Annotated in this window: 135 protein-coding genes, 2 tRNA genes and 1 pseudogene (2 of these 138 only partly in view); 65 read left to right on the forward strand and 73 right to left on the reverse strand. The window is 34.0% G+C overall.

The features are described 5' to 3' along the window. Positions 1 to 741 carry the 3' portion of an adenosylcobinamide-phosphate synthase CbiB gene (cbiB, locus tag DNJ73_RS07320; protein WP_158467053.1) on the forward strand. The gene continues 255 nt to the left of window position 1, outside the view, so 741 of the gene's 996 nt are visible here — the last part of the coding sequence; its start codon lies beyond the left edge, outside the window; it ends in the stop codon at positions 739 to 741. A 2-nt stretch (positions 742 to 743) separates the two neighbouring features. Here cbiB and DNJ73_RS07325 read toward each other — a convergent pair whose 3' ends face one another. The 3 genes from DNJ73_RS07325 to DNJ73_RS07335 all read right to left on the reverse strand — a co-directional run bounded on the left by DNJ73_RS07325 (position 744) and on the right by DNJ73_RS07335 (position 3368). Then, on the reverse strand, positions 744 to 1496 hold the full coding sequence (locus tag DNJ73_RS07325; RefSeq protein ID WP_158467054.1) for a sugar transferase: 753 nt from the start codon (positions 1494 to 1496) through the stop codon (positions 744 to 746). Positions 1497 to 1563: 67 nt separating this feature from the next. Further along, complete coding sequence (locus DNJ73_RS07330) at positions 1564 to 2781, reverse strand: glycosyltransferase (RefSeq protein WP_158467055.1); 1218 nt, start codon at positions 2779 to 2781, stop codon at positions 1564 to 1566. 134 nt (positions 2782 to 2915) lie between these two features. After that, positions 2916 to 3368, reverse strand: a complete 453-nt coding sequence (locus tag DNJ73_RS07335) for an NAD(P)H-quinone oxidoreductase NdhF (RefSeq protein WP_158467056.1) — start codon at positions 3366 to 3368, stop codon at positions 2916 to 2918. A gap of 487 nt (positions 3369 to 3855) precedes the next feature. Here DNJ73_RS07335 and DNJ73_RS07340 point away from each other — a divergent pair, with 487 nt between their 5' ends. Beyond that, positions 3856 to 4149 carry a high light inducible protein gene (locus DNJ73_RS07340; protein ID WP_158467057.1) on the forward strand — a complete coding sequence of 98 codons (294 nt, stop codon included), beginning with the start codon at positions 3856 to 3858 and terminating at the stop codon, positions 4147 to 4149. Between the two features lie 260 nt (positions 4150 to 4409). Here the strand turns inward: DNJ73_RS07340 and DNJ73_RS07350 are convergent, their stop codons facing one another. The 5 genes from DNJ73_RS07350 to DNJ73_RS07370 form a co-directional block, all read right to left on the reverse strand. Continuing rightward, complete coding sequence (locus tag DNJ73_RS07350; protein WP_158467059.1) at positions 4410 to 4649, reverse strand: hypothetical protein; 240 nt, start codon at positions 4647 to 4649, stop codon at positions 4410 to 4412. Positions 4650 to 4704: 55 nt separating this feature from the next. Beyond that, on the reverse strand, positions 4705 to 4887 hold the full coding sequence (locus DNJ73_RS07355; RefSeq protein WP_158467060.1) for a hypothetical protein: 183 nt from the start codon (positions 4885 to 4887) through the stop codon (positions 4705 to 4707). Positions 4888 to 5054: 167 nt separating this feature from the next. Further along, positions 5055 to 5330, reverse strand: coding sequence for a hypothetical protein (locus DNJ73_RS07360; RefSeq protein WP_158467061.1), 276 nt, complete (start codon positions 5328 to 5330; stop codon positions 5055 to 5057). A gap of 146 nt (positions 5331 to 5476) precedes the next feature. Beyond that, positions 5477 to 5689 (reverse strand): hypothetical protein, encoded by a 213-nt coding sequence (locus DNJ73_RS10235; protein ID WP_257473415.1) that lies wholly within the window; start codon positions 5687 to 5689, stop codon positions 5477 to 5479. 303 nt (positions 5690 to 5992) lie between these two features. Next, on the reverse strand, positions 5993 to 6268 hold the full coding sequence (locus tag DNJ73_RS07370; protein WP_011295240.1) for an HU family DNA-binding protein: 276 nt from the start codon (positions 6266 to 6268) through the stop codon (positions 5993 to 5995). Positions 6269 to 7042: 774 nt separating this feature from the next. Here DNJ73_RS07370 and DNJ73_RS07375 point away from each other — a divergent pair. Then, positions 7043 to 9100, forward strand: a complete 2058-nt coding sequence (locus tag DNJ73_RS07375) for a glycogen debranching protein (protein ID WP_158467063.1) — start codon at positions 7043 to 7045, stop codon at positions 9098 to 9100. A 12-nt stretch (positions 9101 to 9112) separates the two neighbouring features. Here DNJ73_RS07375 and DNJ73_RS07380 read toward each other — a convergent pair. Next, positions 9113 to 9183 (reverse strand) — tRNA-Gly (locus DNJ73_RS07380). Between the two features lie 133 nt (positions 9184 to 9316). Here DNJ73_RS07380 and DNJ73_RS07385 point away from each other — a divergent pair. From DNJ73_RS07385 to plsY, 5 genes are read left to right on the forward strand one after another with little or no spacing between them, the layout of a single operon-like run. Further along, positions 9317 to 10654 (forward strand): MFS transporter, encoded by a 1338-nt coding sequence (locus DNJ73_RS07385; protein ID WP_158467064.1) that lies wholly within the window; start codon positions 9317 to 9319, stop codon positions 10652 to 10654. 3 nt (positions 10655 to 10657) lie between these two features. Beyond that, a complete protein-coding gene (locus DNJ73_RS07390) occupies positions 10658 to 11404 on the forward strand; it encodes an MlaE family ABC transporter permease (RefSeq protein ID WP_158467065.1) in 747 nt (248 codons plus the stop codon). A 5-nt stretch (positions 11405 to 11409) separates the two neighbouring features. Next, on the forward strand, positions 11410 to 11838 hold the full coding sequence (locus tag DNJ73_RS07395) for a DUF3119 family protein (RefSeq protein ID WP_158467066.1): 429 nt from the start codon (positions 11410 to 11412) through the stop codon (positions 11836 to 11838). A 14-nt stretch (positions 11839 to 11852) separates the two neighbouring features. Further along, positions 11853 to 12881 carry a DUF3086 domain-containing protein gene (locus DNJ73_RS07400; RefSeq protein WP_158467067.1) on the forward strand — a complete coding sequence of 343 codons (1029 nt, stop codon included), beginning with the start codon at positions 11853 to 11855 and terminating at the stop codon, positions 12879 to 12881. 20 nt (positions 12882 to 12901) lie between these two features. Further along, the gene (plsY, locus tag DNJ73_RS07405) at positions 12902 to 13498 is read left to right on the forward strand and encodes a glycerol-3-phosphate 1-O-acyltransferase PlsY (RefSeq protein ID WP_158467270.1); all 597 of its coding nucleotides are present in this window, start codon (positions 12902 to 12904) and stop codon (positions 13496 to 13498) included. A 4-nt stretch (positions 13499 to 13502) separates the two neighbouring features. Here plsY and pyrF read toward each other — a convergent pair whose 3' ends face one another. The 3 genes from pyrF to DNJ73_RS07420 are packed head-to-tail and all read right to left on the reverse strand — an operon-like array spanning position 13503 to position 15829. Further along, a complete protein-coding gene (gene pyrF / locus DNJ73_RS07410; RefSeq protein ID WP_158467068.1) occupies positions 13503 to 14228 on the reverse strand; it encodes an orotidine-5'-phosphate decarboxylase in 726 nt (241 codons plus the stop codon). A gap of 9 nt (positions 14229 to 14237) precedes the next feature. After that, positions 14238 to 15485, reverse strand: coding sequence for a tyrosine--tRNA ligase (tyrS, locus tag DNJ73_RS07415; RefSeq protein ID WP_158467069.1), 1248 nt, complete (start codon positions 15483 to 15485; stop codon positions 14238 to 14240). Between the two features lie 26 nt (positions 15486 to 15511). Then, complete coding sequence (locus DNJ73_RS07420) at positions 15512 to 15829, reverse strand: DUF1825 family protein (RefSeq protein ID WP_158467070.1); 318 nt, start codon at positions 15827 to 15829, stop codon at positions 15512 to 15514. A gap of 318 nt (positions 15830 to 16147) precedes the next feature. Between DNJ73_RS07420 and DNJ73_RS07425 the strand changes: the two genes are divergently transcribed. Together DNJ73_RS07425 and DNJ73_RS07430 are read left to right on the forward strand one after the other, a co-directional pair. Beyond that, the gene (locus tag DNJ73_RS07425; protein ID WP_158467071.1) at positions 16148 to 16750 is read left to right on the forward strand and encodes a GIY-YIG nuclease family protein; all 603 of its coding nucleotides are present in this window, start codon (positions 16148 to 16150) and stop codon (positions 16748 to 16750) included. Positions 16751 to 16784: 34 nt separating this feature from the next. Beyond that, positions 16785 to 18272, forward strand: coding sequence for a leucyl aminopeptidase (locus DNJ73_RS07430; protein WP_158467072.1), 1488 nt, complete (start codon positions 16785 to 16787; stop codon positions 18270 to 18272). Positions 18273 to 18340: 68 nt separating this feature from the next. Here DNJ73_RS07430 and msrA read toward each other — a convergent pair whose 3' ends face one another. From msrA to purC, 7 genes are all read right to left on the reverse strand, one after another. Beyond that, complete coding sequence (msrA, locus tag DNJ73_RS07435; RefSeq protein ID WP_158467073.1) at positions 18341 to 18952, reverse strand: peptide-methionine (S)-S-oxide reductase MsrA; 612 nt, start codon at positions 18950 to 18952, stop codon at positions 18341 to 18343. Continuing rightward, positions 18949 to 20124, reverse strand: a complete 1176-nt coding sequence (gene lpxB, locus DNJ73_RS07440; protein ID WP_158467074.1) for a lipid-A-disaccharide synthase — start codon at positions 20122 to 20124, stop codon at positions 18949 to 18951. Before lpxB ends, msrA begins: the two co-directional genes overlap by 4 nt. Positions 20125 to 20126: 2 nt before the next feature. After that, positions 20127 to 20978 (reverse strand): acyl-ACP--UDP-N-acetylglucosamine O-acyltransferase, encoded by an 852-nt coding sequence (gene lpxA, locus DNJ73_RS07445; protein WP_158467075.1) that lies wholly within the window; start codon positions 20976 to 20978, stop codon positions 20127 to 20129. Between the two features lie 4 nt (positions 20979 to 20982). After that, positions 20983 to 21390, reverse strand: coding sequence for a 3-hydroxyacyl-ACP dehydratase FabZ (gene fabZ, locus DNJ73_RS07450; protein WP_158467271.1), 408 nt, complete (start codon positions 21388 to 21390; stop codon positions 20983 to 20985). 63 nt (positions 21391 to 21453) lie between these two features. Continuing rightward, positions 21454 to 22299, reverse strand: coding sequence for a UDP-3-O-acyl-N-acetylglucosamine deacetylase (gene lpxC / locus DNJ73_RS07455; protein ID WP_158467076.1), 846 nt, complete (start codon positions 22297 to 22299; stop codon positions 21454 to 21456). Then, entirely contained in the window at positions 22299 to 24602 is a 2304-nt protein-coding gene (locus DNJ73_RS07460) for a BamA/TamA family outer membrane protein (protein ID WP_158467077.1), read from the reverse strand. The genes lpxC and DNJ73_RS07460 overlap by 1 nt, the downstream gene beginning before the upstream one ends. Before the next feature lie 54 nt (positions 24603 to 24656). Then, positions 24657 to 25400, reverse strand: a complete 744-nt coding sequence (gene purC / locus DNJ73_RS07465; protein ID WP_158467078.1) for a phosphoribosylaminoimidazolesuccinocarboxamide synthase — start codon at positions 25398 to 25400, stop codon at positions 24657 to 24659. Between the two features lie 187 nt (positions 25401 to 25587). Between purC and purD the strand changes: the two genes are divergently transcribed. Together purD and DNJ73_RS07475 are read left to right on the forward strand one after the other, a co-directional pair. Then, the gene (gene purD / locus DNJ73_RS07470) at positions 25588 to 26901 is read left to right on the forward strand and encodes a phosphoribosylamine--glycine ligase (RefSeq protein WP_158467079.1); all 1314 of its coding nucleotides are present in this window, start codon (positions 25588 to 25590) and stop codon (positions 26899 to 26901) included. A gap of 10 nt (positions 26902 to 26911) precedes the next feature. Then, the gene (locus tag DNJ73_RS07475; protein ID WP_158467080.1) at positions 26912 to 28978 is read left to right on the forward strand and encodes an ATP-binding protein; all 2067 of its coding nucleotides are present in this window, start codon (positions 26912 to 26914) and stop codon (positions 28976 to 28978) included. 9 nt (positions 28979 to 28987) lie between these two features. On the opposite strand, the gene kaiC is transcribed toward DNJ73_RS07475, so the two are convergent. Then, entirely contained in the window at positions 28988 to 30487 is a 1500-nt protein-coding gene (gene kaiC, locus DNJ73_RS07480; protein WP_158467081.1) for a circadian clock protein KaiC, read from the reverse strand. Positions 30488 to 30618: 131 nt separating this feature from the next. Then, entirely contained in the window at positions 30619 to 30942 is a 324-nt protein-coding gene (gene kaiB / locus DNJ73_RS07485) for a circadian clock protein KaiB (protein ID WP_158467082.1), read from the reverse strand. A gap of 184 nt (positions 30943 to 31126) precedes the next feature. Here kaiB and rplU point away from each other — a divergent pair, with 184 nt between their 5' ends. Together rplU and rpmA are read left to right on the forward strand one after the other, a co-directional pair. Then, on the forward strand, positions 31127 to 31549 hold the full coding sequence (rplU, locus tag DNJ73_RS07490) for a 50S ribosomal protein L21 (protein WP_158467083.1): 423 nt from the start codon (positions 31127 to 31129) through the stop codon (positions 31547 to 31549). Positions 31550 to 31579: 30 nt separating this feature from the next. Next, positions 31580 to 31852, forward strand: coding sequence for a 50S ribosomal protein L27 (rpmA, locus tag DNJ73_RS07495; RefSeq protein WP_158467084.1), 273 nt, complete (start codon positions 31580 to 31582; stop codon positions 31850 to 31852). A 1-nt stretch (position 31853) separates the two neighbouring features. Here the strand turns inward: rpmA and DNJ73_RS07500 are convergent, their stop codons facing one another. Further along, positions 31854 to 32600 carry a class I SAM-dependent methyltransferase gene (locus DNJ73_RS07500; protein WP_158467085.1) on the reverse strand — a complete coding sequence of 249 codons (747 nt, stop codon included), beginning with the start codon at positions 32598 to 32600 and terminating at the stop codon, positions 31854 to 31856. A 95-nt stretch (positions 32601 to 32695) separates the two neighbouring features. Here DNJ73_RS07500 and truB point away from each other — a divergent pair, with 95 nt between their 5' ends. Then, complete coding sequence (gene truB, locus DNJ73_RS07505; protein WP_158467086.1) at positions 32696 to 33640, forward strand: tRNA pseudouridine(55) synthase TruB; 945 nt, start codon at positions 32696 to 32698, stop codon at positions 33638 to 33640. 53 nt (positions 33641 to 33693) lie between these two features. On the opposite strand, the gene DNJ73_RS07510 is transcribed toward truB, so the two are convergent. Beyond that, positions 33694 to 34947, reverse strand: coding sequence for a SpoIID/LytB domain-containing protein (locus tag DNJ73_RS07510; RefSeq protein ID WP_158467087.1), 1254 nt, complete (start codon positions 34945 to 34947; stop codon positions 33694 to 33696). A 98-nt stretch (positions 34948 to 35045) separates the two neighbouring features. Between DNJ73_RS07510 and rnz the strand changes: the two genes are divergently transcribed. Together rnz and DNJ73_RS07520 are read left to right on the forward strand one after the other, a co-directional pair. Next, positions 35046 to 36002 carry a ribonuclease Z gene (gene rnz, locus DNJ73_RS07515; protein ID WP_158467088.1) on the forward strand — a complete coding sequence of 319 codons (957 nt, stop codon included), beginning with the start codon at positions 35046 to 35048 and terminating at the stop codon, positions 36000 to 36002. A 75-nt stretch (positions 36003 to 36077) separates the two neighbouring features. Beyond that, positions 36078 to 36626, forward strand: coding sequence for a pentapeptide repeat-containing protein (locus tag DNJ73_RS07520; protein WP_158467089.1), 549 nt, complete (start codon positions 36078 to 36080; stop codon positions 36624 to 36626). A 77-nt stretch (positions 36627 to 36703) separates the two neighbouring features. Here the strand turns inward: DNJ73_RS07520 and DNJ73_RS07525 are convergent, their stop codons facing one another. The 5 genes from DNJ73_RS07525 to serA form a co-directional block, all read right to left on the reverse strand. Next, the gene (locus DNJ73_RS07525; protein WP_158467090.1) at positions 36704 to 36895 is read right to left on the reverse strand and encodes a hypothetical protein; all 192 of its coding nucleotides are present in this window, start codon (positions 36893 to 36895) and stop codon (positions 36704 to 36706) included. A 154-nt stretch (positions 36896 to 37049) separates the two neighbouring features. Then, positions 37050 to 37397, reverse strand: coding sequence for a hypothetical protein (locus tag DNJ73_RS07530; protein ID WP_187152637.1), 348 nt, complete (start codon positions 37395 to 37397; stop codon positions 37050 to 37052). Positions 37398 to 37548: 151 nt separating this feature from the next. After that, entirely contained in the window at positions 37549 to 37848 is a 300-nt protein-coding gene (locus DNJ73_RS07535) for a 2Fe-2S iron-sulfur cluster-binding protein (protein WP_158467092.1), read from the reverse strand. A 36-nt stretch (positions 37849 to 37884) separates the two neighbouring features. Beyond that, positions 37885 to 38820, reverse strand: a complete 936-nt coding sequence (prmA, locus tag DNJ73_RS07540) for a 50S ribosomal protein L11 methyltransferase (protein ID WP_158467093.1) — start codon at positions 38818 to 38820, stop codon at positions 37885 to 37887. Between the two features lies 1 nt (position 38821). Next, positions 38822 to 40408, reverse strand: a complete 1587-nt coding sequence (serA, locus tag DNJ73_RS07545; protein WP_158467094.1) for a phosphoglycerate dehydrogenase — start codon at positions 40406 to 40408, stop codon at positions 38822 to 38824. A gap of 106 nt (positions 40409 to 40514) precedes the next feature. Here serA and DNJ73_RS07550 point away from each other — a divergent pair, with 106 nt between their 5' ends. The 3 genes from DNJ73_RS07550 to DNJ73_RS07560 all read left to right on the forward strand — a co-directional run bounded on the left by DNJ73_RS07550 (position 40515) and on the right by DNJ73_RS07560 (position 42157). Further along, positions 40515 to 41081 carry a hypothetical protein gene (locus DNJ73_RS07550; protein WP_158467095.1) on the forward strand — a complete coding sequence of 189 codons (567 nt, stop codon included), beginning with the start codon at positions 40515 to 40517 and terminating at the stop codon, positions 41079 to 41081. Positions 41082 to 41229: 148 nt separating this feature from the next. Continuing rightward, a complete protein-coding gene (locus DNJ73_RS07555; protein ID WP_158467096.1) occupies positions 41230 to 42018 on the forward strand; it encodes a photosystem II S4 domain protein in 789 nt (262 codons plus the stop codon). Positions 42019 to 42085: 67 nt separating this feature from the next. Beyond that, positions 42086 to 42157 (forward strand) — tRNA-Val (locus tag DNJ73_RS07560). Positions 42158 to 42222: 65 nt separating this feature from the next. On the opposite strand, the gene DNJ73_RS10045 is transcribed toward DNJ73_RS07560, so the two are convergent. Further along, positions 42223 to 42369 carry a hypothetical protein gene (locus tag DNJ73_RS10045; RefSeq protein ID WP_187152621.1) on the reverse strand — a complete coding sequence of 49 codons (147 nt, stop codon included), beginning with the start codon at positions 42367 to 42369 and terminating at the stop codon, positions 42223 to 42225. 267 nt (positions 42370 to 42636) lie between these two features. Here DNJ73_RS10045 and murD point away from each other — a divergent pair, with 267 nt between their 5' ends. The 4 genes from murD (at position 42637) to DNJ73_RS07580 (ending at position 45275) form a co-directional block, all read left to right on the forward strand. Continuing rightward, positions 42637 to 44046, forward strand: coding sequence for a UDP-N-acetylmuramoyl-L-alanine--D-glutamate ligase (gene murD / locus DNJ73_RS07565; RefSeq protein ID WP_158467097.1), 1410 nt, complete (start codon positions 42637 to 42639; stop codon positions 44044 to 44046). Between the two features lie 91 nt (positions 44047 to 44137). Continuing rightward, a complete protein-coding gene (locus DNJ73_RS07570; protein ID WP_158467098.1) occupies positions 44138 to 44446 on the forward strand; it encodes an MATH domain-containing protein in 309 nt (102 codons plus the stop codon). Positions 44447 to 44562: 116 nt separating this feature from the next. After that, positions 44563 to 44985 (forward strand): hypothetical protein, encoded by a 423-nt coding sequence (locus DNJ73_RS07575; RefSeq protein WP_158467099.1) that lies wholly within the window; start codon positions 44563 to 44565, stop codon positions 44983 to 44985. 44 nt (positions 44986 to 45029) lie between these two features. After that, positions 45030 to 45275, forward strand: coding sequence for a hypothetical protein (locus DNJ73_RS07580; RefSeq protein WP_158467100.1), 246 nt, complete (start codon positions 45030 to 45032; stop codon positions 45273 to 45275). Here DNJ73_RS07580 and DNJ73_RS07585 read toward each other — a convergent pair. The 3 genes from DNJ73_RS07585 to DNJ73_RS07595 form a co-directional block, all read right to left on the reverse strand. After that, entirely contained in the window at positions 45272 to 46138 is an 867-nt protein-coding gene (locus DNJ73_RS07585) for an EamA family transporter (protein WP_158467101.1), read from the reverse strand. The genes DNJ73_RS07580 and DNJ73_RS07585 overlap by 4 nt on opposite strands. Positions 46139 to 46233: 95 nt before the next feature. Continuing rightward, positions 46234 to 46995: a GAF domain-containing protein gene (locus DNJ73_RS07590; protein WP_158467102.1), complete on the reverse strand. Its 762-nt coding sequence runs from the start codon at positions 46993 to 46995 to the stop codon at positions 46234 to 46236. A 232-nt stretch (positions 46996 to 47227) separates the two neighbouring features. Further along, positions 47228 to 47476, reverse strand: coding sequence for a hypothetical protein (locus DNJ73_RS07595; protein ID WP_158467103.1), 249 nt, complete (start codon positions 47474 to 47476; stop codon positions 47228 to 47230). A 453-nt stretch (positions 47477 to 47929) separates the two neighbouring features. Here DNJ73_RS07595 and DNJ73_RS07600 point away from each other — a divergent pair, with 453 nt between their 5' ends. Next, entirely contained in the window at positions 47930 to 48328 is a 399-nt protein-coding gene (locus tag DNJ73_RS07600) for a DoxX family protein (RefSeq protein ID WP_158467104.1), read from the forward strand. Between the two features lies 1 nt (position 48329). On the opposite strand, the gene DNJ73_RS07605 is transcribed toward DNJ73_RS07600, so the two are convergent. Further along, positions 48330 to 48596 (reverse strand): OsmC family protein, encoded by a 267-nt coding sequence (locus DNJ73_RS07605; RefSeq protein ID WP_257473424.1) that lies wholly within the window; start codon positions 48594 to 48596, stop codon positions 48330 to 48332. A 347-nt stretch (positions 48597 to 48943) separates the two neighbouring features. Between DNJ73_RS07605 and DNJ73_RS07610 the strand changes: the two genes are divergently transcribed. Continuing rightward, positions 48944 to 49312, forward strand: coding sequence for a hypothetical protein (locus tag DNJ73_RS07610; protein WP_158467105.1), 369 nt, complete (start codon positions 48944 to 48946; stop codon positions 49310 to 49312). A gap of 67 nt (positions 49313 to 49379) precedes the next feature. Next, positions 49380 to 49574 (forward strand): hypothetical protein, encoded by a 195-nt coding sequence (locus tag DNJ73_RS07615; RefSeq protein ID WP_158467106.1) that lies wholly within the window; start codon positions 49380 to 49382, stop codon positions 49572 to 49574. Positions 49575 to 49661: 87 nt separating this feature from the next. On the opposite strand, the gene DNJ73_RS07620 is transcribed toward DNJ73_RS07615, so the two are convergent. The 4 genes from DNJ73_RS07620 to DNJ73_RS07635 are packed head-to-tail and all read right to left on the reverse strand — an operon-like array spanning position 49662 to position 50169. Beyond that, on the reverse strand, positions 49662 to 49781 hold the full coding sequence (locus DNJ73_RS07620; protein WP_158467107.1) for a high light inducible protein: 120 nt from the start codon (positions 49779 to 49781) through the stop codon (positions 49662 to 49664). Continuing rightward, a complete protein-coding gene (locus DNJ73_RS07625) occupies positions 49781 to 49927 on the reverse strand; it encodes a high light inducible protein (protein WP_158467108.1) in 147 nt (48 codons plus the stop codon). Before DNJ73_RS07625 ends, DNJ73_RS07620 begins: the two co-directional genes overlap by 1 nt. Then, positions 49927 to 50046, reverse strand: a complete 120-nt coding sequence (locus DNJ73_RS07630) for a high light inducible protein (RefSeq protein WP_011294968.1) — start codon at positions 50044 to 50046, stop codon at positions 49927 to 49929. The genes DNJ73_RS07625 and DNJ73_RS07630 overlap by 1 nt, the downstream gene beginning before the upstream one ends. A gap of 15 nt (positions 50047 to 50061) precedes the next feature. Continuing rightward, on the reverse strand, positions 50062 to 50169 hold the full coding sequence (locus DNJ73_RS07635) for a high light inducible protein (RefSeq protein ID WP_011125327.1): 108 nt from the start codon (positions 50167 to 50169) through the stop codon (positions 50062 to 50064). Positions 50170 to 50365: 196 nt separating this feature from the next. On the opposite strand from DNJ73_RS07635, the gene DNJ73_RS07640 reads away from it, so the two are divergent. The 6 genes from DNJ73_RS07640 to DNJ73_RS10050 all read left to right on the forward strand — a co-directional run bounded on the left by DNJ73_RS07640 (position 50366) and on the right by DNJ73_RS10050 (position 53450). Continuing rightward, complete coding sequence (locus DNJ73_RS07640) at positions 50366 to 50626, forward strand: hypothetical protein (protein WP_158467109.1); 261 nt, start codon at positions 50366 to 50368, stop codon at positions 50624 to 50626. Between the two features lie 334 nt (positions 50627 to 50960). Further along, positions 50961 to 51629: a DUF3386 domain-containing protein gene (locus DNJ73_RS07645; RefSeq protein WP_158467110.1), complete on the forward strand. Its 669-nt coding sequence runs from the start codon at positions 50961 to 50963 to the stop codon at positions 51627 to 51629. Between the two features lie 122 nt (positions 51630 to 51751). After that, entirely contained in the window at positions 51752 to 51928 is a 177-nt protein-coding gene (locus DNJ73_RS07650; RefSeq protein WP_257473418.1) for a hypothetical protein, read from the forward strand. 598 nt (positions 51929 to 52526) lie between these two features. Then, complete coding sequence (locus tag DNJ73_RS07655; RefSeq protein ID WP_158467111.1) at positions 52527 to 52721, forward strand: hypothetical protein; 195 nt, start codon at positions 52527 to 52529, stop codon at positions 52719 to 52721. Positions 52722 to 52767: 46 nt separating this feature from the next. After that, positions 52768 to 53091: a hypothetical protein gene (locus DNJ73_RS07660; RefSeq protein WP_158467112.1), complete on the forward strand. Its 324-nt coding sequence runs from the start codon at positions 52768 to 52770 to the stop codon at positions 53089 to 53091. A 206-nt stretch (positions 53092 to 53297) separates the two neighbouring features. Beyond that, entirely contained in the window at positions 53298 to 53450 is a 153-nt protein-coding gene (locus tag DNJ73_RS10050; protein WP_187152622.1) for a hypothetical protein, read from the forward strand. 51 nt (positions 53451 to 53501) lie between these two features. Here the strand turns inward: DNJ73_RS10050 and DNJ73_RS07665 are convergent, their stop codons facing one another. Next, entirely contained in the window at positions 53502 to 53708 is a 207-nt protein-coding gene (locus DNJ73_RS07665; protein WP_158467113.1) for a hypothetical protein, read from the reverse strand. Positions 53709 to 53841: 133 nt separating this feature from the next. Here DNJ73_RS07665 and DNJ73_RS10055 point away from each other — a divergent pair, with 133 nt between their 5' ends. Continuing rightward, complete coding sequence (locus tag DNJ73_RS10055; RefSeq protein ID WP_187152623.1) at positions 53842 to 53991, forward strand: hypothetical protein; 150 nt, start codon at positions 53842 to 53844, stop codon at positions 53989 to 53991. 56 nt (positions 53992 to 54047) lie between these two features. Here the strand turns inward: DNJ73_RS10055 and DNJ73_RS10060 are convergent, their stop codons facing one another. From DNJ73_RS10060 to DNJ73_RS07675, 4 genes and pseudogenes are all read right to left on the reverse strand, one after another. Further along, positions 54048 to 54215: a hypothetical protein gene (locus tag DNJ73_RS10060; protein ID WP_187152624.1), complete on the reverse strand. Its 168-nt coding sequence runs from the start codon at positions 54213 to 54215 to the stop codon at positions 54048 to 54050. A 554-nt stretch (positions 54216 to 54769) separates the two neighbouring features. Then, complete coding sequence (locus DNJ73_RS07670; protein ID WP_410003426.1) at positions 54770 to 56059, reverse strand: ABC-F family ATP-binding cassette domain-containing protein; 1290 nt, start codon at positions 56057 to 56059, stop codon at positions 54770 to 54772. 123 nt (positions 56060 to 56182) lie between these two features. Continuing rightward, positions 56183 to 56728: pseudogene (locus DNJ73_RS10280) on the reverse strand (ATP-binding cassette domain-containing protein); the annotation flags it as partial. A gap of 345 nt (positions 56729 to 57073) precedes the next feature. Further along, complete coding sequence (locus DNJ73_RS07675) at positions 57074 to 57283, reverse strand: hypothetical protein (RefSeq protein ID WP_158467115.1); 210 nt, start codon at positions 57281 to 57283, stop codon at positions 57074 to 57076. A gap of 83 nt (positions 57284 to 57366) precedes the next feature. Here DNJ73_RS07675 and DNJ73_RS07680 point away from each other — a divergent pair, with 83 nt between their 5' ends. After that, complete coding sequence (locus DNJ73_RS07680) at positions 57367 to 57729, forward strand: DUF805 domain-containing protein (RefSeq protein WP_158467116.1); 363 nt, start codon at positions 57367 to 57369, stop codon at positions 57727 to 57729. Between the two features lie 240 nt (positions 57730 to 57969). On the opposite strand, the gene DNJ73_RS07685 is transcribed toward DNJ73_RS07680, so the two are convergent. Further along, positions 57970 to 58260 carry a hypothetical protein gene (locus DNJ73_RS07685; protein WP_158467117.1) on the reverse strand — a complete coding sequence of 97 codons (291 nt, stop codon included), beginning with the start codon at positions 58258 to 58260 and terminating at the stop codon, positions 57970 to 57972. A gap of 386 nt (positions 58261 to 58646) precedes the next feature. Between DNJ73_RS07685 and DNJ73_RS07690 the strand changes: the two genes are divergently transcribed. Continuing rightward, on the forward strand, positions 58647 to 58847 hold the full coding sequence (locus DNJ73_RS07690; RefSeq protein ID WP_158467118.1) for a hypothetical protein: 201 nt from the start codon (positions 58647 to 58649) through the stop codon (positions 58845 to 58847). Positions 58848 to 59034: 187 nt separating this feature from the next. Next, a complete protein-coding gene (locus tag DNJ73_RS07695; RefSeq protein WP_158467119.1) occupies positions 59035 to 60726 on the forward strand; it encodes a DUF6311 domain-containing protein in 1692 nt (563 codons plus the stop codon). Here the strand turns inward: DNJ73_RS07695 and DNJ73_RS07700 are convergent. The 3 genes from DNJ73_RS07700 to DNJ73_RS07710 all read right to left on the reverse strand — a co-directional run bounded on the left by DNJ73_RS07700 (position 60687) and on the right by DNJ73_RS07710 (position 62389). Further along, entirely contained in the window at positions 60687 to 61802 is a 1116-nt protein-coding gene (locus tag DNJ73_RS07700; RefSeq protein ID WP_158467120.1) for a glycosyltransferase, read from the reverse strand. The two genes, DNJ73_RS07695 and DNJ73_RS07700, sit on opposite strands and share 40 nt — an antisense overlap. 148 nt (positions 61803 to 61950) lie before the next feature. Further along, the gene (locus tag DNJ73_RS07705) at positions 61951 to 62181 is read right to left on the reverse strand and encodes a hypothetical protein (RefSeq protein ID WP_158467122.1); all 231 of its coding nucleotides are present in this window, start codon (positions 62179 to 62181) and stop codon (positions 61951 to 61953) included. Beyond that, a complete protein-coding gene (locus tag DNJ73_RS07710; protein WP_158467123.1) occupies positions 62165 to 62389 on the reverse strand; it encodes a hypothetical protein in 225 nt (74 codons plus the stop codon). Before DNJ73_RS07710 ends, DNJ73_RS07705 begins: the two co-directional genes overlap by 17 nt. A gap of 801 nt (positions 62390 to 63190) precedes the next feature. On the opposite strand from DNJ73_RS07710, the gene DNJ73_RS07715 reads away from it, so the two are divergent. Both DNJ73_RS07715 and DNJ73_RS07720 read left to right on the forward strand, forming a co-directional pair. Next, positions 63191 to 63499 carry a hypothetical protein gene (locus tag DNJ73_RS07715; RefSeq protein WP_158467124.1) on the forward strand — a complete coding sequence of 103 codons (309 nt, stop codon included), beginning with the start codon at positions 63191 to 63193 and terminating at the stop codon, positions 63497 to 63499. Continuing rightward, the gene (locus tag DNJ73_RS07720) at positions 63496 to 63690 is read left to right on the forward strand and encodes a hypothetical protein (RefSeq protein WP_158467125.1); all 195 of its coding nucleotides are present in this window, start codon (positions 63496 to 63498) and stop codon (positions 63688 to 63690) included. The genes DNJ73_RS07715 and DNJ73_RS07720 overlap by 4 nt, the downstream gene beginning before the upstream one ends. Before the next feature lie 7 nt (positions 63691 to 63697). On the opposite strand, the gene DNJ73_RS07725 is transcribed toward DNJ73_RS07720, so the two are convergent. The 5 genes from DNJ73_RS07725 to DNJ73_RS07745 all read right to left on the reverse strand — a co-directional run bounded on the left by DNJ73_RS07725 (position 63698) and on the right by DNJ73_RS07745 (position 68680). Beyond that, the gene (locus DNJ73_RS07725) at positions 63698 to 63964 is read right to left on the reverse strand and encodes a hypothetical protein (RefSeq protein ID WP_158467126.1); all 267 of its coding nucleotides are present in this window, start codon (positions 63962 to 63964) and stop codon (positions 63698 to 63700) included. Positions 63965 to 64545: 581 nt separating this feature from the next. Next, on the reverse strand, positions 64546 to 64629 hold the full coding sequence (locus DNJ73_RS10285) for a cupin domain-containing protein (protein WP_374027166.1): 84 nt from the start codon (positions 64627 to 64629) through the stop codon (positions 64546 to 64548). Between the two features lie 386 nt (positions 64630 to 65015). Continuing rightward, complete coding sequence (locus DNJ73_RS07735; protein ID WP_158467127.1) at positions 65016 to 67142, reverse strand: tetratricopeptide repeat protein; 2127 nt, start codon at positions 67140 to 67142, stop codon at positions 65016 to 65018. A gap of 1003 nt (positions 67143 to 68145) precedes the next feature. After that, positions 68146 to 68358, reverse strand: coding sequence for a hypothetical protein (locus DNJ73_RS07740; RefSeq protein WP_158467128.1), 213 nt, complete (start codon positions 68356 to 68358; stop codon positions 68146 to 68148). Positions 68359 to 68491: 133 nt separating this feature from the next. Then, positions 68492 to 68680, reverse strand: a complete 189-nt coding sequence (locus tag DNJ73_RS07745; protein WP_158467129.1) for a hypothetical protein — start codon at positions 68678 to 68680, stop codon at positions 68492 to 68494. A 221-nt stretch (positions 68681 to 68901) separates the two neighbouring features. Between DNJ73_RS07745 and DNJ73_RS10070 the strand changes: the two genes are divergently transcribed. The 3 genes from DNJ73_RS10070 (at position 68902) to DNJ73_RS07755 (ending at position 70570) form a co-directional block, all read left to right on the forward strand. Beyond that, positions 68902 to 69057, forward strand: a complete 156-nt coding sequence (locus tag DNJ73_RS10070) for a hypothetical protein (protein ID WP_187152626.1) — start codon at positions 68902 to 68904, stop codon at positions 69055 to 69057. A 227-nt stretch (positions 69058 to 69284) separates the two neighbouring features. Further along, positions 69285 to 69728 carry a cyanase gene (gene cynS, locus DNJ73_RS07750; RefSeq protein WP_158467130.1) on the forward strand — a complete coding sequence of 148 codons (444 nt, stop codon included), beginning with the start codon at positions 69285 to 69287 and terminating at the stop codon, positions 69726 to 69728. A 368-nt stretch (positions 69729 to 70096) separates the two neighbouring features. Further along, positions 70097 to 70570 (forward strand): EVE domain-containing protein, encoded by a 474-nt coding sequence (locus DNJ73_RS07755; RefSeq protein WP_158467131.1) that lies wholly within the window; start codon positions 70097 to 70099, stop codon positions 70568 to 70570. A 1-nt stretch (position 70571) separates the two neighbouring features. Here DNJ73_RS07755 and DNJ73_RS07760 read toward each other — a convergent pair whose 3' ends face one another. The 3 genes from DNJ73_RS07760 to DNJ73_RS07770 form a co-directional block, all read right to left on the reverse strand. Beyond that, positions 70572 to 70835, reverse strand: coding sequence for a DUF2811 domain-containing protein (locus DNJ73_RS07760; RefSeq protein WP_158467132.1), 264 nt, complete (start codon positions 70833 to 70835; stop codon positions 70572 to 70574). 298 nt (positions 70836 to 71133) lie between these two features. Then, entirely contained in the window at positions 71134 to 71514 is a 381-nt protein-coding gene (locus DNJ73_RS07765; protein ID WP_158467133.1) for a DUF1818 family protein, read from the reverse strand. Then, positions 71515 to 71748, reverse strand: coding sequence for a DNA-directed RNA polymerase subunit omega (locus DNJ73_RS07770; RefSeq protein ID WP_158467134.1), 234 nt, complete (start codon positions 71746 to 71748; stop codon positions 71515 to 71517). Between the two features lie 146 nt (positions 71749 to 71894). Between DNJ73_RS07770 and DNJ73_RS07775 the strand changes: the two genes are divergently transcribed. Beyond that, on the forward strand, positions 71895 to 73523 hold the full coding sequence (locus DNJ73_RS07775; protein ID WP_158467135.1) for an Hsp70 family protein: 1629 nt from the start codon (positions 71895 to 71897) through the stop codon (positions 73521 to 73523). A 26-nt stretch (positions 73524 to 73549) separates the two neighbouring features. Here DNJ73_RS07775 and pyrR read toward each other — a convergent pair whose 3' ends face one another. Continuing rightward, positions 73550 to 74098 (reverse strand): bifunctional pyr operon transcriptional regulator/uracil phosphoribosyltransferase PyrR, encoded by a 549-nt coding sequence (gene pyrR / locus DNJ73_RS07780; RefSeq protein WP_158467136.1) that lies wholly within the window; start codon positions 74096 to 74098, stop codon positions 73550 to 73552. A 161-nt stretch (positions 74099 to 74259) separates the two neighbouring features. Here pyrR and gpmI point away from each other — a divergent pair, with 161 nt between their 5' ends. Next, positions 74260 to 75885, forward strand: coding sequence for a 2,3-bisphosphoglycerate-independent phosphoglycerate mutase (gene gpmI, locus DNJ73_RS07785; protein ID WP_158467137.1), 1626 nt, complete (start codon positions 74260 to 74262; stop codon positions 75883 to 75885). Positions 75886 to 75894: 9 nt separating this feature from the next. Then, positions 75895 to 76125: a preprotein translocase subunit SecG gene (gene secG / locus DNJ73_RS07790; protein ID WP_158467138.1), complete on the forward strand. Its 231-nt coding sequence runs from the start codon at positions 75895 to 75897 to the stop codon at positions 76123 to 76125. Between the two features lie 157 nt (positions 76126 to 76282). On the opposite strand, the gene groL is transcribed toward secG, so the two are convergent. Further along, positions 76283 to 77920 (reverse strand): chaperonin GroEL, encoded by a 1638-nt coding sequence (gene groL / locus DNJ73_RS07795; RefSeq protein ID WP_158467139.1) that lies wholly within the window; start codon positions 77918 to 77920, stop codon positions 76283 to 76285. 65 nt (positions 77921 to 77985) lie between these two features. Then, the gene (groES, locus tag DNJ73_RS07800) at positions 77986 to 78297 is read right to left on the reverse strand and encodes a co-chaperone GroES (protein WP_011295315.1); all 312 of its coding nucleotides are present in this window, start codon (positions 78295 to 78297) and stop codon (positions 77986 to 77988) included. Positions 78298 to 78522: 225 nt separating this feature from the next. On the opposite strand from groES, the gene atpD reads away from it, so the two are divergent. After that, on the forward strand, positions 78523 to 79989 hold the full coding sequence (gene atpD, locus DNJ73_RS07805) for a F0F1 ATP synthase subunit beta (protein ID WP_158467140.1): 1467 nt from the start codon (positions 78523 to 78525) through the stop codon (positions 79987 to 79989). 56 nt (positions 79990 to 80045) lie between these two features. Then, entirely contained in the window at positions 80046 to 80453 is a 408-nt protein-coding gene (gene atpC / locus DNJ73_RS07810) for an ATP synthase F1 subunit epsilon (protein WP_158467141.1), read from the forward strand. A gap of 52 nt (positions 80454 to 80505) precedes the next feature. Here the strand turns inward: atpC and DNJ73_RS07815 are convergent, their stop codons facing one another. Further along, on the reverse strand, positions 80506 to 81006 hold the full coding sequence (locus DNJ73_RS07815; protein WP_158467142.1) for a 30S ribosomal protein PSRP-3: 501 nt from the start codon (positions 81004 to 81006) through the stop codon (positions 80506 to 80508). Between the two features lie 200 nt (positions 81007 to 81206). Next, on the reverse strand, positions 81207 to 82526 hold the full coding sequence (locus DNJ73_RS07820; RefSeq protein WP_158467143.1) for an aminopeptidase P N-terminal domain-containing protein: 1320 nt from the start codon (positions 82524 to 82526) through the stop codon (positions 81207 to 81209). Positions 82527 to 82621: 95 nt separating this feature from the next. Here DNJ73_RS07820 and DNJ73_RS07825 point away from each other — a divergent pair, with 95 nt between their 5' ends. The 4 genes from DNJ73_RS07825 to DNJ73_RS07840 are packed head-to-tail and all read left to right on the forward strand — an operon-like array spanning position 82622 to position 87217. Further along, positions 82622 to 83614 (forward strand): CNNM domain-containing protein, encoded by a 993-nt coding sequence (locus DNJ73_RS07825; protein ID WP_158467144.1) that lies wholly within the window; start codon positions 82622 to 82624, stop codon positions 83612 to 83614. Continuing rightward, positions 83611 to 84936 (forward strand): GTP-binding protein, encoded by a 1326-nt coding sequence (locus tag DNJ73_RS07830; RefSeq protein WP_158467145.1) that lies wholly within the window; start codon positions 83611 to 83613, stop codon positions 84934 to 84936. Before DNJ73_RS07825 ends, DNJ73_RS07830 begins: the two co-directional genes overlap by 4 nt. Beyond that, on the forward strand, positions 84933 to 85520 hold the full coding sequence (locus DNJ73_RS07835) for a nicotinate-nucleotide adenylyltransferase (RefSeq protein WP_158467146.1): 588 nt from the start codon (positions 84933 to 84935) through the stop codon (positions 85518 to 85520). The genes DNJ73_RS07830 and DNJ73_RS07835 overlap by 4 nt, the downstream gene beginning before the upstream one ends. After that, the gene (locus DNJ73_RS07840; protein WP_158467147.1) at positions 85517 to 87217 is read left to right on the forward strand and encodes an NAD+ synthase; all 1701 of its coding nucleotides are present in this window, start codon (positions 85517 to 85519) and stop codon (positions 87215 to 87217) included. The genes DNJ73_RS07835 and DNJ73_RS07840 overlap by 4 nt, the downstream gene beginning before the upstream one ends. 15 nt (positions 87218 to 87232) lie before the next feature. Here DNJ73_RS07840 and DNJ73_RS07845 read toward each other — a convergent pair whose 3' ends face one another. The 10 genes from DNJ73_RS07845 to DNJ73_RS07890 all read right to left on the reverse strand — a co-directional run bounded on the left by DNJ73_RS07845 (position 87233) and on the right by DNJ73_RS07890 (position 94470). Next, on the reverse strand, positions 87233 to 88345 hold the full coding sequence (locus tag DNJ73_RS07845; protein ID WP_158467148.1) for a DUF3326 domain-containing protein: 1113 nt from the start codon (positions 88343 to 88345) through the stop codon (positions 87233 to 87235). A 7-nt stretch (positions 88346 to 88352) separates the two neighbouring features. After that, positions 88353 to 88580, reverse strand: coding sequence for a hypothetical protein (locus DNJ73_RS07850; RefSeq protein ID WP_158467149.1), 228 nt, complete (start codon positions 88578 to 88580; stop codon positions 88353 to 88355). A gap of 50 nt (positions 88581 to 88630) precedes the next feature. Next, positions 88631 to 89581, reverse strand: a complete 951-nt coding sequence (locus DNJ73_RS07855) for a F0F1 ATP synthase subunit gamma (protein WP_158467150.1) — start codon at positions 89579 to 89581, stop codon at positions 88631 to 88633. A 27-nt stretch (positions 89582 to 89608) separates the two neighbouring features. After that, positions 89609 to 91123 carry a F0F1 ATP synthase subunit alpha gene (atpA, locus tag DNJ73_RS07860; RefSeq protein WP_158467151.1) on the reverse strand — a complete coding sequence of 505 codons (1515 nt, stop codon included), beginning with the start codon at positions 91121 to 91123 and terminating at the stop codon, positions 89609 to 89611. A 60-nt stretch (positions 91124 to 91183) separates the two neighbouring features. Beyond that, positions 91184 to 91732, reverse strand: a complete 549-nt coding sequence (gene atpH, locus DNJ73_RS07865; RefSeq protein ID WP_158467152.1) for an ATP synthase F1 subunit delta — start codon at positions 91730 to 91732, stop codon at positions 91184 to 91186. After that, a complete protein-coding gene (locus tag DNJ73_RS07870; RefSeq protein ID WP_158467153.1) occupies positions 91732 to 92244 on the reverse strand; it encodes a F0F1 ATP synthase subunit B in 513 nt (170 codons plus the stop codon). Before DNJ73_RS07870 ends, atpH begins: the two co-directional genes overlap by 1 nt. After that, a complete protein-coding gene (locus tag DNJ73_RS07875; RefSeq protein ID WP_158467154.1) occupies positions 92241 to 92702 on the reverse strand; it encodes a F0F1 ATP synthase subunit B' in 462 nt (153 codons plus the stop codon). The genes DNJ73_RS07870 and DNJ73_RS07875 overlap by 4 nt, the downstream gene beginning before the upstream one ends. 129 nt (positions 92703 to 92831) lie before the next feature. Beyond that, positions 92832 to 93080, reverse strand: a complete 249-nt coding sequence (atpE, locus tag DNJ73_RS07880; RefSeq protein ID WP_011125758.1) for an ATP synthase F0 subunit C — start codon at positions 93078 to 93080, stop codon at positions 92832 to 92834. A 168-nt stretch (positions 93081 to 93248) separates the two neighbouring features. Then, positions 93249 to 93974 carry a F0F1 ATP synthase subunit A gene (gene atpB / locus DNJ73_RS07885; protein ID WP_158467155.1) on the reverse strand — a complete coding sequence of 242 codons (726 nt, stop codon included), beginning with the start codon at positions 93972 to 93974 and terminating at the stop codon, positions 93249 to 93251. A 76-nt stretch (positions 93975 to 94050) separates the two neighbouring features. After that, positions 94051 to 94470 (reverse strand): ATP synthase subunit I, encoded by a 420-nt coding sequence (locus tag DNJ73_RS07890; protein ID WP_158467156.1) that lies wholly within the window; start codon positions 94468 to 94470, stop codon positions 94051 to 94053. A 416-nt stretch (positions 94471 to 94886) separates the two neighbouring features. Between DNJ73_RS07890 and DNJ73_RS07895 the strand changes: the two genes are divergently transcribed. From DNJ73_RS07895 to DNJ73_RS07905, 3 genes are read left to right on the forward strand one after another with little or no spacing between them, the layout of a single operon-like run. Then, the gene (locus DNJ73_RS07895) at positions 94887 to 96119 is read left to right on the forward strand and encodes an FtsW/RodA/SpoVE family cell cycle protein (protein WP_158467157.1); all 1233 of its coding nucleotides are present in this window, start codon (positions 94887 to 94889) and stop codon (positions 96117 to 96119) included. Positions 96120 to 96131: 12 nt separating this feature from the next. Continuing rightward, entirely contained in the window at positions 96132 to 96878 is a 747-nt protein-coding gene (locus tag DNJ73_RS07900; protein ID WP_158467158.1) for a cytochrome c biogenesis CcdA family protein, read from the forward strand. Positions 96879 to 96882: 4 nt separating this feature from the next. Next, positions 96883 to 98163 (forward strand): cytochrome c biogenesis protein ResB, encoded by a 1281-nt coding sequence (locus tag DNJ73_RS07905; RefSeq protein WP_158467159.1) that lies wholly within the window; start codon positions 96883 to 96885, stop codon positions 98161 to 98163. Here DNJ73_RS07905 and queF read toward each other — a convergent pair. Continuing rightward, positions 98149 to 98538, reverse strand: a complete 390-nt coding sequence (gene queF, locus DNJ73_RS07910) for a preQ(1) synthase (protein WP_158467272.1) — start codon at positions 98536 to 98538, stop codon at positions 98149 to 98151. The two genes, DNJ73_RS07905 and queF, sit on opposite strands and share 15 nt — an antisense overlap. 213 nt (positions 98539 to 98751) lie before the next feature. On the opposite strand from queF, the gene DNJ73_RS07915 reads away from it, so the two are divergent. Then, positions 98752 to 98979, forward strand: coding sequence for a hypothetical protein (locus DNJ73_RS07915; protein ID WP_158467160.1), 228 nt, complete (start codon positions 98752 to 98754; stop codon positions 98977 to 98979). A gap of 40 nt (positions 98980 to 99019) precedes the next feature. Further along, positions 99020 to 99358, forward strand: a complete 339-nt coding sequence (locus DNJ73_RS07920) for a P-II family nitrogen regulator (protein WP_158467161.1) — start codon at positions 99020 to 99022, stop codon at positions 99356 to 99358. Here the strand turns inward: DNJ73_RS07920 and DNJ73_RS07925 are convergent. Further along, on the reverse strand, positions 99355 to 100155 hold the full coding sequence (locus DNJ73_RS07925; RefSeq protein ID WP_158467162.1) for a TlyA family RNA methyltransferase: 801 nt from the start codon (positions 100153 to 100155) through the stop codon (positions 99355 to 99357). The genes DNJ73_RS07920 and DNJ73_RS07925 overlap by 4 nt on opposite strands. A 95-nt stretch (positions 100156 to 100250) precedes the next feature. Here DNJ73_RS07925 and DNJ73_RS07930 point away from each other — a divergent pair, with 95 nt between their 5' ends. The 3 genes from DNJ73_RS07930 to DNJ73_RS07940 all read left to right on the forward strand — a co-directional run bounded on the left by DNJ73_RS07930 (position 100251) and on the right by DNJ73_RS07940 (position 103372). Continuing rightward, positions 100251 to 100511, forward strand: coding sequence for a hypothetical protein (locus DNJ73_RS07930; protein WP_158467163.1), 261 nt, complete (start codon positions 100251 to 100253; stop codon positions 100509 to 100511). A 43-nt stretch (positions 100512 to 100554) separates the two neighbouring features. Continuing rightward, on the forward strand, positions 100555 to 101850 hold the full coding sequence (purB, locus tag DNJ73_RS07935; RefSeq protein WP_158467164.1) for an adenylosuccinate lyase: 1296 nt from the start codon (positions 100555 to 100557) through the stop codon (positions 101848 to 101850). A 127-nt stretch (positions 101851 to 101977) separates the two neighbouring features. After that, positions 101978 to 103372: a class II fumarate hydratase gene (locus DNJ73_RS07940; RefSeq protein WP_158467165.1), complete on the forward strand. Its 1395-nt coding sequence runs from the start codon at positions 101978 to 101980 to the stop codon at positions 103370 to 103372. Between the two features lie 19 nt (positions 103373 to 103391). Here DNJ73_RS07940 and DNJ73_RS07945 read toward each other — a convergent pair whose 3' ends face one another. After that, positions 103392 to 106169 (reverse strand): DEAD/DEAH box helicase, encoded by a 2778-nt coding sequence (locus DNJ73_RS07945; RefSeq protein ID WP_158467166.1) that lies wholly within the window; start codon positions 106167 to 106169, stop codon positions 103392 to 103394. A gap of 129 nt (positions 106170 to 106298) precedes the next feature. Here DNJ73_RS07945 and DNJ73_RS07950 point away from each other — a divergent pair, with 129 nt between their 5' ends. The 5 genes from DNJ73_RS07950 (at position 106299) to bioA (ending at position 110923) form a co-directional block, all read left to right on the forward strand. Beyond that, positions 106299 to 107441 carry an aminotransferase class I/II-fold pyridoxal phosphate-dependent enzyme gene (locus tag DNJ73_RS07950; RefSeq protein ID WP_158467167.1) on the forward strand — a complete coding sequence of 381 codons (1143 nt, stop codon included), beginning with the start codon at positions 106299 to 106301 and terminating at the stop codon, positions 107439 to 107441. Beyond that, positions 107438 to 108166, forward strand: a complete 729-nt coding sequence (locus DNJ73_RS07955; RefSeq protein ID WP_158467168.1) for an alpha/beta hydrolase — start codon at positions 107438 to 107440, stop codon at positions 108164 to 108166. The genes DNJ73_RS07950 and DNJ73_RS07955 overlap by 4 nt, the downstream gene beginning before the upstream one ends. Beyond that, on the forward strand, positions 108147 to 108902 hold the full coding sequence (locus DNJ73_RS07960) for a methyltransferase domain-containing protein (RefSeq protein WP_158467169.1): 756 nt from the start codon (positions 108147 to 108149) through the stop codon (positions 108900 to 108902). The genes DNJ73_RS07955 and DNJ73_RS07960 overlap by 20 nt, the downstream gene beginning before the upstream one ends. Beyond that, positions 108899 to 109543: a dethiobiotin synthase gene (bioD, locus tag DNJ73_RS07965; protein WP_158467170.1), complete on the forward strand. Its 645-nt coding sequence runs from the start codon at positions 108899 to 108901 to the stop codon at positions 109541 to 109543. Before DNJ73_RS07960 ends, bioD begins: the two co-directional genes overlap by 4 nt. An 84-nt stretch (positions 109544 to 109627) precedes the next feature. Beyond that, complete coding sequence (gene bioA / locus DNJ73_RS07970; protein ID WP_187152627.1) at positions 109628 to 110923, forward strand: adenosylmethionine--8-amino-7-oxononanoate transaminase; 1296 nt, start codon at positions 109628 to 109630, stop codon at positions 110921 to 110923. Positions 110924 to 111029: 106 nt separating this feature from the next. Here the strand turns inward: bioA and DNJ73_RS07975 are convergent, their stop codons facing one another. Then, positions 111030 to 111470, reverse strand: coding sequence for a J domain-containing protein (locus tag DNJ73_RS07975; RefSeq protein ID WP_158467172.1), 441 nt, complete (start codon positions 111468 to 111470; stop codon positions 111030 to 111032). Between the two features lie 77 nt (positions 111471 to 111547). On the opposite strand from DNJ73_RS07975, the gene rsmG reads away from it, so the two are divergent. Continuing rightward, positions 111548 to 111879: the beginning of a 16S rRNA (guanine(527)-N(7))-methyltransferase RsmG gene (gene rsmG / locus DNJ73_RS07980; RefSeq protein ID WP_158467173.1), read on the forward strand. The gene runs 415 nt beyond the window's last position; 332 of the gene's 747 nt are visible here — the first part of the coding sequence; it begins with the start codon at positions 111548 to 111550; its stop codon lies beyond the right edge, outside the window.

Below are 111879 nucleotides of genomic sequence, written 5' to 3' on the forward strand. Positions count from 1 at the left end.
TTATTCGCTTTTGTTTTAAGTAGTTCGCTTGCTTCAAGAAGTCTTAATACAAGCATTTATGAGATTATAAATTTGATTAACCATAAAGATCTCAGATATGATCTAAATAATATAAGACAAAAGTTAAGTTTTATAGTTGGTAGGGATGTTGAGAATTTAGATGAGAATGAAATTCTTAGAGCTTCTGCAGAAACTGCAAGCGAAAATTCTGTTGATGGTATTTTCGCTCCTCTATTTTGGATGTTTTTAGGAACAATATCCTGGAAATTGAATCATTTTATGCCTGGGCCATTAGCAATGGCTTGGATCTTTAAAGCATCTAGTACTATTGATTCTATGCTGGGATATAAAGAAGGCAAACTAAAATGGCTTGGATTCACTGGAGCGAAACTAGATGACTTAATGACTTGGATTCCTTCAAGAATTGTATTAATTACGCTTCCTTTTTGCTGTATAAAAAAACAATCAATTTTTAAAACAGTAAGGCTGGCTTGGAAAGATGGGATAGTTGATTCATCCCCAAACTCAGGAATTTCTGAAGCAATATTTGCTTATTGTGCAGAGGTGAGAATGGGAGGGACTAATTACTATAAAGGCAAGCAAAAGATAAAGCCCCTAATTGCGAAATCTTATCCAATAGCAAATATAAATTCAGTAAAAAAAATACTTAGTCTAAGTCTTAGACTTCAATTTGCTTGGATTTTAATTATTATACTAATTACAAAATTGTTAAATTTGTAAACTCAAAAGGCACCTCTATCCATTGGAAAGAGTAAAACACCTAATGTAAGAATAATGATTTCCAAATCAAGTATAAAATTTCTATTTCTTGCATAAACCAAATCTAATTGAACCCTTTTTTTATAACTAAGATTATTTCGCCCACTAACTTGCCATAAACCTGTCAAACCTGGTCTCACAGATATTACTTCCTCCATGAAAAGACTATATTTATTAATTTCAGCACTAACGATTGGTCTCGGTCCAACAACACTCATCTCTCCTTTGAGAACATTAAAGAATTGAGGTAATTCATCGAGACTTGACCTTCTAAGAAATCTACCTAATTTTGTTATTCTGGGATCACGACGTAATTTAAAATCTTTTTCAAATTCCTTCCTCATAAGAGGATATTTCTCTAATAAATTTGGGAGTAATTCATCTGCATCTTTATACATTGTTCGGAACTTAATACATCCAAATTCTCTATAGTTTCTTCCTACTCTTTTTTGAATATAAAAAATCGAACCAGGAGAACTTAACTTCACTAATATTGCAATTAAAATAAATATTGGTGAACCTAGAGTTAAAACTAGTAAAGAAAAGACAACATCCCCTATTCTTTTTAATGATCGTCCGTAACGACTCTGATTTCTTATTATTTCTACCGCAGGTAAAGAGGAAGGTTCTTTAGATATTACTTCAAATGGAATTGTTGTAGAACCTTTACGGAACTCAGACCATCTTAATAATGATTTTCTAGGATTATTATGCACAAATTATTGAGTTAGTAAAATCAATTCTCCAATCTTTAAGCACTCTACTTAATGAGGATTTTCTTGATCACGACCTAAGGTCACTAGTAGCAATGTCACAAGAATTCTTATGCTCACTCCAAACTCTATTTATGGTTTTCTCCAATTTGAATTTAAATGAATCTTGTGAAAAAGAATTAGCCCAATCTCTAATTAATCCAGAATTAAATTCTCTCCAAAGTTTTTTTTCATTAAAAAATTCAATTGCCTCAACTAAAGACTTTACAGTCTGTTCATAGAACAATAGTCCAGTTGCATCTTTATCCTGATTAAAGTTCAGGCATTTCACAGTGTCTAAAACCCCTCCCTTCCCTAAAGCAATTACAGGAGCGCCCGAAGCCATTGCCTCAACAGGAGCAATTCCAAAGTCCTCAATACCAGCATAAACGAATGCTCGACATTGGCTCATTAAACTTTCAATCTTTTCCTTACTTTGAAAACCCAAAATTTTAACTGTTGGACCTGCAAGATCTTTTAAATATGATTTTTCAACTCCTTCGCCAACAACAACTAAAGGTAATTTAAGCCTATTAAAAGCTCTAACAAGTAAATCAACTCTTTTATTAGGAACTAATCTACAGACACTTAAATAGAAATCTTCTCTAGGCTTGTTCCATTCAAAACGATCTACATTTACTGGTGGATGTATAACTTCTGAGCGCCTTCTCCAATACTTCCAAATTCTCTTAGCAGTAAAATTAGAATTAGCAAGTAGGTAATCTATTCTTGAGCTACTTAATTGATCCCATTGTCTCAAAGTATGCAATTGCAATCTAATTAATGGTCCTAAACCTATTTTTCTTAAGAAAGATCGCTTCAAGTATATATTCATCTGATCCCAGGCATATCTCACAGGCGTATGCACATAACTAATATGAAGTTGATCAGGCGAAGTCAAAACACCCTTAGCGACAAGGTGACTACTACTTATAACCAATTTGTATCCTTCTAAATTAATTTGTTCAATTGCAAAAGGCAAAAGAGGTAAATATTGTTGAACATGTGATATACCGAATGGTAGTTTTTGGATAAAGCTTGTTTTTACTTTCCTATCAAATAACCAATTGCTTTTTAATAAACTCTCTTCATTCACTAATGAAAATATCTGTGGCTGAGATGCTTTTTCAGTTAACAACTCATCAATGATTTTAACAACATTTTCAGCGCCACCTGTAGATCGAGAAGTAAACCATTCATGGACTAAAGCAATATTTATTGGCAGATCTAAAGGTGAATTTACGCTCAAAGTAAAAACCTTAAATCATAAAAATTATTTTTATTTTATTACAAGTTAGATAATATGACAACCGACAATTAAAGTTTAACTTCCAAAAACCAAATTGTTCCTCATTAGACTCTTTAAATCATCAAATAAATTCTCTAAAAAGATATAGCTGTTTGATCTAAATATGTAATCAAAGGATCATATAAATTGTGGAATAAACTACCAGTAAAAGAGAAAAGATATGCTAAACCACTTAATAAGCCAAGGAAAATAAAATATCTAACATAGCCATTTCTTCTTTTTAACTTAATAACTGAAAAAATCATAATAAACAAGAAAAGTAAACCTATTAATTCTGAAAAAAGCAACGATGACTTATCAACCACTAATTCAAAATTGCTTACAAAAAGCAACTCGTTTCCTGATATATTATTTTTAAATAATATCAAGTTAATTATTTCAGAAAAAATAAGACTAGCAATAAGAAAATACGAAACTGGCTTTGTAAGCCTATTCATTGTTTTTCCAAAGCTCAATAAAAGAACTGCTATAGAAAGAGAAGCAATTATTGGAATCCCAGGAATCAACCAAGTAAGATTTAATAGCATGATTTTCAAATAAACTTCCTTGCATGAGCAAACTTAAGTTCTTTGATCAATTCTAGAAGGCCAAGAATAATAAGAACAATAGAAACTAATGAAAAGATAATTAGAAAAGCATTATTCATTATTTGAAAACGTATAATATTTTTCTAGCAAAGAAGTGTTCCTTAAACAAGCTATTAATTAATAGTAAAACAAAACTTAATAAGAAAAAGATATATTTTAAATATATCAAAACTTTTTCTTTATTTTCAAATTAACCGCATAAATAGCTAATATAGATTTTAAGATTTGATTTAAGTATGAAAGTTTACATATTATTATTCTCATTGATTATTTTTTTTTCAATTTTAGGTTTTCTTATAAATAAAGCTGAAGTTTACTCACTTTCGAAAAAGTCTAGGAGAATGATAAAATCTAGAAAAAAGAGGCATTGGAACAAAGTTTTAAAAAAATAGCTTATAATTTTATTGTATATATGTTTTTAATCCAAATGTCTGACATTGATTCAGAAATCAATAATCAAAATATAAATTCAGAGACAGGTAATATGAAAGAAATCGAACCCGTAAATGATCCTAAACAAAATGATCAAAGTCCAAACCTGAGTTCATATCCTAAATGGATTAACAATAAAGGCGAAGAAGTAAAACAAGTTTTTGGTTTTAATGAAAATGCTGAACTGGTTAATGCCAGAGTTGCTATGATTGGTTTTATAATGCTTATACTTACTGAACTAGCTTTTGCTGGAGAACCAGCAACTCAGAAAATTTTTGGGATTAGCTAGTATAGATATCATTATCTAATATCCGAAAATTAACTTAATCACTTACATTCCATGAGTAAAAAAACATTAGTTGGTATTTCGTATGTATCCGCTTGGATAATTATTTGGGGAACAATTGGTTCCCTAATTGATTTTTATTTCCTTCAAAATACATATCTTCCAGGCTCCTTAGGGCAATTTCTAACTTTTATAATTACAGCTATCATCTCATTAATAGTGGCTATATATATATTTCCCATAATAAATAAGAAATTTGTAAGTTAATAACGGTAACGTTTAATAACTTCTGAAGGTTGCTCATTAATCCCTTTCCTATATAAGAGCCATTGGTTTGTTTCAAGATCATGGTCACAACCAAGATCCTCTAATTCGACAGATTTCAACCTCATTTCATAATGGCATTGCTGATCAGCCTCAAAGGCTGACTTATAGCCAGTAAATAAGTAGAAAAATCCAAAAACTAGTGCTATTAAAGATATAAGCGCAATAGTTAACTTCATCAACTAAAAATAAATTATTGATTGTATTAACTATGATAATAGAAAAAATAAAGATTTATAATTTTTTTTCTGTTTCTAAAGGTATTTCGCATTCAGTTAAATCTTGATCATTCAAACGATCTAATATACGTACCATATCTATAGAGGAAAGCTCACCATTAGCCCCCCATTTAAGAGTTGTCTTTCTTTGTTGTGGTATTTTTATTGTTTTTTTAGCATCATTTTTCTTTTGTACCATTTCTACTAACTGCCTGTTTAAAAACATTAGAGTATTGGACTCGAATAAAAAAATCCTATAAAATTTTCTTATTCATTCTTTACTTTTATTTTCTCTTTAGTAGTATTTTCCTATTTTAAAAAGTTAAAATTTCATCTATTTGATTTAAAATCTAGGATTTCTTACCATTAACCACGACCAAAATTGTAAATAAAGTCTTGAAACGAAGGGCTATAAAAGTAAATAAGTACACTGATAACTAATACAACATTCAAACCAATTACTATTGAACCTATAATAACTCTTTGACGTTTACCAGGAACTTTATATTTCAAGCCAGCTGGCAGATTGACTAATACATCTGGATCTTGAGAGCTTGATTTCTTAAATTTATTTCCTTTGACCTTGTCAGTCTTAATTGCCTTATCATTAGTTTTTTTGGAATTAGAAGCTTTAGAGCCCATGTTCTTAGTTAGAATAAATTCTTTAAATTTGTTGTTCTAAGCTTACTTATATAAATCAAATAAAACCTATTTTGTTCTAGTTTTTCACATTATTTTCTTTACTGAAACAAAAGTCAAAATGCATGTTCTCAATTTATCGGTAACCTCTAGCAATATTTCTTCACAGCCTGAATAATATCTTTAGTATCATTTATTTTAAAATTAGAATTAATGATCATTATTAAATTAGCTTCCAAACCAAGTAATCTAGTTTGACAAGAAAACTTTTTATTCATTGCTGCATATTTTTGATAGTTATTTATTTTAATTAATGCTTCATTACAAGATTCAATATCTCTATGACAACTCCTTACTAGCATATCAATTACCAGATAATCAATTGATTCAAAAGCACTTAGGGGCTTAAAAGGTAAAAATAAATATATTAGAAAAATGAATAAAAATTTTATTTTTTTCAAGGAATAAATATTCACAGAATAATCCCCATTAAAACAAATTAATAATTTTTTGTATTTTTAAGAAAAAGTTTTTAGTCCAAAACAGGAGAATTTGTTCTTTATTCATACAAGGTCTAAAGATTTACAAAAAAAGGGACTCATATTTTAAAAGAGTCCCTTTATATAAGAAAAATTAATTAGGAAATGTTCTTTTCAAAAAATCAATTATCCCTGTACACGATCCTTAAACAATTTCCCAGCTGTAAAGGCAGGTACTCGCTTAGCTGGTATAGCAATCTTTTCTCCTGTTTTTGGGTTTAATCCTTGACGAGCGGAACGATCGCGAGGTTCAAAAGAACCAAACCCCAGAATGGAGACTTTCTTACCCTCCACTACAGAATCAATAATTGTATCTATGGCGGCATCAACTACCAGAGAGACGTCTGTTTTAGTTAGCTCTGTACGAGCTGCAACCAGGTTGACTAAATCTGCTTTGTTCATTGGAAAGATTGTATGTAGCAGGGAGTAAGAGGAAGAAAACCAATTAAGGAATTAGTTTCCAAAAAACTCAATCTTGCTAATCGTATGGAGCAAATCACTTGCCTGCAACCCAAAGGGCCTGTGGCAGTGAGCTTTCTAAAAAATATGTAAGCATTTTTTCTTGATGCAAAAATCTTTTTAAGATCCCTCAAACAATCTCGCAAATAAAATACAAATTTTCCATATCCCCTAGAAAGCCAGTGAGGTCAAGCCTTTTTAAAGATGGTTTTTCTGATTTATTAGTAAAAAAAGAACTAGCTTTCGCAATTAATTATTTTTTTTGACCAAAAATTAGTCATTTTATGAAGTTTGTCTGAATTAACAAAGGTCCGAAGAACAGCACATTTATTGGTATTACAAAATAATAACCACAAGAAAAAGAAGGGCCAGAAATGCCAAATCACACGTTTTTTAGCTCAAGGACGTCCATGTTGAAGCTATTTAAATTACAAAGTACTAATGGGTTTCCTCTAACAACGTTTTAAAAAATTTAAGAGGATGACATTATTTTGACCTAAATCCAATATCTACTAGTTTGAGGCAAAAAACAAAATCAGAAATCTGATTAGATTCTCGCGAAAAAAGGATTTAGAATTAATTCAAAGCTATGGTCATTTTCCCTAATCAAAGTTTCTCTCGAAAATGCTATTTTATTTTTCATAACTTGTTAAAACAAACTAAACAACTAAGTTGGATGAAAAGTTGTCTGATTACTAATTTGAAGGATAAAAACAATTGAGAAAAGTAAATGTTGGTTCAGCATGGCCTTTAGGTAGCTCAGTGACTCCTGATGGAGTTAATTTCTCCATAGCAGCTCCTCATGCATCAAACGTTGAATTACTAATCTTTCAAGATGAAAATGACGATCATCCAATAGAAATCATTTCTTTAGATCAGAAAAACAGATCTGGAGATTATTGGCACGTTGAACTTGAAGGGCTATCCGAAGGGGCCTTATATGGATATAAAATATCAAATGACAAGAGTAACCCTTTAATGGATAATCTTGTTTTAGATCCATGTGCCAGAGCAATTACAGGCTGGAGAAAATATAAAAGAAATCAAAAAAATAATCTCTCTACAGGTTATTGTCATTTCTTAAAAGGAGTAGTAACTAATAGAGACCAATTTGATTTTAAATCTCATCCAAGGCCTAAACATAAATGGAATAAAACGATTATCTATGAATTACATGTTGGTGGGTTTACTAAAAATCCAGATTCAAATATTAGTGATAATAAAAAAGGTACTTTTGTCGGGTTAATTGAAAAGATTCCTTATTTAAAAAATCTTGGAATAACAAGTATTGAATTACTTCCAATATTTGCTTTTGATTCTTCTGATGCTCCAGAAGGTTTAGAAAATTATTGGGGTTATAGCCCCATTAATTGGTTCACACCTCATCAAGGTTTTGTAGATGGGTACAACCCATTAGAAGCCCGTAAACAATTCAAACAATTTGTAGAAGTTTGCCACGATAATGGACTTGAAGTGTTGATTGATGTTGTATACAATCACACAACAGAAGGTAATCAAGATGGTCCAATTATAAGTTGGAAAAATTTTGGTCCTAAAACTTTTTACCATCAAGATGAGGAAGAAAATTATCAAGATGTAACCGGATGCGGAAATACTATTGCTGCAAATCGTCCTTTAGTTAGAAAATTAATATTAGAATCATTACACTGTTGGGCCGTAGAACTTGGAGTTGACGGATTTCGTTTTGACTTAGGTATTGCTTTAAGCAGAGGCGAAAATCTAATCCCTTTAGATGAACCTCCCCTATTTGAAGAAATTGAGATAGATCCTAAACTTAGTGATGTAAAGTTAATTAGCGAGCCCTGGGACTGCGGAGGTCTCTATAAATTAAGTAATTTCCCAGCAAGGAAATTCAGAACATGGAATGGTCATTTTAGAGATGATATTAGAAGATTTTGGAAGAGTGAGAAAGGTACAATTTGGCAACTTAAAGATAGATTAATAGGTAATAAATCACTTTATAATAATAATCTAGCGAACATATTTAGTATTAATTTCATCACTTCTCATGATGGATTCACCTTAAAGGATCTAGTAAGTTTTAACAAAAAACATAATCTTGCGAATGGGGAAAATAATAGAGATGGAGAGAATCATAATAATAGTTTTAATTACGGAGTTGAAGGACCTACTACTAATAAACAAATAAATAATTTGAGACAGCGACAACAAAGAAATCTTCTATCATCACTCCTTTTATCTCCTGGAATCCCAATGATGTTAATGGGTGATGAAGTAGGTAGAAGCCAAGGAGGTAATAACAACACATGGTGTCAAGACAACCCACTTGGATGGATGACTTGGGATCATCAAAATTGTGATCATGACTTAAAAGATTTTGTTATTAAGCTCATATCTCTTCGAAAACAACTATCAGAGTTTTTCAGTCCTTCTTTTGTACATATTGCTCACGAAGATAATTCAAAAGAAAAAACACCTGATTTATGGATTCAATGGCATGGAATTAAAGTTAATAAACCTGACTGGGGAGAATGGTCTCATACTCTTGGTTATAGCATCAATAAAAAGGATGAAGGCTCGGCGATATGGCTTGGATTTAATGCTTACAAAGAAACAATGGTTTTTGAGTTACCAAAACCAACTTCTCCATGGAAAAAATATATTGATACCTCTTTGTTAAAAAATAAAAATGTCTCTAAAAAACCTTTAGCTAATCAATCAAATATAAGTATGGAAAGTTACAGTCTTGTACTTTTGGTCGCAAATGAGTATTCCAAAAAAATTAAGCTATGAGAACAAAATTGAAGCGGGCGGCGGGAATCGAACCCGCATCATCAGCTTGGAAGGCTGAGGTTTTACCACTAAACTACGCCCGCGCTAATAAAAGAATATGTCCAGAAAACTGGATTATTCCCATTTAGCCTACATACATTATTACCTTCCGCCCCCCTCTTCTCAAAAAGATTGACGAATTCCAATAGGCTGATTAAAAAAAACCGCATAAGGCTCATGTTGTCTTATGGGTTGGGGGATTCCGGAACAGGACTTGCGTCGGCTCAATTTGGCTTTTATCTTTTCCCTTTCTTTACATGTGCTGCTGGCTTACCTCCTTGGATAGCAAGCTCTATTTTGATGATAATAAAACTGTGGGATGCAATAAATGATCCTTTAATTGGTTGGATGAGTGACCATACCCAATCCAGATGGGGGCCAAGACTACCTTGGATGATTGGGGCCTCACTTCCTTTAGGTATTTTTTTAGCCGCAATGTGGTGGATTCCAAGTGATTACACAATTAAAGAAAAAACTGCTTACTACATTTGTACATCAATTCTTTTCATGACAGCTTATACATCTGTCAATCTTCCATATGGTGCATTGTCAACAGAACTTAGTGAAGATGAGAATGTTAGAACCAGACTGAATGCTGCAAGATTTACTGGATCAATACTAGCTTCCTTATCAGGACTAATTGTAGGGGCAATATATTTAACAAAAGGAGATGAAGGTTACTTAACAATGGGGCGAATATCTGGCACTATTGTTACGCTGATTACTTTACTTTCTACCTGGGGGTTAGCTCCATTTGCAAAGGTTGCGAGGAAGCCAATCAATAAAGTACAGCCAATCAAAAGTCAATTTAATCGTATTCTAAATAATAAAATATTTATAAAAGTTATTTATCTTTATTTACTTCTATGGTGTGGTCTTCAATTAATGCAAACAGTTTCATTAATATATCTTCAGCAAGTCATGAATGTTCCAAGAGGAATATCGTTTTGGATTATAATTCCTTTTCAAATAAGTGCCCTATTAGGGCTACAAGTTTGGAGCTTTTATTCTAATAAATATGGAAGAATTAAAGCCTTGAAAAGAGGTGGGATAATATGGATTAGTGGTTGCTTAATTGCAATGTTATTACCTCCATTATCAAATAATTTTGCAATTAATAGTTTAAATATAGACCTCATAAAAATGTTAGTTTTATTTATAACTATCTTATTTGTTGGTTTTGGTGCATCAACTGCATATCTAATACCTTGGTCTTTATTACCAGATGCTATTGATCATGATCCAGAAAAAGCGGCTGGAATCTATACAGCCTGGATGGTTTTATGCCAAAAATTAGGGATTGCTTTAAGCGTAGGATTATTCGGATATCTTTTAACTTTTGCTGGATTTAAAGAAGGCGCCTGTCAGGAAATTATTAATATTACTCAGCCAGATTCTGCATTAATAACTGTAAGAATTTGCATGGGTTTAATACCCTCAATCCTTGTATATTGGGGACTATTGATTATGAGAGACTGGAAAGATAGAGAAGAAACTCAACAAATAAAGGTTTGATTTATGAATTCACCTAGATGGGTAAAAAGATTTGGAGCGAGTCTTTTAATAGGGGGACAAGCTATCACTTCAACAGTTAGAGGGCGAATAAACAAATCAGACTTGTTCGATCAACTAATGGAGGCAGGTCCAGGAAGTTTTTTAATAGTTTTAATTACAGGCATTGCGGCTGGAACAGTGTTTAACATTCAAGTTGCAGCAGAATTAAGTAAACAAGGCTTAGGTTCTGAAGTTGGCGGTCTTTTAGCAATTGGAATGGCTAGAGAGATAGCGCCATTACTTACTGCAACTCTTCTTACTGGCAAAGTTGCCACTGCTTATGCCGCTCAAATAGGCACGATGAAAGTTACCGAGCAGATTGATGCCATCACAATGCTACAAACCGATCCGGTCGAATATTTAGTTGTTCCAAGAATTTGTGCAATGGTTTTAATGGCACCTATCCAATGCTTATTCTTTTTTACTGTTGCCTTATATAGCGGTCAAATCAGTAGCACTATTCTCTATCAAATTCCACCAAGCATCTTTTGGAATTCAGTACGAGAATGGCTGATAACATCTGATCTGCCATATATGCTTGTGAAAGCATTAGTATTTGGCCTCTTGATCGCAATTATTGCTTGTGGATGGGGTCTAACTACTAGAGGTGGACCCAAAGAAGTAGGATCCAGTACTACTGGGGCAGTAGTAATGACTTTAATAACAGTTTCTTTAGTAGATGTTTTACTCACCCAAGTTCTTTTTGGTTAAAAACAATGACTTCTCAAAATCCTAATGATGAAAATAGTGTGATTTTGTCGCCTTCGTATCGTTTACCCATCTTAATAATTTTAATAGGCTTATTATTTTTAATATCACCCTTCCATCCTTGGCCATCAATCTTAATTAGCAGTTTTGGTTTTTTTCTATTACTACAATCTTTTACATTAAAATTGAAATTTACTAATGACGATTTAATAGTCATGCAATTGGGTAAAGAATTACGAAGATTTCCTTTTAAGAATTGGATAGCATGGAGAATTCTATTGCCTCAATTACCAGGTTTTCTTTACTTTAGAGAAGAAGCAAGCCCTCATCTATTGCCTATACTTTTTGATGTCAACTCATTAGAAGAACAGTTAAGGTTAAGAGTTAAAGATTTAGAAATAGAAAAAGCAGTAGAATCATCAAAATCTAAAACTTAATTGAAGTTTGAAATATGGAATCTGAAGAAACTCTATCTCTAGAAAAACAAAATTCACAAAAGAATATTTCTTTGGAAAATTCTTCACCAGAAAAAATTCCACCTGTAATGCCTAATGAAAAACAAACTAAATCACCAACTATAAATATTCCAGAAAACAATCAAAAACCTTCTAATGAACAGACAAATTCCCTCATTAATCTTGCTCTTAAAGATCTTCAGCTTTCACGTGAGAAATTAGAAAAAGAATTGGAAGAACTTTCTAAAAAGAAAGAACAAATTGAAATAGAGCTTAAGAGCTCTTTTTCTGGACAATCTGATTCAATTGCTCGAAAGGTTAAGGGTTTCCAGGAATATTTAACTGGAGCCTTGCAAGACCTAGCTCAATCTGCGGAGCAACTAGAGCTTGTTGTACCACCAGTAATAGTTAAGCCATCTCCTCTTGACGAAACTAAAAGAACAGAGTCTTCCAAAGAGCAAGAGTATGTACCGGCAGTTTCTGATACTTTCAAACCTGATGAGAATTTAATAAGAAGGTGTTTTAATCAATTTCTTGAACAACCCGATTTCTATGCAGAGCCATGGAAACTCAGAAGAAGTCTTGAATCTAATGATATCGAAATGCTTGAAGATTGGTTCTTCAGTATGGGAGGTAGAGGTGCTCAACCAAGTAGAGGTAATAGATCAAAAAACGCTTTAATTGCAGCAAGTATAATTGCGATATTAGGCGAGATATATGGCGATCAATTTCAGACTTTAGTTTTAGCTAGTCAGCCAGAGCGTCTTGGGGAGTGGAGAAGATGTCTCCAGGATGCCTTAGGCCTTAACCGGGAGGATTTTGGACCTAACAGCGGGATAGTACTTTTCGAAAGATCTGATGGACTAGTTGAGAGAGCAGATCGTTTAGAAGAAAGAGGAGAGTTGCCTTTTATAATCATTGATGCCGCTGAAATAAATGTAGAAATTCCAATTCTTCAATTTCCCATATGGCTTGCTTTTGCAGGGAGTCCCAATGAGATTTTTGAAGAAGATGAATTACTATAAAAATTGCAATTGATTTTATGTTGAATTTATTATTTCTATTAATAGGATATTTATTTGGATCTTTTCCTAGCGGTTATTTAGCAGGAAAATTTATTAAAGGAATTGATATTCGAACATTAGGATCTGGATCTACAGGAGCAACAAATGTATTAAGGCATATTGGAAAACGTGCAGCAATAGCGGTATTTCTAATAGACGTTTTCAAAGGATTTCTTTCTATTTTTTTAGCAAAATTTTTCCTCCTAAATGATTCATGGCAAATAGCTATAGGGCTATCAACTTTAATTGGTCACATTTGGCCTATTTGGCTCAATTGGAAGGGTGGTAAAGCCGTAGCGACAGGTTTAGGAATTTTTCTTGGAATTTCATGGCAAGTTGGACTTGCAACTTTAGGTGTCTTTATATTAATGATTACTTTTTTTAGAATAGTTTCATTAGCAAGTGTTAGTGCATCTTTAGCTCTACCTCTAATTATGTTTATAAGCTTTAAAAATACAAGTATATCTCTTCCATTTTTAGTAATTTCATTATTAGCTATGACTTTAGTAATTTGGAGACATAGAGAAAATATAATTAGACTAATTAAAGGTCAAGAGCCAAAAATCGGACAAAGATAAAAATTCAAACAATAACTTTTTCGCAAAAACTTTTGAACATATAAGCTGGATCATGTGATTGAGTAATTGCTCTACCTATCACCAATCGTGATGCTCCCATCTTAATAGCTTCAGAGGCATCAGACACCCTTGATTGATCGTTAAAATCTGAGCCTAATGCTCGAATCCCAGGAGTTACCAACTCAAAAGTTTCAGGGCAAATTTTTCGTAGAGATTGAACTTCTCTTGGGCTGCAAACACATCCCCCTAATCCAGAATTCAATGCAATCTCTGACAGATGCCTCACACGTTGATTTATTGAGTGATCAATCAATAGATCACTAATAAAACTTTCTTGAGTCCAACTAGTTAAAATTGTTATTCCCAAAAGTGTGGGTGGCGTTAAATTAACTTTTGCAGCACCTTCATTTGCAGCTTCATTAGCCATCTTTAAAGCCTTAGTGCCTGCGCAAGTATGCAAAGAAATTAATTGAGCGCCAGTTTGTGCTGCTGCAAAACATGCCCTTTCAACTGTTGTAGGAATATCATGAAATTTAAGATCTAAAAATATTTTTTTCCCCTTATCCCTTAATATTGACAAGACATCTGGTCCTTCACTAACAAACAACTCGAGTCCAACTTTAACCCACATAATTTCAGGAATTTTTTCCAGTAGATTGAGAACATTATTCTTGTTCATTCCATCTAAAGCAACAATTATTTTTTCACTTGGGTTTTCAAGATTTTTCATAGGAATCTATCAATTTGAAACACGAAGAAATTTTTTCTTTCCTACTTGCAATATTTTTCCTATGAGATCATCTGGTGTATCAAACTGTAAATTAGGATCCAAAATTTTTTCCCCATCAATTCTTACTCCTCCTCCAAGAATTTGTCTTCTTGCTTCACTGCTACTTGAACACATTTCCATCTTACTAAATAAATAAAATGCTTTAGCTGGAAAATTTACATTAGAAATTGAAGCTTCTGGTATTTCCTCAAGAGAATCTTGAGTACCTAAAACTAAGTTTTCAGAATTAAATTGAGCTTTTTTTGCAGCTTCAATTCCTTTAAAATTAGATGTTATTTTTAAAGCCATGAATTTTTGAACCTCTCTTGGATTTGAACTTAACTCTTTTAAGTTTTCATTAGTTAGTAAATTTAAATAACTAAAAACTAAATTATCTGGAACCTTTTCTAATTTTGAATACATAGATAATGAGTCTTCATTTATTCCTACAATATTGTCTAAGCTTTTACTCATTTTTTGTGTCCCATCTAAGCCAACTAAAATAGGTAATAGCATTCCAAATTGAGGTTTCTGCCCAAAAGCTCTTTGAAGATCTCGTCCCATAGCAATATTAAATTTTTGATCTGTACCACCAATTTCCAAATCAGAATTTATTGCAACTGAATCATATCCTTGAAGAAGTGGATAAAGAAATTCATGCAGAGATATAGGAGTGCCAGATTTATATCGATTACTAAAATCTTCTTTAGCCAGCATTTGACCAACTGTTGAATTTGATAAAAGTTCTATAACTTTAGACAAATTAAGATTTTCAAGCCACTCACTATTTCTTCTAATTTCTAAGCGACCTGGAGTTGAGAAATCAAGTAAAGAATCTTTGGGTTCTTTACCTAATCCTAGTTGTTCAAGATAATTCATTGCATTTGATTCCACCTCATCTTTTGAAAGCTGAATTCTCGTTTTACTTTTTCCAGTTGGGTCTCCAATCCTTGCTGTAAAATCTCCAATTATGAGTACTGCCGTATGACCAACATCTTGGAAAGCTCTTAATTTTCGAAATAGAATGCTATGTCCTATATGAATATCAGTTCCAGTTGGATCAATTCCAAGTTTTACACGTAAAGGTTTTTTTTCTATAGATGAAAGTTCTAATCTTTTTAGAAAGCTTTGATTTGAATCTCCTGAATTATCATATGGGAAAAGATCATCTAAACCTCTAGAGATCCAATCAGGTAATTCATTGAATTTATTTAACATAATCTAAACTTTAACAAGGTTAATAATCATTTATCCAATTCTGATTTCATTCTCAATAAGGTTTTGTTCATCTGATCAAACATTTGATCAGGTGTAATCCCAAATTGACTCAACTGAGTCTTTAACTGTTCTACTGTCATTTTTGCCTGAAAATCTTCTGAAAGTTCAAATCGTTTCATAAAAACTTTATACCTTTCCATTAAATTCTCCATATTATCAATAAACATTACCTTCCCTTCTCTATCAAATTTTCCATAATCAGATCCTAATTGCATCAGATTCTGATAATCAGTGAAAAGTTTTTTTGCCTCTTCCTGAACAATTTCAGACTCGAAAAAGCTCATATCCTTAAACAAAGTTGATAGATCAATTGCTTGGTGTTGAATTCAAAGACTATCATTAATAATATCATTGAAAACATCATAAAGTTTAGACGATTTCCACCTAATGACATTTGTTGAGGGGGTGTGAATAGCCACACCCCCAAAAAAATATAATTCTTACTCAAGTTTCATAAAAAATTACTAATAAAGAAAAACACTTTTTATTTGATCTTGACAAGCTAAGCTCAAGCTGTTCTCAAGCAAAATAATATAAAATTTTAGTGATATAATGATAGGACTATTAATTGAATATTGTCTTTTATAATCAACTTTATTAAAATGAAAAAATTCGATAGGCAATATGATTTATTTAAAGATAATGGTATAAATTTTTCAGGAGAAAATTCTCATAAAGATATATTTATTGAGAAAAAAGTTATTAAGGAATGGCAAGAAAAAATCATTAATCACCAATCTCCCATTTTTAAAACGGGCTATAAAGATGTAAATCAATTTTCACTATTCGAATCTAGTTCAGAAGAATTAAATGAATCATTCAACCCAGCTGATCTTACACCTTTACCTTTGAGTTTTTGGAAGTGGCCAAATGCAATGCATGAGGGACCTGCAGTTTATTTTGTAATGGATAAAATTATTGATTCTGATAAAAATATAATTTTATATATTGGAGAAACAATTTCCGCAGAGAAGAGGTGGAAAGGGGAACATGACTGTAAAAGATATCTTTCAAGTTATTCTGATTGTCTACAAAAAGCAAATATATCAACCAAGTTAAACATTCGTTTTTGGCTTGATGTCCCAATTAAAACCAAGGAGAGAAGAAAATTAGAACAAAAGCTTATCCAAACTTGGCTTCCACCATTTAATAAAGAGACAAGGGAAATATGGGCAACGCCATTTACATCTCAAATCAATTCGTAAAAATTGTTATCATAAATTCAAGTTAAAAAATTAAATGCAAATTTCAGCAGTCTCCAAAGAAATTAACGAATGGTCAGGATCAGTCCTTATTGCTGGGATTTTGGAAGGGACAATCGAAAGTCAAATAAATTTATTTAACTCAATAATAAAAGATACTTTTTTGAGCCAAAGGTTTAATGATTCAAAGTTCGAAGGCAAAAAAAATCAAAGATTATCAATTGAACTTATAGAAGGAAAAATAAAAAAAGTAATCTTTATAGGCTTAGGTAAGGCCGAAACTCTTCGAATTGATGATCTACGTAAAGCAGCTTCAATTGGTAGTCGTCAAGTTTTAAGTTATGAAAAAAAGTTAGGAATATTTTTCCCTTGGGATGCATTTGATCCATCCTCAGCTGCATGCGCAGTTGGCGAAGCAGTTCAATTGTCATCTACTAAAGATCTTAGATTCAAATCTGAATCAAAAGAACCTACTCAAATAGATGAAGTTGAATTAATAGGCTTGAACAGCAAAACAACTAAATCAGCCATTGCTGAAATAAATCCCATTTGTGAAGGAGTTAAATTCGCAAGAGAACTTGTTTCAGCTCCCCCCAATGTTCTTACCCCATATCAAATGGCGAAAGAGGCTGAGAAATTAGCCACTGATTATGATCTAGATTTAAAAATTCTTGACAAAAAAGAGTGCGAAGAACGAGGAATGGGAGCTTACTTAGCAGTTGCTAAAGGATCAGATCTAGAGCCTAATTTTATACACTTAAAATATTCTCCAAAAACCGTAAGAAACAAAGTCGTATTAGTTGGTAAAGGCTTAACGTTTGACTCTGGAGGATACAACTTAAAAGTAGGTGCTTCTCAAATTGAAAAAATGAAATATGACATGGGAGGGAGTGCTTCTGTTCTTGGAACAGCAAGAGCTATAGCAGAACTAAAACCAAGCGATACCGAGGTTCATTTTATTATTGCTGCTTGCGAGAATATGATTAATGGCTCTGCATTACACCCTGGCGATATAATCAAAGCTTCAAATGGGAAAACCATTGAAGTAAACAATACTGATGCAGAAGGAAGATTAACTTTAGCTGATGCTTTGGTTTATGCATGCAAACTTGATCCAGACGCCATTGTAGATCTCGCTACTCTTACTGGGGCATGCGTCATCGCATTAGGAGACGAAATAGCAGGCTTATGGACTGACAATGATCTGCTCTCTGAACAATTAACTAAAGCTGCAGGTAAAGCTGGGGAAGGTATTTGGAGGATGCCTATGCAGAATTCATATAAATCTGGAATTAAATCATCTATTGCTGATTTGCAAAACACTGGACCTAGGCCTGGGGGTTCAATTACTGCTGCCTTGTTTCTAAAAGAATTTGTGAACTCAAGCATTCCATGGGCTCACATTGATATAGCAGGTACATGTTGGACTGAAAAAGATAGAGATCTAAATCCAAAGGGTGCAACTGGTTATGGAGTTAGAACATTAGTTAATTGGATTAAAGAATTGAATATGGACAATAATTAGTCTATTCTAATATAAAACATAGATCTAAAAAATATGTCTACTTTAAAATCTTTCCTTTAAACAATTTATTAATATCTATATTCGCCCCAGACTTTTTTTAATCTATTATCTCTACCACAACTCGTTCTGTAAAATTTATATTTAATAGGATTTTTTATTGCAAAATCTTGATGATAATTCTCAGCTAGCCAAAAAACTTTTGAATCAATAATATCAACCTTTAATTGATCCAAAGGTATATTTAATGCAACAGAAATATTTTTCTGACTCTCTTTAGCATCAAGCTCTTGTTCTTGATTAGATGTAAAAATAACAGGCTTATATGAATCGCCTCTATCACAAAATTGACCCTTATTGTCAAAAGGGTCAATATTAACCCAATATTGCTTTAGTAAATCTTTATAGCTAATAACTTGAGAATCAAAACTAACTTTCACAACCTCTTGATGACCACTATGATTTTCATATGTAGGATTATTCAGGTCTCCACCAGAGTATCCACTTTCCGCAGAGACGACTCCATCAAGTTTCTCCAAATCATGCTCTAGACACCAAAAACAACCTCCTGCAAAAATAGCCTCCTCTGATTCAGCGAGTGCTTGAAACGGGCAAAATATTGCTATTTGCAGTAGCATACAAGCTACTATTATTTTTCTTAAGATTTTATTCATAAGAATCATTTAACTAATAAGTCCAGGATATCGTTTGATGCTCTATCTGTAACTCCGGGTTTTCCTAATTTATCTTTCAATCTTTTATAACCAAGCATTATATCTTCTTTTTTAGATCTATCTTCAATAATTTTCAATGCTGCATTAAAGATTTTTTCAACTTTAAAATCCTCTTGTATAAACTCTGGTATTAACATTTTATTTAAAAGAAGATTAACTGGTGAAATATATTTAACATTAAATCTCAATAAATATCTCGCGAAAAAAGCTGTAACTCTGCTTACTTTATATCCAACGATTTGAGGAACTGAATTTATAGCTAATTCCATATTTATCGTTCCAGACTTAGCGAAAGCTAGATGAGCAGCTGAAAATAAAAATGGCTTTAAATTATCAACTTCATTCGATAAAATAATTCTCCCAGATACACCATATTTATTTAATGCATTATTTAAAATTCCATCAAATTCTTCTAAACCAGATGGTATTAGAACAGTAATTGAAGGGTCCTTTTGCTGAAGCAGCTTAGCCGCTTTAAGTAATGTGGGCAAAATATATTTTAGCTCTTGTTTTCGAGAAGCAGGAATGATAAGAAGAAGTTTCTTATCAGAGGTTAATCCTATTTCCCTAAATGATTCTTCTCTCGTAGGAATATTTCTATAAAAATCCAACATTGGATGACCCACAAATTTTACATTTCCTCCTTTATTTGAATAAAAATTAGCTTCCTCTTCAAAAATAGCTAATATTTTATCTGTAAAGCTAATCAAATCAGTTGTACCCGAATCGCCTAATCTCCATGCCCATTCCTGAGGCGCAATATAATAAATTATTGGAATATTAGGAAACTTTTTTTTTACTTTTAACCCTAGTCGAATATTAGGCCCCATATAGTCAATTAAAACAACTGCATCTGGAGGATAAGAACTTAAGTAATTGTCAACTTTTGATTGTGCCGTTAAAGTTGGCAGTACGTAAGGAAGAGCTTCTAAAAAACCAATTGCACCTATTGAAGAGGTATTAGATATTAATTTAGCACCAGATTCTCTCATCCTTTCTCCGCCTAATGCAATTATCTCTAATTCAATTTTTCTTTTTTCTGCATTATTCTTTAATGCCTTTATTAATAAACTTCCCTGCAAGTCTCCAGAGACTTCACCAGTGCTGATTAATAACCTCATTATTATTTAGCTTGCATCAAAGAAGGCATTGGACCTCTTCGACCTTTTTCAATAGAGAGTTCTACAAATCCACATAACCTTGCGGAAGACTCTAATAAATTCTCTTGTCTTGCAATTTTCAAACCATCAGAAATCACATATTCAGATTTAAATAATAAGTTCCAAATTCTTTTCAATTGTATATATTCTTCTTTATTTTCTTTATCTAAACTTTTCCTTTTAATTCCAACTTTATTTAGTCCCCTCATTCTTCCAGGATGACCTTCTGCCAAGCAATATGGAGGAACATCTCTATCAACTCTTGTCATGCCTCCAACCATAGCTAAATAACCAATATGAACAAATTGATGTATCCCCAAGCAACCTCCAATAACAGCTCGATCTTCAATACAAACATGACCTGCAATCTGCACGCTATTAGCTATGACTATATTGTTTCCAATTTCACAATTATGTCCTAAATGTGAATACGCCATTAATAAATTTTGATTTCCAACTATCGTCTGCTCTCCTTCAAAAGTAGCTCTATTAATAGTTATACATTCTCTAAAAGTATTATTATCTCCAATTAATACGCTTGTAGAATCACCTGTATACTTCAAATCTTGTGGTTCTAATCCAATACAAGCTCCTGGGAAAATCTTGTTATTTGAGCCTATATTCACTCTCCCCTCGATGGTTACATTTGGTCCTATCCAGGTATTAGGACCAACAATTACATCTGGACCAATTACAGAACCTGAACCTACACATACACCTTTCCCAAGTTCAGCCTTCGAAGAGACATCTGCAAAATCATGAATATTAACTTTGTCATCTTCAATTAAGCTTTCAGATGAATCAAGTTCACTCATCACTTCAATCCACAAGAGAGAACATCAAATCTCCAGAACAAACCAATTGATCATCGACTTTTGCTTCGCCCTTAACTTTTCCAAATCTTTTCCTTTTGATGCTTATCAATTCACAAGCTATCAATAATTGATCTCCAGGGACTACAGGACGCCTAAACCGAACTGAATCAATGCCAGCGAAGACAAAGAGTCCTTTTGGAAGATCAGGCATTTGAGACACAATCAAACCACCTACCTGAGCCATTGCTTCTACTATTAAGACTCCTGGCATTAAGGGTCTTTGAGGGAAATGACCTTGAAATTGAGGCTCATTAAGTGTGACATTTTTTATTGCCACGGCTTTCTTTCCTGGGTTATGTTCTATCACTCTGTCAACTAGCGCAAAGGGGTATCTATGTGGCAAAAGCCCCATTATTTGCTCGCTATTTAAAACAAGAGGTTGGGAAGAAGAAATGTCAGTCAAAATAAGATTTAATTAAATTAATACCTTTTGAATAGAAGCTGCAAATTCTGCATGAAGAGCGTGAGACCCTTTGTAAACAAAAATTTGTGCTTTCGGTAATCCAACAAAAGCTAAATCTCCAATCAAGTCAAGCAATTTATGACGGACTGGTTCATTTGCAAACCTCAAAGGTGGATTAATCCAAGAATCACCATTACAAACCAATGCATTTTCAAGTGCTCCCCCTTTAATTAGACCAGCTTTCTTTAATTCTTCTAATTGATCAAGAAAACCAAATGTTCGTGCCGGTGCAATTTCTTTAACAAAATTATTTGGTGACAGCTCAATAGAAAAAATCTGCTGACCAATTGCCTTGTATGAAAAATCAATCGAACCAATTAATTTCAATTTTTTTGATGGTATTGCAAAAATCACACTTTCTCCTCTGTTAACAACAACTGGGGATGTTATTTCTGGCCTTGGTCTTGGAGATGTCGTGGAATTAATCATTCCTACTTTTTCAATTTCCTCGATCCAACCAATCGCAGAGCCATCAAGTAAGGGGATCTCATTACCATTTATTTCTATGTGAACATGAGTTAATCCAGCACCAATTAAGGCAGCCAATAGGTGTTCTACAGTAGATATCTTTTTCCCCTTTAGATCAAGGGTTGTACATAAAGGAGTATTTCTTACTTGAGAAATATCTATGGGTATAACTTTCTGAGGGTCATCTGAAAAAGAAAAATGAAATCCAGCTAGTTGAGTTGGCTTAATTACAACTCTACATTTTAGTCCTGAATGCAATCCAATACCATCTTTTTTAATTTCATTTCTTAGAGTCCAACCCTGTTCATAATCTTTGGGAAAAGAGAACACTAGAATTTCCAACCAATTCCGATGTTATATCGCCAATTCCCACTGAAATCCTGACTAGCAGCCTCTATACGGATTGGGCCAACAGGTGTATTAATAACTGCTCCAGGCCCAACAGAAAATCCAGATCCTGGCTTTTCAAGAATTTTTCCAGGCTTACCTGGAACATTTGATTGAGAACCAAAATCAGATCCTGCGTCAAAAAATATCGCCCCAGATACTAATCGCCAAATAGGAAATCTGTATTCTGCTGTTGCCTCTCCATAATTTCTTGCAACGCCAAGATCGCAAGAGTTCCAACCCCTAACAGAGCTAGTTCCGCCCAAGCAAAATGCTTCATAAGGAGGGAGATCACCAATAATTGTTCCAACCTTTGCTTGGAAACCTACCGATTGCGAACAATCTGATTTTTCGCCAGGCTTGGGACGACAACCCTTATGAAACTTCAACCAATTAACAGGAAAAAAACGTGAATAACTAACCCTAGATCTATTAAAAGTTGGTGAATTCTCTCCTAAAGTAATAAATTGTTCAGATCCAATATTTAAATAATCTCCAGAAGTTGGGTTTCTTGAATTATCTAAATTATTATAAGTAACAGCACTTTTGAAACTAACTAATGTATTTTCTGTGGCGCAATTAAATGCGACACAAATAACTTCTTTCTCAGGAACTTTACCATCTTTAAAATTTGTGGATGCAACGCCATAAGGTCTTTTATCTCCTGCATAGTCTATTGGCTTGACTTTCTGAAAATTTGCACCAAAAAGTACACTCCATGGAACCTTTTTGAGAGGTTGACCTCCATTCAAGGGCCTAGCGAAAGAGAAGCCTCCTCCTGTTCGCTCTAAGACAATAGAATCACCCTCATAATCAAACCAACTAAATTGCGACGCTGATGACTTGGCAGTAGTAATATCTGTATATGGACCAACTTCAATTAAAGTATTATTATTATTTAAATCTAAATTTTGTAATTGATTAATATCATAACTTAATAATGAATTAGGTGATTCATATCTATCTGTAACCCCTCGAATACTTCCACCATTTTGACTTCTAAATTCTTGAGGAACTTCTCTACTTAAATATAATGAAGTCCTAAATGATGTTCTATTCTTATCATTTTTAATCCAAGGGTCGTATAAAGACAAATTTAAAAGTGCTCCGTATTCGCCATAAGTCATATTCATATTTGATGACCATGATCTCCCCACCAAATTGGACTCTTGCAATCCAATCTGTCCGAATACTCCTTGGGCTCCACTATAACCAAGACCACCAGTCAAAGAGCCAGTTCTTTGTTCTGTTATACCTAATAAAACTATTATCTTTCCAGGTTGAGACTTAACTGGTTTAAGAGTAACTTTTACATCATTAAAAAGCGAAGTTGAATATAGTCTTTTTATATCTGATTCCAAAATAGATCTATTAAAAACATCTCCAACCTTAGTCATCAATTCCCTTTCAATTACCCATTTTTTTGTTTTTCCTTTGATTAATTTACCCTCTGCATCTTCTACATTTCCATCTTCATCAATAAAATTAATCTCAATACCAGAAATATATCCCTCTTGAATATCAAGTTGAACAATCCCATCAATTGTCACACGACTTGGTCCTGATATTCTTGCTAATGAAAAGCCATTGGAATTGTACCAATCCTTAATATCTTTAATTCTTATTTGAAGAGTATTAAGATTTAAGGTTTTACCATAATCATTTTTAAAAATCTCATTTAATTTTGAATTTGATATCTTTTTCTCTATTGGTAAAATAGTTATTTTATTTAATATAGGATTGGGTTCAACTTGAATCAAAAGTTGAACTCCTAAAGGACTTTCTAAGGATTCAATTCTTGCCCCAGAAAACCAACCTGTTGAATAAATCCGATCTAAATCCTTCTTAACTTCTTCACTTGTAACTTTACTACCAGGCCTTGTTAGCATTGCATCATATGCAATAACTTCAAGCCGTTCTTTATCAGGGTGATCTTCAAGTCCTTCAATAATTATCTCTGAAATTAAAACTCTTTTTTCATTAGTTGTAGTATTTTTATCTTTTTGATTAGTTTTCTCAGCAATTAAAAACTCATGAAAATTTAAATTAGATTGATAATCATTCGATTTATGAAAAGGTTGAGAATTCTCAATTTTTTTATTTTCAAAAAAGAATTGATATTCACCAGAGGATATTTTAGATGCTTTAGTCTCTTCAAACAAACCAATAAAAGGTATTAACAAAGCAAAAGCATATGCATTCTTGCTTATTAGTTGAATATTAGAGCTGGAGTGTTTTTTGAACATAGATTTTAAATCAATTCAGTTAAACGGATGAATTTCTAGCCATGAATAATTTGATTAAGTTGCCTTAGAGGTGTCTTTTTCAATACGTTTCAAAATCTCCTCGTAAGCATCGATAACCCCCCCAAGATCTTGCCGGAAGCGATCTTTGTCAAGGATACGATCTTTAGGATCAGAATTTTTCTTATCCCAAAATCTACAATTATCTGGACTTATTTCATCAGCTATCACAAGTTTTCCTGAAGAGTTAAGACCAAACTCTAATTTAAAATCAACCAATAGTAAATCAAGTGCATCAAAATATTCTTTTAAAATCTTATTTACACTTCTAGTAACTTTCTCTATCTCTTTCAAATGAGAAGTACTAATCAAATTTAGCAATTTTAATCTTTCTTCTGTAAGTATAGGATCGCCTAATTCATCATCTTTATAATAAAAATCAAGAAGTGGAGGATTTAAAATTGTCCCTTGGTTGATAGGTGTTTCTCTGCACAAAGAACCTGTGGCAATATTGCGAATAACAACTTCTAAAGGGATTACATTCACCTTATCCGCAATCATTAATGTTTCTGATTGAAGTGCTAAAAAGTGCGTAGAAATCCCATTCAATTCAAGCAATTCAAAAAGAGCCGTAGAAATTTTGCAATTCAAGCGACCTTTCCCAGCTATCTCAGCTCGTTTTTTTGCATTAAAAGCAGTAGCATCATTTTTGAACTCTATTAAAACTCTTTCTGGATTATCACACTCAAAAACTCTTTTTGCCTTCCCTTCATAAATTAGCGATCCACGGATATGATTCATTAATGTCTCCAATATCGAATTAGTATAAATTGGCAATGCTAAAAAAATCACCTCAATCAAAACAAATTTGTTTAAAAACTAAAATTCCAACAACTCAATGTTTTTTAAGCACGATATATTAACTAATAATTAAAAGGTACTTAAAGGTCAAATAAAACTACTTTTTCAATAAAGCAAGACAAAAACTATGACAAAGAATCCAAACCATAAAGGATTAAATCAATTAAAAAGGATATTAATAATAGGAGGTGGAGGAAGAGAAAACTCTATTGCTTGGGCTTTATCAAAAAATCAATCTATCCATCAAATATACGTTTGTCCTGGGAATGGGGGGACAGCAAACTTTGAAAAATGTATTTGCCTACAACTTAAAGATGAAAAAACTATCATTTTGGAGTGCAATCGACTTCAAATTGATTTAGTTATTATTGGACCTGAGGATCCTTTGGCTAAGGGCTTAGCAAATAAATTGCGGGAGGCAGGATTAATAGTTTTTGGTCCCTGTAAAGAAGGTGCTCAATTAGAAGCAAGTAAAGACTGGGCTAAAACTCTAATGATAGAAAACAATATTCCTACAGCCAAGTACTGGTCTACAAATTCTAGAGTGGAAGCACTAGAGATTCTTCACAGATTTAACCAACCTCTTGTAATAAAAGCTGACGGTCTTGCAGCAGGTAAAGGTGTAACCGTTTGTGAAACCATTGAGCAATCTAAAAAAGCAATCAACGACGTATTTTCAGGAAAGTTTGGCTCTGCAGGAAATAAAATAATCCTTGAAGAAAAAATTGAAGGACCAGAAGTTTCTATTTTTGCTCTTTGTGATGGAGAGAAATTAATTGTTCTTCCCCCAGCACAAGATCACAAAAGATTACTTGAAGGAGACAATGGTCCAAATACTGGAGGAATGGGAGCCTATGCACCTGCTCTTCTAATCAATCAAAAAGATATTCAAGATCTAACTGAATTAATACTTATACCAACTTTAAAAGGTCTGAAAAAAAAGAAAATAAGATATATAGGCGTAATTTATGCAGGTTTAATGATTACATCATCTGGACCAAAAGTTATTGAATTTAATTGCCGTTTTGGTGACCCTGAATGTCAAGCTTTAATGCCATTGATGGGAGAGGAATTTGCATCTGTACTTTTCGCTTGCGCTAGAGGAGAACTAGAAAAGGCGCCAAAACTTACATTTCATGATGTGTGCAGTGCATGTGTTGTTGCAGCATCTAAGGGATATCCAGAAAACACCAAAAAAGGTGATCGAATAAATATAAATATTGAATCAAACCAATCAATCCAAGTTTTTCACGCGGGAACCACAATCGATGAATTTGACAATATAATCACCAATGGAGGCAGGGTTCTTTCAGTGGTAGCTCAAGGAGAAAGCTTCGATAAGGCGTTCCAATTAGCCTACTCAAATCTTGATAAAATCAACTTTGATGGTATGCATTTTCGTAAAGATATAGGGTACCAAGTTAGGAATATTAAAATATAAATTATCATTAATGAATAATTCAAATTCAAATAAAAATAATAAGTTATCATCGGAAATTGATGATATATTTACAGGTGAATTTAGTATATTTCAGACGATAAGTTTATGGTGGTCAAGGTTTAATTTAAGGTCTAAATTACTAGCCTTCGGAACGTTAGTAGTTAGCTTTATAATGACTCTTATTACCTTTTTTGCTCTTAGTAGTATTCAAAAAGATGCTGGGATGAATGATACAAGATATGCGAGAGATTTAGGATTATTATTATCGGGAAATGTTACCGAATTAGTAGCCAATAACCAAACGAGAGAACTCTTTAATGTAGCGGAGAAATTCTGGCGTTCAAGCAGAAATCTAAGGTACATTTTTTTTACTGACCCAGATGGCTTTGTAAAGCTTGGTATTCCAGTAAGTGCAACGACTTCAGGCCCTGAGGAAGAGAGTGCTCTACAACTAACAAGAAAATTACAACTACCTAGTGAATTAAAAAAACAACCTCAATTTCCATTAGTAAGACAACATTCAACACCACAAGGTCAAGTAACTGATGTTTTTGTGCCAATGCTTTGGAAGGGCGAATATCTCGGCACCTTGGCTCTTGGAGTAACACCCAATAAGAAAGCCCTTGCAACAGCTGCATTGACTAGAGAAATTACTGTTGCAGTATTTATATCAATATGGGTTTTAGTAATAATTGGCGCAGTATTTAATGCTCTAACAATTACTCGCCCGATCAAAGAATTAGTTATTGGAGTCAGAGAAATTGCAAAAGGTAATTTCAAATCAAGAGTTGATCTCCCAATGAGTGGAGAGCTTGGAGAGCTTTTAAATGGTTTTAATGCAATGGCATCTAAATTAGAAGATTACGATGCAGCCAACATAGAAGAATTAAAGGCCGCGCAAGTCAAACAGCAGTCTTTAATAGCCACTATGGCAGATGGAGCTCTTCTTCTAGACGAACAAGGAAATATCGTTTTGGTAAATCCTACGGCCAGAAGACTCTTCCGATGGGAAGGTAGAAATCTTGAAGGTCAAAAATTGTTAAATCAACTTCCTGATTTACTTGTAAGACAACTTGAGACACCAATCACATCCCTTTTAAATAACTTTGGAGATAGTGATGACTTGCGATGCAATCTTGAAGAACCACCAAGAACACTTCGTATAGTTTTAAAGTCTGTCAGAGATACAACTGGAGAAAACATCAAAGGGATTGCGGTTACTGTTCAAGATCTCACTAGGGAAGTTCAATTAAATGCAGCACAAAAGAGATTTATTAGTAACGTTTCACACGAGTTAAGAACGCCATTATTTAATATTAAAAGTTATGTTGAAACTTTGTATGACTTAGGAGAACAGCTTACTAAAGATGAGCAAAAAGAATTTCTAGGTGTTGCAAATTCAGAAACTGATAGACTTACTCGTTTGGTTAATGATGTTCTTGACTTATCCAAATTAGAGTCTGGAAGAACGATCCAACTTGAACCACTAAGTATAAAAGAAGCAATGGAACAAACCCTAAGAAATTATAAACTTAATGCTGAGGATAAAAATGTCAAATTAAAACTGAATGTAGAAAATAATTTAGCTTTTGTTTTAGGTAATTGGGATATGATTCTCCAGGTTTTAGATAATCTTGTCGGCAATGCTCTTAAGTTTAGTCAAAATGGGGGAACAATAAATTTAAAGGCCTATACATGGCCAGACATATGCGTTGCTTCGCCAGTTGATCTAGAGAATAAAGCGCCCCATTGTGAGATTTTATCTCCAATGCCTAAAATTAGAGTAGAGGTGTCTGATACAGGTTGTGGTATTTCGGAAATAGATCAACAACGAATTTTTGAACGTTTTTATAGAGTTGAAGACTCCGTACATACTGAAGTAGGGACTGGATTAGGGCTATCAATTGTTAAAGGTATCGTTGATAAACATGGAAGTGAAATAAGAATGGCTAGTGAGCCAAATATTGGAACAACTTTTTGGTTTGAACTTCCTCTTGAAGACTCTGATGCTGATCAATTATTACTAAAGTCTGCAAGAAAAAATTGGGAAATTGAAAATGATAAGTCTTTAGTATAGTAAAAATTACTATTCATTCGATTGAATAGTTTTAAATACACCAGGAATCTGCTCTTCAGGGTTAATACGATGAGGAGCTCCGCTAAATATTTGCTCAAAATTAGAAAATGAATCTTTAATCTCTGGGCCTTCGTTAGTAATAATATACTCTCGAATCCTTTTGTCATGCCAGGATCCTCTCATCTTAAAAACATTTATTGCTCTGGCCATTTCACCTCTTATTTCTACATATTGCAATAGCAAAATAGTATCAGTTATTGTTGATATGTGGGAATCAGTAATTGAGTGGCTTCCCATGAATTCTTCTGCAGTATTAGTAAAAAATCCAGCTATTTCTTCTTGTTTTGCGTAACCAGTAACTCCAATAACAAACTGCCTAAATGCATTCAAACTCACACCTCTAGCTAATGCAGATAAAGAATCAATTGCCATTCTTGAGGGTTTATATTCCCCTATTTCGGATTTAATAATTTGAAGATGATCTTCTAACCCAGTTGATTCTGGATAGGCACATATGATCTTCAATAATCCCTCTGCTTCCATTTTCTCAAAATCAATGCCCCAACTGGTTGCATTTCGAAGAAGCTGTGCTCTTGATTCCTCATAAGCAAAAAGTATTGTTCTTTCTTTGTTTTTGTAAGCGTCTTCAACAAACTTAGACACCAACATAGTTTTTCCTGTTCCAGTGGCCCCAGTTGCAAGAATAATTGAATCCTGAAAATATCCACCTCCGCACATCTCATCCAAATCGGGTACACCAGAACTAATGCGAATATTTGATGATCTTTGTGTCAACCTCATTGCACCTAAAGGAAACGCAACTATTCCCTGAGCTCCCATTGTAAATGGAAATTCACCTTTCATATGTGTGGTTCCTCTTAATTTTAAAATTTCTACGGTTCTTCTCCTTTTTTCGGCCTCTAATACATTTCTCAAAATAACAACATTATCAGAAACAAATTCTTCAACTCCATATCTAGCGATAGGTCCATATTCGTCTATTCTTTCAGTTGTCATAACAGTGGTCACTCCTATTTCTTTAAGTCTTGCTATTAATCGAAAGATCTCTCTTCTTACAACATAAATAGCATCATACTGTTGAAAAACTGCTGTCATTGAATCTATTGCTACTCTCTTTGCTTTGAACTTTCTAATTGCATAACTAATTCTCTCAATTAGCCCTGATAAATCAAAACTTCCAGCAACATCTTGTCCATCAGGATCTGGTGAGGCATCTAAAATAAAAAGTTTATTTTGATCAATTAATTCTTGTAAGTCCCAACCAAAACTTGCAGCATTTCGAATGATATCTAAAGGCGACTCCTCAAAAGTAACGAAAACACCAGGTTCATCAAAATTACATATACCATGATGAAGATATTGCAGAGAAAAAACTGTTTTACCCGTTCCAGATGTTCCGCTAACAAGAGTACTCCGCGCATTTGGCAACCCACCATGACAAATATCATCAAAGCCCTCTATTCCAGTTGGGAGTTTTTGAACCTGCATTTTTACTCGAATCTTTTTAATAAAAGAACAATAAAAGTTCTTACATATAAAACATAATAAACAAAAAGCAAAAAACTCTTAGTTATCGGTTGGACTTAAGAATTCATTTACTTCTTGTTTTAATAATTTCATTATTTATCGGAAGAATAAAACATTTCTTGATCTGATAATTCATCATACAAAAGGTCCAAGCCAATTAAAACCTTTTCTCTATCTGATAAGTCACCGATTATTCTTCGAACAGGTGGAGGTAAAATCTTTGCTAAAGTTGGAGTAGCAAGTATTTTATCTTCTTCTGCTAATTGAGGACTTTTTAATACATCAATAACTTTGAGAGCATATACACCCTTGAATTCGCTTTCTAATATTTCTCTCAATGTGTTCAAAGCTCTCATTGAGTTTGGCGTATTCCCAGCCACATAAAGCTTGAGAATATATGTCTTCCTTGCATTCATTTAAAATCTCCAATAAATCCTAAGAACAAATGTCCTTCTTAGATCTTGACTAAGTAACCAACAAAAAGCGAAAATGTTAGTTTGTTTTTCGATTACGATTAAGGCTTAATCGTTTTTAATTAATAAAAGAGGTCAAGACTTCCTTTTTTAACTAATTTCGAGCCCTAACGTGTCACCAATAATCATGGCTGATAAAAAATCATCCCCTAAAAAGGAAGCTCCTCAAGACCAAACTTATGCGATAGTTGAAGCATCGGGCAAACAATTTTGGCTTCAACCAAATCGATATTACGATTTAGATCGATGCAATGCAGAAGTTAATGATGTTTTGACTATCGAGAAAGTTCTTCTAATAAATGATGGCAAAGATTTAAAACTTGGAAAACCTTATGTTAAAGACGCGACAGTTGAAATAAAAGTCTTAGAACATCGAAGAGGTCCCAAAATCATTGTCTATAAAATGCGCCCTAAGAAAAAAACAAGGCGTAAGAATGGACATCGTCAAGAGCTCACAAGAGTTTTAGTTCAATCCATATCAGTTGGAGCAAAAACAAAAAGAACAAAAGAAACTAAAGATCCCAAAAGCACTACTAATAAAGTAGAATAGGAAGTAATTAAATTTAAATATTTATAACCCATGGCTCATAAGAAAGGTACTGGATCAACAAGAAATGGAAGAGATTCAAACTCCAAAAGACTTGGTGTAAAAGCTTATGGTGGTGAGAAAGTAACAGCTGGTTCTATCCTTATTCGTCAGAGAGGAACATCAATTCTTCCTGGAATTAATGTGGGTAGGGGAAAAGATGACACCCTTTTCGCACTAACTGATGGTTCAGTTCATTTTGAAAGTATTCGTAGAGGTCTCAGAAATAGAAAAAGGATTAATATATCTACTGCAGCTACTGTTTAATTTATTTTTTTAACGGTCTATAAGCTCTGGTAGTGATTAAAAAAGGATGAAAAATCTCAATATATTTAAATTGTAAAGTGTAGAAAAATTTTTCGATCATATTAGGATCATCAAAATGAAAAGGATATTCTTCATTTTCACCTTTATAAAAATACCAATTCAATAAAGCTATTCCTTTGGGAGAAAGTTTTTCCAAAAATATCTCTAACTGTTTTGAGGGATCTGGAAGGTGCTCAAGCACATCAAGGCATATAACTGAATCAAAAATCACATTAGATATGCTCTCTAAATCTCTATGAACTGAGATCTGATCTTTGATACCTAATTGATTAGCTCTTTGCTCTACAAAACTTCTATTTTGAGGGTTAAGATCCACAAACCAAACATGTTCAACAGCGGGCAAGAATGAGGCCGCAAGAGCGTGAGTACCAATACCACCACCAAAATCTAAAACATTGCCATAGGCAAATTTTTGCTGAAGGCGGAGAGTATCTGCTATGTAATTAGAACTGTTTAAATGCCAAGATGCTAGATCTATTAAGTGTGCATCTCCAACTTTCTCTTCATAAAAATCACCTGCATCGCTTTTTGTAAACGCGCCTGGGTGTAGAGCAGCTAAATCATCGACACCGTTAAGTAATCTTTTATCTAATTGATCATTGTTAATCTGAAGGAAATTAATTAGGTGTTTTTTTAAATTAAAGCCATCTTTAAGGAAGCTAGAAACACTTAAATCTAAATTGTTCATAATATTTGGCTCACTGAACACATTAGGTTATAACTTTAGATGTTCAGGGTTACTTGAACAATCTTTTTATGTGAGCTTCAACCTACAATCAAGTTTTGGAAAAACCTTTTGGATTTGTTGTCATAGATAAGCCTGCTGGGCTTACCTCACATGATTGCGTAAATAGACTGCGAAAAATATTTGGCATAAAAAAAGTTGGTCATGGAGGGACTCTGGACCCCGCAGTTACGGGTGTCCTTCCAATAGCCATTGGTGATGCGACAAGATTAATCTCTTATTTAGAAGGCTCTAAAGCATATACAGGAATCATACAATTAGGAACATCAACTAACACCGATGATATGCAAGGCGAGATAATAGGATCCAAAAGTTGGCCCACAATTAGCAAGAATAAGTTAAATAATCTATTAGACACTTTTAGAGGTGAGATATTACAAAAGCCTCCCATATTTTCTAGTGTTCACTTAAAAGGAGAAAGAGCATATAAGAAAGCAAGAAGAGGGGAATCTTTTGAGTTAGATCCTAAAAAAATTACTATAAATGACTTAAAGTTAATAAACTGGTCTCAAAATAAAGGTGAGTTAAAAGTTGACATTGACTGCTCAGCAGGAACATACATTAGATCCTTAGCAAGAGATATTGGATCTAAACTTGGTTGTGGTGCTTATTTAAAAATTTTACGCCGAACAAAAGCTTATAGCTTTTATGAAAATCATTCAGTATTACTGCCTGAAAAATCAGAGTTTTACGCAGAAAATAATAAGCCAAAAATCCTCAATCCTAATCTTTTTTTTCAACATCTTCCTTCTTTCACATTAAGTTCTGAACAAGAAATTTTAAGCTGGCGCTCAGGAAGGAGTATAAAACTTTTGGATAATATTAAACGATTAAATTTAGTAGATAAGAATGAAAAGGAAAATATTAAGTCTGGCAATAAAAAGGTATTAGTATTTGGACCAAATAAAAACATCGTAGGTATTGCAGATTTAGAAAAAGATTTTGTAATTAAACCCAAAGTTGTATTTAATGCAATTGGATAGAGGCTCAAAATACCTAAAGAAAAGAATAAGAAACTAAAGTTATTTAATTATTTTTAATAGGCTTTTATTTGTACTCCATTATAATAATGTTTTAGAATCTTACGAAAACTTGAACCTCTTTCTGCCATTGCTTTGGCACCCCATTGACTCATTCCTACCCCATGACCTGCGCCATAACCCTTAACCAATAAAAAATAATCTTCTGGTACTTTTGGAAGAGGAAAGGGTGCTAAATTAGAAGTTATTCCATTATATAAACTAAAATTATTTTTATTATTAAGATAATTCATTCCATCCAAATTATCATCTTTACTTTTTTGATTAAATTTCAAATCGACCTCAAACTTATTACTAAGTAATTTTAATTTTTGTCTTAAGCTTTTACCAGATATATTTTTATTTCCATAGGGTCCATGAAGTCTAACCTTTAAAACTCTATCAGTATTACTTTTTTTTATAACTTGAATACTATTTAATCCACCCAAATCGGTAAACAGGCTATCCAGTTCTGAAGAAGTAATTTTTTTGGACCATTTATATTTTTCACTTTTTTGATCATAATCAACGACACTTCTTAAGTAAGGCAATTGATACTTCCAGACTTGACCACTATTTTCAGTCCTACCACCAGAACTACTATGAAAAACTGCTTCTATGAGTTTGTTCTCATAAAACAAAGCAAGTCTTCTTGTGCTTTTAACTGCCCTATTTATTTTGGGTGTTTCAGCTTCTAATCCTAAATAAACTTGACTAGCTTGAGTTGAATGAATATCAAACAATTTATTTTTACCTAAAAGTTTTAAAGCATAGGTTCTAGCAGCTATTGCTTGAGCTTGAAGTGCTGCAAGTGGAAATTCTTTAGGCATTTCACTACCAACAACACTTTTTAAATATTTCTCTAATTTTAGATAATTTATTACTTGCAACTTTTGATCATTTAATAAAACTGTTAATCCTCCAGCATATCTTCTATTTTTATACCAAATTCCACGTTTATCATTATTTTCAATAGTTAAATTAAAACTTTTAGGTAATTCAAACCATGAATCTAAATTATTATTAATAGAATAATAGATTTTTCCATTCCTATAAATTATATCTATAGATTTAATACTTCTTGGTCTAGGAGATATCCCTTTAACTAAAATAGATTTGAGACCATCTGCTCTAAATCTTGCCTTATTTTCTTGACTAATTAAGACCCGCATTACCGGCTCATTAGCCGCAGTTGCCTTTAATGGAAAGAAGAAAAATATAACTACAAAGATTATGGCCCATCCCGTCTTACTTTTAGGTGATGTGCTCACAATAAAAATTGAATTTAGGTACTAATTCTGACTATAAGAAAGAAGATCTACCAGTGGTCAAAGCTATGAATGGCACCATGTCTTAACAAGGAGAAAACTTGCAAGTAACTTTTCTAGGAACAAGCTCAGGTGTTCCAACTCTAACTAGAAACGTATCAGCGATGGTACTAAAGCCTCCACAAAGATCAGATTTGTGGTTGTTTGACTGTGGGGAAGGGACTCAACATCAGTTCATCAGAAGCAATCTTAAGTTATCTCAAATAAAAAAGATATTCATAACTCACATGCATGGTGATCATATTTATGGCCTACCAGGACTTCTAGCAAGTATTGGCTTGGCTGGAAGCAGCTCCGGAATTGAGCTTTATGGACCAGCCCCTCTTAAAAATTTTATTGATGCTTGCTTGTACAACAGTTCAAGTAGATTGGCTTATTCTTTAAAGTTCAATACAGTTGAAAACGCAGCAATAGAAAAGAAAATTTTATTTGAAGATTCAGATTTAGAAGTCAAAACAGCTTCACTAAAGCATCGAATCCCCTCTTTTGCGTACAGAGTAGATCAGAAATCCAGGCCAGGCAGATTCAATATAGACAAGGCGAAATCACACAAAATACCTCCTGGGCCCGTATATGCCGCATTACAAAGAGGAGAAGAAGTTCGATTAGAGGATGGACGTATTTTTTCTGGGAAAGATTTTTGCGGACCTCCTAGGCCTGGGACTAGCATTGTTTATTGCACAGATACTGTCTATACAGAAACCGCAATTGAAATTTCTAGAGAAGCCGATTTATTGATTCATGAAGCTACTTATGCTTATCAAGAAACCGATATGGCTTATCAACGCGGCCATTCAACTGCCACCATGGCGGCTCAAATTGCTGAAAAAGCAAACGTAAATCAATTAATTTTGACTCATTTGAGTCCGAGATATACCCCTATGAATGAAACAAGTCCTAATGATTTGCTTAATGAAGCAAAAGCAATTTTTCCAAATACCCAGTTGGCGAAAGACTTTTTACAAATTGAGGTAAAAAAACGCTGCAACAGTTCTTGATCCCTTTGCCTATGAAATGCCACTACATGAAACAATGGTCGAGTTTGGTGCTTCCGTCAATCGCTGGCGTTATTAATGGACTCTCTTATTTCTTCTCTTAAACGGTCCCTTACAAGACTCTTTGTTTTGATACCTGTGCTTGTAAGTCTCAGTATTACTCCTCTTTCTGTAAGTGCCCTGTATCCCAGCGACCCTTCTTCTGTAGAGGCCTTAGATACAAGCTTGGCTGGTCAGGACTTACAAAATACAGAGTATGTAAAGTACGACTTATCAGGAAAAGATCTTGGTGGGGCGAATTTCACTGGGGCTTATTTCAGTGTCTCAAGTTTGAAGGGCTCTGATCTAACAGGTGCAAACATGACCAATGTTATTGCCTATGCAACAAGGTTTGACAATGCAAACCTTACCAATGTCAATCTCACAGGTGCAGAATTACTAAAAAGTATTTTTGATGGTGCGACCATTGATGGTGCTGACTTTACTGATGCTGTATTAGATAGAAGTCAACAAAAAAATCTATGTAAAGTAGCTACTGGTAACACAGCCGATAGTCTTGGTTGTAGCACTACAGCTGCCGGATATGTTCCTGCAACCAAAGGACAAGGTTTCAATCCAGGTACATAAATTTAGCTAAAATTTATTAACCAAAAAAAAGGGCCATAGGCCCTTTTTTTTTGGTTAATTAAAGATCTAACTTGTGATCACTTTGTGATAAGAAAGAAAGCTGCTGCCGCTCCTCCGACTGCAAACATTGGCAGCCCAACAAGCAAATGTGAGGTGCCAAATCCAAAGCCTTTTTGGCGCAATATAAAATAGCCAACCCCAGCAGCTCCAGCCGCCAAAGGAATAGCAGCAGTAGCCGCAGAAGCAACAGCGTGATAGTCGAAGTTCATCCCTGTGTTGAAATTTATTTAATTATAATTATCCTTCGAAAACTTAAAATTGAATGAACTTATGCCTGAAATGCTTAATATCTTCATCACTTTAAATCCAAAAAAAATTATTCAGTTGAATGAAAAAGGCAGAAAGACCTTCTAATTCTTGAATTTATGCCAATTGAGGAGAAATATTTGAGCTATCTCTAGAACGTGGATGTTTGCTGTACCACCATTCCTGCATGCAGGAATCTAAACGTAGAGAAAATAAAGTCAGAATTGTTTTTGTTGGTTTCATCCCCGGTTGAAGAATCTCAACAGAATATGAAGGACATTTTTGTGCCGCGATATCAGCAACCAATCTTTTTCCTATTCTTCTCCAACTGGGCTCTTTGCTGTGCCAAGAGAGCCTGCAGCAAGGCCATGGCAACTCTTCACGATCATATAAACGACAACAAGGTCCTATCACCCTAAAACTAAATTGGCCACCAATACTTGAATGAATAGAGCCATGATCCATAAGACTTTGAACTCCCTCTTTTGGCAAAATTGCTGAAATCAATTAATTCTTAAATAATTTTTTTTGCGCCCGTAAGAACACAAACCAGAGGTTGGCGAAGAAGGAGATCTTTGGCAAGCAAAACGAGAACAATCTAGCGAAAAATTTAATATCAATACATTTCTTCCTCGGCATGAGTTCTAATTGTGCAATCAGAAGTCGCATATGCCACACAAATCAAAATATAACCTTTTTTTATTTGGTCATCGTCCAAAAAACTTTGATCTTGTTGCTCAACCTCTCCTTTTTCTAATTTAGCAACACAACTTGAACAAGCTCCAGCCCTGCAAGAGAAAGGAAGCTCAATCTTTTGTTCAATTGCAGAATCAAGAATATATTTATCATCTGGAATGTCAATAACTTCTTTAAGACCACTAAACTTATTAATAAAAGTGATCTTAAAAAATGACATGAAGCGTAAGATTTGAAAAATTTAAAGTTTATTAAATTAAGACAACTTTCGAGTTAAAGCCATCAAAGCCCATTGATCTTTTGTTTGAGTTTCAAGGACCTCCCATCCAAGAGGCAAAAAAAATTCTTGAATTTCTTTAATTTGTGCAATTAATAAACCTGACAAAATAACTTTACCTTGATGTCCAATAATTTTTTCAAAATCTGGACCCAATGATTTTATGACAGGTGCAAGAATATTACACAGCATCAAATCAATTTTTGTTTTAGGGATATTCACCTCAAGTTCCTCAATAGAGCCAAGAGAAACATTAAGCAGATGTTTAGGAAAATCATTTAGATCTGCATTAATTTTAGTAGCCGATATTGCTAAACAATCCGTATCAACAGCATAAGTACTATTTGCTCCTAATTTCAATGCAGTTAAAGATAATATTCCGCTGCCACAACCCAAATCAGCAATTGTTTTACCCACTGGTGGATCATTATCCAATGCTTCAATACATAGCCGCGTGGATGGATGACTACCAGTGCCAAAAGCATAACCAGGATCTAAACGAATAATCTTGCGTCCTGAAAATTTTCCCGGAAGATCTAACCATGCTGGCAAAATTAAAATTGATTTTCCTACAGGATCAGGTTTCCAGCTTTTTTTCCATGTAGAGCTCCAATCTTCATCTTTTACTTGAACCCATTTGCAAACAGGCAAAGTTAATTCAAATGGTTCTGCCAAAGAGTTAAAAGATTGAACCAGATCATCTCGATCTTTAATTTTCCACTCATTTAATGGGAGCCATATAAATAAAATTTGGGAAAAATTGTTACCTGGCTCATGCTCAAAAGAGAATCTATGAATTTTTAAATTATTCAAAAGCCAATAAAAAGAATCTTCCAGTTCAAGTGGAATTTCTTGCTCCAAGCGCAACCAAGAAACCTGAGATTTTTGCAGATCTATATCTTTTTCAATTAACAAATTATAAAGTCACCGAATGTGCTTCATTTATTCCTTGCATTGAAAGAATTGAGCCTAGCAACTCTGAAGGGATAGGATCATCGATGCTTAATACCATAACTGCTTCACCTCTAACAATCCTTCTACCAACTTGCATTGATGCAATATTCACATTGTGTTTTCCAAGAAGTGATCCTATCTGGCCAATAATTCCAGGCATATCCCTATGTCTGGTAAAAAGCATGTGCCTACTTGGTACAAAATTTATTGGATACTCATCAATACTTGTAATTCCAAGATCACCGTCCCCAAAAACAGTACCAGAAACACTGTGCCCTCCTTTGTCACTAAAACTATCTAACTGCAAAGAACCTCTAGCGAACTCTGGACTCAACTCATCCTTAATTTCTACAACATCAATGCCACGACCTTTTGCTTCTAATGATGCGTTGACATAATTAATTTTGTCTCCTAATGCACTCGTTAACAATCCTTTCAATGTAGCAATAACTAAAGGCTGAGAAGGATGTTGAGCGAATTCTCCTTGCAAACGTACTTCTAATTTTTGAATCTGTCCACCTGATATTTGACTCACTAATAATCCTAGTGTTTCCGCAAGTTTTAAATGCGGTTTAAGACTATCCATTATTTCAGCACTTAGACCTGGAATGTTTACCGCACTACGAGCGGGCAAACCTAAAAGAACATCTCTAATTTGTTCAGCAACATCAATAGCTACATTTTGTTGTGCCTCAACAGTCGAAGCACCTAGATGTGGAGTAAGCACTAAACCTTCTTTTACAGAGCGCAAGGGAGAGTTATCAGTCAAAGGTTCTTTTGCATATACATCTATCGCAGCACCTTTAATAACTTTTGCTTCCAATGCACTTGCTAAATCATTTTCATTGATAATTCCGCCCCTCGCACAATTCACCAATCTTGCAGTTGGCTTCATTTTTCTTAGTAGATTTATATCTACTAAATTTTCTGTTTCAGAAGTCCTTGGGAGATGAAGAGTGACATAATCAGACTCTTTGAACAAATCCTCAATATCACTTAATCGAACTTGCATTTGCTGTGCTCTTTCAATAGAGACAAAAGGATCAAATCCAATCACTTCCATCCCCATTGCATTTGCAACCTTTGCGACATGAGATCCAATCTTGCCAAGTCCAACTACTCCTAATATTTTTTTATAAAGCTCGTTTCCTACATATTTCTTTCTATCCCAAGAGCCAGAAAACATACTTGCGTGTGCTTGAGGGATATTTCTGGATAATGCAAGAATCATTGCTAAAGCATGTTCTGCTGCTGCAATAGTGTTTCCCCCGGGGGAATTAACCACTAATACACCCTTCCGAGTTGCAGCTGGCACATCGACATTGTCGACGCCAACTCCTGCTCTACCAATAATTCTTAATTTCTTGGCCTCAGCAATAACTTCTGAAGTAACTTGAGTCCCTGAACGGATCATTAATCCGTCATAATCACTGATAATATTCTTTAATTGATCTATTGAAAGACCTAATTTTTGGTCAACCTGAGCAACCTGAGTAAGAATATCTAAACCTGCTTGATCAATGGGATCAGAAACAAGAACTTTCGTCATTAAAGGCGAGAAACGTGCCGATCTATGAACTTTAGTGATCTATTTGCCGCTGACCAGATTTATGTTGAGCAGGATTGAAAATCCAAACATTTCAAGGAGCTAATTCGTGTCCACATGCGTAATCGTCTTAAAGGGAAAGCTACCAGCTCGAGAGCTAGTACTCAAATTAAAAGAGGCTCAAACACCTATCCTGAATTGCGATCTTATAGAGCCATTGAAAAACGAAAAGGAATCTAAGAATCTAAATCTGGAGCCCTCTGAGGAAATATTTATTAATGAAGCAAATTTTAATAGTATCAAGCTTTTGAATCCAACTCTTGCTCGAAAGGATCGCCAAAAAACATTAGCAATATGGTTAGTCCCCTTTGGTTTTATTGCAGGATTAAGCTTTTCTCAAATGACAGAGCTGAAAACATTTTCCGACATGGGGTTTCCAAATCAATTCGAAAAACTTTTAGGTGGCCTAGTAGGAATGATTTCAGGATGGTTAGGAAGTTTTTTTTCAGCAGGAGGCATAAACCAAGACATTGATGATGATTTAAGAGCCCTACGAAAAAAAAGTGAGCAAGGTTTTTGGCTATTAATTCTTGAATTACCTATAGAAATAGAACTGCCATGGAAAACCCTGAAAGAAGCAGATAGCCTAGAAATCATAACGATAGATAAAGAATAGTGCTAATTTAAAAAATATTTAAAAGGAAAAAGTCAAACAAAGTTCTTAATAGTACAAATTAAATATTGAATTTTGTTCCTCAAATAAAGAGGAAATTAAAAAAGTCGATACTACTCAAAGATTAAACAAGAAACTTCAATCTTTTTTCATGCACCTTCCAAAAGAAAAGATTTTATTTAATAGCCCTTTTCGCAAAGAATTAGAGATTTTGATTGAATATGCAGAAAAAGCACTAACCAAAAGGCAAGCTATATGGTCACCTTTTGTTTCAGCACAATTAATAGAGGAAGTTAAAAATAAATTTCATAATTTAAATGACATAACTTGTTCATTCAACGGAGGGTTTCCAAGCGCTGAGCGTCAAAAAATATGTTTTGTGAGATCTGAAGCACCTAATAATTCTTCACCTACAGATATTCCAATAAAAGGTATTTACATAAAAGGAAATTTTCTTTTTGATAGAGCCAAGCCAAATGATTTTAGAAATGTATTAAAAGAACTTGGTTTAGATGAAGATGAAATTGGAGATATTTGGTTAATTAGAGATAGAGGAGCTCAAGCTATTTGTTCGCAAAAAGGTGCAAATTTAATGCATGAAAAAACTGGGAAATTAAGAGAAGTCACCATAAAGATAGATTTTCTAGATATTCGCGAAATGGAGATACCCTTTACTAGAGCAGCAAAAACAATTAATACCGTTGAAGCCTCCACAAGAATTGATGCCATAGCATCTGCAGGGTTTGGGCTGTCAAGATCAAAAATAACAACTCAAATCAAGCAAGGCTGCTTAAGACTTAACTGGAGATTAAATTATCAGCCCAGTAAATTAGTAAATATTGGAGACCTAATTCATTTGGAAAAAAAAGGTTCGCTTAAAATTTTAGATATCGACAAAACAAAAAAAGAACGTTGGAGAATCAAATTACTAAGGCAATGATTAAAAGGCCGATTGCCTGCTAACTTCATTTAAGGGAATTCATAGTTCAGTTCCAAATTGATTTATTGGGCGATTAGCTCAGAGGTAGAGCACTACCTTGACACGGTAGGAGTCACTGGTTCGATTCCAGTATCGCCCATTATAAAGTTCAAGATCGCTTGGATTGAAATATTAACAAGCAATAGGGAAAGATTTAAAAAGCATTTACCTATCAAACATTTGATGAAGCTCAACCCATCTAATTTCACTCTCACTATTCTCGGTTAAATCAATGAAAGAATAATCAGCATGGCTTGATTCCTTAATTCCTTTTTGTTCTAACTTTTGACTAACCTCGACGTTTGCAGGCATTACAAAGAAGCAAATACGAATGTATCAAAACAACTATTAAAATACAAAGCTAGAAGTATTAATATTTTTTTAATCTCATTAAATTTAAGTTACAAAATTGCTTATTTCTTTTGCTTATAATTAAACCAGCCAAATCAACCCAGACAAAAATCATTCGAAAAATATTTTATATTAGACACAACTCAAATCTTATGCAATTAACTAATTATGATAAAAATAAAAATCTACAAATCCTATTGGCCAACTTCCATTCCAATCTAACTTAAATTGTCAAAACAAAAACAAACAAATAAAATTCATATTGTACTCGGACTAGGTACCTCAGGAATAAATGCAGCAAAACTCCTTATATCAGAAGGCAAAGACGTTTTAGTATTAGAAAACAATTCAAATAAAAAACTCTTAGATATATCTAATAAACTTAAATCAGAAGGAATTGAAGTAATTTTACTAGGGGAACCACTTCATATTAATCATTTCACCCCATGGATGGATAGAATTTCTTCAATTGTTGTCAGTCCAGGAATAAACTGGGAGAACATAGCGCTAAGAAAATTAAGAAGTAAAAATATCAAAATGCAGGGAGAAGTTGAATTAGCATGGGAAAGATTAAATCATATCCCTTCTATTGGTATTACAGGAACTAATGGAAAAACTACCGTCACAAATATGCTTCATCATATTCTTAAATTAAATGGTTTAAACACTGATATGGGAGGGAATATAGGGAAAGCTTTATCGCAAATTGCTTTAGAAATCAAACATACAAATCATCAAAGGTTAAACTGGCTAGTTTTAGAGTTAAGCAGTTATCAAATAGAAGGATCACCAAAATTATGTCCTAACATAGGGATATGGACAACATTTTCTCCTGATCATTTAGAAAGACATAATGATATAGATACTTATTTCAAAATCAAACGAAGTCTGTTAGAGAAATCATCCATTCGTATATACAACTCTGATGACCAATATTTATTAAGTAGAAGGAAAGAATTGCCAGAAGGAATATGGGTTGGAATAAATAAACAATCCTCATATTCTCATCATCCAAAATTCTGGATCGATCAAAAAGGCTATATTTTTGAAAATCAAAAAGAACTCTTTCACATTTCCATTCTAAAAATCCCTGGCAAACACAACTTGCAAAACCTACTTCTTGTGACCGCAGCAGCAAGAGAAATAGGTCTTGATCATTTATCTATAGCTAAAGCTATAAATTCATTTAAGGCAATTCCCCATCGATTAGAGTATTTGGGCAAGAAATATAACTTAAAATTTTTTAATGACAGCAAAGCCACTAATTTTGAATCCTCTATAACTGGTCTAAAGGCTGTTCCCTATCCCACAATATTATTAGCTGGCGGTAAACAAAAACAGGGTGACTCTCTTTCTTGGGTAAAACAAATAAATAAATCTACAAATGGTATAGTTTTATTTGGTGTTAGTGCAACAGAGTTGAAGAAAACTATATTAAAATCTTCTTACAAAAAAGAAATAATTGTAAGAGAAAATCTAGAGGATGCTACAAAAACTGCTATTGATATTGCTATTAAAACCAAATCAAAAAGTATCCTTTTATCTCCCGCATGTGCAAGTTTTGATCAATATCAAAACTACGAAGAAAGAGGTATTCATTTTAAAAAACTAGTTAAAAAGCATGGAGTTATAAATTAAATTATTTTTATAATCGGTTCAAGTTGGTCGGGGATCCGCCCTTATTTATGAATTACTTTTTGATTAGTTTAAAAAAAATTTAAATGTTAAAATGGATAACGATCTATCTTCACTAAATGCAATAAGCCACAAAGCGTTAAAATCCCTATTGAAAAAAGCAAAAAAAGAATTTCCATCTGTAAGTATTTCTAAAAATGAAAACATTAATGAAAATCAAGATTTCAACAATTTAATCACAGATTGGACAGAAGCAAGCCAAAAAATATTACTCGTGTTGAATAAAGGTGAGAAAGGTTTAAATAAAGATAGAAATCCTAAAACTTTAATGGCCTTGGGTGCTATGGGAGCGCACATAAATATGGCTTTACAAGCACTAAAAGCGACAGAATTTGATCAATGATAGTTAATAGTAATAAATTTATTACATAAGAATGAAAATCAACTAAATGTAGTTTTTAAAAAATATAATTAAATATTAAACCCTTAAAAAAAGAGGGTTATTCAAAAAATTTCATTTTGACCGAACAAAACCAAAATCCACTTGATCTCGTTCCAGAGTCAATAGCTAAGTTAATGAAATCAATGTCAGGTAAAAGTAAAGGATCGATTGATGATTTAATTTATTGTCACTTATATGGTGTAGTAGGAGATTGGTACCTTTCTGAGATATCAAAAGATAGGGAAATGGCATTTGGATTTCAAATAATAAATTCTGAACCTGCTTGGGAAATGGATAATTGGTTAACTAATTCCTGCGAATGGGGGGAAATCTCGATCAAAACACTTCAAGCTCTTGTCAAAGAAAAATTTTTAAAAGAAAAAGATATTCGTTTTTTAATTACAAGAGATTTATTTTGGGAACCTATGAAGTTTTCAGAAATCAATATTGATCAGAACACTCTTTTCTATCCAGGGACAACTGACAGAAATTTTTCTTAAATAGTTAAATTCAATCATTCCTTACTAATTAATTTGAAATTAAAATGAATGAAATCGATCCCAAAAATGATCCACTTTATTTATTAACAAAAGCTGTTGAGGAAGGACATCCTGAAGCTATCAAGAAAGTTAAAGAACGATTAGATAAATCAGATGATCCTTCCGAGATGAGATATCTAGAAGGATTACTTATACTATTAGGAGAACAACCTGGTGAACTAGAAGATCCTCCTGATTACGAAGATGATCCAGATGAGTATTGGCAAGAAAATGACTACTTTGAAGTCTAAATCAAAGCAATACTAACTCCAAGAAAGGACAAAATAGAATAAATAATTGTCAATGTATTTATTTTATCTCCCTCTCGCTGTGAAATAAAAATCGCAAAAACAGGAGAAAGACTTAATAAAGTCCAACCAACTCCAATTGGCAAGAATTTAAAGACTATTTGTTGACATAATATTCCGCAATTAGTTCCTAGGAAAGTTGATAAAACTAAACTTGAATGACTTTCTTTATTTATTGATCTATTACTAAGTAGATCCACAAAGTCATTTTTAAAAATTAAAAATAAAAATATTGATGCTGATAAAAGCCTGACCTCGGTAGTTTGTAAAGGAGTCAAAGCAGAACTAATTAAAATTATCCTTGATAATAAAGCTGCAAAAACTGCACAAAGAACAGATCCCAACGCACAGAGAATTCCAAGAATCTTATTTTCTCTAGAATTCTCTTGATGAAATGTATTTTGACGAACAATCATGAATAAACAAAAAGAAACAATAAAAGCACCAATCCAAACTTTTTGAGGATAAATCTCATTAATACTGATCGTACCTACTGTAGTTGCAATTATTGGGGTTAAAGCTTCAAATGAAAGGGTTTTTCTAGTCCCTATTATCTTTAAAGAATTTATGTATAAAGTGTCCCCTAAAGCTATTCCAATTATCCCACTTATTATCAAAACCAATATGGAACTGATATCAGAAATCCAACCTATAGTAAATACCACTGGTAAAAAGAAGATTGAGGCAAGAACATTTTTATAAATATTGATTTGTCTAGGTAATAAATTTGCAGACTCTTTCCTCCAAATGGAACATGCAAAAGTCCAAAAAAATACTGCTGAAATTGCCGCAAAAAAACCAATCATATTTTATGATTTTTCTTAAAGTAATTCTAAAATTAATTAGATCTATCTAGCCCAAAAAAGTGGGGCTATCTTAAATAAAGCTAGTTAAAAAAAAATTAACTACTTTTTTTGCATTCAGGTATATTATTTTTTTTGTTAAAATTAAGTTTCTCATCACTCCAGACTTCTAACACATCAGGGAAATGCTTCTCCATACATATATCGCAGATCCCATGACTAAAACGAATATCTGCAATTTTAGATAAATATTTTTCTAGATGCTGCCACTCACCATCCGCATCCCTTACCTCTTTACAATAAGAGCATGTTGTTAAAATACCTTCGGTATTATGCATATGAGTTAGCGCATCTAAAAGACGCATAGATCTTTTACGAAGTTCCAACAAGGTTACGACCTGCCTAGATAATGCCTCCATAATCTGATGCTGCTTATCGGACAAATGTCCTGGCTTTCTATCAATCACACAAAGAGTTCCAATCCGCTGATCATTTGGCGTTTGAAGTGGGAAACCAGCATATAAACGAATTTTTGGTTCCTCAACAACCAAAGGATTTGATTTAAATCGATCATCTAAGAGAGCATCCTCAATAATCAAAGGTTCTGGACTAGCAATTGCATGCGCACAAAAAGAAACATCTCTTGAAGTTTCTTTGGTCTCAAATCCACACATTGATTTAAACCATTGCCTATCTGTATCAACCAAGCTCATTAAAGAAATAGGAGTTCCACAAGTTAAAGAAGCTATTTTTGTTATGTCGTCATAACATTGCTCAGGTTGAGTACCTAAGATTCTATATTCTGCAAGAGCTCTTAGGCGCTCTTCTTCATTGCTTATTTTTGGGGCACCAAAACCCAAAATTAATACCTTTATTTATGATTTAAGGATAGGAAATATAGAGCGATAAAAACGAATCTCTTCTTAATAATAAATAATTAAGTTTTTATAAGAAAAGCATCAAACAAATGAAGTTTAGCTGAATCCCGAAAGATTATCTAAAAGACAAAAAAAGACTATACATCCTACCAAAACTAGTTATTTTTTTTAAGCACCAAAGTTAAGTAAGTAATAATTTAACTACTTTTTCAAATCAAAAAGTCTTAATACTCCTAATTTTAAAACTACTCTTTGTAATCAAATTGTCTTCATTAATCTCTAACCCTTTAACACTAGATATCTGCCCTTTTAGCCCCTCTAATTGAAGTTGTTCAATCATTTGCTGAATAACCTGGCTTTCTACTAATTTCTGATCAATCATTTCTGGGGTCATTTTCTCAAATAATTTCCCTGCTTTTGAGGCGACTACATCTGAAGCATTTGTAATTTTGAGAAGAATCATAATTAAATCTAAACTTAGATCAATTGAAATCAAATTCAATATATTTATAGTCTAATATTATATTTAATTGTAATTTGTACAATGTTAAAGAATTATATAAATGCAATTCATCTGGAAATCATTATAAAAATCTGAATAAAGGCCAAAATTATAAATAGCCAAAGCAAAGCCATCCCTATTTTATTATGGAAAGAGCCCTTCTTGTAAAAAGATGGACCCGAGCCCCAATTCCTAGACATTATTAAAAAGAAAATAATCTACAAAATAAGATAGCAATATATTTTTATTTTGATTACTCGAAAAATAAAAAGCAATATACTAAAAACCAGAATTTTAAACTTTCTAGAGATATGCTCAAAAGTAAAATACATATCACATAATAATTAAATTTGCTAAGGTTTATAAATCAAACAAATTTCCAAGAGAAATTAATTTTACCCTTTAATATTAAAAATGAACTCTGAAAAAGTAAAGAATCTAATTGGAAGAATTTTAATCTCAGCAATATTTATTTATGCAATCCCTACTAAAATTATAAATTTCGAGCAAACTATTGAAGTTCTGATAAATAAGAATATACATCCAATTTTTGCAACATTTTTATTATTTTCCGCCATCATTTGCTTGATTTTTGGGTCAATCCTTTTCATGTCAGGATTTAAACAAAGGTTAGGTGCCTATCTTCTTCTAATATTTATAGTTCCAACAACATTTATTTTTCATTTTTCCCCTTTTCAAACAAAGTCTGTTTTAATGAATGCAGGGTTAATTGGAGGTTTAGTGCTAGGATTAAATAAAGTAACAGCCGGCTCACTAAAAGACCTTTTTAACAATCAAAAGATTCATAGATAATTCAGTCTATATTATTTAATTTTAAATATTCTTTATACCAATTTAATTCAATATCAACACATTCTTCAAGATTAAGCTTTACAGGACATTCTTCAGCAATATGTTGAAGAATTTTATATTTTTCAAGATCTATTTCCAATGACATAAAAATTTCTAATACTAAAGACTTTATTTTTCTAGGCCCTTCTGATGTCATTATTTTATATACATTAATCTTAATTTCACCAATATCCCAACCTCTACGTTTTGTCTCGATACCCATAATCATTATTACACAAGTTCCCAAAGAAGATACTAATAAATCAGTTGGAGCGAAATCTTTTCCTTCCCTATCATGATCTTTGGTGCATCAGTTCAGTGAATATAACACTCCCTGAAAGAGAATACTTTGCCTCAGTTTTCAAATCTCCAAGATACTTACAACATATTTTTGTAGTCCTGAATTGAGTAAATTTTGAGTTTTTGATTTGTATAACCTGCTCTATATTTTATCTTACCGAATATTTACTCTTATCAACTACAAAACAAATTCCTTTTATTGAGATAAAATAAATATTATAATAAATATCAATCTCACTACTATAACTGTATTAATTTCTTTTATAATCAAAATAAATGACTTTTATTTCATTATTTCTTAGCCTATTAATCACTCTTAATCCTTCTTCAATTTTCAGTTGCGATGGAGATAAATTAACTGCAGTAATAAGAAATAACTTAAATGGAGATTTCGCATTAACTAATGATCTTGAAAATATTGATAAAGGAGCATTTGTCGTTCTTAACTGGCGAGATATAAACCTAATGCTCCCAGTATCTTTTAAAGTAGGAGACATATCCTTCACAGACAAGAAGTGGTTATGGAGTTATCAAGATGAAAAAAATGGATTAAGAATGGATAAACCCAGATTTGCTAAGCTTTTATCTGATGGAGAAATACAAGAATATACTTGTGATGCCGTTAAAGAGGAGAGGGTTTCATAAAGAAAATGTTAAGCAGGAAATAATAAACAGTTGATATGGCTAACTATTGAGTAATCGAAAAACTTACATGATTGTCTCAAGGTCAAAGAGATTTGTATTTGTAGATGAGAGGCTAAATGTAAGAAAAAAACAAGTTTTTGTATTCGGATCAATTATTGCAAGTATTTGCTTAAGTGGTGCATTTTTAATCGCAATTTATATTGAATATCTTCATAATCCTGTCTTTCATAATTTTATTCAATCAAAAGGGATATTCCTATAAATATTAATTTATAGGAACTAGATATTTTTATAAGAATATTAAAAAAGCTCTCATAAATGAGAGCTTTTTTAATTAAATTAATTAGCTTTATATAATACCTGGAACTATCCAGCCAGTGAATCCATAATTGATGACAGCTGCGAATAAACCCATCATCGCTAATCGGCCATTCATCTGTTCAGCTGTTTTCCAATAGTTATTTTCCATTAAACAAAACCTGGAATAATTTGACCTGTTGTTGCATAGGCACCAACTAGAGCAATACAACCAAGTAATGCTGCGTAGCCATTAAGTCTTTCCGCAGTTGCCTTTTCAGGATCAACGTTTCTTGTGTTGTTATTTTGAGTAGACATTACACAACTCCAGGGATAAGTTGACCAGTTGTTAAATAGATTCCGGTGAGAAGAACGAATGCCATCATGGCTGGTCTTCCAATACTTCTTTCAAGAATTGTTTTGTTAGATGGTTGCATGGTTAAAAAAAATTTTTAGAAGATACCAGGAATAATTTGACCTGTTGTTGCATAAGCACCAAATGCTGCAACGAAGCCAAGCATTGCTGCCCAACCGTTAAACTTTTCAGCTTCAGGAGTCATAATGAAAAATTGATTTATGTGAAGTAATGTAACGGAGGGTTGTATGAGGTTGGTGGTGGGCAACCGAACATAATAGTAAAAGTGATCAAACACATTAGAAAAATCTATATAAAACAATCCAAATTCAGGCTCCGTACCACTTCCTTATGAGTTCCTCTAAAACTCCTATAATTAAACAACTTAGATTAATAAGACTTTGTACGATCCATCAATTGGACAAGAATCATTAACAACAATTGATGTCGTAGGTGTACTAGTTGGTCATATCATTTTTGGTGTTGCGGCCACACTTTTAATAAATTGGAGTTGGATCCCCTTGAGTCCTCAACAAAAGCAGAGTGGTAGATCATTAAATGACATCAAAAAAAGCTGGGGCTGGGATGAAAAAGCTAAAGGCCACGATGAGTCTCTAAATCCAGAAAATAGAAAATTCTTAATCGATGATGATAATAAATAATCTTTTAATCATTAATAAAGTTAAATGAATTGAGTTAATGTGTATTAAAGATATAAAATTTTTTGATAAGTATATTAAACATATAAAGAAATAGAATTTTCAACTTATAGGATAATTTTTCAATATAACTTTTTCTTGCATGAACTTTGCCATAGCAATTATTGACCTTGAATAAAATGCAAATAAAAATGTCTTCTTGGAAAATAATTTATCTATGCTTATTAGTTATTTCCATAACCATCGGTTTTTTAAATAATAGCTTTAATGAATATTTTTTAATTTGTTAATTAATATCTTTTCTTTAATTGACTAATATATCTATAAAAAGGAATTTATGAAGTCCAACGAAGAAAAAGTAGCTCAATGTACTCAATTATTTAAGGCTGCTTATGAAAACCGCTACACATGGGACTCTGATTTTATAGGCTATCAAGGCAATTGCTCATGGACAGATGGTGAAAAAAAAATTAAAGGTATCTTTACTTTAGGACAAGATTTAAAAACTACTGTTAATGAAATAGATGATGAGAAAATAAAGAAAGCTGTTTCTTCACAACTTTGGGAAGTTGCTATTCATCGAGTGAGAAGGTCATTTGAACAAACTCATGGGAAGAACATCTTTACTTTTGGAGATACAAATGAAATTGGTTCAGAAATTTTAGTTGGAGGAAAAAATGAGGGTGATAAATATAGAGTCAAAAATAACGTCGTTACGATGGTCTATAGACACATCCATGGAAATTTAATAATTATCCATACTAAGGATGTAACTCATACTGGCAACGGCTACTTAAGTAAAAGCTACTCTAGTCAATATCTTGATCCTATTTCTAAAAAAGCTTTAAAAGGAAAAAGTTTTTATGAAGATGAATTCATACCTCTTTTCAAAGGAGGACCTTGGGTTTTAGCTTCTAGATCTATCCAACAAGAGTCTTTCGAGGATTCGATATTAAGCAAACAAATCTTTTCTTTTTCAGAATTAAAAAGTCTTGGATCCAACTAAGAGAAATCAATTAATCCAAACAAGAATTGGAAAAACATAAAAAGATTTGCCTAAGTGAAAACCGAGGTTTATCCATTAACTGATTTCGACTATGAATAGTTTGTGGGAAAGGAGGATTGACAATGCGTCTTAGTTTTGTTCCTATTCATGTTTTTCGTAAAACACCTCGAGTCTCATTTTTTGATGCAAACGTAAAAGGATCAAATGGTCCTGATGTTGTTATTCATCACAAAGATGCAGTATCTCCTCCCAATGACGACAATTTTGAGCAATATTACATTCATCATCATCAAAACTAGAAATCAAAATTCGAATACCCACCAATGCAAGAAATCCAGAAACTAAAACCACTATTAATTGATTTGACGTTATATCTCACAAAAAATTGACATTAAATATATTTTCAAGAACGTAAATGTAGTAATTTCTCATCAAAATAAAAACTATTTTAAGTAATTTTTTTAACTTTTTTAGAATTTCTATTCACTTTCGCAAGATCAGCCATACATGGCTTAGGGATACTGAATTGGGTTAGTAATTTCATAAAGACTTTACAGACTAAAAAATGTAGTCAACACATAAAAATATCTAATCATTTTCAACCTGAAACTCTTTTAATGAATCTCCGTAATAACTCATTGCCAATTGAAGTAAAACCCAGTTGATGGCTCTCGACATTTTACCCTCAAAATGAAGTCAAGTTAAAGATGACTAATATTTCAAAGCTTTGCCATGAGTAATTATTATTTTTAAAGAATTAAAAAATATCGTAATTGAATAAAAAACAATTAAATAATTAATTTTTCATCATAACAAGTAACGATAAGTAATCTTTTACTGCATCAAAGCATTTTAAATATAAGCTTTCTACATAAAAGCAATTAATTAAGGTATTGCATGGTTTTTCTATCTAATCCACAAGTTTGGCACTTGCCTGGTACTTGGTCTGAACAACCCATTGATGGTCCTTATTTAGGCATGACTTCTGGTCAATTAAGTTGGCTAGCTGCTTCGCTTGTGGTCACTTTATTAATAGCTTTTACCTTTTACATACTTGAGACAAGTAACTCAAAACGTAAAAGAAGTTCTTAGTATAGCTATACGCTAAGAATTTGATTTTACAGAGTAGGTAATATTTATGACATATTTTCTTCTCTATTTTTCTGGTATAGCTTTAATTTGGTGGGTTTATCGTGTTGGCTGGATTGAGGCTCTCAAAACAATTTTGAGCGTTTTAATTCCTTCGATATTAATTATTCTTTTTAATGTAAAAGCAGGGCGGCTCATTTTCAAAAACCCAGCAGTTGGAATAATCAGTGTTCTTCCCACAGCTTTTATTATTTATAGAGGGTCCAAGCCTATAGTATTTGGAATAAACAATTGGATTGACCGAAAAAGAAACGAATTTGTAACTTCACAAGATGTAGTTGATGCCGAAGTGATTTCCAAAGAGGAAGCATAGATTTCCATGCCAATAACACAGCCATAGGAATAGATCCCAAGAATCGAAAACTTCTACTCTAGTTTTTTTTTATCTACTTATTCTTTATAAGAAAGTATTTAGAGTTTGCATTTCGAAAAAATTAGGAGTTTCTTTATGCTTTTATTAGTTATATTTGTTGATCAGGTTCGATAAATGGCAATAATAAAGTTATTAGTAATTCAACCATGACAGATAACGAGCCAAAGTGGGATTACACCACTAAAGAAGGAAATTTTGCCGCAGGAGCAGCGGTTGTTGGAGGAAATTTATTAGTTCTGATTGTTTACATTCTTTACAGAACTGTGCCCTCTGTTCACCATTTCATCATAGGACGATGAGAAATCCAAAGGCCTCTTAAAAGAAGATTGAATTCTCGGTCAAAAGATTTCTTAGTATCTTCGAGTTATTGTTGATTGCGACCAAATAAAAGCTAGTAAAAAAGCCATTCCGATTAAAGGGAGAAGGGCTTTAATTAAAACAACTAAAACAAGCACTCCAAAGCCACCTGCGCTGTAAATTGCCCATTTTGGGAAATTTTTAGAGGCTCTATTCCCTTTCTTACTAGAAGACGAAATCACTTCAGGATCAATAGCCATTGCAAATCAAAATATACTCGAACCATAAACACAGTAAATCCATTTAAAAGTAAAGCAAGCAGTTAATAAATATTGAAAGTATCAAAATGTGGTAGACAATACCTGCTTGGGAGAAGATTACCGGAACTTCTAAGTGTTTCAGCTCTCTTCAAACAATCCCAAAAATGACCATGCTACTAGCGAAATAATACCAAGTATGAAAGATATGATGGCAAAAATAAATTTCCCTAAAAAAAGGATCGCAATAGCAATTGTTATAAGAACTAAAGAGACAAGCAAATAAATATAGGGGGGGATTTTATTTAGAAACTCCATAATTTCTTTTTGATGCCGTCTTCATTAAAAAGGAAACTCAGATTTCACCCTCATTAAAGAAAAAACTTTCATAAATATCCACATAACTAAAGCCCCCTCCAGAAATCCAAACCAATACAAGACATAGTTAGATATACCCATTTCTTTTTGAGCACGTTCAACAAATGATTTATGCCATTGAATCAGCTTCACAATTAATCTATATATTTAAAATCAGTATACATAATGTTATCGAATATTATTTTTGAGATAAGTAAATCCAAATCGTATTGGTTAAAAATTCATATAAAATTTCACAGTCTTTCAATTGATAAGCTGAGACTAGGTTAAAATTATTTAATCTATAAAAAATAATTACTACAAAAAGTAGTCAATTTTCATTAAATAAGAAGTTAAGCTTATATCATGAAAAAGTAGCTATTAAAAAGTTTTTTTTATCAGTCAAATTTATCGTTTATTAAATAATTTAGAGAGGTGCTTCTAAAGAAAGTGTTATTTTAAATAACTCAATCCCCTATAAATAAACTTGATTTGAGTCTTAGAAACAAAGCGACAATATACAAATGATGTTCCATTGAAATACATATTGACCATGATGCAGTGTGCCTAAGAGTGCTCAAGTCCCCGTCCTGTGGCTTGAATCGAACTGCGGTCTACAAAAGCAGATCGGACGATTGAGTCGCAAAACTACAATTATTTATAGTTTTTATACTCAACAATGTCAATGAAATTAATTAAGCATCTCTCTATTTTTCTGAACCAATAGAAGAATTAGATTGCTCCTCTGCTGTCTCGGATAACTCACTCAGTTCGATCCATCGATCTTCATACTCGTGAATAGATTCAATAAGTGCTGCTAACTGATGACTAATTTCACTGATATCCATATCAGTAGCAGTTATTTTTTTTTCTAAATATATTTTCTGCTCCTCTAGTAAAGGTAGCTTCACATCTAAGTCTTTAAGTTCTCTAGCTTCTTTGAAAATCAATCGCCTCTTTTGATTTTTAGGCTTTAATTTTATTTGTTTCCTATTCTCATTGCCTGAATCATTAGCGATCTTAGCTTGTTCTTTTTTTTCATTATTTCTCTCCTCTATAATTTTTTGTTCTAGAAATCTCGAGTAATTACCTTCATATCTTCTCAAATTAGCATTTTCAAAATTAAAAATCCTATCAACAGTTCGATCAAGAAAATATCTATCATGTGATACGACTACTACACAACCTTTAAAATCCTCAAGAAAATCTTCGAGTACGCTTAATGTTTGTATATCTAAATCATTAGTCGGCTCATCAAGCAACAATACATTGGGAGCTTTTATGAGCATTTTACATAGAGCAAGTCTTCTTTTCTCTCCTCCTGAAAGCTTAGATAGAGGACTATGTTGCTGACTTGGTGGAAAAAGGAATTTTTCTAAAAGCTGTGATGCTGTAATTTGTTTCCCTCCATGATCAATTCGTGATGCAGACTCCTCCACAAATTCAATAACCTTACGATTTAATCCTCTCCCTTGATTTAAATCATTTGTATGTTGATCAAGATAACCAATATGGACTGTTTCTCCAAGTTTAATTTTCCCACTTGTAGGCAATCTTTTACCCGCAATTAGATCTAAAAGAGTCGATTTACCACTTCCATTTGGACCAATAACACCTACTCGATCCTCCGGACTAAAGCTATAAGTAAAATCATTTAAGAGATCTAAATTTTTCTCTTTAACATTTATAGAAAGTCCTAGACCTTCAGCCTCAATTGCTATCTTTCCAATTCTTCTATTCAATGAATTCATTTCTAATTTTGCTTTGATTTGAATTTTTGGTTTCGCTTGCATTTCAGCAATCCTTTGAATACGTGCTTTTTGTTTTGTGCTCCTTGCTTTAGGACCTTGTCTTAACCAAGCTAATTCTTTTCTTAAAACACCCTGAAATTTTTTCTGTGAAGATGCCTCTGATTGCTCGTTTTCAACTTTCTGTTGAAGAAATTCACGGTAATTTCCTGAATAATTACGAGCTTCGCCATTATTAATTTCGATCATCCGAGTTGTAATACGATCAAGAACATACCTGTCGTGTGTAATCAATACAAGAGCACCCTCATAATGGTCTAACCAGTTTTGAAGCCATTCAACTGCAGATGCATCTAAGTGATTAGTAGGTTCGTCAAGAAGTAAAACATCTGGTTGAGAGACAAGTGCTGCGGCAAGCCCCACTCTTTTGCGATAACCACCAGAAAGATCTTTTACTGGTTTATCTAAATCTTTTATTCCTAGTCTTCTCAAAACATCTTGGCATTGTTGTTCTAAGTTCCAAGCCCCAGCGGCATCCATAAGTTCACTTGCTTGACCAAACCTTTTCAACAGAGTTTCATCTTTCGGATGTTCAGCTATTTTCCTACTTAGCTTGCTGAAATTGAGCAATAATTTTCTTTTTTCTCCGCACCCTTCAAGGACTTCCTCCAAAATACTTTTTTCACTACCGTAACTCGTTTCTTGACCTACTAAAGCTATCCGCAAAGATGATAAACAGTTCCTTTTACCCTCCATCAAAGGTTCTACACCAGCAAGAACCCTCAAAAGTGTTGACTTGCCAGATCCATTTGGACCAATCAAACCAAGTCTTTCTCCTTTATTAATATGAAGGTCTAGATTTTTAAAAAGATTTTTTATACCAAAGTCTGTTGAAGCATTTACAAGACTAATCAACACAGGTTAGGTCCTCAAATCCATGGCAAAGTCACCTAATTAATAATAGCCTTTTCTACTCGTCATATCTTAAAACTCTTTGCCATGAAGTTTATAAAAATCAGTGTCTTATATTTATTTAGCTTGTTCTAACTCTCCAGAGCCTTAATAAACATTAACTTTACTATTAATTATTTTAAAATAGTATTTCATATAAACAGGAAAGCCTTGATATCTAAAAAAGTAATTTTCAGATAAATTCTGCCATTAAATAAAGCTAAGCAATTAGCAATAATATTTAGTATTGATAATCAAAGATTACATACGAAGCCTGAAGTAAGGTGAAAGGCTGAAACTAAATCAAGAAGTTTAACGAAAGAAATTACAATATTGCTCTACTCTTGAGCTAACTCTACCAGAATCTTTTAAGTCTAGTAGTCTTGCTGCTACTCCAGCATTTATTTCGGCTGCATAATAACGACCACAAATATTCTTGGTATCATAAATCCGCTCATCAGCATGAACAGACATTGGAGATAGAAGAGAAGTAGATAACGCTATAAGAAGAATTCGGTTCATTATTATTTTTTATTAGGAGACAAAAGCTTAGGGCATTTCATGAGTATGATAATACATAATGATTACTAACAATCAGAATAAGTATGAATTTTCTAGAGAGAGTTTTTTCAAATTATTTTCTGGCTTGGAGTCAAATTTTTAATTACAAAGACAAAACAAGTAGGATCCCCTTTTGGCACTTTTTTGTCCTAGATAGCTTAATAGGAGCTTTAGTTTCATTATTGTCTAACAACAATCTAGCTAATGATCCAAACGACTTTTATGTAATTACCGAGGGTTATGACTGGAGTTACATATATAGTATTCCCTCTTTTTTAGTATTTTTAGCTCTATTAATAAGAAGGCTTAGAGATATAGGTAAAGAGAACTTAGTTTTATGGACATTTTGCTCGTTTATTCCTTTTTATAATCTTTATTTATTTGCTCAGCCTTCATCAGAAAAATAAATAAAGCTTATAAATTCTTAAGTGGTCATGAAAAATTATTCTAACTCCTTGAGCTTTTCATCTTAGTATCTAGAAATCCCTACTTGAATATATATGCCGGAATTTAGTAGACATAGTATCGACTGCAAAGTATAAAATATTCCATAATTACTTATTCTCTGTAATTTCTAGCCATAACATCTTGTTGTCCCTTACTAAGAGTTATTAGATAAGAAAATTTTTCTGAATTTTTTATTCATCTTATTTCCTACCTCTAAAAGTACGTGGATAAGGGACATCCAGAGCATTAAATCTTTCAATTTTTTTTCTACGTTCATAACGTTTATAAAATGAATCGAAAGCTGTGGATACCGAAAACCATGATAATGCACAAGCAATAAAAATTCTGGCTCCTTCGGTCGAAGCAAGCCAATAAATAATAGGGTCAACTATAAAATTAATACTAACTAAGAGACAAATTAATAAAGTAAGAGTAAGACAAGTAAAAACTACTAATACTCTGAAAATTTTGTTTGTGTTGAGATGTTTCATATAAACATGTTCTCAAATGTATTACGAATCTGTATTTGCTATTTTCAAGCAAGTTAACGAGATAAGCTGTTTTAATGTAATAAAAATTGATTCAACATTTTTATTCCCTTATAATTCATCTCATAAAAAGAATACGTTAATAATCTAGATAGAGAGTGTGACCAATCTAGTTATAACTATTGCTAAGGGAACTTAAATAGTGATTTAGAATCAGGATATGTACCCTTTTTTATGGTTTGCTGAATCAGCAGAGAGAAAAGCTATCTTTCGAAAGATGAAAATATTTACATAAACAATTAAAATGATTTTACTCCTAGCTGAAAAAGCTTAAGTTTACAAACGTCTCTAAGAAGGTAATTTAGATTAGCTACTTTTACTTTCAACTAATGGCATTCCACCAACCTGTTGAGGAAACGATGTCAGAGGTTATATGTCATATGTTAAAAAGAACGGACAAAGTAAACACGGGAGACCAGATAGCGATAGGTCAAGAATATAGGGAATGGATTAAATGCATAAAAAATAAGGAGCTTGCTCCTCAAAACATACTCTTCATTAATACATCTACTTTTGGGAAGAAATTTTAATAAGGTGACCCCCTATATTTATAAGACTTGTATCTCATGAATATTACGCGAAATCCACAGTTTAAAAATCCTTACCCTTTTCTACCATTGGAAACTATTTATTTTACATTATGCTAATACTCTAAAATTATAGAAATCTAGTCCCAGGAATGAATTGAATGCTTGCTAATAAAGAGTGAAAACCCTCATGAGATTTAATCAAAGAATTGAGATCTTCAACCTAGCTAGAGTTATTTTATTATTTTTATGGATATATGCATGGGGAAATTGCGTAAATCCTTTATCGATTGAATGCTTTTCTTATCCTGAAGAAAGCGATCATATTCAACATTTCTTAGGATGGATAAGTTATGCATATGATGATAACTCTAATTTAATACCACCAACATTTTCAAGTTGGACATGGCCATATGATTCTCAACTTTTATTTGCAGATACAATTCCTCTTTTATCTATAATATTCAAACCAATTATTCAACTATTTAATATTAAGTTCCATTACTTCAGTTTAATATCATTAATCAATATATTACTTATATTTAATTGCGTGGTAAAAATTGGTGATTACTTTAATTTAAGAAAAATAGATACTTCTATTTTAGGTTTTTTATTGGCATTTTCTCCGATAGCAATACTAAGAATATATGCTGGTCATGAATCATTATCCCTTCATATTCTAATAGTTTACCCTTTAATGTTAATAATAACTAGAAATAGCAATATATGGAAATGGCTAATTATTTATCTGGCTGCATTGGGTATTCATGCATACTTCATCCCAATAATAGCTCTCCTAAATATATATGAGTTATGGAGTTCCTTTATAGAGAAAGGATATGCAATAAATCCTAAATATAGAAAACTTATAGCTTTTATATTGTTGATAATCCTAGGAGGAGTGTTGTTTGGGTATGTACCTAACTCATTTTCAGCTTCAAAAAATGGCGTTTTATGGAGTGCAAATGTTTTAGCATTAATTGATCCTCAAATAACTTCGCTTATATTTCCTGGAATTCAAAATATACCAATAATACAATGGGAAGGATATAGTTATCTTGGATTAATCGGAATATTTTTAATCGCTATTACGATTTTTATGTGGTCTAGAAAAATAGAATTAATCAAAGTTTTTCCATCTCAATCATTTTTATTAATATTAACAGTGTTTATATTCATAATAGCCATAGGCAATCCTATATATTTTATGGATATAGAGCTTTCCAAGACTAACTATATTTTAAATCTACTAGGGTCATATAAGTATATCTTTAGAGCAACTGGAAGGTTAATGTGGCCCATATATTATATTTTAATGATTTGGTCTTTCATTAATGTATCTAGTTATCTCCGAAAAAGGTCTAATATTCATAGGATATTCATTATTTTTTCTATATTCTTATTACTAGAAAGTCATATGTATTTGACAATTAAAGTGAATGCTTTAATGAATAAAAGAAGTTTATTAGGTTTAGAATATATAAAACGTCAAAGTAACAATGATATCTCTTTTTTAATAAAAGAAAACAAATACCTAATAAATGCAACTGGCAATCCATATTTTAGAACAAAAGATTTACCAGCGTATATGATTCATTCTACAAACCCTAAGATGAAAACTAATTATCTACCCAGGTTCGCTCGCGAGAATATTAGATTTATAAAAAATTATAGTTTATCCCAATGTCAAATCTTAGACCTGATTTACAAAAAAATTCCTAATAATGAATTAAGCAAATCGATTTTTATTTTGCAGGATGATATCACTCCTAAATGTAATAATAAATATAAAAAAATTCTCAACTTGCAAGAACCTGGTTTTTCTATTTATAAAATAAAAGATTATGGAGCATTCCAAACAAATTTGGATGATGCTGCATAATTCCAAATAAAAACAACAATTATTCCTGCCATCTGCGCAAAAAAAGTATTTGGAGATACAAACTTATAAAAGCTGCTAGTAAGACCGATATTTGCCAAGATAGGTAATGAAGCAACTAAAAGAAATTTAAAAAGTCCTCTAATTAGAGCTATATTCTTAAGTCGGCTTGAACGAAAAGTAAGAAGATTATTAATTAGATAGTTTGATGTAGCAGCAAAAACAACAGATATTGGCAAGGCTTGTTCAAAACTTAAAATTGTAAGTTGAAGAATGACCTGAGTAGAAATTAATTGAACAAATATACCAATTGATCCAACGAGTCCAAAACTTATAGCTCTTCTGGGAAGTATCCTAAGAGTTATTGTATGGATTAAGGAAATTAGAAAATCCCACATTATAGAAAGATCAAGCTTTGATTCTCCATAGCCTCTCTCTTGAAAAGAGAGAGGTAATTCTTCAATTAATAATTTACCACGACTAATTGCTAACAATTCATATAAAAACTTAAAACCATTTACATCTATTTTTTTAACAAAAGGCAAACAACTTTGACGATATAAAACAAAAAATCCACTCATATAGTCTGTAAGGTTTTTATATTTATAAGATAAACTTAGGCGAGCAATAAAATTTGCTATTGATGATCCATTTTTTCTTCCTTTGCTTAAACCTTTAATATTTGATTCCCCAAGAAATCTACTCCCAAGAACTAGATCCTTCTGTTGAGCTTTTAATATTTCAATAGCCTTAAAAATAGTAATAGGTTCATGCTGACCATCACTATCCATCACAGCGACAATCTCACCAGTTGCATTAATAAATCCCTCTTTAATCGCACTTGAAAGACCAGATCGATTGTAACGATTAATCAATCGAATTCTTCTATCTTTGCCAGCTAGTTCCCTAATTAATAAAGCAGTCCCATCTGTCGAATTATCATCTATTACTAATATCTCTAATTGATATTGATTAGAGATATTTAAAAGTTCATTTATAACATTTTCAATATTATTCCTTTCGTTATAAGAAGGAAGTACAATAGTCACATCTATTGGTTTACTTGAGTCAAGAATCATTTTGTTAGATTCATATACAATCCATTCTGATTAGATGGCTTTCTATAAAAATTATAGAATAACATGACTACTTGATTTTCACTTTTATAAAATCAGCAAGTTTTAGCAGGGAATTATGCTAAAAAAATTAAATTAAAAAGATAGGGATTCACTTGAGATCAATAGTCCAACGTCGTTTACCCATGCGATCTGATTCGGAATAACAATTAGCAATCAAATCTCCATTTTTTTTTCTGACTGAACATTCAATACCATCTTCAGTTCTATAGAAACTGGATGTTGAAGCGGAAGCTTCAGTTAACAAGTTCGAGGGCAAATTATTTAAAATCAACGACCAAATGAGTTCCTCATTTGAATCCTCATTAGTTGTGAATTGCATTTTTATTTGAATCTTTTGTGATTAGGACCTTGCCTTTATCTAAAATATCAGTTCCTGGAATGCCTTTAGCTACTGATCCGATCAAAGTCGAATGAGCTTCTGGATCTTTCTTTAAAGTTGTGACACCAAGATCATTTTTTGAAATCAATATAAAAATAATTATCCCAACAAATGTCAGGATAATTGCCAGAGCCAATGAAGATTCCATAACAGATTTTTTTTTAGCCCTACCAAATTAAGATAAGAAATAAAATCTACATACAAAAAAGAACTAACTAATATCACTATTTATTCAAAGAACTTTGCAATTTTTTACTATTTTGTAGAAAAAAAATTACATAGCACGTTGAAGTATAAAAAAAACATCAATCTGGTAAAATAGATCGGCATGCAATATAAGAATTAATAGATAATTTAAGAACTTCCACACGGATACGCAGTTGAAGATATTTTTTAACACAAGTGACCCTAAGATAGGGAATAATCATTGATTTCCCTTCCTAAGGTTTAAGAAAGAATGCACAAAAGAAATAGATAAAGTGAGGCCAAGTAAACAATTAGATTAATCACAAACGTTTCATTCAATAGACAATAATTCCTACAAGCTAATAAGAGAAAGAGATTTTTTTTAAAATATAATTAAAATAGGCATGATTCGACTTTAAAGCAATGATTTTTGCATTAGCTTCTTCTCAACTAGGGGTTAGTTCGTTAACTATCAATATAATTCTAATTTCTTCAGTAGTGATTTTATTAATATTACCAACTTTATTCCTTCTTAGATCAGGTCAAGGCAAATCAGCATTTTAAATACTAGAAAACTGTTCAAAAACTCTTAGAGAATAGTGATTAGTAGAATAAATAAAAATGATTTGTTCGAAAATCAGCTAATCGCATAATTGATCCAGATAAACGTAACTTATAAGCACAAGTTTGTTTCATTTTTAATAGACAATTTAGCTTATGTAGAGCGAATATTAAAAGTGAGTTTATTAATCGTATAAAATATATGTTTTTATATCCAAAAAAGAATTCAGAATTCTTTGATGAAAATTCAAATTTTTTTAGTACCAGTAAGTTACATGCTTTAGATAAATATTGGAGTAATAATAGCTCTCATCCTACTCATCAAAAAATACATGAGATGATTGAGAGAATTTTAATTCAAAGAGGGGAAAAAACATTGAAGCAGGAGAGAATATCTCTAATTAAGCAGTTGGAAAAATCTTTTTTAATTTCTAATCCGATGGGAAGATTTAGCGCAAATATTATTGGATTAATAACTAAGCTTTTAATCTTAAAAAATCAATTAAAATGAACCAAGAAATCAAAAGGCTAGCTGATGCAAAACTGCAGTGGGAAAATGATATAAAAATGTATAATGATTTTCTAAAGAGTAAAAGCAAAACTTTTGAAGGTAAATACGGTGCTATAGAATATATTAATATGGCTGAAAATAGAATAAACGATATTAATAAGAAATTAAAAGAGATTAAAAAAGAATCATAGAAAATATTCAAGAAGGGTGAAACTTTTTATATAATTGATTTTCTGATAATTCAATTCCAAAACAGACAATATTATCAAAAGCACCATTCTTATGCATAGTTGTCATATAATCCTTAATTTCTTGGCTATCAAATATTAATCCAAAATCAATACAATATTTACATAATATATTCATCGCAGCCTCATGGTTAGTAAGGAATTCCTCACAAAGTTCTATTAGATTTTCTTCATTCAAATTATTTATCATTTTTTGAAAATCGTTAAAATCACTCATTTGATTTTCCAGAAGTCGAAGTTATTTATTCATAACTTTTTTTGCATGATCTCGTCATAACAAATATTGCTCTCGGAAGTAATAAAATACTCAGCAGGGTGTAACTTCATCCAAAAACATAGTCACCAAAACAACTCTTATTTCAGTTGAAATTACAAGTCAACATGTAATACCTTTTTATTTATACAAAAGATTAAAAGAAGTTGATTTTTGTTTTTCTAGAAAGTATAAATTAAAACCATGCCATGTAATTATTAATAGTATTTATTTATTAAAAAAGAAAGTAAAATGGCTAATAACAAAAATAAAACTATTTCTCAATATGAATAAAGATCTAAGTCAAATGACAATTGATAAAGATATAACCCAAACTAATTATCCAATACTGTTCAAAGGGATATGGACAGGTGTTTTAATATCATTGATAGTACATCAATTTATCAATCATTAAAGTTTGAGTTGAATTAAGATAGAAGTATAAGAATTAATAACCAAATCGATAATGCTTCAGGGCTGCTTTGTGAGCTTTCCATCTAAGTCCATTCCTGCATGAAATACAACTAGGTCATCTGCTCAACCTTCTAAAGTTCTTCTCCTTCAGGAATCACAGTCACTTCACCTTCAAGCAATAAGCAAGTCTCCTTCTTGTCATAAGTCCAATCCAAAGAGCTTGTATCACAAGTCCATAACGGCCAATTTTTAATTTCTCAACTGTACTTTCTGGAAAGAAGAAGTAACTAATATCGACACGGAATAATAGACATATAGACTTTTTTATAACTGATAATGAATACGATTATTTTTGTTTCTTCAAACGTTCGGAGAAATGCTTGAAGTCAAATTACGAATAGAACTAGAACTCAATCTCCCAATAGAAGATTATGTAAAGAGTTAGAAGCATATCAAATTTCATTCGAACTTCTCATTTCGCTGAGATAACATGGCCTCAAAGGAACTTAACTATTGGCTTATGAAAAGTTAAACTTGAGTGAATGACTGAATTTCAATTGACTTGTCCTCACCACAATCATCAAGACAGAGATCAGAAATATTAGATGAGATTATGTTCTACATCTTCGAAAGAGCTAAGTGCCATTGACACTCTCTCCATAACTTCTTGCCAGTTATGCCGCTCTTTTTGTCGGAATAATTTCATCGATGAATACCAAAACGTATTTTCTCCTTTAAGTCCCCATGTCCAATAAGGAATATCTTTTAGAAGTAACCAAACTTTTTTACCCATTCCTCCAGCTAAATGCGCAATTGAAGTATCACAAGTAATAATTAAATCACAGTTTTCAATGATGGCAGCATTTTCAAGGAAATCCCAAGTTGAATCAATTTGAGGTTGGCATTCAACAAATTTATTTTTAAAAGAGCAATGTTCTAGTTGTTCTGAGCCAAACCCTTTTTGGAGAGAAAGCATAGTGACTTCATTCCTGATAGCTAGTATTGAAAAATCTACTAAAGGAATTGAACGTCCTTGATAAGAAAGCTTTTCCATATTTGGATTGCCTTGCCAATTAATACCAATAATTGGTCTTTTTTCTTTAGAAAGAATATCTTTCCATTTTTGATTTAATTCAGTTGTTGAATAAATGTATGGTTCAGTAATGATTGGATTTTCTGGCCTTACTTTTAAATATCTAAGTAAAGATAAAAGTGGTATCCATTCCCCTTCTAAAATGTTGCTTGCCTGCTCTGGAGTTAATGGTTCAGGATCAATACCTGAAGCTTTGATTAATGAATGTAATTTTTCTTGAGCAGAAAATGAGATATCAAGCCCTTGTTTACGTAAATAAGGAATGTAGCGCATAAATTGAAGGGTATCGCCTAAACCTTGTTCACTAATGACTAAGAGCTTTTCTGGTTTGTCTAAGCTTTGATGATCGACTTTTTTGATTTTTGTTTTGCTGTGTGTGATGGCAGGTTGTTTTGTTTTAAATCGAAATTCATAGTTTTCTAGTCCAAATTTGTAATCTCCATTTAAGAGTTCTAAGTATGAAAGGTTGGAATAGGCATCTGCGTAATCAGGATTAAGTTCAATAGCTCTGCGAGTCAATAATTCTGCTTCTTGTAATTTGCCAAGTTCTATCAATGTGACTCCTAGATTAGAATAGGCATCTGCGCTATTAGGATTGAGATCAATAGCTCTGCGAGTCAATAATTCTGCTTCTTGCAATTTCCCAAGATCTCTCAAGATATTACCTAGATTGGAATGAGCCTCTGCGCTATTAGGATTGAGATCAATAGCTCTGCGAGTCAATAATTCTGCTTCTTGTAATTTGCCAAGGTCTCTCAAGATATTACCTAGATTGGAATGAGCCTCTGCGCTATTAGGATTGAGATCAATAGCTTTGCGTTGGCATAACTCTGCTTCTTGCAATTTCCCAAGATCTCTCAAGATATTACCTAGATTGGAATGAGCCTCTGCGCTATTAGGATTGAGATCAATAGCTTTGCGTTGGTTTAACTCTGCTTCTTGCAATTTCCCAAGATCTCTCAAGATATTACCTAGATTGGAATGAGCCTCTGCGCTATTAGGATTGAGATCAATAGCTTTGCGTTGGCATAACTCTGCTTCTTGCAATTTCCCAAGATCTCTCAAGATATTACCTAGATTGGAATGAGCATTTGTGAAATCAGGTTTCAGTTCAATAGCTTTACGCTGACATAATTCTGCTTCTTTTAAGTTGCCAAGATCTTTCAAGATATTACCCAGATTAGAATGTACTTCTGCGCTCTCAGGTTTGAGTTCAAGAGCTTTACGAGTTGATGATTCTGCTTCTTTTAACTTACCAAGAACTTTCAGTAGATTACCAAGATTAGAATGTGCATCTGCTTGATTAGGTTTCAGTTCAATAGCTGTACGAAGGAATGATTCTGCTTCTTCAAACTTGCCAAGTCTTTTTAAGATAGCTCCATAATTAGAAAAAACTCTGTGATCAGAGAAACCCCGATCAATGAAATATTGATAATATTTTGCTGCTTCTGAAATATTTCCTTGTGAATGAAATTTCAATGCTTGATAAATTATTTGTTCTTTAGAGGGTTTAGAAGAAGTATTTGTCTTAATAGTAATATTTTCTTTGGTTTCTCTTAAATCAAATGGAACATTGAATATTTTTATACCAGTGGATTTATTCTTTCTTTGTTCTTCTTTGTCTGATTTTTCCATATATTTTATTTCAGTTAAAGAGACAACAAAATACGCACATATATATTTCCTTTATAAGTGATCAAGATCTATTAAATATTTCTTCTTAATACTTTGCGACTGCAACTCTTCAAATGCTGCTTTTATCTATTGATCCATAACTCGCGATTATTATAGAGAAAAAAGTTATTGTTTCACTAGACTCAAAGTTATTCAAACTTTATTCAAACCCTGCATTTACCCTTAAACGCATGTCAGATAAAGACATCTCGTACCGGCAAGATAAAGGATAATACAGTGTAAGCACTGCGTGAGCACACTGTACTAATACCCTTAAATACTTTTTATACAAATAGATTTCAATTTACGTTGTATAATCGGCATTAGGCGGGACATAGATAGCCCCATATTCCCCTCCAGAAAGTAGACATAGGGAAAGATTGATACTCTATGAAGAAACATGCACCACCTTGGTATCACTCCATCAATGAGAAATGTGTGGATAGACTTTAAATATTGTGTGGATAGAAAAAATACTAAAAACTCAAATCTGTTTGCGTCACAAGTTTTCTCAATAGAACATCGTTATTAGCAATAGAGTTGTTTTCAATAAAGTACGATCTGTTAGTTGTTAGTAATAGAAGCTTGAAGGTTTTTATTAACACTCCTTTCAATGACAACTATTACTCATGAGGCTAATGAAGCATGAGCCAGATTAAAGGATTAAAAATAGGAAGCTATTTAATTAATCTAGCCAACTGATTATCTTAAATATTTCAAACCTCTATAAGTAAGAGTTATTGATGCCTTTTCTACATGAGTGCAATAAACAAAAGCTTTTCCATTAAAAAACATATTTACCATGATGATGCAGTCTCCCTTCAAACGCTCAAGTCCCCGTCCTATGGCTTGAGTCGAACTGCGGTCTACAAGTAGCAGATCGGACGATTAGGTAGCCATGGCTACTCTTTATTTATAGTATTTATACCTAAGAATGTCAAGAGCAGGGGATTGGGACGATGCATCAACAGCACTCACAATCACTTTCACCTTCGGATGATGGGTTTTCGAATGCATCGGCAATATCTCTAAGCATTAAAGCTATAAACTCTGGAGGGCATTGAAGCTCATTAATATGGGAAGCGCATTGTTGAGCTATTCCCTGCATAGCTGGAAGAATTATTTTATCCACTTGCTCCTGAGTTGGCTTCCAAGTTGCTTGGCACTTATCACCCATGAATTAGTAATTATCGTATGAGTACATTATGGCAACTAGTTAATTTCCTTGTTTGTATATGACACTAATTCCTTTCTTTTAAGAGGATCTTTGGTTGACATTTTTTAGGTATTTAGGATCTAAAAAACTAGTTTTATGCTGCTAGATTTCCTCTCAAACCTCTATCCCTACTTCCTTTAAACCATACAGGTCTAGGAAGAAGTCTATTCTCTTGATATAAGTGACCTGTCTCTGAATAAGGCTTCTCAATACATGAAGCTTCTGCAAGAACTGCTTTGTATTCCCTCATTGAAAGAACACTCCGAGAGGATTTAGAAGTCATAGTTCTTGGCTGTTTTATAGATGATGAGCCAACAATCAGATAATGACGTTCAGAGCGAGCTTTTCCAAAAGAATATGTGGAAGATCAGTTTTTCTAAGCTTTAATTTTGAGATATTCTGTCAGTTGCGATCTGTTAGTTATTAGTAGAGCTTATATTGTAGCGACTATCACTTCTCAAATACTTTAAGGAAATTCAAGATTAATCTATATGCTCCAAACACATGATTGATTCAGCTAATGAAATGACTCCACAAGAAAAAATCATTCAAGAAAGAGTTGCTCAAGCAAGAAAGTTTCTTACTTCAAATGGATTTAACCAATCAATAAAAGACCTTTGGGACGAGATCAAAGAGGATTCAAAATATGATTTATTGTAAAAATAACAAGTAATTAATTCGAATCAAATACTTATAATTTCTATTTACTTTTAATTTTATTGCATGAAAATAAAAAACTCATTGTAAGATTATATACACAATCAATTAATAGATATGTAATTGATATGACTGAAAGAATTAAGACTAAGACTTATTAATTAATTGCTTATCTCAAAGAATCTTTTCTTTTAGAGAGATAGCTATCTTTCATTCTTAGATTTATCTCTATGTCAATTTTTGAAGCTACTCCATTACTATTAAAAGCAAAAAAAGAAAAAGGTTTAACCTTTTCGGAAATTGGAAATCTATTGGGACTTGATGAAGTCTGGGTTGCAAGTCTTTTTTATGGTCAAGCAACTGCAAGTGAGGAAGAAGCTGAGAAATTATTGACTAAGTTAGGACTTGATTTAGGACTAAAAGAATTATTAACAACGCCTCCAGTGAAAGGATCACTAGATCCAGTCATCCCAACTGATCCTTTGATATATCGATTTTATGAAATCATGCAAGTATATGGAATGCCCATGAAAGACGTTATTCAAGAAAAGTTTGGTGATGGAATCATGAGTGCCATTGATTTTACAATTAACGTCGATAAGGTTGAAGACCCAAAAGGTGACAGAGTAAAAGTATCAATGTGTGGAAAATTTTTGCCATACAAGAAATGGTAAAAGAATTATTTTTTCACTAGATCAGCTAGAAGAATTAGGAAGTACTATTTATACAGCTCTAAGGAATAGATATAAAAAAGCTTCATACACATTAAATAAACACATAACGTCCAAACATCACTCCATCAATGAGTGTTGTCTAGATTGGTTTTGAAAATCATATAGATAGAAAATACTAAAAACTCAAATCTGTTTGCGCACTAGTTTTCTCAACAGGGGGGTCTTATTAGCAATCATCATTTTTTCTGAAACTTGCTTTCTGTTAGTTATTAGTAATAGAAACCTGATTGAAATAGAATAAAGAAATAGGGGTGAGAATGTTAAGCCATCCACACACCATCCACACATTGCAATATCGCTGAGATCCCATGGCATCAAAAGAAATCAACTATTGGCTAATGAAAAGTGAGCCAGATGCTTACAGTATTAAAGATTTAAAAAAAGAAACAGAAACTCTTTGGGATGGTATTCGAAATTATCAGGCTAGAAACTTTATGAGATCAATGAACATTGGTGATCAAGCTTTTTTTTATCATTCAAATACTAAACCGCCAGGGATAGTAGGTCTGATGGAAATTATTGAGACACATTTAATTGACCCTTATCAATTTGATGAAAGTTCTAAGTACTTTGACAATAAATCAAACAAAGAAAACCCTCGTTGGGATTGTGTGAAGACCAAATATATTTGTGAATTTAAGAATATGATTACTTTAAAGGAGTTATCTCAAGCTTATACATCAGAAGAACTAACTCTAGTTCGCAAAGGTAATAGACTATCAATAATGCCAATTAAAAAATCCATCGCTCTAGAACTACTCAATAAGCTCCAGAAAAATTAATTTAAAAAGAATGAGATCCAAACATATTCCCGATATAAAGACGTGTTATCAATCTCGAACTGATTCCATTTTGAATTAAAAATCCCGCAAGTGCAGCTTGCACAAGCCTATATTGATCCCAATTTGGATGCTTCTCAATATACACTTTCATTGCTTGTTGAATAGGCATAGGTATTTCTGTTTGAAAACTAATTATCTCCTCTGAGTCCAAAACTCCTGAACTTTTAGTTGACCGTTTTTCTTCAGTTAATTCAATATTCTTCATTACGAAGCTTTTGAGAAATTAATCCATTTCAAATTACTCTCAAAATCAAATTAGAAGAAACTCTTTCTCGGGCTGTCTCATTCTCAGATCAAGTACTCAACAGCTTTCTAATAAAAACTATAAATAATGCTTATATTTATAATAAGCACTATTTATTAATCAGATTTAAATTGTTAATAATCAATTTTTTCCACAGCCTACAGTCAGAATTCAATTAATCGCATTAATCCTGTGGAAAAGGTGTTGGTTAAATCACTTAATTTTGGGGAAAAATTGAAAAACTTTTGATTAAGTTCTTTCACAAATAGCCGCAATCCCACATTGTTCTCATCGCATTAGTAACAAACATAGTTACATTTCTAGGCCAAAAAATCTCTGCTCCTCGATTGACAGAATCACTTGGAGTCAGGATCAATTTTAGGTCCCAACCATTTTTATCTCCTTTCAATATTGCAAACCAAGGACTCCTACCTAATTCCAAAGTTATATTCTCATCTCCCATTAATTGATCTTTAATGTCAATATATTGATTAGACAAATCTACTACTAGTCTAACGAGAATTTCCCATTCAGATTCATTCAACTCTATTGCCCAACATTCGCCACCTATAAGTGTAGAAAATCTATCTCTTGATGAATCAGTAATTATTCTCCAACCATGACCTTCTTTTTTTATCACCTACCCAGGCAAAAGATCAGGCTGATCTTGTTCATCACTCAATTCAATTATGGCCCTTTGGACTGGTTTAACTGTTGATTCTTCTAAAAGCCCATCAAAATCATCAAATCTTCTTTGCTTAGCTCTAAAAGCAATACGAACCGTGGTTAAGTAACGATTAGTTGAGTGCCTAATAAGACTCTCTCCTCTTTTTGCTAAATCCTTGGAATTAACTCCTGAACCTGACTTGATCACACTAAAAACTTTATTGTTTATTTATTCTAGGAGAAAATCGTTCATTTCGAAATTTTTTGGCAAATAATAACAGTACCGTAAGCTTTTCTAAACTCATGTCCTATTAATTAAGTCTTGCTGAAACCTCTAATTCATTCTCAACATAGATGCTTAATAACAACATAGATCAATTAGAAAACAACAAACCAACTGAAACCAATCCAAATGTTTTTGGAACATTAGCAATCGATTTAGGTAGTTCAACAACGGTAGTAGTCTTTCAAAAAGAAAATGGTCAGTCTCCAGAACTTCTCGAATTGACTCCAATTAGTCGCTCTCCTGGAGAGATTCCAAGCCTAATTTGGCAATCGACAGAAAAAGAAGAAGACTATTTAGTAGGGCAACAAGTTATTGAATTCAACCTCATTAGTGAAAATAAAGAACATAATTTAAGTCAAGATTTTAAAAGATGGATTGGATGCCCATCAATTGATCCTATCTATAACTCAACAATCCCCCCTGAGAAAGCAGGAGAAATTTTAATTCACAGCATTTGGAGGAAAATTACCAAAAAAGTCAATATAAAAAGATTGGTTTTGACTGCGCCTGTTGACACATATAGAGAATATAGAAGTTGGCTAATTAAAGTCTGCAACTCTCTAGAAGTAAAAGAAATTGCACTAGTTGATGAACCTACTGCCGCTGCTATGGGGGCAGGCCTAGAGCCTGGATCCAAATTGCTTGTTTTAGACTTTGGGGGAAGTACGATTGATATGTCAGTCGTTGCTTTAGAGGGAGGAGAAGGGCAAGCATCTCCAATTGCTCAGCTTGTCAGATTTGATGGGAATAATTTAGAGGGAAAAAGTACACAAGTTCTTCGCACAGCAAAAGTTTTAGGGAAGTCAGGACTAAGATTAGGTGGCAAAGATATCGACAGGTGGATATCTAATCATTTACTACCAGAAGACTCACCAACAAATTTAATATTAAGCAAGGCAGAAGAACTCAAATGTGAACTAAGCAATGCAGAGATAAAGGAGACATTTGTCATAACGAAAAAAGTAAGAAACAGTCAAAATAAAGAAAAGTTTTTAAAGTTATCTAAGAAAGGACTTGAAGAATTGCTTATAGAAAAAGGACTACTAAAAAGTATTGAAATTCTTTTCAATACAACCATAAATAATGCAAAACGTAACTCTTTTAAATTAGATGAGCTTGATAGTATTGTTTTGGTTGGTGGGGGGTCACAAATACCATTAATTAAAAAATTTATTGGTAGTCTTTGTAATTCAGTACCTTTTATTATGCCTCCACCTGTTGAAGCTATTGCACTTGGTGCTTTAAAGCTCACACCTGGTGTTCAGGTGAAAGATGTTTTAAATAAAGGAGTAAGTTTAAAATGTTGGAATAAGAAAAATGAAAAGCATATATGGCACCCTCTTTTTTTTCCTGGACAGCCCTGGCCCACTAGTAAACCTTTAGAAATAATTTTAGCCTCTAGCATTAACAATCAATTATCTATTGACTTAATAATAGGAGAACCTGAGGAAAAAGGCTCTAGTGAAATTATTTACATAGACGGATTACCTACAATAAAAGAAATAGAGTTTGATGGGAGAATAAAGAAATTAAATAATAAAATTATTTCGATTCCTCTATCACCTCCAGGAGAACTTGGTCAGGATTGCATTAAATTAAGATTTACAATTAACGATTTTTGTGAGATAGAAGTTGAAGGCACAGATCTAAGAAATAATAATATAATAACAATTAAAAATCTTGGCCCAATTAGATAACACAATAAAAAAATTAATCACATTTTCTATTTTTTACATAGAAATATGCCTTCTTCATCATCAACTTCCTTCAATCTAAGATCAATAGTCTCATCTTTGCTAGTTGGCACCACACGTCCACAAAAGTCTGGCTGAATTGGGACTTCCCGATGACCTCTATCCACCATCGCAACGAGCATGACTCTTTTTGCTCTCCCCCATAGGTGTAGAGCTTCAAGAGCTGCTTTAACTGTTCTCCCGGTATAAATAACATCGTCAATTAATACTACTTCCCTATCATCAACAGTTGAGGGTAAATTAGTTACTTGAGCTATTCGAGTACCAACTCTCGAAAGATCATCTCTATGAAAAGTAGGGTCTAGACAACCATTCTCGACTGGTTGGCCTGATAATTCTTCTAAATAAATTGCTAATAATTTAGACAAATAAACTCCCCTTGTTGGTATTCCAACAAGCAATAAAGAACTTGTATTTGGAACCTTTTCCAAAATTTGAGAAGCTAACCTTTTTATGGTTCTATCAAGTTCTTTTTTTGAGAGGATTTCTATCTCTTTTTGTATGATTTCATCTGACATAATTTAAAGCCCTAAAAATTTTATTTTTTCTTAGGAATAACTGAAATACTTTTTTAATCTAATAGGGAAAAGCTAACCAAACATCAAAGTATTAGCCTGTTTACCTATTAGGAAGTAATTTAATACAAAAGGAACACATCAACAGGAATCAATTTCTTTGAATGTCAAGCAGTAACGCCGCTGTTTCAATGACCAAAAGTAAAGTAGCGCCAGTTGTTCTGGCGATACTTGATGGCTGGGGCCATACTGAGGAAATTAAAAATAATGCTGTCAAGCAAGCCTCCACTCCTGTAATGGATGCTTTATGGCACGCTTACCCTCACACTCTTATTGAAGCTAGTGGCGCAGATGTTGGTCTACCAGATAATCAAATGGGAAACTCTGAAGTTGGGCATCTAACTATTGGAGCAGGAAGAATAATTCAACAAGAATTGGTTCGAATATCTAATACCGTTAAAGAAAATAAATTAATTGAAAATAAGCCTCTTGACGAACTTTCTAAAAACTTAAAAAAGAATGATGGCACTCTTCATATTATGGGACTTTGCTCTGATGGAGGTGTTCATAGCCATATCAATCATTTATGCGGATTAATTCAATGGGCTGCTGAAAAAGAGCTAGAAAATGTCTCATTGCATCTTTTCACTGATGGAAGAGATACTTCCGCAAAAAGTGCCTCAACTTATATAAAAAAAATAGAAACTACAATAAATTCAACTGGAGTAGGGCAGATTTCATCAATTTGTGGAAGATATTGGGCTATGGATAGAGATAATCGATGGGAAAGAACATTAAAAGCCTATGAACTCCTTACAAATCCAAACTTTATTGTTAGCGAACTATCTGCGGAAGAAAGTTTAAATAAAAGCTATGAGGAGGGAATTACAGATGAATTTCTTGAACCCGTTAGGCTTTCTTCTTCCTTCTTAAAGGACGGAGATGGTGTAATTTTTTTTAATTTTCGACCTGACAGAGCTAGGCAATTAGTTAAGGCACTTAAATTAAAAGATTTTGATGGCTTTGAGAGAAAAAACAAAATAGATATAGACGTACTGACCTTTACTCAATATGAATCAGGTCTTCCAGTATCAGTAGCTTTTCCACCTGAACCTCTTAATGATTTATTAGGTCAAGTGGTCGCTAAACATGGATTAAATCAATATCGGACCGCTGAAACTGAAAAATATCCTCACGTAACGTATTTTTTAAATGGTGGTATTGAAAAACCATTAAAGGGAGAAGTAAGACATCTAGTACCTTCACCAAGAGTGGCAACATACGATCTACAACCTGAGATGTCAGCTGACGAGCTAACAGAAAGTTGTATCAAAGCAATTGATAGCGGAATTTATTCATTAGTGGTCATCAATTTTGCTAATCCTGATATGGTTGGCCATTCTGGAATAATGGACGCAGCAATCAAAGCCAATGAAAAAGTTGATAGCTGTGTTGGGAAATTATTAAATTCAATAGGAAAACTAGGGGGATCTCTTCTTATAACTGCTGATCATGGTAATTCTGAAATGATGAAAGGCCCTGATGGCCAACCATGGACTGCCCATACTACAAATCCTGTCCCAGTGATACTCGTAGAAGGTGAAAAGCGTAAATTGAAAGGTTATGGCAATGATATAAAACTTAGGGAGTGCGGAGGTGGATTATCAGATTTAGCTCCTACCCTTTTACATTTGTTAAATTTACCAAAACCAAAAGCAATGACTGGCTCAACTCTTATTGAACCAATTAACTTACCTAAAAAATCAAATCTCATTCCTCAACCAGCTTAATAAAGAAAAATGATCATTCCACTTTTATCTTGGGCATGGGCAATTTCAGGAGTTTTTCTAATACTTTTAGTGCTTCTTCATAGCCCAAAAGGAGATGGGATGGGCGGACTAGCTTCTAGTGGAAGTTCTATGTTTACGAGTGCAAGTAGTGCTGAATCGACTTTAAATAAAGCAACTTGGTCATGTCTTATATTATTTTTAGCTCTTGCTATTATTCTTAGCGCTGGGTGGTTAAAATAATAATATTTTACTTAACTTTTACCCTTATTATATAAGTTTTTAATAAGAATTTCGAAAAGAAATTATCTTAATTTATCTTTTTTCTTCACAAAAAAGGAGAGAAAGCTAAGTAGCAATCTCTCCAATATTTTATTTTGATTATTAAGTATATGAATCTTTAATAATCAAAATCACCACCCATTCCACCAGCACCGCCAGCTGGAGAAGCATCTTTCTTCTCAGGTAAATCAGCAACTATACATTCTGTCGTGAGAACCATTCCGGCTATTGAGGCCGCATTTTGAAGACCAGAGCGAGTTACTTTCGCAGGGTCAACAATTCCAGCAGAAAGCATATCTACATATTCACCAGTAGCGGCGTTATAGCCATCATTTACAGGCTTAGATTTCACATTCTCTGCAACAACTGCTCCATTAGCTCCAGCATTTTCAGCTATCCGCATTAATGGAGAAGTAAGCGCAGCCTCAACAATATTAGCTCCTATTAATTCCTCGCCTGAAAGATTAGATGAAGACCAATCTCCCAAAGCAGGAGCAAGATGGGCAAGCGTAGTGCCACCACCAGGAACAATTCCTTCCTCAACGGCAGCTTTAGTTGCATTGATTGCATCTTCAAGACGAAGTTTTTTGTCTTTCATCTCAGTTTCGGTTGCAGCTCCAACTTTCACTACAGCCACACCACCAGATAGCTTGGCCAGTCTTTCTTGAAGCTTTTCTTTGTCATATGTTGAATCAGTCTCTTCCATCTGCTTCTTTATTTGTTCACACCTGGCATTTACAGCTACTTCATTCCCTTCAGCAACAATTGTTGAAGTATCCTTATTGATGGTTACTCTTCTTGAAGTACCAAGCATATCAAGAGTGGCATTTTCTAGTTTTAAGCCAGCATCCTCAGTAATGAGTTGACCATTAGTTAAAACAGCCATGTCTTCAAGCATCGCTTTTCTACGATCTCCAAAGCCTGGAGCTTTAACCGCTGCAACATTCAAAACACCTCTTAATCTATTAACAACCAAGGTTGCCAAAGCTTCCTTTTCAATGTCTTCAGCAATTATAAGAAGAGGCTTACCAGTTTTGGCCACTTGCTCAAGAACAGGAACAAGATCTTGAACTAGACCAATTTTTTTGTCAGTTAATAGTATGTATGGCTCATCCAATACTGCTTCCATTCTTTCAGTATCGGTTGCAAAGTAGGGAGAGATATATCCCTTATCAAAGCGCATACCTTCAGTGACCTCTAACTCAGTGGTCATTGATTTACCTTCTTCTAGAGAAATTACCCCTTCTTTACCAACTTTATCCATTGCATCAGCAATCATTCTGCCAACTTCATCGTCATTACCAGCGGCAATAGTCCCACACTGAGCAATTGCATTACTATCACTTATGGGTTTTGAATGATCTTTAATCTTTTCAACCAAAAATTCAGTTGCTTTGTCTATGCCTTTTTTTAGAGTAATTGCATTTGCACCTGCAGCAACATTTTTCAAACCAGCTTTAACCATGGCATGAGCTAGAACAGTTGCAGTGGTTGTTCCATCGCCTGCCGCATCATTAGTTTTTGAGGCAGCTTGACGAATTAGAGCAACTCCTGTGTTCTCAATGTGATCTTCTAGTTCGATCTCCTTAGCAATAGTTACACCATCATTAATTATTTGAGGTGCACCAAACTTTTTCTCCAGAACAACATTACGACCTTTAGGTCCTAAGGTTACTGCGACTGATTCAGCCAAAATGTCAATACCTCGCTCGAGTGCACGGCGGGCTTGCTCGTTGTAAATGATGCGCTTAGCCATAAGTGGCGATTTCCTTTAATTTCGAAAAGTTTTTTGGATTGGACTGCAGCTAGTAAAGCTGAGTTTTAATTAACGACAGCTAAAATATCTTTCTCAGATAAGAGAACATATTCATCACTGCCAAGTTTGATATCAGTACCTGCGTACTTACTGTAGAGAACTTTGTCTCCAACACTTACTTCAGGAGATTGACGAGAACCGTCTTCGTTACGTTTACCAGGTCCAACCTGAGCAACTTCGCCAACTTGAGGTTTCTCTTTTGCTGTGTCGGGCAGCAATATGCCGCCCGCCGTCTTCTCTTCTGATTCAGAAACTTTTACAAATACACGGTCTCCAAGTGGCTTAACAGTGGAGACGCTGAGGGATACAGCTGCCATAAATTAATGCAGGAGCAAAAAAAACAAAAATGCGCATAGCGCAGCTCGATAAAGAGTATTACTCATTACCAACGACATTAATTTATGCGTCTAAGTACGCTCAAGACCACATTTATTCTGTGCGGTTGACCGAACACTTCAAAAAAATGCCTGTGAAGTGGTAGTCTTAGCCGCTGATAAAGAGTATGCGAATCAGAGCATGCTCACAAAGTTTCTAGTGATCTTATGGCCGCTTCTGCTACTGCTACTGTTGGAACTAAGGGCATTGTTCGCCAAGTTATTGGTCCTGTTTTAGATGTCGAATTTCCTGCCGGCAAACTACCAAAAATCCTTAATGCGTTAAGAATTGAGGCTAAAAATCCTGCAGGACAAGATGTTGCACTGACAGCTGAAGTTCAACAATTATTAGGTGACCATCGCGTTAGAGCTGTTGCGATGAGCGGAACCGATGGATTAGTTAGAGGTATGGAAGCCATAGACACTGGAGCTCCTATATCTGTTCCTGTTGGCGAAGCAACACTCGGAAGAATTTTTAACGTCCTTGGAGAGCCTGTTGATGAGCAAGGAGATCTTCAAAACGTCACGACCTCCCCAATCCACAGATCAGCTCCCAGCCTTACTGACTTAGAAACCAAACCAAAAGTATTTGAGACTGGTATTAAAGTTATTGATTTACTTGCTCCTTATCGACAGGGCGGAAAAGTTGGATTATTTGGCGGTGCTGGAGTTGGTAAAACAGTTCTAATTCAAGAGTTAATAAATAATATTGCCAAAGAACACGGAGGGGTATCAGTATTCGGAGGTGTAGGGGAAAGGACCAGAGAAGGTAATGACTTATATGAAGAATTTAAAGAATCTGGGGTTATTAATTCAGAAGATCTAACTAAGTCAAAAGTTGCTTTGTGCTTTGGTCAAATGAATGAGCCACCAGGAGCAAGAATGAGAGTTGGACTCTCCGCATTGACAATGGCTGAGCATTTTCGCGATGTGAATAAGCAGGATGTTCTTTTGTTTATTGATAATATTTTCCGATTTGTACAAGCTGGCTCAGAAGTATCTGCCTTATTAGGTCGTATGCCATCAGCAGTAGGATATCAACCAACATTAGGAACTGACGTAGGAGAACTTCAAGAAAGAATCACCTCAACCCTTGAAGGATCCATAACCTCAATTCAGGCTGTTTATGTACCTGCTGACGATTTAACAGACCCTGCACCTGCTACTACTTTTGCTCATTTAGATGCTACTACAGTTCTAGCAAGAGCTCTTGCCGCTAAAGGAATTTACCCTGCTGTTGATCCACTTGACTCAACCAGCACCATGCTTCAGCCATCTGTTGTGGGAGATGAGCATTACCGGACAGCAAGAGCAGTTCAGTCAACACTCCAGAGATATAAAGAATTGCAAGATATCATTGCAATTTTAGGATTAGACGAACTATCAGAAGAAGATAGAAAGACAGTTGATCGTGCCCGAAAAATTGAGAAATTCTTATCTCAACCATTCTTTGTGGCTGAGATTTTCACAGGTATGTCAGGTAAATATGTGAAATTAGAAGACACAATTAAAGGCTTCAATATGATTCTTTCTGGTGAACTCGACAATTTACCTGAACAAGCTTTCTATCTGGTTGGAAGCATTGATGAAGTAAAAGCTAAAGCAGAAAAAATAGAAGCTGAGGCAAAAGCTTAATTGTTTTTGTTTCTTTTAAATTCCCCTCTCCAAACTTTTTCCATAACACCCAAGAAATGTCTTTAACTCTTAGAGTTCTTGCCCCTGATCAAAGCGTATTTGACGATACCGCAGATGAAATCATACTTCCAAGCACTACAGGTCTTTTGGGAGTTTTACCAGGTCACATTTCAATGGTCACTGCTATTGATTTTGGCGTATTAAGGGTTTTAAAAAATGGCAATTGGGACTCAATTGCCTTAACTGGAGGTTTTGCGGAAGTTGAATCTAACGAAGTTACTGTTTTAGTAAATAAAGCTGAAATGGGAAAAAACATTGATTCAGCTCAAGCTGAAGCTGAATTAGAGCAAGCTAAAAATCAACTAAACCAAGTAGAAAATAAAAAAGCTAACACTGAAAAAATTAAAGCTCAAGAATATTTGAACAAAGCAAAAGCTTGGTTTCAAGCATCAAAATCAAATTAAATTTAAAATTAATTGTATATTTTCCTTGAATTAAATATTTCAAGGAATTTTTTTATGCAGTTCCACAGAATGTTACATCAGGGAATTTAAGTTTAGCTTGTTCCAAAGTCTTACCCTTGCCTTCTTCTTGCCAATAATTTATAACCTCTGTCGCTTTATTAAGTACTTCGACTCTTTCATTATCAGTAATCCAACTTTTTTCTTCTAATTGAGACTTTAATGTTTCCCATGCGTCTTCTCTAGGCCAAAAGAAATAAGCTGTAAGTGGGCTAGGACCTCCTCCTACAATTTGATCAACAGCCAAAGCAACATTATCTGGCAACCAGAGAATTTTAAGCAAAAATCTCCCCTCATCCGCCTTTGGGGTATGCCCAGAAGGTACACCATCTGCATCAATCGTTGCAGTTGCTAATGCTGCAGCACCGCCAAGCGCACTTGGCCTGCCTGACTTCGGTTCATCCGAGTCTACTTTTCCTTGATTTTCAGATTGTGTGTTTGCTTCAGTACTTGTCACATCTTCTTGAACAGTACCAGCCTCTTCAGAAACCATCATCTCTAAATTTTCAACTAGCTAACAAATACCTAACTTAACAGGAACAAGGACCTATTTGAATTACTAAAGTTGGAATTCAAAAGCTTTTCTACTATTTAATAATGATTGAAATTTGAAGGGGAAAATATTTTCTAAGAATTAGAAAATTTCAAAAGTTTTAATTGATCAGATTTTCACAGAGAATAAAGAAGGAAATTCAATTAATTTTCTAGATCAATCAAATTCTTCGAAGCATTCTTACTCAATACTTCGACTGAATCGCTTGTAACCAAAACATCATCCTCAATACGAATTCCAATACCCTTCCACCTTTCGTCGATTTGTGGCTGTCCCTTCGGCACTGGTAACCGATCACTAATGTAAATACCAGGTTCAACCGTCAAAATCATTCCAGGTTCAAGATTCAAATGATAATCCCCCAGCCTGTAAGCACCTACATCGTGAACATCAAGACCTAACCAATGCCCTGTTCTATGCATATACAAGTGAGAATAAGCTTCTTGTTCAATAATCGAATCAACATTTCCAACAAGTAAGCCAATATCAACTAATCCCTCAACAAGGTGTTGCAGAGCTGTCATATGGACATTTTCGGCATTATTTCCTGAACGAACACATTTAATTGCGGCTTTTTGAGCTATAAGGGTAATTTCATATAAAGCTTTTTGTTCTCCAGAGAATTTCCCATTAATTGGGAAGGTTCTTGTTATGTCACCATTGTAATAGTCATCCAAAGAGCATCCAGCATCTATCAAAACCAAGTCTCCACTTCTTATCGTTGCATTATTTGCCGTGTAATGGAGAACACATGCATTATCTCCTGATGCCACTATGGAGCCATAAGCAGGTCCTCGAGTCCCCTTCTCAAGAAAGTATTTTTCTATTTGAGCTTGTAAATCTCTTTCATTCATCCCTGGACGGGCAAATTCTCTAACTAGTTCATGAGCCTCTGCTGAAATTTTCGATGCAATACGCATTCTTTCTATTTCAAAATCATCCTTTCGAAGTCTCATGTCATGAAGAATTGGGCAAGGCGCAATCATTGATAATGGAGAAAAGCCACTTCTTGGAAGTTTTTGCAAATGCTCAGACCATGTTTTTAAAACTAAAGGTTCCAAATGTGAATGTTTACCAACTCGAAAAGCAATCCCTTCGGCCCCCTCTAAATAATGAGGTAATAAATTTGGCAATTCGTTTAGAGGATGAGATATGTCAGCATCGAAATTATCTAAAACTCCTTTTGTTCCCCATCTAAATCCCGTCCAAACTTCTGCCGCAGAATCTTTAGGCAAGACAAATAATACATATTTTTCTCCATTAGGTTTGTGAGGTAAAAATAACGCCACTGCATTTGGCTCATCAAAACCAGTTAAGTACCAAAAATCACTATTTTGCCTGAAAGGATATTCACAGTCTGCATGGTGAGTAACTAATTCCGCAGCAGGGATAATGGCCGCGTAAGAACCTAAGTGTGACAAAAATAAGTTTCTGCGCTGACGAAAAACGCTTGAATTAGCCAAAAAAATACTCCTATTTACTCTTAAGGATGGCAAGAGAACTCACTTAGTGGAAAAATAAATGAAAAGATCCTTACTCTTTTAAAAATCTTTAGAGAATGAGCCAAGACATTCTGCTCTTAACTGCTCTTGTTGTGGTTGTTTTAATAGGCTCTGCAATGTGCTCAGGGATAGAAGCAGCATTGTTGGCAGTTAATCCATTACGGGTACATGAGCTAGCCAGAAGAAGTCCAAAAGTGCTAGGAGCGAAAAGATTAGAAAAATTACGTCATAGACTTGGAAGGACTTTAACTGTAGTAACAATTGCTAATAACAGTTTCAATATTTTTGGAAGTTTGATGGTTGGTAGCTACGCAAGTTTCATATTTCAAAATAAAATTGGATATCTAATGCCAATATTTTCAATTGGCCTAACAATTCTTGTTTTACTTCTTGGAGAAATCGTACCAAAAGCTCTGGGGACTAGACTTGCATTGCAAATCAGTTTAACTAGTGCTCCTATCCTTGATTTTTTAAGTATAATAATGCGCCCATTGCTAATATTTCTTGAACGTCTACTACCAATTATAACTGCAAAGAGTGAGCTAACCACTGATGAAGAAGAAATTAGACAGATGGCCAAACTTGGATCTCAAATAGGTCAAATAGAAGCCGATGAAGCCGCGATGATATCAAAAGTCTTCCAGCTAAATGATCTTACTGCTAAAGATCTTATGACCCCAAGGGTTGCCGCCCCCACACTCCCTGGAAGAGTGTCTCTACACTCTGTAAAGTCAAACTTATTAGAGAATAATTCAACATGGTGGGTTGTGTTAGGTGATGAAGTAGATAAAGTCGTTGGTGTCGCCAACCGTGAAAAGCTATTAACCTCTTTATTGCGAGGAGACTCACACCTGACTCCATACGATCTAAGCGAGAATGTAGATTTTGTACCTGAAATGATTCGAGTAGATAGACTGCTTCTTGGATTTAATGACGACAACAACGGAGTCAGAGTTGTAGTAGACGAATTTGGAGGATTTGTTGGCTTGATAGGTGCAGAGGCTGTCTTAGCGGTATTAGCTGGTTGGTGGAGGAAATCTAATAAATGATTAAAAATATAAATATGCCAAAAAAATGTAAGTTTATACTTAATGAATGGAAAAAGACTTTAAATCTTACAAATTATGAGAAAAAGAAATTTGAAACCCTTTTAAATCAACTTGACTTTCAAATAAATAAATTAGAAAAAAAAGAACTGCAGATATCTGTATATGGTCGCGTTGGAGTTGGTAAATCAAGCTTATTAAATGCATTAATTGAAAAGCAAGTATTCAAAACCGATATAATTAACGGTAATACCAAGAAAATTAAATCTTATAAGTGGGGCAAAGTTTTTAAAAGCTTAAATAAAATTGAATTAATAGACTCGCCAGGTATAGATGAAATAAATAAACATAAAAGAGAAGAAGAAATAAATTTTAATTATTTATTAGATACAGATTTAATTCTTTTTGTAATTGATAGTGATATAACTCGCATCGAGCTGGACTCAATAGAAAAACTTTTAAAGCAAAATAAACCCATTCTTATAGTATTAAATCGTTGTGATCAATGGAATGAAAGAGAAACAAAATTAATCATCTCGAGTATTACTAAGAAGTTATCATTTTACAAACAAAAGGTTGAAATTGCTCTAGTAGCATCATCTCCTAGGGAAGCAAAAATAAAACTAGATGGTACTGTGAGGAGCTATCAAAAATCTCCTAAAATAGATTTCCTCAAAAGCGAGCTTCAAGATATTATTGATCAAAGCGGTGAATTGCTTCTTTGCATAAATAGTCTCAGACTTGCAGATCAATTCTATAAATTACTTAAGGAGAATCGATTGCTGAAAAAAAAAGAAGCTGCACAAAGTTTAATTGGTAAATATGCTGCATTCAAAGCCTCCGGAGTAGCAATTAATCCCTTTTTAATGGTTGACCTTTTTGCTGGTATTGGTTGTGATAGTGCCCTAGTCATTCAATTAAGTCAATTATATGGTTTAGAAGTTGGTGGGTCTGCGGCCAGAGAACTAGTGAAAAAACTTAGTCTCCAAAACTCATTACTGGGAGGAGTTCAGATAGGAATCCAAATTACTTTAAATTTTCTCAAGCACATACTTATCCTTGCTTCACCTCTTACTGGAGGGTTAAGCCTTGCACCTGCTACTCCCGTTGCCATAGCTCAAGCAGCTCTTGCTATTCATGCGACAAAACGTATAGGTCGTCATGCGGCTTACAAATTTCTAATCAGTACAAACAGGAAAGATGGGCGACCTCGCCTAATGTTGGATTATCTTCTAAGAAAAAATACAGATTTAAGAATAATGCTTGGTGATTTTAGATTTCTTGCATCAAAAAGCAATAAAAATAAAAAACATTTATTACCATGAAAGCCAATATAAATTCAATAGCCTTATTTGGGACAAGCGCCGATCCACCAACTTTGGGTCACCAAGCTTTATTGAGAGAGTTAACAAAAGTCTTTCCTAAAGTCATCACTTGGGCAAGTGATAATCCTGATAAAAAGCATCAAATTTCACTTCTAAAAAGGACTGAGCTTTTAAAAATTCTTGTCCAAAAAATCTCACATCCTAAATTAGAGCTAGTTCAAGAGTTGAGTAGTCCCAGGACAATTCATACTCTGAAAAAAGCATTAGAGCTATGGCCTGAAGCAAATTTTAGTTTTGTAATTGGTAGTGATTTAGCTGTTCAAATTCCTAAGTGGCTTAATGCTGAGTCTATTCTAAGCAAAGCAAAAATTGCTATCGTAATTAGAGATGGATGGCCAATTAGCGTTAAGCAACTAGATAAAATTAAGAAGCTTGGTGGAAAAGTTGATTTATTGCCTTTTAAGATACCTAGATCTTCTAGTTCAAAGTTTAGAGAAAGGCCTCAAGAAAGACTAGTCCCCTCAGAACTAGTTCCAACACTCCTCGAAGAAAATCTATATGGTCTTGCCGATAAAAGAAAATGAAATTAGTACTAGCCCAACTAAATCCTGTCATTGGAGATCTAGATGGTAATGCAAATAAAATATTTGAAGTATGCAAAAGTATCAAAAATAACAATGTAGATTTAGTAATAACACCAGAGCTTTCTCTTATTGGCTATCCACCAAAAGATTTATTATTTAATCCACGCCTTTTTGAGGAGGAACGATATATCCTAAACAAACTCAGCAAAAAATTAAATCATCTTAATAACAGCTTATCTGTCTTAGTTGGTATCGCAGAACCTACTCCAGATATAGAAGTTCCTAAGCTATATAATTCAGTTGTTATTTTAGGGAAAGGCTCTTGGAGAGTCGTAGCGAGGAAACAACTCCTACCGACTTATGATGTTTTTGATGAAAAACGTTATTTTCGTTCCGCAGAAAATAGTAGTATTTTAAATTTAAATTGTAAAGAAAAAGATTGGCGCATCGGAATAACTATTTGTGAAGACATATGGGTAGAGCAAAGTCTACAAAATGAAAAAATCTTAGGTAAAGACCCTTTAAGATCTCTAGAGAAAGAGAAATTAGATTTGCTGATCAATCTTTCAGCTTCTCCATTTATTCAATCAAAAAGTCTATTACGCCAAAAAATTGCAGCCAAAGCAGCCATTCGTCTTTCATGCCCTCTGATATATGTCAATCAAATAGGAGGGAATGATGAACTTATTTTTGATGGTTCTAGTTTTACTCTCGATAGAGAGGGAAAGTTACAACAAGAACTTTCTGCCTTTAAAGAATCAGTTGCTCTATGTGATATAACTTCGCTCACTCAAAAACAATCAATCTCAAGAACAGATACAACATCACAAGAACTCCTCTTCAGGGCTTTAGTTCTTGGAGTTAAAGACTATGCAAAAAAATGTAATTTCGATAGTGCCATTATTGGATTAAGTGGAGGAATCGACTCAGCCTTGGTTGCGACTATTGCTGTAGCAGCTTTAGGCATCTCTAAAGTTCATGGAGTTTTAATGCCATCGCCATGGAGTTCTTATGGATCTGTGGAAGATGCAACAACATTAGCCAATCGACTTGGGATAGATCATCAAAAGATTCCAATTTCAGATCTCATGAATAGTTTTAATGATGTTTTATCTAGTTCAACATGGGGCCCCCCGACTGGTATCACAGCTGAAAATTTACAATCTCGTATCAGAGGAACAATATTAATGGCTCTTGCAAATCAGAAAAAACATTTACTTTTATCTACAGGAAACAAATCCGAACTAGCCGTTGGATATTGCACCCTTTACGGAGACATGAATGGAGGCTTGTCTGTAATTGGAGATCTCTATAAAACAAGTGTATTTAAATTATGTAATTGGATTGATAGTGAGTCGTCACAAAAATGTAGAAAAGATTTTTCTCTACCTGAAAAAGGAGAGGTCATCAGCTCCGAAATAAGAAATAAGCCGCCCAGTGCTGAATTACGACCAGAGCAATTAGATAGCGATTCCTTGCCAGATTATTGTATTCTTGATCAAATACTTAAAGGATTAATTGAACACCATTTACCTACTGAGGTCTTAATAGAAAAAGGATTTGAAAAAAAATTAGTTAACAAAGTAGTCAACTTATTAAAGAATGCTGAATTCAAACGATATCAAGCACCTCCTCTATTGAAAATTAGTAATCAAGCTTTTGGGAGTGGATGGAAAAGACCAATAGCTTCAGGATAAATCTTTTAATTCAATCTATCGATTTTTCAGTTCCTTTAAACAATCAATAGGTCTACGTAGTGATTTAATATTTATCCCGTGACGTAAAGCGGTTATCAGACCTGCCGCTTCAATATAGTTTTCAGCGTAAAACACATTATTATCTTGATGACTTCCTAAGCTATCAAGCCTCATATTTGTAGAGTTAACATTTAATACTCCTTTATTTGAAACTATTATCAAAGGAATAGATTTTTCTATACAAGATAGAACTGCTTCCCCACCTAATGCACCTTGAGGGACGACAGCGGCACCTAAATTCGTATTGCTTAATATTTTTGTCAGCTGTAAAACAGATTTTTCTTTAGTATGCAATGCTGACTTATAAATAAGATCGGGAGCACGACTAAGACCAACCAAAACACTTGGCAAAAATGTATACCCTATCTCCTCTCCACAAGTTCGAGGATCCAAATCATAATTAATGGGTAAAGGCTTTAATCCTGGTGCATGTGCGCATGGAATTAACAAATGCTTGACGAGAAAATGACTGATTACAGCCTCTGCACCCGCAATAAGGTCTACCCCAATACCTTGACGATAAAGCTTAGTCTCTAAATCGTCACTATCATCAGGGAAGCGAGTTATCACAGCAATTGCTGTTGCACCAGCTTCCTTAAGTTGTTTAGCGCTTCTTAAAAGAACATCTGGTTCTTCTATACATCCCCAACTAGAACCACTTAAACCTTTTTTTAGGTTGATTTTCAAAGCTCTTTCAGTAGTGATTATGGGGCCAATATCTAACCCTAAGCTTGCAACACATCCATCAGCGACTTGTAGATGTCTTTTCTTTAAATCTGGCTCTAAACCTTCATCTAATAACAAACCTACTTTTTGTTGCCTTACTGGTTTTAGAAGCAATTCACCAGCAGTAAAAAGATTTAAACTATAACCTTCAACATAATGGATATGAGGTTCAGGCCAATATAGAGACCCACCATTCATTACATTAGGATGAGTTATTAAACATTCACTTGCAGAAGCCAATAGTCTCGCGACAGGGATGGCATCACCTGCGTATCCACCAATTTCACAACCTATGCCAGTAGGAATAATCAATAATGTTGGCAAAGGTTTAGTATTAGTCATCAAAGAATCAAGTCAAAAAAGTATTAATATCTTTTGTTTTATCTTCATTAAGAATCAATACTGCTTCAATATATATTTTCTGGATTTTTTTTTCAGAATGAGCAGTCAATGAAGTAATCGCCCATCTAAGCGGTTCACCATAGTTGAGTAGCTTGGATAATATAAAGTTTCTTAAGTCAAACAAACTTAAATCAGAAGGCCAATCAAGCTCTAATTCAACAAATTTAATATTCACTTTATTAATAATTTATACTTTAAGAATTCGTATAGTTAGAACAGATAAAACTATGCTGCCGCACCACCTACAACTTCTAAAATTTCTTGAGTAATTGCAGCCTGTCGAGCTTTATTATAGTCAATAGTAAGATTTTTAGCCAATTCCTTAGCATTGTCGCTAGCATTATTCATTGCAGTCATTCTACTAGCCAGCTCTGAAGCAGCTGATTCCTGTAATGCGCGTAATAATTGATTCTGTAAATAGAGAGGCAAAAGAGCATTCAATAGCTGATCAGGGCTTTGTTCGAAAACGATATCAGATGGTAATTTCGGCTCTTCATTAGCGGGCGCAGCATCTTTCTCAATAATTAATTGACTATCTTTTGTAGTTAATCTAAAGATTTCGTCTTCCGAATCTGCAATTCCTTGAGGGTCTAGAGGTAAAAGAGTTTGAATAGTAGGATTGCAACTTACCAAGCTTACAAACTTAGTAAAAATAACCTCGACACGGTCAGTGCTTTCAGAGAGAAATTCAGCTAATACTTCACTAGTAATAGATCCTGCATCCTCAGAGGTAGGAACTTGCTCTAATTCTTTAAAAGTAGCCCTTATATTATACAAACTAGATCTATTTTCAAAATATCCAATAGCTTTTTTACCAATCAACACTAGGTCTGGACTATATCCTTGACCTTTTAATTCTGCATATCTTTTTTCCGTTCGTTTAATAATATTTGCATTGTACCCCCCGCACAATCCTCTATCACCAGTAACAGCCAAGAGAGTAATTGTCTTAACTTCACGCCTATTAAGCAAAGGAGAATCAGCAGCTTCAAACTGCATTCTTGATTGTATATTCTCCAAAACTCTTGCCAATCGATCAGCAAAAGGTCGACTCCGAAGGACCTGATCCTGCGCCCTCCGCACTTTCGCAGCAGCAACGAGCCTCATCGCTTCTGTGATTTTTCTAGTGTTTTTGACAGAAACAATTCTGTCTCTTATATCCTTGAGGTTAGCCATAGGTAATTCTCTCTAAGTTATCTGTAATTAAGCTGCAAGCATCGAGGATTTAACCTCATTAATTGCTTCTTTAAGCATTGATTCAGATGCTTCACTTAATACTTTTTCGGAAAGAACATTTTTAATAAAATCAGCCTTATTTGTTTTTAGATAATCACGCAATTCTCGAGCAAACTTAGTCACTTCGTCCTCTGGCACCTCATCAATCAATCCTTTAACACCTGCATAAACAATAGCTACTTGTTCAGCTAGATTAAGAGGATCAAATTGAGGTTGCTTAAGAAGTTCTCTTAGTCTTTTTCCTCTACCTAATTGTTTTTGAGTAGCCTCATCAAGATCTGAAGCAAATTGAGAGAATGCCGCTAATTCATCAAACTGAGCTAATTCAAGTTTTAAAGTACCGGCAATTTTCTTAATAGCTTTAGTTTGCGCAGCTCCTCCTACTCTACTAACTGATATACCTACGTTAATTGCAGGTCTTAATCCAGAGTTGAATAAATCTGAGCTCAAGAAAATCTGACCATCAGTAATTGAAATAACATTAGTTGGTATGTATGCAGAAACGTCACCAGCCTGGGTTTCAATAATAGGCAAGGAGGTCATTGAACCTGCACCCATAGAATCAGAGAGTTTTGCGGCCCTTTCAAGTAAACGACTATGGCAATAAAAAACATCTCCTGGATACGCTTCGCGACCTGGTGGACGACGTAAAAGCAATGACATTTGCCTATAAGCCTGAGCTTGTTTGGTTAAGTCGTCATAAATAACTAGTGTCGCCTTACCTTGATACATAAAATGCTCTGCAATCGCTGCACCTGTATAAGGAGCTAAATATTGCAAAGCTGCAGCTTCAGATGCTCCTGCATTAACAATAATCGTGTAATCCAAAGCTCCTTTTTCTTTAAGAACCTCGACTACATTTGCCACTGATGCTTGTTTTTGACCAACCGCGACATAAACACAAACAACATCTTGACCTTTTTGATTGATGATTGTATCGATTGCTATTGCAGTTTTACCTGTTTGACGATCTCCAATAATCAATTCTCTCTGACCTCTTCCAATAGGGATCATCGCATCAATAGATGTGATGCCAGTTTGCATAGGCTCATGTACTGACTTTCTCTTAATAATTCCAGGAGCTATTGACTCAATTAATCTTGAGTCAGTCGTAGCCATCTCCCCTTTTCCATCAATTTGCTGTCCAAGGGGATTAACAACTCTTCCGAGCATTGCCTCACCAACTGGTACAGAAGCAATCTTTCCAGTTGCTTTTACTGTGCTTCCTTCTTGTACTCCTAAAGCTTCCCCCATTAACACGACACCAACATTGTCATCTTCAAGGTTTAAAGCAATCCCTTCTGTTCCATCTTCGAATTCAACCAGTTCACCTGCCATAACCTTTTCAAGGCCATAAACTCTTGCGATACCATCACCAATTTGTAAAACAGTACCAACATTGCTCACAGATACTGATTTATCGTAATCAGCAATCTGTTGTTTAAGGATTGAACTGATCTCGTCGGGACGTATAGAAACCATGGGATTAACTTAAGTTGGGGAAGATTAAGGAAGAAAGAAGAGGAGAAAGTCAGGAAAGAATTAACTGACCTTGGCCAAAGCAAGACCAAGTCGCCTGACTTGACCTGCAATGCTGGCATCAATGACCTTTGATCCAACATTGACCACAAAGCCACCAAGCAATTCGGAGTCGACTTTGAGATCGATTTCCAAATTATCTGTACCAGCTATAGATTGTACTTTCTTGAGTAGCTCTGATTGTTGATCTTCATTTAGAGCTGTAGCTGAAGTAATTGTTGCTAAAGCAATATTTCTTTGTTCTCGATAGATTTCCAATAATCTTTCTAAAACAGAATTCAACAATCCAATTCTTTGTCTATCTGCTAAAAGCTTTAGGAGATTTAAGAAAGAAGAAGTTACCTGACTAGAAAAAAGCTTTTCTAAAGCGGCTTTCTTTTGATTAACCTCTAGAACAGGAGATGACATTGCATCACTAAATTCAGGGCAAGATTTCCAGAGTTCTAAAATAGATTTAGCTTGAGTTACTACTTCATCCACTTCGTTTCGACTCTCAGCGACTTGAAGGAATGCTTCCGCATATGGAGTAGTAATAGTATTAAGTAGTGGCATCAGTTGTCTCCGATATTTTTAATTGACTGTTTAAGAAAATTATCTTGAGTATTTGAATCTAATTTTTTAGGAAGCATTGCTAATGCTTTTTCAATAGCTAGTTCTGCAGCCTCTTTTCTTAATTGAGAAGTCACTCTTGCAGCTTCAGCATTGAGGTCAGATGCAGCGCCTTGTTTAATTCTTGCCATTTCTTCAACAGTCCTTTTTTCACTCTCTAGACGAATTGCTTCGGCTCTCGCTTTGCAATCATTTCTGATTTTTTCTGCTTTTTGCTTTGCGGAAGAAAGTTCGTCTTTAGCTTGTGAAAGAGAATCTTGTGCTTTAGCTAGACGTTCTTCGGCATCTTTCAAGTCTGAAAGGATGGTTGTTCTTCGTCTTTCAAGGATTTTCCCTAAAAAACCTGGCAAGAACTTGTAGAGGCCAAAAACAACAACTGCTAAGTTGAGAATGTTGGTCTCAAAAATATTTAAATTAAGGCCAAAGCCTTCTGAAGCGAAAATTAAAGAAGTCATTTTTTTGCCAAGAGTCTTTCAACGATCAAATCACCAAGATTGTTAGCTTCGCTTTTGAGTTGATTAAGAGCGTCATCTCTTTGTGCATCAATCTCTCTACGAGCTTTCTCTCTCGATGCGTTTGCTTCTGAAGTAGCAAGAGCAAGAGCTTCTTTATAAAGATTCTCAGAATCCTGCTCTGCTTCAAGAATCACCTTTTGAGCTTCAAGACGAGCTTCTTTAAGCTGATCTTTTAGTTCAGTCTCTAGGAGTTCAACCTCAGTAATTTTTTTCTTTGCTTCTGCCCGACTTGTATTTACATAATCCTCTCTTTCTTCAACTACCCGTCCAACAGGCTTGAAGAAAAGAGCATTAAGTATGAAAGTAAGTAATACAACCTGAACCGCCATCAGCGGAAGAGTTGCATCGAAATCAAACAGACCTCCCTCAGAGGCACCAAACAAAAACAAAGTTGGCATTAGCTAGGGGTGCAAGAATTTAAACGAGCCGCATAACGGCAATTGAAATTTGCTAAAGAATTTTCAAATATTGGGGCTGAGAGTTAATCAAATTGATTGAATTACTCAATCAGCCCTTTTTTGAAATATTCAACCAGCAAAAGGGTTAGCAAAGAGAAGCACCAATGCAACCACAAGCCCATAAATGGTAAGTGATTCCATGAAAGCGAAAGAAAGAAGCAAAGTACCTCTGATTTTTCCTTCAGCTTCTGGTTGACGGGCTATACCCTCTACTGCTCCTTGTGCAGCACTACCCTGACCGATACCAGGGCCTATTGCGCCAAGGCCTACAGCTAAACCAGCTGCAACAACTGATGCGGCGGTGGTAATGGAATCCATAATTCTGCTAAAGATGTGTAGCGCTTTAAACGCTTATAGAGTTGTGACCGGGAGTTTATACCTGCGAGGGGTGCATCTCATAGTCCTTGAGAAGATACTGAAAGAATTTCAGGCCTCAAAGCAGGAAATTTGCCATTGAAAAGTTAATTCAGTAGCAAAAAATAATGATTAATGATGCTCTTCAACTGCTTCCCCGATGTAATAAGCAGCAAGAGTTGCAAAAATCAGAGCTTGAATAGCACTAGTAAACAAGCCTAGAAACATAACTGGAACTGGAAGAACAAGAGGTACTAGAAAAACGAGTACCGCTACAACAAGTTCATCTGCCAAAATGTTTCCAAATAAACGGAAAGATAACGAAAGGGGCTTTGTAAAATCCTCCACAATTTTGAATGGGAGCATTATTGGCGTTGGGTGAACGTAATACTCGAAGTAACGCAAACCTTTATTGCTCAACCCCGCATAGAAATATGAGAGAGATACCAGTAGTGCTAAAGCAACAGTTGTATTTATGTCAGCTGTAGGAGCGCCAAGTTCACCACTTGGTAATTCGATCAGCTTCCAGGGAACTAATGCTCCGCCCCAATTGCTCACAAAAATGAACAGAAAGAGGGTTCCGATGAAAGGCATCCAATCTCTATAAACCTTTTCTCCAATTTGAGTTCTTGCAAGATCACGAATGTAATCCCAAAGGAATTCCAAAAGATTCTGTACACCTTTTGGATCACGTTCCATTTTTTTAGTTCCAATGACCACTAAGGCAAGCAAAGCGCCTATTAGAAGCCATGAAGTCATAAAGACTTGGCCGTGAATTCTAAAATTTCCAATTTGCCAATAGAGATGTTGGCCCACCTCTAACTCAGCAAAAGGAAAAACAAATGGCAAAGAACCCATTTATCTGGAAGTTAGGTTAAGAAGAAAATAAAAGCCAAACAAACAAAACTTAAAAATTTGATTTCTAAATAAGCCTCTATGGCATAGCTAGAAACTGAATAATTAACGCTGGTTTATAAAGCAAAAATCCTAATAGTGCCGGAATCAAATCAAGTTGAGGAAATCTAGAAGATGCCAAAACCAAAAGGACCGGGACTAGCAACTGGACTTTACCGACGATTTTTGATGAAGTACCTAATTTTCCAACTCCGCGAGCAAGCAAGCGAAAATAAAAAATTCCTGATAAAGCACCAATAAATAGGCTTGCACTAGCCTGTGTTCCCCAAAAGAAACCTGCTATGCCAACAGAAAAAATGGTCAATAAAAATGCCAGACGAAATACTCGAAATTGAAGTTCAAGAAATTCGTCTGATTTGACTCCGGACGATGAGTCCGACAAGTCAATATCCAGAAGAGGATCACGACTTGAGCAATCTTCAACAATCTCAGATGCCACAAAAATTCCTCATATTGAAGATCCTTAGTGCTAATGAGAAGTGGTTTTGCAAACAAGACACCTAAGCTCTCTGCAAAGGCCCGGGGAATCTATCACGAGACTTGCATCAAAACAAAAAAATTTTTTATTAATAAATTGATTGATTTTCTAATTTGTTAAATAAGAGCAAATTATTTTCATGAGAGTTTTAATCCTAAAATCTATATTAATAAATAATTTCTCTAACATTTGATTGTATTATTATCAAATTAATTTTTTTCTAGATCTTTTTTATCTGTCACTAAAAACTAACAATTACATTTCATCATGAAAAAATCATAATCTTTCTTCAATTCCATATGAAAGTTACTTAATTCCATTCAAATACTTGGCAAATTGAGATTAAGCGGCTCAATGGTATATAAGCAAAAGATCCTTTGATTAATATTTCTAATAAAAAACTTCAATTTGAACGCAAACAAAAAACCATCCATGAATCAAAAAATTTTCTGGGTAATTTAGTAAATAAAAAGATACTCCCATTGCCTTGGCAGTTTTGGCCAAAGGAAGGACGTTTAATTATGGGATTAATCTTCTTTTGGAGCTTGGCAGGGATTCTCATACTTGGATCAGCTAGTTGGTGGGTAGCCAATAGAGAAATGGGTGATGGTGCCTACTACATAAAAAGACAGATAATTTGGCTAGCTGCTAGTTGGAGCATTTTCTACCTAGCCATCAATATCAATCTAAAAAGATGGCTTAAGCTATCTGGTCCATGCCTTTTAATAGGCATGGTTCTTATTGCTGCAACAAGCTTTTTTGGTAGCACAGTTAATGGTTCTACGCGATGGTTAATTTTAGGGCCACTGCAAGTCCAACCATCAGAATTAATCAAACCATTTATCATTCTCCAAAGTGCAAAACTTTTTGGGCAATGGGAGAGAATAAATTCAGATAAAAAACTTTTTTGGTTAACTATTTTTGGATCTATTATTCTATTAATTATAAAGCAGCCAAATTTAAGCACCGCTGCCTTAACGGGAATAATGCTTTGGATGATAGCCTTAGCAGCTGGCATTAATTTTCGCTACCTTTTCAACACCGCTTTATCAGGATTAGTTATAGGTTCAATAAGTATTCTTTCTAACGAATATCAAAAAATCCGTGTGATGTCATTTCTGAATCCATGGAAAGACCCACAAGGAAGTGGCTATCAGTTAGTTCAGAGCCTTTATGCTATAGGTTCTGGTGGTTTATTTGGAGAAGGTTATGGTCTTTCTGTGCAAAAATTACAATATCTACCTATACAAAGTACTGATTTTATATTTGCTGTTTTTGCTGAAGAATTTGGATTCTTTGGATCCACTCTACTTTTATCATTTCTTCTTGTAGTTGCTTATTTAAGCCTTAAAATATCTCTAAGTTGTAGAAATAATTATTCCAAATTAATTGCAATGGGATCAGGTACTATTCTTGTCGGCCAATCAATTATGCACATAGCTGTTTCTTCAGGTGCAATGCCTACAACTGGTCTACCTTTGCCTTTAATTAGTTATGGAGGGAACTCATTAATTTCAAGCTTACTCATAGCTGCCTTGTTGGTAAGATCATCTATTGAATCAACAGACTTAATAGTTAAAGATCACTCAAAAAGACTTTTAAATAGATAATCTGGTAGAAGAATGAAGGTGGTAAATCTTTTTTTGAATATTTCTTCCATAAGTTTAATTTTTTCTGATTTGACTCGTCATGGCGAGCAATTAATTAATAATGGGCTAGATCATCCAAGTCCTTTAACGCTTTTAATAGTTTTCATAGGAGGTCTTTTGACCAGTTTGGGACCTTGTTCATTGTCACTTTTACCTATAACAGTTGCATATTTAGCTGGATTTAAAAACGACCAAAACGCTCTTCAAAGAACCATTAGTTTCTGCAGCGGGATAGTTATATCACTAGTCATATTAGGTGTTTTAAGCAGTTTTTTAGGGAAAATTTATGGTCAATTGCCAAGCTTATTTTCAATTTTTATTAGTTTACTAGCAATAGCCATGGGTCTTAATCTTCTTGGGATTTATAAATTTTCACTGCCATCAGGTCCTGACCCTGAAATTTGGAAAAATCAAGTTCCCTCTTCATTTGCGCCACTTTTCGCAGGTTTAGCTTTTGGATTCGCTTCCTCACCTTGCACGACTCCAGTTTTGGCAGTCCTTCTCGCTTGGGTTGGAAAGCAAGGAAACCCTATTAGTGGCACTATTTTTCTTGGAAGCTTTGCAATTGGGCAAATTGTTCCTTTATTTGTTGCAGGTACTTTTGCAGCAAGTATTCCAAAATTATTATCATTACGACCTATTGGGAAATGGATTCCTCCAATTAGTGGAGTCGTTTTATTAACTGTTGGTCTTTTAAGCCTTCTTTCTATTTGGATATAAAAAGATGAAAAAGATTAGCCAAATTTTAAATTGGCTTTCTAGTTTAAAAGTTGCAATATTAATATTGTTGTTAATAGCAATTTCTTGTGCGGCTGGGACTCTAATTCCACAACAAGAATCAGATCAATTCTACTATGATATTTATAATAAAAATCCGCTTATTGGGATAATCAATGGAAATATATTACTACTATTTGAATTCAATCATATCTATACAAGTTTTTGGTTCTTATTGCTACTCAGTTGGCTAGGTATTGCACTTGCAGTTTGTAGCTTTAGGCGTCAATTACCAATACTTAAGTCAGCATTAAAATGGATTGATTATAAATATCCTCGTCAAATAGAAAAACTATCTATTGCTCAGACTATACAGGCTAGCAACCCATCAGAAGGCCTAGAAAAACTTAGAATTCATTTAAAAAAACAAGGTTGGAATGTTAAAGAATCAGATGGAAGGATAGCTGCTAGACAAGGTGTAATTGGAAGGTTAGGCCCTATATTAATTCACCTCGGTATGATCCTATTAATGTTAGGTGCAACCTATGGATCATTAAACGGACAAACAATAGAAAAATTCCTAGCCCCTGGTAGATCAATTAATTTATTAGACAGGAATGAAGAACAAGAATTAACTATTGAATTGCAAAAATTTCAAATTGATAGAGACCCTCAAGGAAGAGCTGAGCAATATAGATCGAAAGTAAAAATCATTGAACCTAATGGTAAAAAAGAAGAAAAAGAAATAAGTGTTAATTACCCTTTAAGATACAAAGGATTAACATTATACCAAGCTGACTGGTCATTAGCAGCAATAACTCTTCAATTTAAAAATAGTCCAAAATTACAAATTCCCATAAAATCTATACCTGAACTAGGTGAGCAAGTATGGGGAACGATAATACCTATTAAGAAGGATGGGAAAGATCCTATATTATTAACAGTTAATAGTGAACTTGGACCAGTAACAATTTATGATAATGATGGAAAAAAATTAATGACATTAAGTACTAATAAAGAAGCAGAAGTAAAAGGAACACTAATTAAGATTATCAACATAATTCCAAGCAGTGGACTACTTTTAAAGCGTGATCCTGGAGTCCCTCTGGTATATACTAGCTTTGCCATAATCCTTTTTGGTGGCACACTAAGTATAATCTCAACTAAAAAAATATGGGTATTACATGAAAAAGAAAAATCTATAATTTATATTGGTGGAATAAGCAACAGAAATCTATCAGGTCTTTCAAAAGAATTGCCCAAATTTAGTAATTTATTGAATAATTAGCTCCAAATTATTTCTTTTTCCATGACAAACTCTAATAATAGTATGAACATTCCCCCTAGGATTAAAATCAGCTTCTATTTGAATCCACTTTGGATCTGAAGCCTCAACTAGATCATCTATGATTTGATTTGCTACTTCTTCATGAGATATTTTCTTATCACGAAAGTTATTTAAATAAAGCTTAATTGCTTTTAATTCTATTACCTTCTTATTTGGTTGATATATTAATCTTAGATTTGCAAAATCAGGATAACCAGAGAAAGGACATTTACAAGTAAATTCGGGAAACTCTACTGTAATTTCATAGTCCCTATTTCTATTAGGATTTGGAAAACATATCAGTTTCCCATTCTCTATTTTTCTTTCGCCATACATAAGTTCCTCTTTGATTCCGTCCTCTGGCTTAGGCACAATTTAAAAGCATTTAAATCACAGACTACATAAAAGCTTGTTTAAAAAATTTTTACCTCAATTAATATCTCATAATCAAAAAACAATCAAATCGCATCAAAAGTCTGAATTTGTATCATTCAGCACAAAGTCAATCCTCGCTATACCCCCTAATAGGAATGTACACAAAGGTTTTGCATGGACATCTGTCTTTTTGAGAAAAGAAATGGAACTCAAATAGAGCCAAACAGTATACATGGAATGCTTTGGCTACAGACTCATTTCGAAACCAGTCATTGGGAATCAATTAGTAATAATTTAGTACTAATCCCTACTAAAGATGCACATATGCTTTGCGAAGATGCCATGAATGCAGGCATAAATGTAAATTTCATCCATTCTCTAACTCAAATAGACAAAATCTGATCAAAAACTATCTAATATTTGAGGAGTTACTTAAAGCGATATGAAAAAGATAGAAGCAATAATTCGTCCTTTCAAACTAGAGGATGTAAAAATTGCATTAGTAAATGCAGGAATAGTTGGCATGACTGTTAGCGAAGTAAGAGGATTTGGGAGACAAAAAGGACAAGTCGAGAGATACAGAGGTTCTGAGTTCACGGTTGAATTTCTTCAAAAACTAAAAATTGAAGTTGTAGTTCCTGATGAAAAAACTGAAATTGTTTTAAAGGCCATTGCTGATGCAGCCAAGACTGGGGAAATTGGTGATGGCAAAATTTTCGTTACTCCAATTGATTCCGTTGTTCGAATCAGAACTGGAGATAGAAACGAAACAGCTCTTTAAACTTCCAAAAAATTTATAAATTTCTCTACCTCAATATTTTCTTTAGCTTCTTCATCCATCCAAAGGAGATATTCTTGATTGCCAGCTGGTCCCTTTAGCGGTGAAGCAATTAGTCCTTTTGGATACCATCCATATTTTTTAGATTCATTAACTATTCCCTTAATAGCCTCAGCATGCAAAGAATGATCACGTACAACGCCACCCTTACCAACTTTACTTTTACCAACTTCAAATTGAGGCTTCACTAGTACTACCAATTCAGATCTAGCACTGTGAAGAAGAGCTTTAATACTAGGTAAAACAATTTTAAGTGATATAAAAGACAAGTCTGCAACTGCTAAGTCTGGAATTGGATCTCCATCATTAAATAATTTCTCAGGAGTTAAATATCTAATATTGGTTCTTTCCAAAAGAACCACTCTTGGATCATTTCTAATACTCCATGCAGTTTGGCCATAACCAACATCTACTCCATAAACCTTTGATGCCCCTGACTGCAAAAGACAATCTGTAAAACCTCCAGTTGAAATACCTGCATCTAAACAAACTCGATTATTAATATTTAGCGGAAATTGATTAAAGGCTGCAGCTAACTTTTCACCTCCGCGAGATACATACCTCAAAGGCTGAGTAACTTGTATCTCAAGATCTTTTAAAACTTCCTGGCCTGGCTTATCCAGAATTAATCCATTAATTGTTTTGACTTTGCCAGCTCTAATAAGTTTTTGAGCCTCTTGACGAGTTTTCACAAACCCTTTAGTCAGCAAGTGCAGATCTAATCGCGATTTTTTAGTCATTTGTTTACAAAAACAAACAGGAAACGGAACAAAAACCGCAGAACTGCAAATAATCCTCTTTTTCAATAGAGAATCTAATCAACTGACCAAAGGTTTTGTCTAAAAAGCTCAGACATCCAAGAAATGAAAATGAGCTACCTAGCCATGGTCATTTTCATCTAACCCCAAAAAAGCAAACTGGAGAAGTACTTGAACTTCTTCCTCCAGGAAGCTTTGCAAAGTTCGCTAATCAACCAAATGACTTGCCTCCCTTTCAAGTGATTGATTGCAAAGGGGGGAGATGCAGGGTAAGACAGCAGGCCTGGGGAAGATATGTTCATTGGGAAGTAGAACACAATAGACTTAAGTCAGCTTGACCTTGACGAACTAAATTAAACTAAACCTTAACTCTGTAGCACTTTGATTGAGCGTTACACAAACCCAGAAATGGGAAATATTTGGTCTGAACAAGCCAAATACCAAACTTGGCTTGATGTTGAAATAGCAGCATGTGAGGCTAATTTCAAATTGGGAAAAATTCCTGTTAATGCAATGGACATAATTCGATCAAAAGCAAGTTTCAATCCAGAACGAATACTCAAAATAGAAGCTGAAGTAAGACATGACGTGATTGCTTTTCTAACAAATGTAAATGAATATGTTGGGGACGCAGGTCGTTACATACACGTTGGCATGACAAGTAGTGATGTACTCGATACAGGCCTTGCGCTTCAATTAAAGTCCTCTGTAAAGCTTTTAAGAAAAGAGCTTTTATTACTTGAAGAAGCTATTAGAGATTTAGCACGACATCATAAGAAAACCGTAATGATTGGACGTTCTCATGCAATCCATGGAGAACCAATTACTTTTGGTTTCAAATTAGCTGGATGGCTAGCTGAAACGCTCAGAAACAAGGAAAGGTTACAAAATCTCGAAAAGGATATATCCGTTGGTCAAATAAGTGGCGCTATGGGGACTTATGCAAATACTGATCCAGAAATAGAAAAAATAACTTGCGAACTCTTGGGGCTCGAAGCTGATACAGCTAGCACACAAGTTATTTCTAGAGATAGGCATGCTAATTATGTACAGATACTTGCTTTGATTGGTTCTTCATTGGATCGTTTTTCTACAGAAATTAGAAATCTCCAAAGAACAGATGTCCTTGAAGTAGAGGAAAATTTTGCTAAAGGCCAAAAAGGCAGCTCTGCAATGCCTCATAAAAGAAATCCCATACGAAGCGAGAGAGTAAGTGGTCTTTCTAGAGTTTTAAGAAGCTATGTAGTTGCAGCTCTTGAAAACGTAGCTTTATGGCATGAGAGAGATATTAGCCACAGCTCGAATGAAAGACTAATGCTGCCAGACACATCTATTACTCTCCATTTTATGATCACAGAAATGACCTCAATAATTAAAGGTCTTGGAGTTTATCCCAATAATATGCTGAATAATTTGAACATTTATGGAGGGGTGGTTTTTAGTCAAAGAGTTCTTTTAGCTTTGGTTGAGAATGGAATGAGTCGAGAAGATTCTTATCGATTAGTTCAAAAAAATGCTCATTCAGCCTGGAATCAACCCGAAGGAAATTTCAAGGACAATCTTGAGAAGGATCCAGAAGTAATGGATAATCTCTCAGCAGAAAAACTTGCTGACTGTTTTTCAACCGAATTACATCAATCGAATTTAAAAGTTATTTGGGATAGACTTGGGATATAAATTTAAAAATCAAATCAATTAATATCAGTAAGTACCCTCTAAAAGGGGGATAGCTTTGGATTTATTTAAAATCTAGAGATGTAATCTTCCATTCCCTAGAAAACTTTAATTTTTCAAACCAAGGTCAATGTCCCATATGAAACGACTTGAGAAAGATAGCCTAGGTTCAATTGAGGTTCCAAAAGATGCACTATGGGGCGCTCAAACTCAACGATCAATACTAAATTTCGCTATTGGAGATGAGGTCATACCTATAGAGATCATTCATGCAATTGCCCAAATAAAAGCCTCTTCTGCTCGAGTTAACAATCATCTAGGTCTGATAAATAAAGAAGTCGCAGAATTTATCACTGAAGCAAGTTTAGAAATTATTGCAGGGAAACATAATGATCAATTCCCATTGAAAGTATGGCAAACAGGCAGTGGTACCCAAACGAACATGAACGTCAATGAGGTAATAAGCAATATAGCTTCAAAACGTTTAAACAATCCTTTAGGTAGTCATAATCCACTACATCCCAATGATCATGTCAATCGCTCTCAATCTACAAATGATGTTTTTCCAGCAGCCATACAAATAGCCACAATACTTAGCTTGAAAAAAACCTTAATACCCGAATTAAAAAAGCTCATTGATTTGTTTCATCAAAAAAGTCAAGAATGGAAGGATCTTATCAAAATAGGACGTACTCATCTTCAAGATGCAGTACCCCTTACTCTTGGACAAGAAGTCTCTGCTTGGGCTGCTCAGTTAGAGACTGCATTAGGACGAATTGAAATCAACCTCAAAGAGCTTTATTCACTTCCACTGGGAGGAACCGCTGTTGGAACAGGAATAAATGCTCCTGAGAATTTCGATAACCTCATTGCTCTTGATATTTCGAGAAAAACAAATTTACCCTTTGAGCCTGCAGCTAATAAATTTGCCATCATGGCTAGTCATGATGGTCTTGTAAATATAATGTCCCAACTGAAGTTATTAGCCGTAACTTTTCTCAAAATTGTTAATGATCTTCGACTTTTATCCTGTGGACCAAGAGCTGGATTATCAGAGCTACAGCTTCCAGCTAATGAGCCTGGCAGCTCAATAATGCCAGGAAAAATCAATCCTACTCAATGCGAAGCTATGGCAATGGTATGTACACAAATAATTGGTATGGATACCTCAGTATCCATAGCAGGAAGTGGTGGGCATCTACAAATGAATGTTTATAAGCCACTAATTGGATACAACATTATAAAGAGTATTAATCTTATTCAAAAAGCATGTAAAAGTTGCAGAGAAAATATGATTGAGGGTATTCAACCCAATAAAGCAAAAATCAAACAATATCTAGATAATTCTTTGATGTTGGTCACTGCATTAGCTCCATCAATCGGATACGAAAAAGCAAGTCAAATTGCCCAATTAGCACATAAAAAGAATATCAGTTTAAGGGAAGCGTCAAGTCAACTAAACTATATCAAACCAGAAGAATTTGATAATCTCATTAATCCAAAATTTATGGTTGGGACTGGTTGAAAAAAATAAAATTTTAATTTCAATTATTTCTTTCAGTTGCCGGATTGATAACCTCATGATTTTTTTCTTTTGTAAGATTAATATCTTGAGCCTCACAAACTGGAAATCTATCCATTAATTTTACCGCTGCTTTAGCATTATTCCTCAGTTGCCTACTCACAGCCTCGCAATAGGGTATCTGTGAAAGCAAATCATTTGTTCTTCTTAGAATTCTTACAACATCTCCCTCATCTAAAGAAGTATTTGAAATCAAATCCGTCCAAGTACTTCCTCTTGTCCAGGCTTCTACTAAACCCATTAGTTCTGAGCTCCATAGAATTGGAACTTCTATACCGAAGCGTTCTTGTACTCTAAATAATTCTCTTCGAATATTTGATAAATCATTAAAGGCTTCGTCTGCAACTGCACTTGGAATAAATCCAGTCCATAAATCAGGACGATTTACTTCCGTCACAATTGACTGAATCACGCCAGCTAATTCTGTCGGAGTTAGTTCATCAAGATGTCCACTCATCAAAACCAAGCCTAACCACAATTCATTTTCACCTCTTAAGGATCCAATTCCTCTACCAATCTCAGTGGGGTTTAAATCATCCAAGCATCCAAAATGGTTTAGTACTTTAATTAGTGATAAAAAAGTTTCCCAGTGACGATTAGACCTGTCATAAAGCATCTCCTCACGTTCATGAATTTCAATTTCTAGTTCATTCATTTTACGTCTATGTTTCTTCAATTTTTTCTTATCTCCCCATCGATGAGCTGGTTGAAGCAACAATTCATCATCTAGAGATTTAACCAATTGAACTTGAGACAAAACTTCACTAGCAAGATCATATTGAGCAGTTCTCATGTTGTTTTTCTTAGCCAAGTTTGAAATTATTAAAGCTAATTCATTGCTTTTCAAATCTCCATGATGTATTTCACCCAATCTACTAAGTTTAGGAGGTGTAGTATTCAATACGTCTAAACATGTCATATCAGCATAAAGGCTAACCACTTCTCTACAAGAAATAAGTATCCAAATATTTTCATCTGTTAAGCATAATAATTGAGATGGTCTATCTCCTTTTTGTATCTTATCAACAATTACAGCTGGTATGACTTTCCCTTTTAGCTGAGTGTTTTTTAGGCTTATAAGAGTTCCATTACTTGCAAATTCTAAGGCTAAGGTCAATTCATTAGATAACGTTTCGGCAGATTGTTTTTGGAGAATCTTTAATAATCGTCTTTCTTCCTTCAAATGACTTTTTATTTTTTCATATCTTTCAAAATCTGACCATGGTATATCTTCTGAAAAGGTTTTATATTCTTCATACTCCTCTTTTAATCTAGATAGTTCGTCTTCTTCTTCAACTAAATCTAAACTGGCTAAGTATCGACTAAAACTTCTTTCTATCAATTCTTTTGATTTATCTAAGTCATATCGCTGTAATAAATTGAGAACCATGCCATAACTAGGTGTGAATTGACTAATGAGTGGGTCCGCTGGGCTAATTGCCAATTGGCCAGCTTCTCGAGCCCCTTCAAATCGGGTTTGTACAGTGACTACATAACCTCTAGAATCTAGACCTCTCCTCCCTGCTCTACCAGCCATTTGTAAAAACTCACTACTCATTAGTTGACGATGTCCATTATCTGACCTCTTCGATAAAGTAGATATAATTGTACTTCTGGCCGGCATGTTAATTCCTGCAGCCAATGTTTCAGTTGCAAAAACAACTTTTATCAATCCTTCTTGAAATAATTCCTCAATCAATTCCTTCCATGCAGGAAGAACTCCTGCATGGTGAGAGGCGATTCCATTAAATAAAGCTCTAATATGTAGATCATCTCTGAGTCCTTCTATATTTATAGATGAATATTTTTCAAATCGATCTTGAATTGCGTTTCTTTCTTCTTGATTAACCAAGCAAGTACTAGCAATTGTTTTCACAGCCTTGTCACAACCACGACGACTAAATATGAAATAAATAGCGGGCAACATATTTCTTTCAGCTAACTTCGAGACCACAAAGCCGAGTGAAGGGGATTCAGGTTGAGTAGGCTTGGATAAGCGTCCTCTCTTCTTATATGATTTTGTTGGACGCCAAATCTTACAGTTTGGATGCAATCCAGTTCCTTTATCATTGAGCAATGGATGAAGTCCTTTAGCACTACAAAAATTGAATTCCAGGGGAACTGGTCTTAAATCACTAGATATCAGATCTGTGGGTCCATGAACTTGCTCAATCCAATCAGTTAATTGGCTAGCATTTGCAACTGTTGCAGACAAAGCAACAAACTGAACGGATTTAGGACAATGAATAATTGATTCCTCCCAGACCGTTCCTCTATGAGCATCATTCATATAATGACATTCATCAAGTACAACAGTTTCTATATCTAGTAGGGGGTCATCACTTCTATCTGCCGCTGCATAAAGCATATTTCTAAAAATTTCAGTAGTCATAACAAGAATCGAAGCCTCTCTATTAAGGCTTAAATCACCCGTTAAAAGACCCACATTGCTTGCACCAAATTGATTCCTAAAGTCTCTTAGCTTTTGGTTAGATAAAGCTTTTAAGGGCGTTGTATAAAACACCTTATTTCCATGAGAAATCGCTCTATAAATTGCATACTCTCCTATTAATGTTTTGCCTGATCCTGTAGGAGCACTGACAACTACAGAATGGCCTTGATTGAGTGAATCAATTGCTTTAAGTTGAAACTCATCCAACGCAAAAGGAAAGATTTCCTTTGGATTTAAATTGTTTTGGAGGATTTCGTTCTCAGACGTATCTCTTTCTAATGAAGTCATTACTAAATCTTAGGGGAATATTCTATGACCACATGATTTTTGACGTGGATACATAATAAAATCAAGAAACCAAAGAAAAAATGTTAAGCCAGTACCCAAATCTTTAATCACAGAAAACAAAATAACAATATGCCTGAAATCCCCAACTCTAGAATTCGTAAACTCAGGACTTGGCTCCCAGGGAAAAGGTCATCAGAATTGATTGGTATAGATGAAAATAAAAATCAAATCACATTAATTGACCTAGCAAGTAATGACTATCTAGATCTGGCAAGACATCCATTATTAATTGAAGCAACCAGGCAAATCATAGAAACTGATGGAGTTGGTTCTGGAGGATCAAGATTTATTACTGGTAGTAGAAATATTCATCAAAAACTTGAAACGAAGCTTACTGAATGGCTTGATCGTGAGATTGTACTGCTTTACCCGAGTGGTTTCCAGGCTAATCTGGCTGCTGTTTTAGCACTTGCTGATCGTCATACTCCTGTTATTTGTGATCGTCTTATACATCATTCTCTGCTCGTTGGAGTCAAAGCGAGTGGAGCAAAGCTTATTAGATTCAAGCACAACAATTTATTTGAACTAGAAACACTTTTAGAAAAATCCAGACAAAACAATCCCAAAAAACAACCTTTAGTAATTACTGAAAGTCTTTTTAGTATGGAGGGTACAACAGCTCCCATAAAAGAGATTTCAAAACTATGCATTAAATATGATTCAAAGTTATTGATTGACGAAGCTCATGCTTTTGGCGTTATGGGTCCAGAGGGAAAAGGTGAGTCATTTGGGATCAAAGAACCTATTTCTATTATCAGTGGGACTTTCGGTAAAGCATTTGGAAGTGGGGGAGCCTTTCTAGCAACAGACAAGGTAACAGGAGAAAATCTAATCCAAAACTGTGGAGCATTTCGTTATACAACTGCTTTAGCTCCTCCACTCTGCGCAAGTGCTTTAGCCGCGTTAAATCTAATTGAAAGCAACCCTAGCTGGGGTAGCGAACTGAAAGAGAAATCAAAAGATTTAAGAGACAGATTGTCTCAAATTGGGTGGCAACGACCTATTGGTGGAGGTCCAATAATCTCCATAATTCTAGGTTCAGACGAATTAGCCATGGATTATCAAAAGAGACTTGAGGCACAAGGCCTTCTAACAGTTGCTATCCGTCCACCAACTGTCCCTGAAGGTGAATCGAGACTCAGATTAGTGATCAGGCGAAATACTCCAGTTCAAGCCTTCGAAAGACTTATCGCAGTTCTTAAAGATAAATGAAAGAAATAATTGCTATGCACGGGTGGGCTGGAGATAGTAATCAATGGTCTAGTTGGGAAAAGATATTTAAGTGTTGTGATTGGGAATGGCAAGCTGCTGAACGCGGATATAAAGCCATAATTCCACAGACACCTAAATGGAATCATAACTCAAATCAAGTCGAACTCAAAAGAGTTGCTATATGCCACTCTCTCGGCTCACATTTAATAGATAAAAAAATTTTACACTCTGCTACACACTTAGTATTAATCAATAGTTTTAGTCGTTTTATTCCAAGTGGGAAAGAGCATCGCCCTGTACAAATGGCCCTCAACAGGATGATGAATGCAATTAATGCACCCAATGAATCAGCTATGTTAAGAAAGTTTCATATAAAAGCTTATAAACCAAATTACATAGATGTTGAGTCAATCGAATCAAATCTCCTTCACATCTCAGATGCAGGAAGGTTGAGACTAAAACAAGATTTAATACGTCTTATTAATTCTGATTCTCTACCTATTGGCTTAAATAGTTACGCTAACGTACTTATTGTTAACAGTGAACAAGACTATATATTGGCTAATCAAACAAAAGAAAAGCTAGCTGAAGATTTAATAAACCACCTTAAGGTCGCGCCCAAAATAATCAACCTTCAAGATGAGGGACATTTTATTACAAAAATTAAAAATATCAAAAAAATAAAACACTGGCTAGAATTTGATCATGCAAAAAATATGGTCTAGCCAAGTTCATAAAAACTTTAACGCAGCTGCATTAAGTTATAACAAGTCAGCATCAATTCAAAAAAGTACAGCTTTAAAGCTCGCAAAAATATGTTCTAATCATTCAATTAAACATGGACTATGGGTTGACCTTGGGTCTGGTACTGGACTACTAGCTAAATCACTAGAAGATCTACATCCAAACCAATTTGTAGTGCGATTGGATAATTCTCAAAAGATGATTGATCAACATTCAGAAAAGAGTGTTAAACAACTTTGGGATTTAAATAATGGATTACCTAAGTGGTCTAAAAAACCAAATTTGTTAGCTTCAAGTTTTGTTCTACATTGGCTTGATAAGCCACACGAACAACTTAAGGAATGGTTGAATTCTCTAAGTTTAGATGGATGGATTGCCTTAGCAATCCCAATCAAGGGAAGTTTTCCAGAATGGTATGAAGCTGCAGAAAAGGCAAATTTAACATGCACGGCTCTTGAATTACCATCACACGACTCATTAATAAGTGTCGTTCCAAGTCAAAGTATTTTATATAATAAAATTGAAGTTGTTACACAGACAGCTGAGAAGGCAACTTCATTATTAAAACCAATGATTAAGGTAGGAGCACAAGGCAGTCATAAAGAACAACTAAGCATTTCAGAATGGCGACATTTATTATCTTTTTGGCCAATTTCCAATAAAGATAAACAAGTAAGCCTTAGTTGGTCAATTCAGTTTTTACTAATAAAGAGATGAATACTTTCTCAAAAAGAATTATTATTTGTGGTACAGATACAGATGTCGGTAAAACTATAGTTAGTAGTTTTTTCGTCCAAGGTCTTAAAGGTACATACTGGAAACCCATTCAAAGTGGAACAGAGGAAGGCACAGATACAGAAACTGTTTGCAAACTCTTAAATCTTGCACCAGAGCGCCATCTCTCTGAAAGATATAAATTCAAGGCCCCTGTCTCTCCACATTGGGCTGCTGAAAAAGAGTCTAGTTTTATAGAACCAAACAATTTAAACATACCTGACTTAGATAAATTAATAATCATCGAAACTGCAGGTGGCTTAATGGTTCCTCTTAATCGAAATTGGCTACAAATAGACCAATTAAAGGTTTGGGGGGCTCCCATAATTCTTGTGGCCAGAACTGGTCTTGGTACTCTCAATCACACCTTATTAAGTCTAGAAGCCTTGAAAAACAGAAATTTAAATGTATTAGGAATAGTACTAAACGGCCCTCCACACAATGACAATCCGAAGACTCTAGAGCAATTTGGAGATACTAAAATACTTGCAAGTCTTCCTATCTTTGATGAAGTAAGCGCAAAAATGCTTTCAAAAGAATGGAATAAACAGCAATTAGATAAAAAACTTGAGCAATATATTTGAAATTAAAATTTTATTTTTTTCTTAATCAATAGATTTTTTTGACTTCAATCAAGTTAAATGAAACTAGAGGGAAAACTAAATTTGATGAATGAGAAAGATGATTCAACTCAAACTTTTCAGAATCCTCATATTTGGCCACCATTCACACAACTTGCATCCTCTCAACCTCAATTATTGGTTGAAAAAGCAAAAGACGCCCTATTACTTCCTAAGAACAGAACTCCAATAATCGATGGAATTAGTAGTTGGTGGGTAACAATACATGGTCATTCAAATGAATATATTGCTAAGGCGATTGCAAGTCAAGCAGAGCAATTAGAACAAATTATCTTTGCAGATTTCACTCATCCTCAAGCTGAATTATTAGCAAATCGACTAAGTAAATTGACGGGTCTAGAAAAATTATTTTTTTCAGATAATGGCTCTACTGCAGTAGAAGTTGCTCTGAAAATGGCTCGTCAATGGTGGAAAAACAAAGGTGATAATAGATCTCAAATCATTGCATTTGAAGGGGCCTATCATGGAGATACATTTGGAGCAATGGCAGTAGGTGAACGAAATATATTCAGTGAACCTTTTGATCAAATGCTATTTCCTGTCAGCAGAGTAGCTTGGCCTGCGACATGGTGGGGAGATGAAGATTTCGAGAGACGAGAGAAGCAAGTTTTAGAAGCTCTTGATCAGCTTTTGAAAACACCGACTATTGCAGTCATTCTTGAACCATTAGTTCAAGGAGCTGGAGGGATGAGAATGGTTCGTTCAGAATTTTTAGTAGAAGTCGAGAAAAGAATTCGTCAGGCTAATTCTTTACTTATTACAGATGAAGTATTAACTGGCTTTGGAAGGTGTGGATCATTATTTGCTTTTCAAAGAGCAGGATTGAAACCAGACCTTATTTCACTCTCAAAAGGGTTAACTGGTGGATTCCTTCCAATGGGAGTTACTTTGGCCAGCAAAAGAATTTCTGAAGGTTTTCTAGGAGAAGATCCAAAGCAAACTTTCTGGCACGGGCATAGCTTTACCGCGAACCCATTAGGATGTGCAGCTGCCAATGCCAGCTTAGATCTTTTAGAAAAATCTCCTCAGAAATATCTAGATTTTGAGTCACGTCATATGGATCATCTACAAAAAATAGTTAAAGATTCAAAAATCGAGTGCCCAAGAGTTACAGGAACTATAGCTGCTTTCAATATTAAGGTGAATGATAAAAAAGGTTACTTAAGTTCAGTTGGAAAGGTAATGAAAGCCAGTGCATTAAAAGTTGGCGTTTTCATAAGGCCATTAGGTGATGTAGTTTATTTAATGCCACCACTTTGTATCACAGATGAAGAGCTAGAGAAATGCTATTTTGGAATCCAAGAGGGCTTGAATAATCTTTAAAAAAGCAAATCACCCTGAAGAGTTATCATCAAAACAATAGAAACTGGTATTATCAAAACAGAAAATATTTATAACTTGACCATAGGATGGTTCTAAAAAATTAAACTTACATCAACCAACTTGGAGTAAACTCCAAATTTCCTCGTCTTAAAAAAGCAATAAACACTCCTAAAGCCAAGCTCAAGAAAATAGAAATTATTAAAAGAAGAAGTGAAAACAATTCTCCACCTGATAATGGTCGTCTTACTCCTATCGATTTAGAAAAATCTACAGGTTTTATTTTTGTTAAAGAAGGTTCTTTTGTCTGACTTATAAGATTATTCTCTTTCTCTATAAATAAGTCATAATTTGCCCTTAGGACAGGATCACTTAATAAATCATAAGCCTCGCAAACATTTTGAAATTGCCTTGTCGCTTCATCACTTGGCAAAGATGTAGTATCAGGATGAAGTCGCTTACTTAATTGACGGAAAGCTTTTCTAAGTTCTGCGTTATTGGCAGAGGGAGAAACACCAAGCAGTTCGTAACAATTGGAAGAAGGAGTCAACTAAAGAAAATATGATCTAATGATGTATAGATTTTATCTAAATATCTCAGGACTGACTATTTCAAAAACAATTCAAAATGTCTACTGATCAAAATAACAAAGAAACAAATCATCTCATGATATGGAATGAGCTTAATTGGGTACCAAATGAAAAACAATTAGCTCAATTTATCCATTTACAAGAGTTACTTAAAGAATGGAATAAGAAGACCAACCTTACTCGTTTAATCGATGGAGATGATTTCTGGATTGCACAAGTATGTGATAGCTTGTTACCTCTGCATGAAGAACTTCAATACCCAGAACTTTCTCACAAATATATTGATGTTGGCTCTGGCTGTGGATTCCCTGGTATTGCAATAGCAATAGCAATGCCAAATTCAAATATTACTCTTTTAGATTCTTCAAG

Source organism: Prochlorococcus marinus XMU1408 (assembly GCF_003208055.1).
GTDB lineage: Bacteria > Cyanobacteriota > Cyanobacteriia > PCC-6307 > Cyanobiaceae > Prochlorococcus_B > Prochlorococcus_B marinus_A.

Coding starts and splice junctions, on each gene's coding strand:
- DNJ73_RS07460 (WP_158467077.1), bottom strand. CDS start 24,602: ATGTTCAAAAAACACTCCAGCTCTAATATTCAACTAATAAGCAAGAAT.
- DNJ73_RS07370 (WP_011295240.1), bottom strand. CDS start 6,268: ATGAACAAAGCAGATTTAGTCAACCTGGTTGCAGCTCGTACAGAGCTA.
- DNJ73_RS07690 (WP_158467118.1), top strand. CDS start 58,647: ATGGCATTCCACCAACCTGTTGAGGAAACGATGTCAGAGGTTATATGT.
- DNJ73_RS07900 (WP_158467158.1), top strand. CDS start 96,132: ATGAAGGTGGTAAATCTTTTTTTGAATATTTCTTCCATAAGTTTAATT.
- DNJ73_RS10070 (WP_187152626.1), top strand. CDS start 68,902: ATGATTGATTCAGCTAATGAAATGACTCCACAAGAAAAAATCATTCAA.
- DNJ73_RS07955 (WP_158467168.1), top strand. CDS start 107,438: ATGAAAGAAATAATTGCTATGCACGGGTGGGCTGGAGATAGTAATCAA.
- tyrS (WP_158467069.1), bottom strand. CDS start 15,485: ATGTTAAATAAATTCAATGAATTACCTGATTGGATCTCTAGAGGTTTA.
- DNJ73_RS07520 (WP_158467089.1), top strand. CDS start 36,078: ATGGACTCTCTTATTTCTTCTCTTAAACGGTCCCTTACAAGACTCTTT.
- DNJ73_RS07555 (WP_158467096.1), top strand. CDS start 41,230: ATGCACCTTCCAAAAGAAAAGATTTTATTTAATAGCCCTTTTCGCAAA.
- DNJ73_RS07825 (WP_158467144.1), top strand. CDS start 82,622: ATGAGCCAAGACATTCTGCTCTTAACTGCTCTTGTTGTGGTTGTTTTA.
- lpxA (WP_158467075.1), bottom strand. CDS start 20,978: ATGAGTGAACTTGATTCATCTGAAAGCTTAATTGAAGATGACAAAGTT.
- DNJ73_RS07740 (WP_158467128.1), bottom strand. CDS start 68,358: ATGGGTGATAAGTGCCAAGCAACTTGGAAGCCAACTCAGGAGCAAGTG.
- DNJ73_RS07685 (WP_158467117.1), bottom strand. CDS start 58,260: ATGAAACATCTCAACACAAACAAAATTTTCAGAGTATTAGTAGTTTTT.
- DNJ73_RS07600 (WP_158467104.1), top strand. CDS start 47,930: ATGAACTCTGAAAAAGTAAAGAATCTAATTGGAAGAATTTTAATCTCA.
- DNJ73_RS07390 (WP_158467065.1), top strand. CDS start 10,658: ATGAATTCACCTAGATGGGTAAAAAGATTTGGAGCGAGTCTTTTAATA.
- rpmA (WP_158467084.1), top strand. CDS start 31,580: ATGGCTCATAAGAAAGGTACTGGATCAACAAGAAATGGAAGAGATTCA.
- DNJ73_RS07715 (WP_158467124.1), top strand. CDS start 63,191: ATGTTTTTATATCCAAAAAAGAATTCAGAATTCTTTGATGAAAATTCA.
- DNJ73_RS07475 (WP_158467080.1), top strand. CDS start 26,912: ATGAATAATTCAAATTCAAATAAAAATAATAAGTTATCATCGGAAATT.
- DNJ73_RS07775 (WP_158467135.1), top strand. CDS start 71,895: ATGCTTAATAACAACATAGATCAATTAGAAAACAACAAACCAACTGAA.
- DNJ73_RS07580 (WP_158467100.1), top strand. CDS start 45,030: ATGAATGAAATCGATCCCAAAAATGATCCACTTTATTTATTAACAAAA.
- DNJ73_RS07875 (WP_158467154.1), bottom strand. CDS start 92,702: ATGCCAACTTTGTTTTTGTTTGGTGCCTCTGAGGGAGGTCTGTTTGAT.
- DNJ73_RS07725 (WP_158467126.1), bottom strand. CDS start 63,964: ATGAGTGATTTTAACGATTTTCAAAAAATGATAAATAATTTGAATGAA.
- DNJ73_RS07960 (WP_158467169.1), top strand. CDS start 108,147: ATGCAAAAAATATGGTCTAGCCAAGTTCATAAAAACTTTAACGCAGCT.
- cynS (WP_158467130.1), top strand. CDS start 69,285: ATGTCAATTTTTGAAGCTACTCCATTACTATTAAAAGCAAAAAAAGAA.
- DNJ73_RS07680 (WP_158467116.1), top strand. CDS start 57,367: ATGAATTTTCTAGAGAGAGTTTTTTCAAATTATTTTCTGGCTTGGAGT.
- DNJ73_RS07670 (WP_410003426.1), bottom strand. CDS start 56,059: ATGATCGAAATTAATAATGGCGAAGCTCGTAATTATTCAGGAAATTAC.
- DNJ73_RS07655 (WP_158467111.1), top strand. CDS start 52,527: ATGGTTTTTCTATCTAATCCACAAGTTTGGCACTTGCCTGGTACTTGG.
- DNJ73_RS07355 (WP_158467060.1), bottom strand. CDS start 4,887: ATGGTACAAAAGAAAAATGATGCTAAAAAAACAATAAAAATACCACAA.
- DNJ73_RS07905 (WP_158467159.1), top strand. CDS start 96,883: ATGAAAAAGATTAGCCAAATTTTAAATTGGCTTTCTAGTTTAAAAGTT.
- DNJ73_RS07720 (WP_158467125.1), top strand. CDS start 63,496: ATGAACCAAGAAATCAAAAGGCTAGCTGATGCAAAACTGCAGTGGGAA.
- groL (WP_158467139.1), bottom strand. CDS start 77,920: ATGGCTAAGCGCATCATTTACAACGAGCAAGCCCGCCGTGCACTCGAG.
- DNJ73_RS07855 (WP_158467150.1), bottom strand. CDS start 89,581: ATGGCTAACCTCAAGGATATAAGAGACAGAATTGTTTCTGTCAAAAAC.
- purC (WP_158467078.1), bottom strand. CDS start 25,400: ATGAATCATATCCGTGGATCGCTAATTTATGAAGGGAAGGCAAAAAGA.
- DNJ73_RS07595 (WP_158467103.1), bottom strand. CDS start 47,476: ATGATTCTTCTCAAAATTACAAATGCTTCAGATGTAGTCGCCTCAAAA.
- DNJ73_RS07925 (WP_158467162.1), bottom strand. CDS start 100,155: ATGACTAAAAAATCGCGATTAGATCTGCACTTGCTGACTAAAGGGTTT.
- DNJ73_RS07650 (WP_257473418.1), top strand. CDS start 51,752: ATGCGTCTTAGTTTTGTTCCTATTCATGTTTTTCGTAAAACACCTCGA.
- DNJ73_RS07660 (WP_158467112.1), top strand. CDS start 52,768: ATGACATATTTTCTTCTCTATTTTTCTGGTATAGCTTTAATTTGGTGG.
- DNJ73_RS07945 (WP_158467166.1), bottom strand. CDS start 106,169: ATGACTTCATTAGAAAGAGATACGTCTGAGAACGAAATCCTCCAAAAC.
- serA (WP_158467094.1), bottom strand. CDS start 40,408: ATGACGAAAGTTCTTGTTTCTGATCCCATTGATCAAGCAGGTTTAGAT.
- DNJ73_RS07430 (WP_158467072.1), top strand. CDS start 16,785: ATGCAAATTTCAGCAGTCTCCAAAGAAATTAACGAATGGTCAGGATCA.
- DNJ73_RS07500 (WP_158467085.1), bottom strand. CDS start 32,600: ATGAACAATTTAGATTTAAGTGTTTCTAGCTTCCTTAAAGATGGCTTT.
- DNJ73_RS07400 (WP_158467067.1), top strand. CDS start 11,853: ATGGAATCTGAAGAAACTCTATCTCTAGAAAAACAAAATTCACAAAAG.
- DNJ73_RS07335 (WP_158467056.1), bottom strand. CDS start 3,368: ATGCTATTAAATCTTACTTGGTTGATTCCTGGGATTCCAATAATTGCT.
- pyrF (WP_158467068.1), bottom strand. CDS start 14,228: ATGAAAAATCTTGAAAACCCAAGTGAAAAAATAATTGTTGCTTTAGAT.
- DNJ73_RS07845 (WP_158467148.1), bottom strand. CDS start 88,345: ATGACTAATACTAAACCTTTGCCAACATTATTGATTATTCCTACTGGC.
- atpE (WP_011125758.1), bottom strand. CDS start 93,080: ATGGATTCCATTACCACCGCCGCATCAGTTGTTGCAGCTGGTTTAGCT.
- DNJ73_RS07915 (WP_158467160.1), top strand. CDS start 98,752: ATGGACATCTGTCTTTTTGAGAAAAGAAATGGAACTCAAATAGAGCCA.
- bioA (WP_187152627.1), top strand. CDS start 109,628: ATGAATGAGAAAGATGATTCAACTCAAACTTTTCAGAATCCTCATATT.
- DNJ73_RS07645 (WP_158467110.1), top strand. CDS start 50,961: ATGAAGTCCAACGAAGAAAAAGTAGCTCAATGTACTCAATTATTTAAG.
- lpxB (WP_158467074.1), bottom strand. CDS start 20,124: ATGAGGTTATTAATCAGCACTGGTGAAGTCTCTGGAGACTTGCAGGGA.
- atpD (WP_158467140.1), top strand. CDS start 78,523: ATGGCCGCTTCTGCTACTGCTACTGTTGGAACTAAGGGCATTGTTCGC.
- DNJ73_RS07585 (WP_158467101.1), bottom strand. CDS start 46,138: ATGATTGGTTTTTTTGCGGCAATTTCAGCAGTATTTTTTTGGACTTTT.
- DNJ73_RS07425 (WP_158467071.1), top strand. CDS start 16,148: ATGAAAAAATTCGATAGGCAATATGATTTATTTAAAGATAATGGTATA.
- DNJ73_RS07840 (WP_158467147.1), top strand. CDS start 85,517: ATGAAATTAGTACTAGCCCAACTAAATCCTGTCATTGGAGATCTAGAT.
- DNJ73_RS07830 (WP_158467145.1), top strand. CDS start 83,611: ATGATTAAAAATATAAATATGCCAAAAAAATGTAAGTTTATACTTAAT.
- DNJ73_RS07360 (WP_158467061.1), bottom strand. CDS start 5,330: ATGGGCTCTAAAGCTTCTAATTCCAAAAAAACTAATGATAAGGCAATT.
- DNJ73_RS07675 (WP_158467115.1), bottom strand. CDS start 57,283: ATGAACCGAATTCTTCTTATAGCGTTATCTACTTCTCTTCTATCTCCA.
- DNJ73_RS07760 (WP_158467132.1), bottom strand. CDS start 70,835: ATGAAGAATATTGAATTAACTGAAGAAAAACGGTCAACTAAAAGTTCA.
- DNJ73_RS10235 (WP_257473415.1), bottom strand. CDS start 5,689: ATGCTAGTAAGGAGTTGTCATAGAGATATTGAATCTTGTAATGAAGCA.
- secG (WP_158467138.1), top strand. CDS start 75,895: ATGATCATTCCACTTTTATCTTGGGCATGGGCAATTTCAGGAGTTTTT.
- DNJ73_RS07700 (WP_158467120.1), bottom strand. CDS start 61,802: ATGATTCTTGACTCAAGTAAACCAATAGATGTGACTATTGTACTTCCT.
- DNJ73_RS07350 (WP_158467059.1), bottom strand. CDS start 4,649: ATGAAGTTAACTATTGCGCTTATATCTTTAATAGCACTAGTTTTTGGA.
- fabZ (WP_158467271.1), bottom strand. CDS start 21,390: ATGGGGCTTTTGCCACATAGATACCCCTTTGCGCTAGTTGACAGAGTG.
- DNJ73_RS07535 (WP_158467092.1), bottom strand. CDS start 37,848: ATGTCATTTTTTAAGATCACTTTTATTAATAAGTTTAGTGGTCTTAAA.
- DNJ73_RS07610 (WP_158467105.1), top strand. CDS start 48,944: ATGACTTTTATTTCATTATTTCTTAGCCTATTAATCACTCTTAATCCT.
- DNJ73_RS07710 (WP_158467123.1), bottom strand. CDS start 62,389: ATGGAATCTTCATTGGCTCTGGCAATTATCCTGACATTTGTTGGGATA.
- DNJ73_RS10045 (WP_187152621.1), bottom strand. CDS start 42,369: ATGCCTGCAAACGTCGAGGTTAGTCAAAAGTTAGAACAAAAAGGAATT.
- atpC (WP_158467141.1), top strand. CDS start 80,046: ATGTCTTTAACTCTTAGAGTTCTTGCCCCTGATCAAAGCGTATTTGAC.
- pyrR (WP_158467136.1), bottom strand. CDS start 74,098: ATGTCAGATGAAATCATACAAAAAGAGATAGAAATCCTCTCAAAAAAA.
- kaiB (WP_158467082.1), bottom strand. CDS start 30,942: ATGAATGCAAGGAAGACATATATTCTCAAGCTTTATGTGGCTGGGAAT.
- DNJ73_RS07735 (WP_158467127.1), bottom strand. CDS start 67,142: ATGGAAAAATCAGACAAAGAAGAACAAAGAAAGAATAAATCCACTGGT.
- DNJ73_RS07815 (WP_158467142.1), bottom strand. CDS start 81,006: ATGATGGTTTCTGAAGAGGCTGGTACTGTTCAAGAAGATGTGACAAGT.
- bioD (WP_158467170.1), top strand. CDS start 108,899: ATGAATACTTTCTCAAAAAGAATTATTATTTGTGGTACAGATACAGAT.
- atpA (WP_158467151.1), bottom strand. CDS start 91,123: ATGGTTTCTATACGTCCCGACGAGATCAGTTCAATCCTTAAACAACAG.
- rplU (WP_158467083.1), top strand. CDS start 31,127: ATGGCTGATAAAAAATCATCCCCTAAAAAGGAAGCTCCTCAAGACCAA.
- atpH (WP_158467152.1), bottom strand. CDS start 91,732: ATGCCACTACTTAATACTATTACTACTCCATATGCGGAAGCATTCCTT.
- DNJ73_RS07340 (WP_158467057.1), top strand. CDS start 3,856: ATGTCTGACATTGATTCAGAAATCAATAATCAAAATATAAATTCAGAG.
- purD (WP_158467079.1), top strand. CDS start 25,588: ATGACAAAGAATCCAAACCATAAAGGATTAAATCAATTAAAAAGGATA.
- queF (WP_158467272.1), bottom strand. CDS start 98,538: ATGTATGGCGAAAGAAAAATAGAGAATGGGAAACTGATATGTTTTCCA.
- gpmI (WP_158467137.1), top strand. CDS start 74,260: ATGTCAAGCAGTAACGCCGCTGTTTCAATGACCAAAAGTAAAGTAGCG.
- DNJ73_RS07695 (WP_158467119.1), top strand. CDS start 59,035: ATGAGATTTAATCAAAGAATTGAGATCTTCAACCTAGCTAGAGTTATT.
- DNJ73_RS07635 (WP_011125327.1), bottom strand. CDS start 50,169: ATGACTCCTGAAGCTGAAAAGTTTAACGGTTGGGCAGCAATGCTTGGC.
- DNJ73_RS07530 (WP_187152637.1), bottom strand. CDS start 37,397: ATGGATCATGGCTCTATTCATTCAAGTATTGGTGGCCAATTTAGTTTT.
- DNJ73_RS07920 (WP_158467161.1), top strand. CDS start 99,020: ATGAAAAAGATAGAAGCAATAATTCGTCCTTTCAAACTAGAGGATGTA.
- DNJ73_RS07950 (WP_158467167.1), top strand. CDS start 106,299: ATGCCTGAAATCCCCAACTCTAGAATTCGTAAACTCAGGACTTGGCTC.
- DNJ73_RS07755 (WP_158467131.1), top strand. CDS start 70,097: ATGGCATCAAAAGAAATCAACTATTGGCTAATGAAAAGTGAGCCAGAT.
- DNJ73_RS07870 (WP_158467153.1), bottom strand. CDS start 92,244: ATGACTTCTTTAATTTTCGCTTCAGAAGGCTTTGGCCTTAATTTAAAT.
- DNJ73_RS07630 (WP_011294968.1), bottom strand. CDS start 50,046: ATGCAACCATCTAACAAAACAATTCTTGAAAGAAGTATTGGAAGACCA.
- DNJ73_RS07745 (WP_158467129.1), bottom strand. CDS start 68,680: ATGACTTCTAAATCCTCTCGGAGTGTTCTTTCAATGAGGGAATACAAA.
- groES (WP_011295315.1), bottom strand. CDS start 78,297: ATGGCAGCTGTATCCCTCAGCGTCTCCACTGTTAAGCCACTTGGAGAC.
- kaiC (WP_158467081.1), bottom strand. CDS start 30,487: ATGCAGGTTCAAAAACTCCCAACTGGAATAGAGGGCTTTGATGATATT.
- DNJ73_RS10050 (WP_187152622.1), top strand. CDS start 53,298: ATGACAGATAACGAGCCAAAGTGGGATTACACCACTAAAGAAGGAAAT.
- DNJ73_RS07395 (WP_158467066.1), top strand. CDS start 11,410: ATGACTTCTCAAAATCCTAATGATGAAAATAGTGTGATTTTGTCGCCT.
- DNJ73_RS07570 (WP_158467098.1), top strand. CDS start 44,138: ATGGATAACGATCTATCTTCACTAAATGCAATAAGCCACAAAGCGTTA.
- DNJ73_RS07420 (WP_158467070.1), bottom strand. CDS start 15,829: ATGAGCTTTTTCGAGTCTGAAATTGTTCAGGAAGAGGCAAAAAAACTT.
- DNJ73_RS07835 (WP_158467146.1), top strand. CDS start 84,933: ATGAAAGCCAATATAAATTCAATAGCCTTATTTGGGACAAGCGCCGAT.
- DNJ73_RS07620 (WP_158467107.1), bottom strand. CDS start 49,781: ATGGAAAATAACTATTGGAAAACAGCTGAACAGATGAATGGCCGATTA.
- DNJ73_RS07665 (WP_158467113.1), bottom strand. CDS start 53,708: ATGGCTATTGATCCTGAAGTGATTTCGTCTTCTAGTAAGAAAGGGAAT.
- DNJ73_RS07605 (WP_257473424.1), bottom strand. CDS start 48,596: ATGATTATGGGTATCGAGACAAAACGTAGAGGTTGGGATATTGGTGAA.
- DNJ73_RS07525 (WP_158467090.1), bottom strand. CDS start 36,895: ATGAACTTCGACTATCACGCTGTTGCTTCTGCGGCTACTGCTGCTATT.
- DNJ73_RS07625 (WP_158467108.1), bottom strand. CDS start 49,927: ATGTCTACTCAAAATAACAACACAAGAAACGTTGATCCTGAAAAGGCA.
- DNJ73_RS07615 (WP_158467106.1), top strand. CDS start 49,380: ATGATTGTCTCAAGGTCAAAGAGATTTGTATTTGTAGATGAGAGGCTA.
- msrA (WP_158467073.1), bottom strand. CDS start 18,952: ATGATTCTTATGAATAAAATCTTAAGAAAAATAATAGTAGCTTGTATG.
- DNJ73_RS07940 (WP_158467165.1), top strand. CDS start 101,978: ATGTCCCATATGAAACGACTTGAGAAAGATAGCCTAGGTTCAATTGAG.
- atpB (WP_158467155.1), bottom strand. CDS start 93,974: ATGGGTTCTTTGCCATTTGTTTTTCCTTTTGCTGAGTTAGAGGTGGGC.
- DNJ73_RS07705 (WP_158467122.1), bottom strand. CDS start 62,181: ATGCAATTCACAACTAATGAGGATTCAAATGAGGAACTCATTTGGTCG.
- DNJ73_RS07385 (WP_158467064.1), top strand. CDS start 9,317: ATGTTGTCTTATGGGTTGGGGGATTCCGGAACAGGACTTGCGTCGGCT.